Genomic DNA, 115343 nt, shown 5'->3' on the forward strand with positions numbered 1-115343 from the left:
TTCCATTGATCCTGACCATCTATATTTTTCTTCTCAATGTCAATTATTTTGACCCATTCAACAAATGAAACGTCATATTGATCGAACGTCGGAAAAGAATTAATATAAGCGATCGCATAACCCTCGGTTGAATTCTGAAGACCATTTTTAATTAGGTCTTCCAATAATTCAACATTTGGAATTTTACAAAGCACTTCGTCTTTATTGGAATCAATCAATGTCGTGAACAGAACCTGAAGTTTTAGTAAGTCTTTCATTTTTAATTAATGATTTTGGTTTACAGTGCAGCCCTGCGAGGCAGAGCTGCTTATTGATAATTTACTCTTAAGAGTTTTGTTCATCATTGTTCTTATTTAGATTTTTAACTAGCTTTTCTCTTATTTCCATCCATAATTTTCCAAATACATTTTCACCAATCCACTGACCATCTTTCCTGACTGCACCCCAGAATCTTGCAGATTCCCGATCGTGTGTTGTACAGTCTTCAATGATTGTAACATTACCAGTTGCAATCAACTTTTCTTCTAGATCAGGATGCTGATGGAGTTTTAATTCCAAACATTTTTGCATCAACGGAATATCACTTGGGGCCTCATCCCATTTTACACCACGATTTAGTAGCTCTCGATTTTTTCTTGCGATCATCTTTGCACCCATTGGGGATGGACACTCTTGAATTGCTTTTTGAATATCAGGATATCCTTCAAAGCGAAGCGCTTGAAATAATGCTTCGCAAGTTTTGTATTGCGTATCTTGGAATGTAACTGGATAAGCCGACATACAACTAAGCCAGCCGCTTTCTTCTTTTACTTTTGTTATTGTTATTTCCATAATTAAACTTCCTATTTTTAAATTGTTAATATTGTGTGACTGATACCAGACCAATTAAATTATCGCCTCATACCCTAATTGACTAAACATCTAAAATGGGACTCATTGTATATAAAATATTTCCAGTTCAGAGAGGTATCCTAGCCTTCCTTACCTTAGTACGTTATAAATACAACTACCATTACAGTTTGTAGCTAACCATGACAGCTTTGAAAATAAAAGGGGTCCCAGCCGTGACGTTAGTCTCGCGGTGGAAGCAGTCACGTCTGTCCATATTTCCGATTGACCGTCGGGGATTTCTCCCGCTGGGACCTATTAAAATCTGAAGTGAAGTTTTCCCCCTTACTTATTAATGGGAAAGAAGAGCAGATAATGTTAACCAAATATTCAGTCCCAGCCGTGACGTTAGTCTCGCGGTGGAAGCAGTCACGTCTGTCCATATTTCCGATTGACCGTCGGGGATTTCTCCCGCTGGGACCTATTAAAATCTGAAGTGAAGTTTTCCCCCTTACTTATTAATGGGAAGGAAGAGCAGATAATATTAACCCGGCTAAAACCATAAATATTACCTTAACCAATATAATTTTTAATAATATTTTACTGATTATATAAGCCTCGCCTAATTACATTTCAGTTAATAGTTCCTTTAATTCTTCTACTTTGGATAATCTTATTAGGATTTTATTTACTCTTTTTGAAACCGCAGGATTGGAAATTTTAAGTTTTTCTCCAATCTCTTCATAAGGTTCTTTTTTGATTAAGTGTTCATCTAGTAATTCTTGTTCTTCTGTATTACAGTATTTTTCAATTATGTCTCTGAAAAAAAAATCTTTAAGATTGATATTAATTGCCCTTTTTACATCAACACCAGGTTTTTTAATAGACATTGTATAATAGTTAATCTTATCTATTTCAGTTTTTGAAGTGTCCTCTTCCAATACAGAAAAACTCTTAAAATGTCCCGAGAGATTAAGCATTTCACTCTCAGGTTCATCATAGTCTATTTCAATATCTTTTAAATCAATTACTTCATATTTAGAAATTTCAGTTTCTTTTTCGTTTTTCTCCACTTTGAATGCATCAAGATCTTTTTCATCCCAAGATGTATTTTCCATAAATTGATCGACAACAAATCTTTTATTATACTCAAAACTCTGTTTACGCTCTTTCTCTTTTGACCGACTTAAACTTAGCCAGAATACATAAAATTTAAGAAAAGATAGAAATAACTGTACATTTATTAATTTAAGATCGATATCACTAATTTTATGAAGTTTAAAGACTGAAGAGAGCAAAAAGGTATATAGGTTAAGATTTTTAAAGTTAAGATATTTTAATAAAAGTGGATCAAATACTGGGGTTCTGTAACCGAGATATGGTGTACCTATATGCATTAGAATAAATAACCTTTTTTCTGGCTTAGTAAAGTTTTCGTTCTTATTTAATTCATTAAAAGTTTTTTTTGCCCATTCTCTATAACAACGTCGGAATAACATTTCAATTTCTAAATTAATTTGCTCAACCATTCCTTGTGTACTTGCGAACGTATCATTGATATACACGAGAACTAAAAAACTATTCACTGGCTCTGGTTGTGAATGATAGTGCTTGATTCGATCTATCCAATTCTGAATCTTTTCTATTTTCTCTTTACTTTTCTTTCTAACAAGAAATTCATCTAAAGATTGAAGCGCTTCCTTTACTATTTTATTAAGCTCCTCATTGCTTACGACTGTTTGTGTTTTATTGTTCTTATTTTCTTTTAATTCCGGTGACTGTTGCTCATTCTGAGGATATCTGGAAAGCAAGGATTTTACTGTTTTTAATATTAAACCGAAATCTGTCGATCTTAACTCTTCCAAAATCGGATCTTCAGTTAGGAAGTCTTTTAATTCCTCAATTTCTCTTTTCGTATATGTTCTTCTAAACTTTTCTTTTTTATTCTTAATATTTTCAACAATATTCTGAGTATTAATTTTCACAAAATATTGCGCGATTTTCCTAAAATATTCTTTTGAAAAACGTTTTTGAGTAGGCAACGTTTGATCAATTTCGGCAATTTCATCATAGGCGGCTTTGAAAAATAATTTTTGAACAGAATGTCCGGTCACATCTAAAATTGAATATTCAATTTTTAACTTTGCATTATCTGCTTCCTTCTTTGTGGGCCAGGTTTTTTCCTGCTTGGTAAGCAGTTCCCGTATGCGATTATTATAATCCATCGAATTTATCTTGAATGTTCGAGTATTCTTTAGTGTACTGCGGAGATATTGACCCTTTAAATCAAAATGTGTTGCTCGATAATACTCTAAATAGAAGGCTATATTGAATTCAGAAAATTGTTCTGATCCATATCTCTTAAAAAAAGGATGTAAGAATGATTCCGAAGAAAGAAGTTTTCCCCAATCGGGAATAAAAATTCTAAGTTCACCGGAATTTTGAAGACCTATTTCTTTCTTAAAGCCAGTCTTAAAATCAAGATCAACTGTCTCAATTATTAGACCTGTGCCGTCGCTAAATGTTATTTCTTTTTCCAATTATTCCACCCTTTAAATTTTGTCCTATACTTTTATCATTTAATATAAATAATTTAAAATTATTTAATCAAAATATTTAACATCTTTGAAAAATTGAGTTCTCTTTTGAAATTATTTCTTCTATTGTCTTTCATAATTTGATTCAGCTTAGTTTGTTCAAATCATTTTTAATGTTAGTATTTCGCATTTGTAGATTGGATTTTATTTCTATTGAACTATTCAACTGTTGAAAATACGGATTACTCTACGTTCATCGATGGTGGTGTAATTCCTAAAGCAAGTGTGATGAATAATAATGGCAATTTATGGATACCAAAATTCCAAACAGAGGTGAGGCTAAAAATATTGGAGGTTGGAAAATGGTTACATATAAATTAGCCGTAAGATTCGGCCTGATTATAATCTCTTAATTCATAAATAATAGCACAAAAACATTTTATTCAATAATTTGGATACAATACACAAACAGATAATTGAAACTTTCAATATTATGGTTTCTTTATTTTGGATTTCAATATCTGTTTTTATATCCAAGAATTTTAGGTATTAATTACAATTTTGAAAAATTTACATATTGTCTCACTTTTATTGTACTTGAAAAATTAAGTATTCTGTGTGGTACACAAAATGAATAAATAAAATCAAAAAAATAAAAATGAAATTCGACCCTGATATTACAATCAATGTTGTTAGAACCTGGGATGGTTTAATTAACCCTAGTTTAATCAAATGGAGTGGTGCAATTAATATTCACCGGAGGGATGCTAAAAGAATATTACAGCGTGAGATATGGAATTCCAGAAAATTTCATAATGATGGTGATGATTTTGTTTCGATATATATCTCAAGATTCTGGGGAGATGACAAAGGGATAGACTATTTATTACATCTTAAAGACCTGAAAAATGGTGAAACAAGAGTGACGCCAATGTATGAGATTGAATTTGTTAAGCATTCACATAGGGATGGCCATAAAAACTATATAGTGTTCAAGAAAAAATAATGGGTGTAGTAACTGCCATTCGTGGCGAAGACTACGAGGTATCAGCGAAAGCTATGACGGGTTATAATTCTATCACAGGATGTGTATCTGATGTTTCCCTGACCCAAAGAGACATTAAATTGTCCGCCTCTAAATACACAAGTGCTACACCCTCCTTATAAGAAAGCCTACTAATTGAGTAGGCTTTTCTTTTTTACTAATCTATTTCTGAAGTTCTTATCTAAAAAAAATATATTTCACTGAAAGATTATCTGAAATAGATTTATAGTGATCGGGCTATGTAAAACAATCCTTCCTGAGATTCTACTACTGTAAAAAAATTTAATCAAAAACATGCTTTTTCGTTCAAATTTCATGTCTTTAGCAATTTTATAATAAATATTTTATTTGCTACTTGACCGCATGAAGGGAAATTAATACATTATAAATAGTATCTTTCTTTTGAAACCACAAGAATTGAAATTTTGTAACCTGTCTATTGAAAACTAAAAATTTGATCTAAAAAGATCAGAAGCATATATTCAAATACTGGCAACATTTTGACAACCCACCTTAAGAACTAAAACATGGCGACTTTAATTAATATTAAACTGGGGTATATCCCAGGTCGAATCAAGTTTCATTAAATCACTATTCAAAAATGAAATCAGAAATCAAAACAATCGAATTACCAGTTATAGGATATACTTTTACCACTAAGTATTCCCTTGCCAGGAAAATGGAAAAAGATTTAAAAAATGGTAATACTATAAAATTTCATACTTTTAAAGAGATAATTTATGAGGATCGGTGTGTTTTTATAATTTATGATGCTGCTTCTAGTGAAGATCCATATGCTATTTATTTTGGGAGGGTCGAATTTACTTATAACGATCCTAATGTTAATCCACTTATATATAAATTTTATCCGATAAAGAAAGTGAACGTGGAAGAAATTAAATTCTGCAATATTTGCCACGAGCCCAGAGCAGTAATAGTGCAAAACACAGAACTTGAATCTTGACAAGTCTAAATAGCGGGATTATATTATAAGTTATAAGACTAATAATTGAAAACCTGAAACCAACCAATAGACAACCCTAATAACTTAAAAACTGAAAACTAATTTATAGGAATGCTCTTTCAATGAGAGGGCATTCCACCTGATCCCAGAAAACATACAAGAGGATAAAAAAATGTATAAAACAAAAGACTTTTATTTAACTGCGGTACTTGTACTGCAGGGTTATAAAATAAAGCAGCATATAAATGAAAATAATAAGTCTGTCTTTTATTTTGAAGATAGCGAAGGACTACGTGCATTAGTGTCGGATTATTTTTACGATAAAGTAAGAGTATCTCCGCATCAGTTTCAAACAAGTATTAAGACTGTGAAGGCACTTATGTACAATTAAAATTTTAATCAGTGGTAAACAAAAATGTATAATGAGAAAAAGGGGAAGAGCAATCCTAATCTTGATGCTCTCCGTAAAAAAGTAAATGAAATACCTGCCGAACAAATTGCAAATAAATTTGGTTTACTGCACACAGTAAATGGAAAAAGTCCTCAGGGTGATTGTCCAACTGGTCATTTTTCAAGTGGTGGCAAATGCTTCTCAATTAATACTACAAAGAATCAATGGAGATGTTTTCAATGTGAAAGAGGAGGTGATAACATTGAGCTTATCAAGATATTCAAGAAGATAGATTATGTTGAAGCGCTCAAGTGGGCTGCAAAAGAATTTCACATCCAGCATTCAGTTGATTTCAATAATCCTTACAATCACAAATTATCAGATGAAGAACAGGAAAAAATAAGAGCTTTTAATTCCAGAGCAGAACTATTTGAGACTGCATATGAATGGATGCACGAGTTGTTATTTACTGATGAAGCAAAAGAAGCTCGTGACTATCTGGTGAATAATAGAAAATACGATGTTGAAGTTCTTAAAAAATCAGAGTTCTGTTATTTTCCTCCTGGACGGGATATTAAAGATTATTTACGTAAGAAGCATGCGGATAAAGAAGCTGATATAAATGATCTTCCTCTATCTGGAAGAACCGGAGATAAATACAGGCTAGCAATTCCGTACAGAAACAGAAAAGGAAAAATCAACGGTTTTATTAAAAGAGCTACTCCGAATACAGTTATAATTGAAACTGATAAAGATGGAAATCCGAAAGAAGTCAGATATGATTCTACTAAGGGCTTGAATAAAGAGGATATATTTAATTTGTGTAAGTGCAAGGACCAGGAAACATTAGTCATCTTTGAAGGATATCCTGATGCAGGATATTTTTATGCTGCTGGGATGGAGAATGCTACAGCAGTAGGGCAGGGGTTACTGAGCGCTTCACATCTGAAGGGCTTGAGTATGTCGAAGGTTAAGAATGTTATTATCTCCTTTGATAATGATAAAGAAAAAGAGGAAGATAAGAAGACCGGTAAGATCGTTAAACAGGAAGGACCTGGTATTCTGAACACCGAAGAAGCAGTTCGGTTAATTCTGAATGATTCAGACATTACTCCTTTTGTTCTTGATCCTAAATTACTTGATCCTCATAAAGATCCTGATGAATACTACAGAGCTAATGGTCTCGATGCAACTAAAGCACTTTACAAGAAAGCAACTAAAGGGATTTTATGGCTGGCTGATAGAATATTATTAAAATATGATGAGAATGATTCGTTATCGAAGCAGACTACGAAGGATCAACTACTCTACCTAACTACCCTAACCTCTGATGCAGAAGATGTTGCTCAGTTAACTAAACTGATAATGGAAAAACTCAAGCTTGACAAATCCCTGGTAAACAAATTAGTTAAAGAAAAGCAAAAAGAGTCAAAAATAGAAAGGTATAAGAAAATTAAGAATGCTAATCTCGCAGGGCAAAAAAGATATTTCCCGTTTATTGAAAGAAGTACAAGCTCATACTCATATCTCGATACAAAAGAAGGTGAAATATATATGAGTGTACAGGAGGGGATATTGGAAAATATTCTTTTGTCAGGAGAAGAAAGGCTGCCTGATATTATTCCTGTACTCAAGGCAGACTTCAATGTTAATTCCAATGAGAGAATAGACCTTGAGAAAGAAATTATTAATCTGTTTGTTCCAACGGAGTATATGCTTTTAAGTAAAAACTTGAAAATCTTCCACCCAAAAAAAGATTTCCCTCATATATACAGATTAGTTATGAACCTGATTCCAAAATACCGTGAGAGAAAAAGATTTCTGAACTGGCTTGCAGGTATTCTACAGACAAGACAAAAACAACTTACTGCCTGGGTACTCAAGGGCGAACAGGGAGCTGGTAAAGGTATCTTTCTTGACTATGTACTCAAGGAATTATTTGGAAGAAGACAAACAGTAAAGGTAGAGGATTCAGATCTACAGAGTGATTTTAATCCCTGGTTAAAGAATACAATACTTGTTGCATTCAATGAGGTAGCTCACGATAACAGTACGAGGAATAATATCAAATCCAGAATTAAAGCAATTATAACTGATCCTGATGTAATGATAAACGAGAAGAACATTCGTAACTACTTCATTACTAACTATGTTAACTGCTTATTCTTCAGTAATGAAAAAGTTCCTTTGTTCATTGAACAAAAAGACAGGAGATTAAATGTTGTCTCTACAGGACCCAACCTACTCACCTTTGATTGGTTCAAGAAGGATCCTGAAGGATTTATAAATTCATTGAAATCAGAAGTCCCGAGCTTTGCACAATTCCTTATGAATTGGAAATATGATCCTATTGCTGCAAAGACCTGTATTGATAATGATGAAAAAGCGGCGATGGTTTCTGTAGGTCTGAATAAGTTTGAGGAGTTTGCAATACATCTGAAGAAGGCAGATCTGGAATGGTTTGAAGAGAATATCATTCACAGTAATTACGAAAAAGATCAGGATTTTCTGAACAGAAAAAGCTTGTTCAAGATAACAGAGGATGATCTCAAGGGAAGTATTAAAAAGGAACTAGCTCTCGAGGCATTCAATCATATATATGTAAATCAACAAGTAAATAATATTCAGCTTGGCAGAAGTCTGAAGCTGTATGGAATAAGATCAGAGAGATCAAGAAAAACAGATGATAATAACTGGTACTATATGTGGGGGTAGTTAGGTAGAATAATCTATGGCAATTGCCATACTTTCTGCCATACCTTTTTTTAAGCAGTCGTGTCTGTAAGTTCTTTAAAATAAGGGGGTTGCCATAGAATGTCATACTTTGTCATAGATTTTAAACTTAGGTTTGAAAAAAATATATTTTTTAAAAATAAATATCCTACCAACCTTGTTGGATAATCTATGACAATCTATGGCAAGTGTGGCAATGTGTGAATTTAAAACAATTTCAAAGGATTGCCTGCCATACTTGAAAATAAAGTATGGCGCAAAGTGTGGCAATCCGAAATAAAGTATGGCAATAATTTAATGAGGTCTAATGCAGATAAACAACCTAGAAAAATTAAAAGTGATATACAGATAACAACTTAGGAGGCAATTATGACTAGGGATAAGAACAACATAGGAAAAAGACAAAATACAATGACAAAAACATTAATTAATAATATAGGCTTGCAAGAAGTGGAGACGCTATGGGTCCAACACGGCTGTTACAAAGCCGCTGAAGAACTCAGCAAGATGCTTAACACTTATATCAGCTTTTCAACTATACGCTACTTGAGCCAGGTATGCCGTTGGACTCGGCCTGTGAATCCAAAATCAGCAATCTATATAGGAGTAAAAAGGGGAACCGTTCCAGCTTCAGACTATCCACATTTAATATTCCCAGAGGAGGAAACAAAAAATGAATAATAGCAACAAACCTATACTCGAAAGCTTAATAAACAAAAAATCCAAAGACCGAGCTGACATAGTTTTTAATAAATTACTTAGTCTACAGAAAAAACCAAAAAATCCTTTTGATGAAGCTAGAACATTTACTACTCCATCAATGAGAGAAACTAAATCAGGAGAAACATTAATTGATACAGTTTAAAGGTGGAGATGGGTCGGGTAAAAACGAAGCAATTATAATACTTGGCCCCAACAACGAAAGAGAGGGAGTAGATGCTGAGTATGATTATATTGAGCGAAAGTTTGGTGATTTTGAAATAGAATCTCAGACATTCATTGATGATGGTGATAAACAATATGATATGATGAATATAAGCTATGCTCTGAATGAAAAGAAAAAAGAATTATGGTTTGATATCTCAGATTTTTATTGAAAGTAAAAAAGGGGAGCAGCTGCTCCCCTTTTCATTGGAAACCGTTCCCGCAGATCTTACTTCGTGTAATGAACAGGGTAATTACCGCTTGCTGCAGGAGTTTTGTATTCAGCGGGGATTATTTTTAGTCCTGCTCTTGCTGCAGTTTTTATGTCCATAAGTACAATAATTGTTGCAATATACGCAAAGCTGCTTCGTGTTAATTAAGAATAATTTTATATTAAACATAATTTAAATTTATTTATTTCCAGGTAAATTGATGAAAAGAAGAGAGTTCATAATTAAATCTGCATTAGCTGGTGTAGCACTTTCAACAATTAAAATTTTTCCATTTACACAAGCTGCTCACAAAACTTTAGTTGGAAATGCTTTGAGGTTTCCACCGGAGCTGCAGCCTGGTCAATCATTGATATTTAATTCTGCAAATGTGGAAGTTTGGCCAGGAACGACGACACAAATACTTGGATTAAATAATTCTTACCCTGGTCCAACTATCAGAGTTCAGAAGGGTGATAACTTTTCTGTTCTCTTTGAAAATCAATTTACTGAAGAAGCAACAATCCATTGGCATGGTTTACTGGTTCCAGAATTAATGGACGGTCAGCCGAAAGATGCAGTGCTTCCTGGTAACAGTTATACTTATTCTTTTCCTGTTTTTCAAAGAGCAGGAACATATTTTTATCATTCACATGCCCATCACTTAACAGCTAAGCATGTTTATAAAGGTTATGCTGGATTTTTTATCGTTGAAGATGATGATGAACTTCAGTACGGTCTTCCAACGGGAGAATATGATATTCCATTATTAATTCAGGATAGACATTCAGCTTACCAGCCGCAGTTCACTTATTCGCCAACGATGATGGATAGAATGTTTGGATATCTCGGCGATGTACCTTTAGTTAACGGTACTCCTGAAGCTTACTTTGAGGTTCAGAAAACTCTTTACCGTTTCAGATTATTGAACGGATCAAACGCCAGAGTATACAAGATTGCTTTTTCTGATAACTCCCCTTTTTGGATAATAGCAACCGACAGTGGACTGAAAGATGAACCCGTTCAGACGAATAGTTTTTATTTGGCTCCTGGAGAGAGAGTAGCTATACTTTTTGATTTCTCTTCTTACGCCATTGGTAATTCAGTAATACTTCAATCACAAGCTTTTACCGGAGTTGGAAATCAAGGTTTGCAAATGGATTTGTTGAGATTTGATATAGTCGGAAATTTATCTTCAGGTGGAATCGTTCCTCAAAATCTTGCTCCAATTAATTATTACAGTATAAATGATATTCAGCGTACGAGAAACTTCACTCTTTCACAGTCTGGAATGGGTTCAGGTATGCACAGAATAAATGGATTGACTTATGATATGAACAGGATTGATGAAACAATTCCTTTTAATGAATTGGAAGAATGGAAATTCGTAAACACTACAAATAACTTTCACCCGATGCACGTTCACGGTGTTTTGTTCCAGGTTTATTCAAGAAACGGAAACACAAATCTCAGTCCAAATGATAAAGGCTGGAAGGACACTGTTCTCGTAAATCCAAATGAGACTGTAAGTGTTCTTGCAAAGTTCAATGATTATTCCGGAATTTATCTTCTTCACTGTCACAACCTTGAACACGAAGATGACGGTATGATGATTAACATTCAGATTGATGCACCGACTAATGTTGAAAATGAAAAGTTCCAGCCGGATACGTTTGAACTTTATCAGAATTACCCGAATCCGTTTAACCCTACCACAACAATTAAGTACAGAATAAACTCTAATGAAGCAGCAAAAGTTAAACTGGATATTTATGATGCTTCGGGTTCTTTGGTGGAAAAACTTTTTGATGCCACACAATCTACTGGTGAATATTCAATCATATGGAATGCAACTTCTTATTCGAGTGGAAATTATTTTGCACGGCTTAAAGTAAATGAAATATTAAAATTGATAAAGTTAGTTTTATTGAAATAACAAAAATACTATTGTGAAATATGAAAATTCTATTTCTTTAGAGATTGAACCTCTATCGAACTTAAGTAAAAAGCTCCCTTCCCATTAATCCGGATTCCAACACTTCCGGCTTCAGGTTCGCTACCATGCCCGTGGACTACCATTTTATTGTTAATATAACCTCTGAAATGAGTTCCTTCACTTACAACTTTTAATTCAAGCCAGCCATTACTTTGGAATTTATCTTTTTCAAAGGTTTTAATTTGCCCCTTACTTTTCCTCGATAGAGAAATTTCTCCATCTTTTAAACCGAGAAAATCATAATTATTTTTATCAATAAAGTGATGAATTAATTCCAGTTGGCCATTAAAATCATCAATATTAATTTCCGCTGTAACCTGAACACCTTTTAATTTATTTTCATAAACGAAAATTGATTCAGGTACCTTATGAAACATTAGAACAGATTTATTGGGATCAAACATTGGACTGAGTCCATCCAATGAACCTTCTATCCATTTGAATTTTTCGGATAGTACTTTAATTATTCCATCATCCGTAATCAGTTTCCAGGAACCATTTCCATTTATAGTAAAGGTTGAATCAGATATATGTTCTTTTTCTGTGGTATCATTTCTTTGTTTTTCTTGTTTGGTAAGGTTTCCAGTCCCTAAACCATATCCGAAAACTAATTGTGCTCCGTGATCGCCTGTTTGATATAAGAAATAAATTCCTAAAATACCGGAGAGAACAATTGGTATAATGAAAGTCTTTTTCAAAGATTTAAAAAAGATTCCGATTGACAACCTTATAATTGTGTAAATGCTAAAAAACCATAATGTAGTTTCAGCCCAATCGGCGTGTTCATTTATTGCTGAGAATGCATTAGCGGGAATTTCAATACTATCGGAAGCGGCATTGCCTGTAATAAACGCAATTACTGCCGCTATTGTTCCTAAAATATAAAGCAGCAATGCTGACTTTCTAATCCAATCGGATTTTGACAATAGCAATCCGGTAAGATCTAGCAATACTGCAAGGATTAGAAGCACAATCGGAAAATGAATAATCATCGGATGAATATTCGGTGCCCAATCGGGAACAAATTGCATAACAACTCCTATTCTTTTAATTAAAGAGATATACCAAATTGCAAATAATTGTATATCTGAAATTGTCTTTTATAAGCCGAAGTTTAGCCCTGCACTAAAACTAAAGTCCGGGCTGTAATTACTTAAACCTTTAGAACCAATTAAAGATAAAACCACTGTACTGTTTAATTTAAAATTAAATCCGAGTGATAATTGTCTCGGCGGTTCATAATTATCGAGTATAGATGTATAGGAAAGAAAATAAAGCAAAACAGAATTTCCGTTTTCAGAAATAAATTTTCCCAATCCAATTCCATAAGTAAATGGATTTTTATAATCTATTCCATCAGGATCTCCGAATTTTATAAATCCGACTTCAGCTAAAAGCACAAAAGATTCAATTGATCGTCTCACATTTGCCGAAAGACTATAATCAAATTTTCCTGTACCAATTGTTGTGCTTGCGGAAGCAGTTGGAAATTTTATACCCGGAGTAATATAAAGGTCTATAGGATTATTAATTTCATTAAGAAACTGGTATGATCCGTATATATAAAAATCACCTAAAGATATTTGCGAATTCATCATAGAACTTTGATTAACAGAATTATTCCCACCGTGCATATTACCACCTTCATTTATCATTCCTCCGTTGCTTTCACCTTCTCTGCCTGTTGGAATAATCATCATCCCGGATTGTGTAAACCCGGGACGATTTTGTGCTATCACTGGAATATAGCTGTATAAGGAGAAGTTTTCATTTTGATAACTAATTCCTCCATAAAGAAAATAAAGAGTGTTGTATTCATTATAAAAATAATTTCCGCCTGTAACCTGGAATGATGTTGATAAAATCCACCCGGAACTTCTTTCAGAGAGGTATGATTGACCATTCACTTCAACAGGTAGAATTATGACAGAAAATATTACTATAAACAATCTGGCTACGGCTTGGCGCTTCGCCAGGACGAGAGAGGTTACTAAAAAAGAATTAATAAGAGTTCTCATCTTTAATTTATTTTTCTTCCATAAGTTTTTGAGTTTCTTCCATATTACTCATCATATCTTCAAAGTTGCCCATCATCTCATCCATATTATCCATCATTTCATCCATCTTGTTTTGGAATTTTTTATTGTTCATCATTTCTTTGTTTCCCATCATATTTTGCATATGCTGAGTCACTCCTTTCATATTCACAGACATTTGATTCATAGATTCCATCATAGGCATCATATTTTCGTTCATCATACTTTGCATATGCTGTTGCTGCATATTCATCTGCATATTCTGATGCTGCTGATGCATTTCATTCATATTCTTCATCATTACGTTCATTCGTGAGGATATGTCATTCATCCTGTTCATCATATTTTGCATATTCTGCATTTGCATATTCATTCCCTGCTGCTGTCCGCCGTGCATCCCGTGATCGTGCTGAGCGATTACGTTAAGGTTAAGAACCGCCATTAACATTACAGTTGTTAAGATTATTAACTTCATTTTAATTCTCCTTAAAGTTTTAAGATTATGTTTTATTTTATATTAAGAAGAGAATAAACCATTATTTTAGAATTATTCTCATTTAGTTGTTTCGCTTTTACAAGATATAGTCGTGACTCTGATTCATCACCAATAATTTTATATAAATCGCTTAACATATAATATGCATCCGCTTCCTGTGGATAGTTTTTAATTTCAAGAAGTGCATATTTAATAGCCGTTTTTATTTTACCTTCCAGATATTGCTGGCTTGCCTTCAAAATATTTAAATGCTGTAAGTCTGGTGAGATTGCTTCTAATCCATTCAAATATTCTAACGATTTTTTAAGTCTGTTCTGATTCTGATAAATAATAACTAATCCTTTTCTTGCTTCGATTAGATTATTATCTAATCTCAACGCTTCAAAAAAATATTTTTCAGCATCGGTGTATAGATTTTGAGATAAATAAAATAATCCGAGAGTTTGGTAATTTTCACTGTTGTAAGGATTGATAGCGATTAATTTTTTCAGAGTGTTTACAGCTTTTGGAAACTCACCAATTGTTCCGTATAAAACACTCAAATTGTAAAGTGCTTGCTCATTATCAGGTTGTATATTTACCGCTTTCGCAAGAAGACTTTCTGCTTTATCAAAATTCCCGTCATTAAGATTTATAACGCCAAGACTTATTAGTGCGTCTTCATCATTTGAATCCAATTCCAATACTCTTTCATAGTAGTATTGAATCATTTGTATATTTTGTTTTGCTATAGAAATTTCAGCAAGATACTTTAATGTATTTATATCATCCGGCTTATTATTTAGTGCTAATTGAAAGTAATCTTCTGCTTTAGGAATATTTCCTTCAAAAAAATATTTAACTCCTTTATCATAAGATTGGTTGAATTCTTTTTCGGCTGCTGACTCTGAACTGTCTTGTGCTTTTATAAAAATAAAAGATAAAAGCACTTCAACGAGTATTAAAATTCTTTTCATATCATACCTCAGCATTGGTGGAATTTCTTCAATGTAATATTATTCGTTTGATTGTTCATTCTTATTAACCTTAGCGTGTATTGCTGCAAAATATTTTTCGGGATCAGCTTCAAATTTTTCTTTGCAAGGATATGAGCAAAAGTATAATATTTTGCCCTTGTAGAAATCTAAATCAGCAGCGTATTCCGGGTCTATATGAATTCCGCAAACCGGGTCACGAACAAGGAAATCTTTCTTACTTATTTTTAGCATACCAATTTTCCATCAGATAGATTAATATTTCTGGATGAGTATTTTTTAAAATCTGCATTATGAGTAACCATAATTATGCTCTTACCAGATTGATTCAATTCTAAAAAAATGCTCATTATATCTTCGCTGGTTTTGCTGTCAAGATTTCCGGTTGGTTCATCTGTTAAAAGTATAAGCGGGTCATTAATAAGTGCGCGTGCAATTGCAACTCTTTGCTGCTCGCCGCCGCTTAATTCATTTATTAATCTTTTTCTTTTACTCTCGAGATGAACTTTATTTAGAATTGATGAAGCAAGTTCCATTTGCAGTATTTTTGAGTGACCGTTTGTTGCTAAAGGAAGCTGAACATTTTCAATCACTGTTAAGTATGGTATTAGCTGAAAAGATTGAAACACAAATCCTATATATTCTCTTCTGAAATCGGCAAGACTATTTGGAGAGAGATTGTAAATATCAATTTCATCAATAATAATTTTACCGTTAGTAGGTTTACTTAAACCACCAATAATTGTAAGCAATGTGCTTTTACCGGAACCGGATTCACCCATTAAGGAAACGAATTCGCCCTGGTGAATTTCTAATGAAATATTGTTTACTGCTATAACCTTTTCATTACCGCTTTTGTATTCTTTTGTTAGATTATTTAATTGTATTAAGCTCATATCAATTCCTCATAAACTTCTGAATGCAACAGTTGGATCAAGCCTGGCTGCTTTAAGTGCGGGGAGGACACTTGCGAGCAGCCCGGCAAGTACAGCCATCCCGGCTGACAACAATAACAACGAATAGCTGAAATTAATTTTTATGCTATTATCCATACTTAAAATCGGAGTAATAATTTTTGCCCCGGCAATCCCAATGAAGAAGCCAATTACACCGGCGGCAAAGCTTGCAATCAATACTTCAAGTAAAATGATTTTAATAATGTGCCAGCGTCTGAATCCTACCGACATAAAAATTCCTATTTCTTTTGTTCTTTCATTTACAGAGGCATTAACATTTGTGAAAACTATAAGAAGAGAGATAATTAGAATCACTGCCGAGATACCAAGTGAAAAATGTTCAAAGCGATGTATCGCTGTCATTTTGGATTCGATTGATTGCTTAATGGCGGTTACTTTGGCTCTAGGTAATTTGCCGGAAGTTTGTCTTACAATTTCTTCGATTGGGCAATCGTAGCAGCGAGCAGCTATTTCAATTAAGCTTAACTCATTCTTTTTATTAAAAAGATCTTGAGATTTTTTTAGGTCAAGAAATATAAGAGCATCATCCTGCGAGCCCGTTTCCTCTAAAATTCCAGAGATTAAAAATTCTTCTCAATTAAGATTTATTTTCTGATTTAATTTTGTTCCTAAAAGTTTTGAAACTTCATTGCCAACTAAAATTTCATTCTCCTGCGAAGGATACTTGCCTTTTATTCTCCACCATTTCTTCAATCTTATTTCATCTTTAAAATTGATACCTGCAGCAACCATATTTTTTTCATTGGTTCCATTTAAAGTTATAATCTTTACAGAGTTGAAAAGCTTCGGTGCAATTACGCTTAGGTTATCTTTATTTTTTATTGTTTTAATTTTTTCTATGTCTTCCTGATTAAGATTGTTGTTTTCAAATGTTAGTCCTGTTATGGATATACCACCATAGTTAAGATTCAAACCATCACTTTGAGGTGTAATAAGCATATTAGCGCCGAATTCATCAAGATTTTCTGCAACACTTTTATTTACATTTTCTGAAACAACATACAGTGTTACAAATGATGCAACAGCCAGCAGCAACCCAATTACAAGGAAAGCCGTTCTTGATTTCCTTCTTCTTAAACTCTGCAGAGAAATGTTATATAGTTTCATCTATTTAAACTCCATTGAAGGGTACAAGGTAAAAAGTATTTCTCCTGACTTCCCATTTTTCCTCCAAAAGCGGATTTCGCTTCGCTTAACATTTCTCATTTTAATTCCTTCTGGTCCAGCTTGTTACAGCGTATTCATCTATCTGAATTTCATTTCCAACAACTTTACTTGGAACAGGGTCTGGTGGATATTTACCACACGAACCGCTTATTGCATCAAGATTATTTAAATCCCAGGTAGTACCGCAGGAGTTGCAAATTAAATTACTTCCCTGAATGTGAAAATCTTTTGAGTCGCAAGGCTCGCATAAGCTTATTGCAGTTACTACTTTACCGTCCTCTGTAAGATAAGCCAGAAGCGGAATGGAGGAGTTTGTGCCCTGGTAATCAAACTTTACAAACTTCTTTTCTTTTACAACATCAAGAGGCAAGATAATTTTCCCATTCTGTTCAAATGCAATTGAATAGAAATGATCGAACCGGGTAAACGGATAGTTTACAGCATTTGTAATTTTGGGCTGCTGGTTGATTACCGCTTCTTCCTTTGAGGGCTTTGCATTGATATAAAAAATTATTGCACTAACAAATAAAACTATTACTCCTGCCGTTATAAAACCTTTCTTATTACTACCGCTTCTTTGATTAAGAACTTTTTCTCTCTTTGAATTATCTCTATTATAAGCTACAGACGGTTTATTGTAAATTTTATGACCGCAGGAAGGGCAGAATATTACCTTTCCGTTTATTTTTTCACCGCATTGTGGACAGTAATTAATTTCATGCATATTATCACCTATATTCAAATTAGTTTAACAAATCTTTTTTCTTTTCTTCAAACTCTTGTTTATCAATTTCTCCTTTAGCATAACGCTTCTTTAACAGATCCAGCGGTGTTTCGCTGGATATATTTGGCATACTGCCACGCGAATTATTTGAATAAACAAGAATGATTACTACAGCAATTATTATTATCAGCCATAACCACCACATTCCCATAAAGCTCATATCGTGAAACATTTTTTTCTCCTTTCTTCAATCATTCTTTCTATATTTTTTTACCGCCGTATTTTTTATCTACAAAGTCAATTATATCATTCACTGAATATTTATTTTCATTAATCTTTTCATCAATAAATTTCTTTACTTCTTTAGCTCCATTCGGATGAGGGCAGTTGCAATCCTTCAGTTCGTCAATTCTGCATTGACCACATGGACAGTTAAATGCAGAGTAAATCGTATACCTGTCTGAAATCGTAGCTTTGTTATTTGACGTTGCAGGTGCTGGCGAAATAGGAGGAATTATATTATTGGAAATTTGCAATTGGTTGGGATTCCAAACCTTTGAAGCATCTACATTAAAAGCAGATGCAAACTCTGCCTTAAGCCAGCCATATTTATTTGCAACTGCCACAACTATATCCTCTGATTTCTGATTTTGTTCTAAGTAATCACGGATAAATTGTCTTTCTTCCACAGCACGACCACAAGTACATACTTCAAGCGATTCCTCATTACAGGTTCCACAGGAACAAACGAACTTTGAAGCTATCTCAAATACTTTTGCTTCAACAACAGGATTACTGCTTTTTATTTCAACGGGAATATCTTTTGTCTGAGGACGAAATATCAAATCAAATGAGGTTGCAAGTATAACTGAACCTAAAACAACTCCCACAGTTATCCACAATAATTTTAGATTTTTTAGGCCGGAAAATTTTCTTGCCTGTTTTCTTTTAAAACTGCCTTTCGATTCCCGGTGCAACTGCTTTTTGCTTTTCCCTTTTTTACCCGTGCTGGTAACAGCTTTGCTTTGTTCAGCAAAGTTTTTTCTTTGTCCAGCATTTTTATTTAATTGATGACCGCAGGAAATGCAAAACTTATTTTCTTCATCGTTTTCTGCTCCGCAATTGGGGCAGTCATTCCCGGAAGTATTTTCTGCCACTATCAATTCATCACCGCAATTTATACAGAATTTATTTTCTTCTTTATTATTTACGCCGCAGCTATTACAAATCATTTTATCATCTCACTTTAATCTCACCCCCATCTTCTCTCCGTATCAAGGAGAGGAGGGGGGAGTGATGGAAAGGTTTATTCTTTTACTTTGAAATTATGTTTAACAAGATTTTCTTTTGCTTTTTCGATAGTAACCTCTTTTAGTTTCATTCCGCAAAGCGGGCATTCACCAGCTTCATCTGATATGACATTCCAGTCCATCATATCCTGAAAAACTTTGCCATCTTTATTTTTATCAATTGCTTTAAGGTCTATTTCACCTTCTCTTACCCAGGATTCTTTATTTGTTTTGCTGGAATCCATCTTCATATTTTTATGATCTTTCATATCCATATGTTTATGACCTGATTTAGTGCTGTCCATTTCCATATGTGCTATTGTCATCGTTTCTGATTCATGACCTGAACAGCATCCCTTTGCACACTCTTTCTTTTCTTGTTTATCAGTTTGTTCCTGTGCAAGCATGAATGCACTAAAGAAAGAAACAAGTGCGATTGTGATTAAGAGTTGTTTTGACATTGTGTTACTCCTTTTGTTGATTGTGAATTATTTAATTTATTACTTTCTTGTCATCCCGAACTTGTTTCGGAATCTTCTTCTGTCATAAAGATGCTGAAACGAATAACGCCACAGCAAAGATTTTTGTTAGTTGTTTCATTGTACTTTCTTCATTATTAATGTATATGTTATTTTTTGAATTAATTATTTTAATGTACTGGATTTCTCCTTTTTAATCACATTTCCTGTAATAGCAAGTTTTATTATGCTGTTATCAGGATCATTTGTACTAACGGTAATAGTTTTATTCTGCTTGCCTGTTCTTCCTTTTGAATCAAATGATACTTCAATTTCTGTTGACTCACCGGGTTTTAGTTCGTGCTCACCAACGACTACTGCGGTGCATCCGCAAGAAGCTTTAACATCCTTTATTTTAAGGATATCATTACCTTCATTAGTAATTACAAATATTGTTGTTACAACCGAGTCCTGAACAATATTGCCATAATCATAACTCATTGGATGAATCACTGCCTTCGGTTCGAACTGCGCCCATACAAAACTTGAAGAGGCAGATATTATAATAATGAGCAAAAATATTTTTAGTGAACTGAGTTTCATAACCTATTCCTTTTTAGCTGACAAATTTTTTAATTCTAAAAATCAAAGCGCTTCAGCACCGTGCTGTTTGGTTCTAATGCTTATAGCGTCTGTAATATCGGAAACGAAAATTTTTCCGTCTCCTTTTCTACCTGTATGAGCATTCTCTAAAATTACAGTTACAAATTTTTCGAGCTCTTCATCTGAGCAAACGAGTTCTATCTTAACACTGCTGCAATATTTCTCGCAGTAATCAATAGACATTTGTGAGCGTTCGGGATCTACCCAACCTCCGATTGTAGAAACATCTATGATCGTCATTCCCTTAATACCCGCTAATTCAAGACTAGAAATTACCCTGTCTGCCATATCCGGTCTTATGTATGCTTTTATTTCTTTCATTACTTTCCCTTTTTATTATTTGCAGCAATCTTTGCCTTGAGAGGCTTTTTTGAATTTTCTAACACCAAAGAAAATAAACAGACTTATCACACCAGTTAAAACAATATATTCCATCTAAGCATCCTTTCCATTTAATTTATCTTCATAAGCTTTTGGATTTTTTAGGAATGCCTCATCGCATACTTCACAGCAAAAACCGATTATTTTATTATTATAAATAAGTTGAGTTATCGTTGAATTAATTTCCTCACCCTCAACAGGACAAAGCTCATTTTTCGGTTCAGTAATTTTTCTATCCAAAGGATTTACTTCTATTACCTTTTCATCAGAAAAAACTTCAGTGTTATTTTGCTGAGAAAAAGTTAAACCGGCTGCTACTATTAAAATTGATATTAAAGCCAAAATTTGTTTCATTTTTTTACCTCTTTAATTAACTGCAGGATTTAATTGTTCTTGTTCTTTCCACATTTTTCTGACTTCACGTCTTTTTAATGCATAGAATATTGCCGGGTAAACAGTAAGCTCCATTATAAAACTTGTAAGAATTCCACCTACCATTGGTGCAGCAATTCTTTTCATTGTATCAGAACCAACACCAACACCTATTAGGATCGGAAGCAGACCCAGCATAGTAGTTAATACAGTCATCATTTTAGGGCGGACTCTCTTAACAGCGCCTTCGAAAATTGATTCTTTCAGGTCTGCCATAGTTTTTAACAATCCATTCTTCTTAAATTTTTCGTAAGATATATCGAGATATAAAAGCATTACTACACCGGTTTCTGCATCAACGCCTAGCAAAGCTATTATACCAACCCAAACAGCAACACTAAGGTTGAATCCTGCAAGGTAAAGGAACCAAATAGCGCCCACCAGAGAAAAAGGAAGTGCAAGCAGAACAATACCTGTTTTCAACATCGATTTTGTGTTCATATAAAGAAGCACAATTACTATTAAGAGAGTTAGAGGAATAACTAACGAAAGATGAGCAGAAGCTCTTTCCATATATTCATACTGGCCGCTCCATTTAATTGAATAGCCGGGGGGAAGTGTAATATGTTTGTCTATTGCACTTTTTGCATCTTCTATAAATGAACCAATATCAGACACAGTAAGATCCACGAACACCCAGGTGTTAGGTCTTGCATTTTCAGATTTGATCATAGGAGGACCTTTAACTACTTCAATGTTGCCGAGTTCTTCTAATGGAATATTCCCGCCGCCGGGAATCGGGACCAATACTCTTTTTAAAGATTCTATATTTTCTCTATAGTCTCTCTGATACCGGAGGTTTACCGGGTACCTTTCAATCCCTTCAACCGTTTTTGTTATATTCATGCCGCCGACAGCGGACATAAACACATCCTGAACATCCTGAATATTCAATCCGTATCTTGCAATTGCTTCTCTATCAATGTTAAAGTCAACATAATTACCACCTACGGATCTTTCTGCATAAGCAGAGCGCGTGCCGGGAACTGTTTTAATAACTTCTTCAACTTGTTTACCAAGATCTTGCAGAATATTTAAATCCGGTCCTGCTATTTTAATTCCTACAGGAGTTTTAATTCCTGTAGAGAGCATATCAATTCTGGTTTTAATCGGCATTGTCCAGGCATTTGTTAAACCGGAAATTTGAACAGCATTATTTAATTCTTCAATTAATTTTTCGGGCGTCATTCCTTCACGCCATTGGTCCTTCGGTTTTAGTTGAATAGTGGTTTCAATCATTGTAAGTGGAGCCGGATCAGTAGCTGTTTCAGCACGTCCAATTTTTCCGAATACCGTTTCTACTTCGGGAAAAGATGCAATGATCTTATCAGTCTGCTGTAATATTTCTCTGGCTTTTGTAATTGATACTCCGGGTAAAGTTGTAGGCATATAGAGAAGATCGCCTTCATACAACGGCGGCATAAACTCTGATCCGATCTTTGTAAAAGGAATTATTGTGACAAGAATAACAGCAAGTGCAGTCCCCATAACCCAATATCTTCTTTTCATTACAAAGTCAACAACAGGATGATACAGTTTTACCAAAAACCTTGTAATAGGATTGTCTTCTTCTTTTCTCATTTTACCACGTACAAAATATCCGAGTAAAACCGGCACAATTGTAACGGCTAATATTGCAGCGGCACCCATTGCATAAGTTTTTGTAAAGGCTAACGGTTTAAATAGTCTTCCTTCCTGCTGCTCAAGTGTAAACACGGGAAGAAAAGAAACGGTTATAACAAGCAGTGAATAAAATATTGATGGACCTACTTCCTTTGCCGACTCCATAATTATATTCCAATGAGGCCTTTGCTTTTCTTTCGGCTTGTCCTGGTCTTCAGACATATGCGACGCAGCATTTTCAACAAGAATAATTGAGGCATCTACCATTGCCCCGATCGCAATGGCAATTCCGCCAAGTGACATAATATTCGCGTTTATTCCCTGCAGCTTCATGATTAAGAATGAAACTAAAACTGCTGTAGGAAGCGTAAATATTGCAACAAAGGAGCTTCTAAAATGAAGTAAAAAAGCAATGATAATAAGTGCAACAATTATCGTTTCTTCGGTAAGCGTCATTTTTAAATTATCTATTGCGCTATTAATTAATGTTGACCGGTCGTAAGCCGGAAGAATTTTAACATCAGGCGGCAAAGATTTTTTTAATTCTTCAAGTCGCTCTTTTACTTTATCAATAACTGCAAGAGCATTTTCACCGAATCTTATAATTATAATGCCTCCAACCGTTTCTCCCTCTCCATTCCATTCAGCAAGTCCTCTCCTTAACTCTGGACCTATGCCTATACTTGCTACATCTCTTAGATATATTGGAGAGCCGGTATTCGGGGAAACACCTATCGAAATATTTTTTAGATCTTCTTCATTCTTTATATATCCTAATCCTCTCACCATATATTCCATTTCGCCCATTTCCATCAAACGACCGCCAACATCATTGTTGCTTCGCTGAATTGCCATTTTTACTTTTTGCAGCGGAATATTGTAAGAAGCTAATTTTGTAGGATCTACATTAACCTGGTATTGCTTAACATAACCGCCAATACTTGCTACTTCTGCAACTCCCGGTATAGAAGTAAGTTCATATTTCAAAAAGAAATCTTGAATTGAACGCAGCTCCTGTAAATCTTTTTTATCGGATTGAAGCACATATTGATAAACCCATCCCAATCCGGTAGCATCGGGACCAATCTGCGGACTAACGCCATCTGGAAGCGCACCTTTCAAGCCGCTCAGGTACTCAAGTACACGGCTTCGGGCCCAGTATATATCCGTTCCATCCTCAAAAATTATATACACCATCGAATAACCGAACATTGAGTAACCTCTAACATCCTTTGCATAGGGAACAGAAAGCATTTTAGTGGTAAGGGGATAAGTAACCTGATCTTCAACAATCCGTGGTCCCTGTCCAGGGTATTCGGTTAAAATTATTACTTGAACATCGCTTAAATCGGGAAGTGCATCTATAGGCGTATTAGCCACAGCCCATATTCCTGCGAATATTAAAGCTGTAGTTAATATTATAACCATTACTTTATTATTTATTGACCATTCAATAAGTTTGGCAATAATACTTTCTTTATTTCCGGTGCCAGGTACCATCCAAAATCTCCAGTGTTTTTATTTTACTTTAAATTCGTTTTCAATTAAGTTTTTCTTTGCTTCATCAAGAGTAACTTCCTGCAACTCCATATTGCAAATAGGGCATCTACCGGGTTCATCAGAAATTACGTTCCAATCCATAACATCCTGAAAAACTTTTCCATCTTTATTTTTATCAATTGCTTTCAAATCAATTACTCCGGTTCTTATTAATGGGGAAGAATGTTCATGACCGGAATGAGATTCCATATCTTTATTCATTTCCTTATCACTTTGTTCCGGCATATCCATTTCTTCTTTATCAGCATCAGACATTGTATCAAGTTTATGTTCGGGTGTTTCTTCTTTCTCCGGTGTTTTTAATTTATCAGCACCTTTAAACTGACTAACTGCAGCTCTCAGATTACTCTCCGAATCAATTAAGAATTGAGCTGATGTTACTATCTTACTTCCTTCAGATAATCCTCTTATAACTTGATAATATCCATCTGAATAATCACCTAGAGTAATTTCCTGCGGTTTGAATTTTCCTTCACCCAATGCAAGAATTATTATATCTTTTCTTCCGCTTCTTATTACAGCATTTTCAGGTATAACCGGTTTAACTCCTAAATCTTTTCCTTTAATAACTACGTTGGCAAACATTGAAGGTTTCAGTTCGCCTTTAGTATTGGGAATATCTATTCTTATCTTTACTGTTCTGGTTTTCGTTTCAAGTGTGGGATAAATGAATGATACTTTCCCTTCATAGACTTTTCCGGGGAAGTAATTAAATCTAATCTCAGCTTTAGAGCCTTCTTTTATTTTAGAAAGTTCATACTCATAAACGTCCGCTGTTAACCATAGATTAGAAAGATTAGCAATTTTTAGGAGCGGCATACCAGCCATTATTTTCTGTCCATCCAGAATATTTTTTTCTAAAACGGTTCCGCTGCTTTGTGCATAAAGTGTAACATAAGTTTTTACTTCACGTGTCTCTTTAATTTTTTCAATGTCGCTTTCAGGTATTTCCAAAAGCTGAAGTTTTCTGACAGCATTCTTTAAAAGCTCATCGCCGCTTTCGCGAACCTCATCGAAACTTGTCTTGTTCACCGCTTTCTGATAATTAAGTGCTGTAATCAACTCCTGTTGGGCAGCAACGAGTTCAGGGGAGTATATGTCCATCAGCTTTTGACCTTTTGTAACAGGCTGACCTGTATAGTTTATGTAAAGATTTTCAACCCACCCGTTAACTCTTGTTGTAACTATATACTCTGTTTTTTCATTGGTGGTTAAGATTCCATTTGTAACAACTTCTGAGGAAAGACTTTTCTTTTCTACAAGCGCAGTTTTAACATTCATATTTTGAACAACTGTTGGATCTATTGAAACAATGCCTTCAGCGCCTGCTGCATCTTCATAAACGGGAACCAGATCCATCCCCATTTTTGATTTTCCGGGTGCATCATAAATTTCATTTGGGTCCATCGGGGCGCGCCAGTAAAGAATTTTTCTTTCTCCACTAATCGTAGATGACCCTGTTCCTTTTTTCGGAAGCAATTTCATACCGCATATAGGGCAATCCCCTGGTTCTTCGGATATTACGTCAGGATGCATTCCGCAGGTGTAAAGCTGTTTCTCAGATGTGTTTGTTGAACTATCCCCACCGTTAGATTCAATTATAAAGTACAATCCAACTGCTATTATTATAAACGCAAGTCCAATTATTATTATGATTTTCTTTTTCACTTTTATTGCTCCTGTTAAAATTCTATTCCTGTTAAAAATTCAAGTTCGTTAATTTCTTTTAGGTATTCTGATTTTAACCTGTAAAGGTTTGTCTCTACCTGGTATAATTTATTTTGTGCATCAACTACGTTGATAAAATCAATCTGTGCAACCTGATAGCTTGAAAGAGATGCAGAATAAGTCTGCTGTGCCTGGGGAAGCAAAGCTTCTTCAATCAGCTTTATTCTTTCCTGCAGAGTGTTAAGCTTTGCAATTGATGATCCAAAAGTTCCGTTTAGCATTTGTAAAGATGCCTGATATTGTTCCTCATACATATTCTGCATTGCTTCTGCTTCTTCAACTTTTGCGGTTACTTTGCCTCCATAATTAAGCGGTATGGAAAGACCAACCATAACAGAAAAGAAATCATCCAGAGGCATATTTGTTTTTTCAATTTTATCTCTGAATGAGTACTGCAATGACAAATTGAAGTTGGGATAGTAATCATATTCTGCAAGATCTTTCATCAACTCAGCTTTTTGTTTTGCTAATTGAATACCTTCGAGAAAAGGTCTGTAAGATTTAGCGAGAGAATCAAGCTTATTCTGAGTAATTTTTAAATATTCAATTGAAGGAAGGTCATTTGTATAGATAAATGATTGAGCATCTCTTAAAAGCTGTGCATTTATCATTGAAACGAGAGAATTTTCTTTGCTCTTCATCTCTTCAATTCTATCTGTAATATTTGTTATTTCAAGTTCAACTTTTAAAAGGTTCTGCTGGCTTGCCTTCGAAACGGAGTAATTAGCTCTGACAACTTCCGCTATATCTTTCAATAATATTTTGCTCTCATTTGCAACGTCAATTGCTTTTCTGACGAACACCAGTTCCCAATAATTCTGGGAGATAATCTTTTTGATTTCATTCTCTGAATCTGATATTTCTTTGGTAACAATTTCAGCATCTTTTTCAGCTACATCCGCAACAGAGCCCAGCTTGCCCGGAAATGGAAAAGCCTGGCTTAAACCGACTATTTTTCCTGTCATTGGTTCCTGTGTAAAAGAAAATGAATTAGTGGGTAAGTTCATTAACCCGAGAGTAAGCATCGGGTCGGGCAAATTTGAGTTTACTTCAATCCTGCTCTCAGATGCATTATACTTTGCTTTTAACATTTTTAATTTGGGACTAACCAGAAGTGCCTGGTTTATTAAAGAATCGAGAGAGCTATCATTTGTTTGTGAATAGGAAGAAATAATTCCTGCAAACAGAAGAAACAATACAAGAGCTTTAGTCATAAAAATTTCCTGATTTATCTTTTTTTATCCTTAAAAACTTTTAAAAAAGTAACAATTAATCCGGTCGTAAAAACCAGGTAACCCAAATACCATATCAAACCATTTTCAAACATTTATTTATCACTACTTTTCAACATTTGAAATTTCTTATGAAACTCTGATGCCAAAGAAAAAACTATGGAATTGATTTGAAAAGTGAATTTTTAGTTTTGATTTTTAAAGCGGTTTTTTAAGGAGTTTAAATATTTTTAAAGTTCTTAAAAGTTCGAGTGCTAAAATATTTTAGTTGATTTAAAAAATGCCCGGCTATGTGTGCAGCCGGCATTTTAAAAGTAAAAGACGCTTATTTAACAACATAAAGCCGTAAGATTAAACAGCTATTAAAAATGAAATTCTTAATAGCAGGAATAGGTTTTTTAACAACAATAATTGATTGTCATTATTAATTAACCTTTCATAAATAATAAGAAATCATTATATTTTCAGCCAATGAAGAGAAAGAATCTAAATATTTTTAAAAGTATTGTTGAGCGTGTCGCTGTTCGAAAAGTATTTCTGCAGATATTTGTTATTCATCTTTTGCTTGCACATGTTGTATTACAAAGTTATGTAATTTGTTTCGAAAGTGATGGACGTGTAGTGCTGGAAAGTATGGCTAACAAACAATACTGCTGTGCTACTATTATTTCGTCATCAAACAATACTAACTATTTAGAAGCAAATATTAATGAGGAATGTAATCTTTGTGAGGATGTTGCTATAACCGAAAATTGTGATGAAGAATATTCAGTTACCGTAAAGAAATACCAGCCATTAAATTCTACAATATTAATTGATTTTAACAATCTTAATGTTTCAAGTGAAGAAAAAAAATCTACTTTAATAACACAAGAAATAAACTACAAATCGACACAACTCGATTCATATAAAACTGTTCTTCTTCTGATTTAATCCTACTCTTGTTCTTACTCCACAAAATCCATTAATAAATTTTAAGACCATTTGGAGAATGTATGCGCATTATAAGTGTATTAGTTCTCTTGTTATTAAGCTTGATTGTTCAGACAGGTGCACAACAAGGGAATGATTCAATTAAAAATCAAACAGAAGAAATAACAATTACTGAAGCAGTTGAAATTGCCTTAAAAAACAATCCGAATCTGAAGGCATTTGAATATGAGTTAACTTTTCTCGAGAAACAAAAAATTCAAGCCGGGCTAATTCCCAATCCCGAAGCGAATTTTGAAGCAGAAGATTTTCTCGGCGGAAAGGAATTAAGCGGCTTCAAAGGAAGTCAATATACTCTTTCAGGCAGCCAGCTTTTTGAGCTTGGAGGAAAGAGAGGCAGCCGTTTAAATCTTGCTGAAACTGAAATTGTCTCCTCAAAGGGAGAGTATGAACTGCTAAAGCTTGATGTTATTGCCAGCGTCAAATCAACTTTCTTTTTGTTGTTTCAAATTCAAATGCAGATTGAGCAGCAAAGAAAATTTGTTGAACTCAATGAAGATATTCTGAAAACTATTTCAGAACGTGTAAAAGCAGGACGAACTTCTCCGGCTGAAGAATCAAAAGTAAAAGTTGCTTTGATTAACAGCCAGATAGAATTGCAGCGTCTGCAAAGAAGTTATTTATCGGTTCAAACAAGATTAAATTCTTTATTGGGTACAACTGGAAAAAATCTGGTACCATCTACGGATTTGTTTGAAAATCTTCTTACGCCGCCAAACAAAGAAAACGTGCTACAAGATTTAGAAAATATTCCTTCAATAAAAAACCTAAATAATGAAACTAATATCAGAAAAGCACAGCTTGAGTTGGAAGAATCACAGGCAATTCCGGATTTAACGGCAAGCTTGGGCGTAAGATATTTGAATGAACTGAAAACCAATTCATTTGTTGCCGGAGTTTCAATCCCGCTTCCTTTTTTTAGCAGGAACCAGGGAAACATCCAGGCAGCAGAAGTAAGATTAGAGCAAATAGATGCAATTAAAAATGCACGAAGGTTAAATGTAATAGCAAAATTAAATACAGCTAATAATAATCTTTTGAGTTCTTACAATAATTCGCTGCAGTTGAAGAACAACATCATCCCCGAAGCGGAGAATGCATACGAGATAACAAGACAAGGATATATACAAGGAAGATTTGCTTTTATTGATTTATTGGATGCACAGAGAACATTATTTGAAACCCAAACGCAATTCTTGCTTGAGTTGGCAGATTATTACAACGCATTGATAGAAATAGAAAACATAACAGGGAAAAATTTAATAAAATGAAAAAGTATTTTGGAGAAAAACAAATGAAACTAATAGGAATATTGTTCATAACATTATTAGTAGTTTTTGCAGCCGGATGTTCCGATGAAAAAACAGAGATTGAAGGTGTTGAAACAGAAGAACATAGCAAAGCTGAAACGCAAAATGAAAATGAAGAGCATTCGGAAGAAATTGTTCTTACAGAAGAAACAATGAAAGAATTCGGAATTGAAGTTAAAGAAGCTGGACCCGGAATAATAAAAACACACATTGATTTAACCGGTGAAATAATTGCTGAACCTTCGAGAATTTCACATATAATTCCGCGGTTTAATGGTATAGTTAAAGAAGTTTATAAAACTGTGGGCGATAAAGTAAAAAAAGGAGAAACTCTTGCCTTAATAGAAAGCAATGAAAGTTTAACCACCTATGAGGTTCAATCATTGATAAGCGGAACAATAATAGAAATGCATATGACACAGGGTGAACTGATTGGAAATGAAGCACACGCTTTTACAATTGCAGATCTTGATAGAGTCTGGGCTAATTTTAATATTTATCAAAAAGATCTTGGAAAAATCAGAGGCGGGCAGAGAGCGCTTGTTTCGGTTGGTTCAATGGATATTGAAGAGACGGGAACCATTTCCTATGTGAGTCCTATTGTTGATGAAAAAACAAGAACAGCCACCGCAAGAGTAATATTGAATAATCAATCCGGTAAATGGCTGCCAGGGATGTTCGTGACTGCAAAAGTATATGCAAGCGAAAAAAAATTTCCGATAGTAGTTGAAAAAACAGCATTGCAAACTTTAGAAGAACAGATAGTTGTTTTTGTAAAAGATGAAGATGGCGGATTCAAGCCTCAAGTTGTAAAAACAGGTAATGAAAATGATGATAATATTGAAATTATTAGTGGATTAAAAGCTGGCGATCAATATGTATCTAAAAATTCATTCATACTCAAAGCCGAGATATTGAAAGAATCTTTCGGCGGCGGACACGGACATTAAAAGGAGATGAAATGAATAAAATAATAGATTTTGTATTAAAGAACAGACTTCTGATTCTTGTTTTAGGAATAATAATAATGGCTGCTGGTTATTTAAGTTATAAGCAGCTTCCAATAGATGCTTTCCCGGATGTTTCACCTTCACTTGTTCAGGTTTTTACAGTTACAGAAGGATTAGCGCCGGAAGAAGTTGAAAAATATGTTACTTATCCTATTGAAGTAACAATGAACGGTCTGCCAAATCTTGAAACCATAAGATCTGTTTCAAATTTCGGCTTATCGGTTGTGAATATATATTTCAAGGATGGAACCGATATTTATTTTGCAAGGCAATTAGTAAACGAGAGACTTACTGAAGCAAGAGAACAGATACCGGAAGGTTTTGGTGATCCGCAGATGGGACCAATATCAACCGGAATGGGCTTGGTTTTGTTTTATTATCTTGATGATACTACCGGCACATATACACTTGAAGAATTAAGAACAATACAAGACTGGCTGATAAAATACCAGCTTCAAACAGTTCCCGGTGTTACAGAAGTGCTTGGTATTGGCGGATATGAAAAACAGTTTCAGGTTGCTATAGATCCGAATGCACTACTGCGCTATGATGTGACTATAAATGAAATTGTTGAGAAGATAAAAGCAAATAATTTAAATGTTGGTGCACAATTTATTGAAAAGGATGCTGAAGAATTTGTTGTCCGGTCTGTCGGGCTAACACAAAAAATTGAAGACATTGAAAACATTATAATAAAAGCTGAAGATGGAATACCCATTTATCTTTCCCAGTTGGCGGATGTTGAAATAGGTGGTGCAATCAGGCGGGGTGTTCAAACAAGGAATGGAATTGGTGAAGTAGTTTCGGGTATGGTAGTGAAATTGTACGGAACAAACTCTTCTACTGTAATTAGCGCGGTTGAACAAAAGCTTGCTGAAATAAATAAAATACTTCCGGAAGGAATAAAAATAGTTCCTTACTACGAACAAAAATCACTTGTAGAATCTGCAGTTACAACGGTAACAAATGCATTATGGCAGGGAATAATTTTAGTAGTAATTATTCTGATGATTTTTATGGGATCTCTGCGCCCAAGCATAGTGGTTGCACTGTCAATACCCTTTGCTATTCTTTTTGCGTTTATTGGGATGAGCTACTTTAATATTTCAATAAACCTTATGTCCTTCGGCGGGCTGGCTATTGCCATTGGAATGATGGTGGATGCGACAATTGTTTTGGTGGAAAATATTGACCGGCTGAAACGAGAATCTGGTAAAGAAGAAAACTTCATTCATATTATATCTGTAGCAGGTAAAGAAGTAATCCGTCCAATTACTTTCGCAATAATCATTATTATTGTTGTCTTTATTCCGCTGTTTACACTTCAGGGTGTTGAAGGAAAAACATTCAGTCCCCTTGCATATACCATTGCACTTGCGATGCTGGGGTCATTAATATTTGCCGTACTAATTGCTCCGGTTCTTTCTTCTTATTTAATGAGAAGAACAAAAAAAGAAATCAACAGCAATAAAGAACAAAAAGAATTATGGATTGTATTACAACTGCAAAAAGTATATGAACCGGTTGTAAGATTTTTTGTGCGAAGAAGAATAATTGCAGTAATGCTGGCTTCATTAATATTATTATTCGGAATAATAATTTTTCCTCAGCTTGGCTCCGAGTTTACGCCAACCTTGCAGGAAGGAACTATTGTAATGAGGATGTCAATGGCTCCGTCAATATCGTTAACTGAAAGCACAAGATTAACATTGATTGCCGAAAGAAGATTAATGAAAATACAGGAAGTAGCAGGAGCAGTTACAAGAATTGGCAGAGGTGAAGTGGGTGCTCATACGGACCCAATAAATAGTGCGGAAATGTATGTACTTCTTAAGCCCAAAGAACAATGGCGGCGCGATATGAGTCAGGGTGAATTAGAAGAAATTATTCGTGAAGAATTTGGAGAAATACCGGGCGCGCTTGTTAACTTCACTCAGCCGATTCAGATGACTGTTGATGAACTTCTCGAAGGTGTAAGAGCAGAATTGGCTATCAAATTATTTGGCGGTGACCTTGAAGTTTTAAAGAATGAAGCAGAAAAAATTGCTTCGGTTATCAGAACTGTAAAAGGAGCCGAAGATGTTCAGGTTGACCAGGTAACGGGTGCACCGCAGTTAAAAATTGTGATAAACAGACATAGCATAGCCCGTTACGGAATTAATGTTGAAGATGTGCAGCAGGTAATTAGAACAGCGGTAGGCGGAGAAACTGCAGGACAAATATTTGAAGAAATAAGAAGATTCGATATACTAGTCCGATTCACACCCGAAGCAAGATTAACGGCAAGCGACATTGGTAAAATACTTATTAAAGCACCAAATGGGACAAATGTGCCGCTAAGTCAGCTTGCTGAAATAGAAGAAGTAATAGGACCGAGACAAATAACCAGAGAAAATAACCAGCGGTTTATAACTATACAGGCAAATGTTGTTGGTAGAGATATAGGTTCATTTGTTGAAGAAGGACAGCAAGTAATCGAATCAAACGTGAAGCTGCCAGCCGGCTATCTTGTAACGTGGGGCGGACAGTTCAGACTTCAGCAGGAAGCAAATAAAAGATTTGCAGTAGTTATTCCGATCACGTTACTTCTGATATTTTTATTACTCTTTTTCAATTTTGGATCCGTTAAAAACTCACTGCTTATTCTTTTGAATATTCCGCTTGCGTTAATCGGCGGTGTAGTAGGGCTCTGGATAACAGGACAAAATCTTTCTGTTCCTTCCTCGGTTGGCTTTATTGCGTTATTTGGCATCGCATTAGAAAACGGAATGATACTCGTTACTTATTTTAATCAACTGATGAGAGAAGGTTTAAAAATAGATGAAGCGTCGGTTAAAGGAGCTTTGTTAAGAGTAAGACCGGTTTTAATGACCGCGCTTACAACCGCTCTTGGTTTAATTCCATTATTGTTTGCGGCAGGTACAGGGAGTGAAGTTCAAAGACCTCTTGCAACCGTGGTAGTTGGTGGATTGTTTACTTCAACTATACTTACTCTATTAGTTTTGCCCGCTTTATACAAATGGTTTTCAATAAAATTCAGCGAACGTGAAATGTAAAACTTGTAGAGATGACATCTTTCTAAAAGATGTCATCTCGCTTAACTAAAAAATATGGAGAATAATTATGAAAGAAATAAAAGCAATTATAAGAGATTTTAAACTCGATGCGGTAATAACTGAGCTTAAAAAAATAGAAGGATTGCCCGGTATTACAATTTCGGAAATAAAAGGATTTGGTAAATCAAAAGCCAGAAATGCACAGGATAAAATCAGTGAAGGGTTACACGAGTTTGTGCCAAGAGTTAAAATAGAATTGGTTGTTCATAATGATATTGTTGATCAAGTGATAGATGTAATTCAAAGAACGGCTCATACGGGAAATCCGGGAGATGGAAAAATATTTGTAATTGAAGTTAGTAACGTTGTTAAGATAAGAACAAATGAGAGAGGCGCAGTAGCGATTTGATGGAAGATGTTTGATGGGAAATGGATTGTGGGATTGGATTTACAGTTAAAATGGAATATTAGAATGAGATGAAGTTGTGAAAGAATATTTCTCAAAAAATATTGTTTTTGTTTGTTGGTTCTTTACGGTCTTAAACTCTTGCTTAATCGCACAAAGTATGAATGGATCCGCAAAAAAAACAATAGGAAAGGAAAATCTTTTAGATCAGATTTTTGACGAATCTGAAATGGAGAATATCCACAAGTATTATGAAGAAGTTATTGAAATTGACAGCACAAATTATGATGCACTAACTAACCTTGGAGTAATTTATCAACGAGCTGCGGATTTGGAAAAATCGCTCGGGTATTTTAAGAAAGCTGTAAAGTTCAATCCTCAAAAAGCAAGAGCATACCATAACCTTGGCATTCTGAACAGTATAATGGGACGGCTTGATGAAGCAGTTATTAATCTTAACAAAGCAGCGGAGCTTGATTCGACCAGTCCAAACTCAATCCGTCAATTGGGAATTATTTATTTGCAGAACAAAATGTTCAACGAAGCGCTTGAATCTTTTAACCGTGCTTTGAAGAGAGATAATAAAGATACTGAAAGTTATTTGGGAAAATCTCTTGCTTACTGGCTGCTTAAAGATTATGATAAGGTACTTGCTGTGGTAAATGAAATGCAATCATTTGATTTACGTTTCAATCGAATGGAACTGCTGCTTGCTGATGTTTATTTTAAGAAAAATGATTATGAGAAGGCAATGAAATATGCAAAGATTGATGAGGTTGAGAACTCATCTCAGGCAGAAGGTCATTACTTGCTTGGTGTTCTTTATGAAATTAGCGGAGAGAAAGACAAAGCAGAATTTGAATTTGAAGAGGCATCTGCAATTACGCAGCAAAATCCTCAAGCAAGTTTGGAGTTAAGTATCAATATTTTTTTCAATGCTGAAGTAAAATGAACAGATGAGAGTGAAGATGATGAGTAAGGTATTAAAAATGATTTCTCCTATGATGAACAGAATAGCAGGAAGTAAAGGGGAAAAAATATTAAGCGGAACCGTTTTATTAGCAATAGCGATTAGTCTTGTTCACTTCTTAACTTTCTCCCAGGAAGAAATTTATCTTGATTTTCTGCATCAGCTTTTATCGAAGTTATATTTTTTACCGGTTCTTTTAGCTGCATTATTTTTAGGTATAAAAGGAGCAATAAAGCTGGCACTGGTCGTTTCATTATTATATCTGCCGCACTCTTTAAATACAGGACTTTTTTCAAAGTTATATATTGCAGAAAATCTTTCTGAGTTAATATTAATCTGGACAGTAGGAATAATAGCCGGAGTGTTGATAGATAGATTAAAAAAAGTTCAAGCTGAAAAAGCCCGGCTGGCTGCGTTAGAAAAAATATCAACCGTAATAAACGTTGTTAATAACGGTATAATGAATGATTATTCTGCTTGTGAAGGGTTAACGAAATCTTTGAAAAGTATTTATAATAATGGTGATGGAAATTCTTTTACGGTAAAATTGTTATCGGAAAAATTAGAGCGTTTGGGTTCACACATATCGCACCTATCTAACCTTGTTGCGCCTAAACCGATGAAAAAAGTTAGATATAATCTTTTTCATCTGACTAAAAAATGTATGAATGAAATTATACAGAATAATCCCGGTTATAATTTTTCTTTTAAGAGTGAACCAAAACTGCCGCCGGTTTATATGGATGTTAGGCAAATTGAATTTGCCTTGAAGCAAATATTACAAAGCTTCATAGAACAAAGCCCGGCGAAAAAGGAACTTATAATATCAGCAGCAATAAACAATGAAATGGTTGAAATATCTTTAACTCTGAATGGAAAGAAAACGACTCAAAAAAATAATGGGACGGAAGTATTTGATTTAATAGCTAATCCGGAGAAGGGATACACTTTTGCACTTGCATCTTCAATTATACACGCTCATAGCGGAAATGTAAAATTTGAAACCGGTGAAAGCGGCATCAGGTCAATCTATTTAAATATGCCGGTAAATTGAAATATGATTATTTAGAATAAAAAATTTTAGGTGAATCAATGAAAAAATTATCAATATTAATTTTGCCCGCAATTTTTATAGTGGTTATCACAATAATGTATTTTACATATTTTGCCAAAACCGGTGAAATAGGTTCATTCGATAAATTCAGCCCGGGAAGTGAGATAAACCAGGGGATAAATGTATTTGTTGTTAAAGCCAAAGGGTTTGAAAGAGACGCTAACGGAAATATCATTTCTTTTTATGCCGCGGATAAAAACAATGTTGAGATAAAAGTTACTTCTCACGAACCAATTCCGCCGGAAATTGCAGATGCAGAAGTTGTAGAATTGCTTGGGCATATGCACGAAAATACTCTTACCGCTGCAAAGATTGCAATTGTAAAATGAAGGGCTATGATATGACTGGTTTATCACAAATAATATTAGGCGCTTTTTTACTCAGCATAGTTCACGCTTCTATTCCGAATCATTGGATTCCTTTGGTTGCTCTCTCCAAATCGGAAAAGTGGAATGAAAAATCAACGATGGGCATTACTGCAATTGCTGGATTATCACACACGCTTAGCACAATAATTATCGGAATCATAATTGGATTTTTGGGGTACAAACTATCGGATTCTTACTCTTTCATTGTTGGAGTAATCGCTCCAAGCTTGCTGATACTACTTGGAATAATTTATCTTATATTGAGCTTTAGAGAAAATAAACATTACCATCATCACTCTCACGAAATTCATATTGATGATGTTAATCCCGAAGGGACAAGAAAGAAAACTACCGCTGCAATAATTCTTACTTTGGTAATCTCGATGTTTTTTTCTCCTTGTCTGGAAATAGAAGCGTATTATTTTGTTGCAGGCAAGCTCGGCTGGGAAGGAATAATTTCAGTATCGATAATCTATACTGTAATTACTATTGCCGGAATGCTTCTGCTTGTGTGGCTTGGAATGAAAGGCGTAAGAAAAATTAAATCGCATTTTCTCGAACACCACGAAAAAACAATAACTGGAGTTTTGTTAATCGTTCTTGGAATAACTGGATATTTTATTAGATAGAAAACGAGAATTAAAAGGTAACTTATTATGAAAAAATATCAACTTAAAAATATTGACTGCGCATCGTGTGCGGCAAAGATTGAAGAAGGGCTTTCAAAGATGCCCGAAGTTAAATTTGTTTCTGTGAATTTTGCAAACTCGACTTTACAGATTGATGCACCGGATTTAGAAGAAGTAAAACAAAAGATTAAAGAGATCGAACCGGAAGTGGAAGTAGTTGAACCGACTGATGACCTTACACCGCCGGCTAAAAGGTTTGCAATAAAAGATGAACTTGCCGAGAACAAAAACGAATTGATAAAAATCTTTTTTGCACTTCTTCTGCTTTCCGTCGGGCTAATCTTCGAAGAAGAAATTCATAACACTCCTTATCATTTTGCAGAATATCTGGTTTTTATTTCTGCTTATCTGATAAGCGGCTGGGGTGTTTTAAAGGGTGCTGCAAGAAGTATTGCAAAAGGAAAAGTTTTCAACGAGCTTTTTCTTATGTCAATTGCAACGCTTGGCGCAATTGCAATTGATGAAATGGCTGAAGCAGTTGCCGTTATGTTGTTTTTTGTAGTCGGGGAATTGTTCCAGAATATTGCCGTTAACCGCTCACGAAAGTCAGTGAAAGCATTATTGGAGATAAGACCGGATTATGCGAACATAAAAATAAATGGAGATGTTAAAAGAGTTTCGCCAACGGAAGTTCATCCCGGACAAATAATTCTTGTGAAGCCCGGAGAGAAAATTCCTTTGGACGGAAATATTATCGAAGGAAATTCTTTTGTTGATACTTCGGCACTCACTGGGGAATCTGTTCCCCGTTCTGTAAAAGAAAGCGAAACAGTTTTAGCGGGAATGATTAATAAAAGCGGACTGCTTACAATTAAAGTAACAAAAGAATTTGGCGAGTCTTCAATTACAAAAATTTTAGAGCTGGTTGAAAATGCAAGCAGTAAAAAAGCAGAGACAGAAAAATTCATCACTACATTTGCCCGCTATTACACTCCAGTAGTTGTATTTGGAGCCTTGCTTCTTGCTGTTATTCCACCGTTGTTTTTTGCCGGACAAACATTTACTGACTGGATTTACAGAGCGTTGGTAGTGCTTGTAATTTCTTGCCCTTGTGCTTTAGTGATAAGCATTCCGCTCGGATATTTTGGCGGGATTGGTGGCGCTTCACGAAGAGGGATCCTTGTTAAAGGTTCCAATTTTTTGGATGCGCTCACAAAAATTAAGACCGTCGTATTTGATAAAACCGGAACGTTAACGAAAGGTGAATTCAAAGTTGCGGAAATAGTTTCTGCCAACGGATTCAAGGAAGAAGCCATTCTGAAATATGCTGCTTATGCAGAAGCGAACTCGAGTCATCCGATTGCTAAATCAATATTGGAAGCTTATCAGAATGAAATTCAGCAAAATGAAATAAGCGATGTAAAAGAAATATCCGGTCACGGCATTCAGGCAAAAGTAAACGGAGACGAAATTTTGATTGGAAATGATAAGCTGCTTCATCTTGAAAATATCGAACACGACAAATGTGATGTTGAAGGAACTGTTGTTCACGTAACGGTAAATAAAAAATATGCCGGCTATATCGTAATATCAGATTCATTAAAAGATGAAGCTGCAGAAGCAATTACTGCGCTGAACAAATTAAAAGTAGATACCGTTATGCTAACCGGAGATAACAAAAGCGCTGCTGAAGTCTTTGCAATAAAGCTTGGTATCAAAGAATATTATTCAGAGCTGCTGCCGGAAAACAAAGTTGAACATATTGAAAAGCTAATTGACTCAGCAAAAGATGGAAAAGTCGCATTCGTTGGTGATGGAATAAATGATGCGCCGGTAATTGCCCGTGCCGATGTTGGAATTGCAATGGGTGCTCTCGGCTCCGATGCAGCAGTTGAAACCGCAGACGTAGTTTTGATGACCGATTCACCAATGCAGGTTGTAAAGTCAATTGAAGTTGCAAAGCGGACGAGAACTATCGTCTGGCAAAACATTGGTTTTGCAATGGGAGTGAAATTATTCTTCATTCTTCTCGGCGCATTTGGAATTGCAACAATGTGGGAAGCGGTGTTCGGCGATATGGGTGTTGCGATTATTGCAATATTGAATGCTATGAGAGTGATGAAATAAAATTTGATTGAAATTATTCTTTAATAAGCATCTTATATCTGCATTCCAATGGCAATTCCCACTTCCGCTGGTGCAGAGTTACAAAGACCCCTTGCAACTGTGGCTATCGGTGGATTGATGACATCAATCCTGCTTACACCTTTGCTCATTTCATCAATTTATAGCTGGTTCGAAAATAGAAAAGTTGAGGTTAATTATCTATTGGAATAAATTGAATATATTTAAATAGATAAAAAATGGAACACAATCATTCACATAGCCATCAGTCGATAAATTACAACAAAGCTTTCATAATTGGAATTACACTGAATGTAATTTACATCTTAGTCGAAGTTTTCTATGGTTTGATGATCAACTCGATGGCATTACTTGCAGATGCCGGACATATATGTGGTCTTTCGGACCAGAGATTTATTCTGATGCCATTTCAGTCGTAACATCAAGTCCAAAACTATCGTATTATTAGAAAGAAATATTGCCTGAAGTTGGGATTGTTCATACTACTTTCGAAGTGCATAAATGTCAACATTAGAAATTATTGTGGGGACTTATCATCAAACGGTGACAGCTTATAGTTTTCAATTTTGCTGTAAAGAGTCGGTAGCGAAATGCCCAAAATTTTGTATGCTTTGTTTTTATCCCACTGAACGGCATCGAGTACTTTTTTAATATGATTTTTTTCATTTTCAGCAAGTGTGATAAATTGAACTTCATCCTTAATTTCACCCGGTTCGGGCTTTCTTAAAAGTATATTTTCCTTGTTAAGAATATCATCACTTGAGAGAACAACTGCCTGCATTAAGGTGTTTTCCAATTCTCTTACATTCCCTACCCAGTAATGATTTTTTAACATCTCCATTACATCTTCAGGTACTTTAGTAACATTTTTATGAAGTTCATTATTAATCTTTGCAAGAAAATGGCTAACCAAAAAAGGTACATCATCCAGACGTTCACGGAGAGGTGGAAGGTTAATTGATACTACTTTTAATCTAAAATATAAATCCTCTCTAAATTCTCCATCGCTTACAAGTGCGTTTAAATCTTTATTAGTAGCTGCAATTATTCTTGCTTTTATCGGGATTAAAGTTTCTCCTCCAACACGTTCAAATTCTTTTTGCTGTAAAACTCTTAATAACTGAACTTGCAGATTAGGAGATATTTCAGAAATTTCATCAAGGAAAATTGTACCTTCACCGGCAAGTTCAAATTTACCTTTTTTATCGCGTATGGAACCGGTGAAAGCTCCTTTTACGTGACCGAATAATTCACTTTCGAGAAGGGATTCAGTTAAAGCTGTACAGTTAACGGGAACAAAGGGTTTATCCTTAGTAATGCCGCTGTAATGAATTGCCCTTGCAACAAGCTCTTTTCCTGTACCGCTTTCACCTTCGAGAAGAACTGTTACTCGGCTTGTTGTAGTCTGCCCTATCTTTTTATAAACATCTTTCATAACTGAAGATTTACCAATAAGGGTATTCTCTGACTGATATTCTTCAGTTTCAACAGTAATAAATGAAGTGAGCTGCTCGCTCATTTTTTTATTTTCAAGAGCACGGCTAATAGTAATTTTCAGCTTATCTATCTCAAGCGGTTTCTCAATGTAATCATAAGCACCTTGCTGCATTGCTTTAACCGTACTGCTCATATCATCAAAAGCGGTAATCATAATAACGTGAATGTGCGAATCAATTTCTTTTACTTTCTTTAAAACTTCAAATCCATCTGCCTTTGGCATTTTAATATCGGTTATCACTAAATCCGGAATTTCCTTTTGTGCAATTTCAATTCCTTCAGAACCATTAGAAGCTGAATAGACATTAAAGTTTAATTTCTTTAAATAGTTTGTTAAGGTTTTTCTAATTGATTCATCGTCATCAATAACAAGTATTTTATAACTATTATTTTCTGTCTTCATATCATTGCTCATATTGACTTTTCTGTAAATCTTTTTCCCGATTATTTAATTCATTAAGAGGGAGAATTATTTCAAATACAGTTTCACCTTGTTTTGATGAAACCAAACCGATTTTTCCTTTATGCTGCTCAATAATTTTTTGTGCTACTGATAAACCAAGCCCAGTGCCGGAAGATTTAGTGGTGAAAAATGGTTCAAACACTTTTATATCATCACTTATACCGGTGCCGCTGTCTATAACTAGAATCTGAACATTATTTTTATCTTCATCAATAAATGATTTCAATTCTATTTTACCATTGCTGCTAATGGCTTCAATCGAATTATCAATTAAGTTTAAAAATACCTGCGTTAATCTTTGCCTGTCAGCCATCAAATCAATTTTACCTAAGTTATTAAGTAAAGAAATGTTTTTACTTTTTAATTTACTATTAAGCTGGTGCTTAATCTTTTCGACCAAATCAAATAAATTAAATTCAGAAATATCTAATTCCATTTGCCTGGAAAACTGCAAAACATCTTTAACTAAATTGTTAAGCCGGTTAATTTCGGTTTGAATAATCGCAATATTTTCTTTTTCATCTTTGTTTAACTTTAATTCTGCAGCAATGATATCTGTATTCATTTTAATAGAAGTTAAAGGAGTTTTTATTTCGTGGGCAAGTACTGCAGCCATTTTACCAAGTGCTGCAAGCTTTTCTGATTTGACCAACTGTTCTTCCAGCTTCTTTTGTTCTGTTATATCAACCTCGATAAATAAATATCCATTAAACTTGCTGCCCGTTGAAGATGGCGTAACGTATATTAAAAGAATCTTATTGTCATAATTCAACTCTCCTCTGAATTTTGAATAAAGCTGAAGTTCATTTTTTATCATAGTGAAATATTCATTTAATTCACCTTTAAATTGAACGTCAACTAAATATTCATCTATTATTTTCTCCCTGTCGGTTTTAACTATTTGACAAAACTGGTGATTGGCTTCTATTATTCTGAAATCTTCATTAACAATAGCAATTGCGGCAGAAGATTCCTCAAAAGCATTCAGCAATAAAGAAATCCTCTCTTCTTTGCTCCTCAATTCAGAGGAATTATTTTTTAATGTTTCAGACATATTATTAAAAGCTTCTGTTAATTCACCGAACTCATCATTAGAAGAAAACTCAATCTTTATGCCATAGCTGCCTTTTTCTATTTCGTGGGCTTTATTCTTCAACATCTTTAAAGGATTTGAAATGATTTTAACAATAACAAAGGCAATGATTATGCTTACAACAACTCCACCAAATACACTAATAATAAATAACCTGTACAGCTCACGGTTACTCTCCGGCTGGAAAATAAATCTCATTAAAGGGACTTGCACCAACAAAATAATAATAGGTACAAGAACAGAAGCGCTAAGTATAATTTTTTTTGATATGCTGAAGTTATGTATCCTTTGCATTGAAGCCCGGAACATATCATATCTGTTTACGGCTACTGTTGTAAAGAGAATAACTCCGGCTAAAAAAGAAAGCGGACTGATTTCCACTAAGTAATAAAAACCGAGATACCAGGGAAGGAATAAACCAAATATAAAAGATGCAAGATTTGTTATGATTAAACCTAAGAACAGCAAAAGAATTTGTTTCTTCTGAATCGAATTTTCTTCCGTGTTATACCTTTTAATCAACCAGTAAAAGTTTATTGCAACAAGCAAAGCATACCATAATAAAAATACCGGATAAAGTGAAGAATATTTAACAGTGAATGAATGCTCGTGAGCGTGTGATTCTTCAATGAAATATCCGGTCCATAATAAACCCAAAAGAATAACAGAGGGAATTATTATGAGCATACTCTTAATAACACCAATTCTGCGGGGTTCGGGAAAGTTCCACGTAAAAAAAGTAACTGCCACAATAATCATCAGCAGAAACGAATGGCAGGAGTTATCAAGTATTGTAACATTCGATGAATGCATTATCAAAAAATGAAATGCGTGAGATATTAAGTAGCCAATCACTAAAAGCAGAATCAAAATGAACAACCGGCTTTTAACAGACTCACGATTTCTCGAATATATAATTACTATTAATCCTATGGCGGCAAGCAATGTGGATGCAAGAAAAATAGTCTGAGTTAAATCAAGGTCGAAGATTGAGTGGGTTAACAGTAATGCTATGTAAGTAAATATAAAAGTCATTATTAAAATCTTTAAATATTTTTAAACTTCTTAAATCTTTTTTTCTTCAATCGTTGCTTTAACGTTAATTTAACAAAAATGATTTAGGGCACACATCTTGTCTTTTTCTAATTAGAACATTTTAAAAATAAAACATTACGGTGCAAAAGTGAATAACAAAAGCAATTCTTTGAGGGATCCTGTTTGCGGTAGAAAGATAAATCCAAACAAAGCTTATGCTAAGATAAAATACGGGAAAGAAACATATTACCTTTGCTGCCCGCTTTGCCAGTCTGAATTCGAGAAAGATCCCAAAAAGTTTATTAACAATATAATTAAATGACAATGGAGATTAATTAGCTATGAAAAAGTTAGAACCATATCCGATAGCAAGTGCATTGTTTTACATCTTTACGGTTTTTTACGTGGTGTGCATTGGTGTTAAGCTTATACTTGGAAGCTTAGGAATTGATGGCTTCTGGCATATGCACAAAATATGGGAGATAATTCTTCCCTGGTTCGGTGGATTAGATTCATTAAGCATTATAATTGGTTTGCTTGAAGTTTCTCTCGGCTCATATTTAATTGGCTATATTGTTGTTCCCGCCTATAATCTTTTAGCAAGAAAAAAAGTAAGTGAGCATAAGATAGAAGTAAAACCAGTTATTGTAAGATTTAAAACTCTATTCTTAACATTTGTTGTTTATGTTTCTATTCTTTTTACCCTTTGCTTAATATATGATTTAATTGTTCCCGCTGAATATCAAATGCTTGGTTTATGGAAGCTGCTTATTCCCGGCTTTACAGGATTAAATTTTATCAGCTATCTGGTTGGCATTGGAGCTATACTGATTTACAGTGCATACACTGCATTCATCTTTTCTAAAACACTAAACTTTTTTGAAAAATCCGAATTAAAAAAATCTGAGAAAGAACTTGCTTCCCAAGATAATTCTTCAGTTGAAGTGTCGAGAGGAAAGAAGTATGACGAAAAATATTTTGGAGTTGCAACCGGAGTATTTGCAGCGGCTATTTTTATTCTTGCAGCAATAAAGATGATTTTTGGTGGAGAAGATTATTCTACACTAATCAAACCGCTCATTCCATTTTTTAATTCTGTTAGCCTAATCAATACTATTGGAGGAATTGCAGTTTCGTTTTTATGGGGCTGGGTGATGGGTTATTTCTTTATGGTTTTTTACCACTGGTTTGATAAAAGAGTCAGTCCTAAGCAAATAAATGATTAAGGATAACTAAAATGACAAAAGAGGTAAAACCATACTGGACAATATTTCTTCTCTCCCTTTCTACTTTAAGTTTTGAAATAATTCTCGCAAGAATATTTTCATACGTGCTTGCATATCATTTTGTTCTTATAATTATTGCTTTTGCAATACTCGCCCTTGCTTTAGGACAGCTTTATGCTTCACGCCTGGCAGCAAAAAACTCTTTATCTTATAATAAATATTTTATTGTTCTCCAATTATTATTTCCGGTAAGTATTGTTGCAATTTTTATTGTACCTTCTATTGAAAGCGTCGGAAGCGGCTCGGTTGGTTTAATCATTTATATTCTTCTTGCAGGCGTTACTTTCTTTTTAGTAGGAATTATTACTGCTTTAATATTTCAAGCCAACGGAGATAAAAGCAGAACACTTTATGCTCTTGATTTAATTGGCGCTGCCGGAGGTTCTTTACTTGGTTTATTTTTACTAAATACATTTAGCATTGTTCAGTCTCTCGCAATAATTCTGATTATCTTTTCAATTGCTTCCATTCTTTCCATTCCGCTTGTTAAAAGAAAAGGATTTATTCTAACAACGGCTTCCATAGTACTCGCGTCACTTTACCTGATTTTATTAACTCCCGATATTGAAATAATTATTGCCACATCATCTGAAAAAGATTTACTGCGATTAAAGAGCAATCCTTCAGTTAAAACAACTACTGTTGAAAGTAAATGGAATTCATTTGGAAGAACCGACCTTGTAAAATTTATCTATCCCGATTCCACAACTTCAATGTCAATGTTTATTGATGGTGCTGCGGGAACGCAAGTAGTAAACATTTCTGAATTAGAAAAAGATAAAGAAAAATTGTTTCATACCTTGATGCATTCAAATATGTTTTTTGAATTTAATTTTTTAAAAGATTCTGAAAAAGATTCTGCTTTAATTATTGGTCCTGGCGGAGGCATTGATATTGCCGCTGCTTATTTCGGTAAAACAAAGCAGATAGATGCGGTAGAAGTGAATCCCACCTTTGTTGATTTTATGAAGAAATATAACAAAACTACCTTTGCTGGAAAACCTAACATCAATGTAATTGTTGGTGAAGGAAGAAATTTTGTAAGAAATACAAAAAACAAATATGATTTAATATTTCTTACTATCCCTATTACTAAAGGTGGACGCTCAACCGATTTTGTCAACCTTACAGAGAACTATTTATTTACACAGGAAGCCTTAAAAGATTATTTACATATACTAACCGACGAAGGAAGAATAGTTTTTACTACACATAACAGAGAAGAAACTTATAAGATTATCTCAAATTATCTGGATTTGCAAAATAAATCCGGTATAACTAATCCCGAAGCTTCCAATTACTTTTACGTTGCAGATCAGGGTATGATGCCTTTGCTTGTTATTAAGAAAACACCTTTCAATAAAGATAAAATTGAGGAAAGACATTTTATTTCACATCAGGCAGGATTCGACAGAGGAGTATCATTCTTCCCTTTTACAGAACAAATAGAAATAGATACAGTTGTTCGCAGGCAAAATATTGAATGGAGTATGTTCGATAATGTCCTTTACGATGTTTCAGAAAACAAATATAACTTTCACGATTTAACCACGAAAGCTTCGATCAATCTTCATCCGGTTACTGATAACTCTCCTTTCTTTTTTAATTATGAATTAGGACTGCCGGACAATTTGAATGTTCTGGTTTTTGCTGGAATTATTTTGTTGATTTGGTCTATCTATATGTTTAGGAAGAACTGGGGAATGAGCATCAACGCTCATAAAGAAACCGAATTTAGCAGAAAAAATTTAAGAATTTTAACCATTGTATCTTTTCTACTCGGATTTACCTATATACTCAGTGAAGCATATCTCTTTCAGGCAATGAATCTTCAGTTGAATAATCCTTTGAAATCATTTTCATTATTGTTATTCGCATTTTTAGTTGGTAACGGAATTGGCAGCTTTCTCTCAAATCTTGTAAGTCAAAATCGTCTTAGAATAGTGGGGTTAGCTGTTATCGGAATACTTTTAATTGTTGTTGTTGAAGCATTCTTAATATTGCCGGATTTAAGAACAGGTGTTTCTGAATTCTATTTGTTTATTCTTGTCTTTATCCCGGCAATAGTTATCGGCATTCCCTTTCCACTTTTGTTAGCAGAGATGAATGAACATAAGATAAGAAATGGAATTGCAGTTTTATTAAGTATATCGGGAATTGCAGGATTCATCGGTTCAATTTTTACAATTTCAGTTGCAATACTCGTTGGGTACAATTTTGTGCTTTACATAGCTGGTGCTTGGTACTTATTTGTAATTGTAATAATATCAATGAATCCAACAACTTCACATCAGCCATAGCAGATCGAATAACCAATATTAAAGTTAAGGGGCGAGGAAAACAGATTCAGAGTATCTCTCTATTAAAATATTTAACAAAATTTAAATTCTTTAAAAATTTCAGAGAAGAAAGCATTATATAACCTTAAAAAACAAACATTTTCAGTTGGCTTATCTTTTGGATTCAATTAGAAAACAAAAAGGAAAATTTTAATGCACGGTGTTGATATTGGCGGTTATGCATACGGATTCTGGACTATGGTTGCGTTCAGCATTCTGATAGTTTTGTTTTTAGTGTTCAGCTTTGTAAAGCCAAAAAATAAATTCGAGTGGCGTTCTATGGGTGCATTCCTCGGATTCATTGTTGCCTTGTTTACAGAAATGTATGGAGTGCCGCTTACAATATATTTTCTAACCGGTTGGTTCGGCAATAAGTACCCGGTATTTGATCCATTCTCTCACGCAAGCGGACATCTGTGGCTTGTTTTTCTTGGTTTATCACATTCTGTTCTTGCAATGACAATTCTGCACATCATTACAAACGGAATAATCTTCTTCGGATTTTATATGGTTTACAAAGGGTGGAAACTGATACACGATGCAAAGGAAGATCATTTAGTTACAGAAGGAATTTACTCTTACATCCGTCACCCGCAATATGTGGGACTGTTTCTGGTGACTCTTGGTTTCTTTATCCAGTGGCCAACCATTATCACACTGTTTATGTGGCCAATACTGATGTTTACTTATTACCGGCTTTCCAAAAGAGAGGAAAAAAATCTCGAAGAAAAATTTGGCAATAAATTTTATGAATATAAAAAGCTTGTTCCCGCATTTATTCCAACCGGGAAAAAGACTAACCGAACAAATACTGTAATTAATTGAAAGGAGATTTAAGATGCTTTGGCTTATTATAACAACTGTAGTAATTGTGGTAGGTTTCTATGTTTACTTTCTTTCAAAGAAACCAAAACCACAGCCGGTATTAACTGACCATAATCAAGCTCATAACCATAAAAACGGTCACGGCTGCTGCAGATAAAAAATAACACGGTTCAATACACCTAAAACTTGAAAGGAAGATAATATGATTATAGATGAAATTACTTATAAAGACCGAAGCGAATTCTTAAGGGGTTTTGCGACAATTATAAGAAAAAATAATTGTGGACATAATGGTGAAAGAGCCATGTTCTTAACGATTGGTAAATATTTTGGTTTCGAGAAAGAATTTTGTGAGTATGCAGCAGAGAATTTATTAGCCAACAAATATATATCAGAACATCCGGCAATATTTTCAAATAAGCCCCTCGCAGAATTTTTTATTAGTGATGTAGCTAAAATAATGCTGCACACAAATTCAATGACTGACGCTTCCAAACAATGGCTGCTGAAAACTGCAAAAGCTAATAAAATAAAATTTAATCTTTATGAATTTGATTTAAAATAGCAAAATTAATTAACTGATTATCAAACAAAATTAAAAGAGGTGTAAGATGACACACGACCCGGTTTGCGGAATGGAAATAAAAGATATTTCCAAAGCAGAAAAATTGGATTACAATGGTAAGACTTATTATTTCTGCAGCACTCTTTGTATGGTTCAATTCCAGAACAATCCTGAAAAGTATATTAAAAAAGATAATGGAGATGAGCATAAGCATCATCACCATTAAATAAGTAAACTTTAAGATATGTCGAAGCAAAAATCTATATTAGTAATTGGTGCCGGTCCGGCTGGTTTAACAGCAGCAATTTCTCTGGTTAAAAATGGCTACGATGTTAATTTATATGAACAGAATAATGATGTAGGATTAAGATTTAACGGTGATTTTCAGGGGCTGGAAAATTGGTCTGATGACGAAGATACGTTGAAAATATTACGCCGGATCGGTATCGAAATTAATTTCCTGTGTCATCCATATTCCGGTGAAGATGGATTTTTTTACGGACCTGTTTTAAAGAAAATAAAGGTAAAAACATCGCGTCCGCTTTTCTATTTAATTGAAAGAGGTTCTGACTCAAATTCGCTTGACCAGGGATTAAGAAGGCAAGCCGAAGAAGCGGGAGTAAATATTTTGTGGGGTCAGAAATTAGATTCGGTAGATAGTCAAACTGCAATAGTTGGTACAGGACCCAAAGCAGCAGATGCAATTGCAAAAGGGATGGAGTTTAAAACATCCCTCCAAAATATGTTTATCGGATTTGTAAATAATAAGATTGCACCGAAAGCATATGCTTACCTATTAGTGAACAACGGGAAAGCAACATTCGCTACTTGTATGTTTGAAGATTTTAAAAACGAAAAATTATACTATGAAAGATCGCTTAGAGTATTAAAATCTGTTATAGATATTGATGTTATTGAGCCGAAAGAGTTTGGCGGATTTGTTAATTTCTTCAATGAGCCGGTTCCATCAAAGGATAATAAAATTCTTTACGTTGGTGAGAATGCCGGATTCCAGGATGCACTTTGGGGATTCGGAATTAAGTATGCAATGCTTTCAGGTTATCTTGCTGCAAGAAGTATAATTCAGAATAAATCCTATGATGAACTTTGCAAGGCATACCTCTATCCAAAACTTCAAACTTCGCTGGCAAATAGATGGCTGTTCGCACACTTATATAATACAGGATATACCTTTATCCTTAATAAAATGAAATCAATGGATGATGTAATCCCGGCTTTAAGAAAACATTATAATACTTCAATAAGCAAAAAAATAATCTATCCTATAGCGCAAAGATGGTATAAAACAAGATTAATAGATAAACAGTGTATGCACGAACATTGCGATTGTGTCTGGTGCAGGCACGGTAAGCTTGCGCACGCTACAGAAGAAAATTGTTAGATAAAATGTGAGGTGCTAATTATGTCTGAAACCTCAAATAATAATGGTAATAAGTCACGGCGGAATTTTCTTAAATATTTTCTTGGCGGCGGTTTTACTGCATTTGCTTTTTCTGTTATGTACCCGATTGTAAAATATTTAATACCACCGAAATCTACCGAGCCTATACCAACTTCAGTTATAGCTGGGGAAGTTGGTGAATTGAATACAAACAGCGGAAAGATTTTCAGATTTGGCAATGAACCCGGTATCCTTATAAATACACCGGAAGGTGAATTAAAAGCATACACTGCAATTTGCACGCATTTAGCTTGTACTGTACAATACCGGGCAGACCTACAGCATATTTGGTGCGCCTGTCATAACGGGCATTACAACTTAAATGGAATTAATATTGCTGGTCCGCCTCCAAGACCATTAACAGAATTTAAAGTAAATATTAAAGGAGATCAGATTTACGCATCAAAAGAAAGTTAGAAAAGTCTATTGATTAAGATTAGTTGGATAAAAAGGAGATGAGAAAATGTCTGAAACATTAATATACATAATCATATTTGCAGCTATAATGTTTTTTATGCACAGGGGACACGGCGCTCACGGCGGAGGGGGAATGGGCGGCTGTGGCGGGCATTCACACGGGCAGCATAAAGGACACGGGCAGCAAAATGATGAATCACAACAAGATAGAAATGCTAAAAAAGAAAGCGAACATCAGCATCATCATTAAAGGTATATGGGTATATGGTATACGGGTATAAGGTTGAGCAAAGTAAAAAGTTATGAGTGAAATAATTTATAAATCAGTAATTCAATGTCCTTTCTGTGGTTTTGAGAAAGAAGAAATGATGCCCGTTGATGCTTGCCAGTTTTTTTATGAATGTACAAACTGTAAGAAAATTATTAGACCTAAAGTAAGTGATTGTTGTGTATTTTGTTCGTATGGCTCAGTGAAATGCCCATCCATACAGAAAAAACAGCTTGCGAAAAAATGAATTGGAGAATTAAAATGTTAATTATCAGTAACAACACATAATAATATTTAGCTATGAAAGTCCGATTCTTAATTCTTTTAAGTCCGGCTCTTGTGTACGGAATTGTATGGTCTTTTATCTACTTACTTTTTTCCGGATTTCACGGTATGACGAGAATGTTTAATGAGAAATTCATTTTCTTTACAGCAAATCTTCTGAATATTGAACTAAACTCGGTTACATCAGGTTTAATTTTCGCCTTTTTGGATGGAGCTTTATTTGGTTCACTATTCGGAATTATGCTTCTGATTATTTATAGAAAAAATTCTGATGAATAGTTTTAAATAAAAGGTGTTAACAATATGAAAGACCATAATAAATTTCAGCACACAATCTTAATGCTGCTGTTTTGTTTGCTGCCGCTGTTTGTGTTTTTCGTTTTGGCAATAAACGGTGTTGAACTAAACCCGATGCTTTTCTTTCTATTTATTGTAATCTGCTGTCTTGCAATGTTTTATTTTATGAGAGGGATGCACGCTCAAACAGAAAGAGAAATAAGGGATGAAAATCAGGATATCAGGAAAGAGGATATTAAAAGTATTATTCCCATTCCGAAAAGTTTTGGTGAAGTGTTCCGGGCAAATTATGTTGAACGAATTGATGATACTTTGATTTATACCGGCAATTTATTAACAGATGCAGATACGGCTTATCAAAAACTAAAAGAAGGTTCTGATAAGCTTGGTGTGATTTCATTACTTCAGGAAGATGATGCCGGGAACACTATTGTGCTTGTTTCCAAGAAATCATCTGCACAAACCGCAGCTCATACCGGAATGCATACAGGAAATGAATCAATTGGAGAAGCAAAACCAGCCAGACCTGCTGTAAATTTAACCTTATTTATTTTGACATTTGTAACCACAACTTATGCAGGTGCACTTCACCAGGGAATAAATCTATTGAAAGAGCCGGAAAAGTTTAATGTTGGCTTACTTTATGCAATAGCTTTGATGGTAATACTCGGTGCACACGAACTCGGACATTACTTTGCTGCTAAGCATCATAAGATGAATGTTACGCTTCCATATTTTATTCCGGTTCCTTTTGCTCTGGGAACGTTTGGTGCTTTCATTCGTTTGAAATCACCTTCAGAAAATCGTAAGGCATTATTTGATGTTGGTGTTGCCGGTCCTCTTGCCGGATTAGTTTTTGCAATTCCGGCTTTAATAATCGGGTTAAAAAGTTCAACGATAGTTCCTATGACCGATCAACAATCAATGATGGGCGGCTCTGATGTTGGTTCATCTATTTTACTCGCTCTGCTGGCAAAAATATCTGTCGGTAAAGATTTAATTAGCGGGCACACATTTCAATTTAGTCCTTTAGCATTTGCCGGCTGGCTTGGACTTTTTGTTACGGCTCTTAATTTATTGCCAATCGGACAGTTAGACGGCGGGCATATTGCTCACGCTTTATTCGGAAGAAAAAATGCAAACATAATTGGAACCGTTGCATTGTTCTCACTTTTCTTGCTTGGCTTATTTGTCTGGAGCGGATTGTTAACGTGGGCAATTATAGTTTTCTTCTTAGCAGGAATTAAAAGTGCACCACCATTAAACGATTTAACAAAGCTCGACAGTAAAAGAGTTGCTATTGGTTTAGTTGCTTTCATTATTTTATTTATGATTCTTGTGCCGGTACCGCACTCGTTTTATGAAACATTGGGAATAAATTGTCCGTATGCATAGAAGCAGTGTGAAAGCTTTCTGTATGGCGTTTATGCCGGTTTGGTCTTCGTACCAATTTATAATTTCTTTTATAAAAGATGGAGTGTTATAAAATAACATTAAAATAATTATCTAAAACTAAATGGAAACATAATGCAATATCAATTCTTAGGAATAGGATATCTGACCTGGATTACTTTTCTTCCTCTAATAGGTATGGTCGTTGTGATGCTGATTCCAAGAGGTAAGACAAATATAGTTAAATGGACTGCGCTGATAACAACAATGCTTCAACTTGTTGTTGCAGCATTTATCTGGATAAATTTCGATTCATCTCTTACAGGAATAAATGATCCGAATGGATTTCAGTATATAGAGAAAGCCAGGTGGATTGATATAGAAGGTTTTGCGTGGATAGGTAACGTAGCTATTGATTACTTCGTGGGAATTGATGGTCTTGCTTTACCAATGATTATGCTTACAGCTATTATTTCATTCATCGGAGTTATTGCTTCCTGGAACATTAATACATCAATAAAAGGATATTTTGCTCTTTACCTTATGCTCGTCACAGGAATGATGGGTGTTTTTGTAGCGCTCGACTTCTTTCTATTTTATCTTTTCTGGGAATTAACTCTGCTCCCAATGTATTTTTTAATTGGAATTTGGGGCGGTCCCAGACGTGAATATGCAGCTATAAAATTTTTCCTTTATACTTTACTCGGCTCAGTCCTTATATTACTTGTAATTATAGGTTTATATGCAAGTGTTAGAGTGCTCGATCCAGCGTCCGGGCAGAACATACATACTTTTAATATGCTTGATATGATGGATCCCCAAAATTTTGTACCTGGTTCTTTGCTTGCAGGGATTGGAACATATTGGAGATCCGTTGCCTTTATTGCATTGTTTATTGGTTTTGCTATAAAGGTTCCTGTATTTCCTTTCCACACCTGGTTACCAGATGCTCACGTTGAAGCTCCGACAGCAATAAGTGTAATTCTCGCAGGAGTTTTGTTGAAGTTAGGCGGCTATGGCTTGTTAAGGATCAGTTACTCAATCTTTCCCAATATGATGCTTAGTTATGCCTTCCCTATGGCAGTGTTAGGAATGATAAATATAATCTACGGTGCTTTCTGCGCTATGGCTCAGAAAGATTTTAAAAAGATGATTGCATACTCGAGTATAAGTCATATGGGAATAGTTCTTATTGGAATTTCCGCACTAAATTCAATGGGGGTAATCGGAGGAGTAATTCAGATGTTTAACCACGGCATTGTTACTGCTATGCTATTCTTAATAGTAGGAGTAATTTATGACAGGACACATACACGCGGTATGGATGATTTTGGCGGATTAGCTAATCAAATGCCAGTTTATACCGGAGTTACCACTATTGCTTTTTTTGCTGCAATCGGTTTACCTGGTCTTAATGTATTTGTAAGCGAACTTTTCTCATATATTGGTGCATTTCAATCGTTTCTTTGGATTGCAATTTTATCAACTACAGGAATTGTTTTAGGAGCAGCTTATATGTTGGGTGGCTTTCAGCGTATTTTCTTTGGGCAACTTCCCGATAAATGGAATTCACTGACTGATGTCGATAAAAGAGAACTTATTATGTTCGTTCCACTTATAGCAATTGTAATATTACTTGGTGTATATCCGTCAATTATTATTGATCCGATAAATTCCTCATTAAACCATTTTGTTGATTTCGTTCAAAAAGCAGGACTGGGATTACTCAGTAATTAAATGTGTGGCAAATCTTATTAATATTCTATGAAATATACTTTGAATAAAAATTTTAAACTTTTGTGAAAATGAATAATGCTTTGTGTGAAAAAAAATTAATTAAACTTATATTAACTAATTATAAAGGTAAAAAAAATGAAAAACATCTTTGCTCTAATAGTACTTGCATTAATTTTTACTGTTTCCGTTGCCGCGCAGGATTCATCAGATCATAAACATATGGATATGAAAAATACTCATCATGATATGAAATCTATGGATAAGACTCAGCAAGAAATTACCCGCAATATAGATCCTAAAACGGCGGCATCAATTAAAGAAATTGTTGGGTATTATCTGCAGCTAAAGGACGCATTGGTAAATGACAAATCAAAAGATGCTGCAGCGGCCGGCAAAGAAATAATTGACGCATTTGAAAAGCTGGATAAAAATTTCTTAAGCCCGGAGCAAAAAGAATTATATGTTGAAGTTGAAGAAGATGCTAAAGAAATGGCAGAACACATAGGCGATAATGCCGGTAATATAGAGCATCAGCGTGAACATTTTGATATGCTTAGCGCAGATATCTACGATCTGGTAAAAGAATTTGGCGGCGGACAAACATTATATAAGATTTACTGCTCTATGTATAATGATAAGAAAGGAGCAATTTGGCTAAGTGAATCAAAAACCATAAAAAATCCCTATTATGGTAAAAAGATGCTTACCTGCGGTACTGTTGAGGAAGAAATAAAATGATTTCCAAAAATGTTATAAAAAAAATAGCACATTGGATATTGTTGTCTTTGATAATCATATTTATTGCGATACAATTTATTAGACCTGACCGCAGCAATATTAGTGGGCAGACTTTACAAACAGATATTTCAAAAACGTTCAACATTCCTGATAGTGAATTTTCTATTTTAAAGAATGCTTGTTATGATTGTCATAGTAACAACACAAACTATCCATGGTATTCCAATATTCAACCGGTCGGATGGTTATTAGCTCAGGATATTAAGAATGGAAAAGCTCAGATTAATTTCAGCGAATTTGGTTCTCTTTCCAGACGAAGACAAATAAGCAAGCTGCGCGGAATTGAGAACCAAATTAAAGACGGTACAATGCCCTTACCTGCATACCGCTTGCTGCATAAACAGGCGCAGCTTACTACAGAACAGAAAAAATTGTTAATTAACTGGTTTCGAGAAACAAGAGACAGCATTTCTCTTAACAAATAAATATTATTTCAACTTCTATGAAAAAAACAAATATCATTTTGATCTTTATCTCGATGGTTTCTATAAATATCTATTCTCAATCTGCCCCGACTTCTTCGAGGAGAACCGTTAGGTACGATTTATACATTGCCGATACTACAGTTACTTTAGGAAAAAATAAAACAAGTGCTATTGCTGTAAATGGAACTATTCCGATGCCTACATTAACATTCACTGAAGGTGACACAGCAGAGATTTGGGTATATAATAATTTAGACGAGGAAACAGCTCTGCACTGGCATGGTCTCTTTCTACCTAACAGGTACGATGGCGTGGCTAATCTTACACAAACACCAATTAAACCTCATTCAACATATTTGTATAAATTCCCTATTATTCAGCACGGCACGCATTGGTATCACAGTCATTTTAAGCTGCAGGAACAAATTGGTATGTACGGCGCTTTTATAATACTTAAAAGAAATGATGAACCGGATATTCCAACGCTAAATGTGGTATTAAGTGAGTGGACTGACATGAATCCTGAGGAAGTTAATCGAAGTTTAAAATCTGCCACAGATTGGTTTACAATAGAAAAAGGTTCTACCCAAAGTTATGGTGAAGCATTAATCCGTGGACATTTCGTAACGAAGCTAACTAATGAATGGAAACGAATGACAGCTATGGATGTAAGCGATATTTATTATGATAACTTTTTGATAAACGGGAAGAACCAAAGTGAAGAGCCTCAATTTAAGGCAGGAGACAAGGTGCGGCTGCGTATAGCCAACGCCGGCGCATCTGATTATTTCTGGCTAACATACTCGGGCGGTAAAATAACTGTAGTGGCAACTGATGGCAATGATGTTGAACCGGTTGAAGTTGACCGGCTTATCATCGCTGTTTCAGAGACCTACGATGTTATTGTTACAATTCCTGATAACAAGAGTTACGAAATTTTAGCAACTCCGGAAGACCGAACCGGATCAGCTTCGTTATGGTTAGGCAGCGGAGAAAAAGTACCGGCGGCAAAATTACCTAAACTAAAATACTTTGAAGGAATGAAAATGATGAACGATATGATGGATATGAACGGCAACATCATTGAAATGGAAGGAATGAATATGCAGAACCAGGTAATGGATATGAATACCGTTATGTACCCCGAAATATCTGGTCCTGAAAATGCTGAAGATACTATCAAGAATGAAGACATGCAAGGGATGAAAATGGGTGAAGAGAATTCACATATTGTAACTCTTAATTATGAGATGCTTCGCTCCCCTGAAAAAACTACTTTACCTAAAGGAACCTGGAGAGAATTAAAATTTGATTTGACGGGAACTATGAATCGCTATGTGTGGACGATGGATAATAAGACTATTTCGGAAAGCGATAAGATTCTAATTAAGAAAGGAGAAAACCTAAGAATCATTCTTTTCAACAATAGTATGATGCGTCACCCGATGCATTTGCACGGTCATGATTTTAGATTGCTTAATAGTCAAGGTGAATACGCTCCTATGAAAAACATCATAGACATTATGCCAATGGAGCGGGATACAATTGAGTTCGCGGCTTCCGAGTCTGGTGGTGATTGGTTCTTTCACTGTCATATTCTTTACCACATGATGGCAGGAATGGGCAGAATTTTCAGTTACAAAGATTCTCCACAAAATCCTGCTTTACTTGATCCCGAAAATGATTTTCAAAATTTCCTTAACGATCACGGTGGTGAATTTTACCTAATGGGACGCGCAGGAGTAGAAAGCAACGGAAGCGATGGTGAAATAAACTATGCCGGAACCCGTTGGGAGTTGCAAACATTATGGCATTTAGGTTATAAGGATACGCGAGGTTATGAGGGTGAAGCTAACTTCGGACGCTATCTTGGCAAGATGCAGTGGCTATTCCCTTATATAGGATTCGACTATCATTATAAAAAGGCTTCTCAGGAAAAGAACTTGTTCGGCCAGGTAAGCAACAAAAATGATAGAAAAGCATTTGCAGCCGGAGTGCAATATACACTACCAATGCTTGTAATTGCCGATGGAAGAGTTGATTCAGACGGTAAATTTCGTTTCCAACTTAGCAGAGAAGATATTTCCATTACGAGCCGTTTGCGTCTAAATTTTATGGCAAATACCGACAAAGAATATATGGCTGGCTTTAGATATATTGTTACCAAATATTTTTCCTTTTCAACACATTATGACAGCGATATGGGTTATGGTGCTGGCATAACACTGACTTATTAATTCCATTACGAAACTGCGATTATGTCAAGCAACTCGAATACAAAACTAAACAAAGCTTACTTATTAATTATTTTCTTAGCTGCACTGCTAGGAGCAACGGTCGGCGGTTTTGCCGTTTACTGGATTACTTCGTCAGACTCGACAAACCAAGCTTTTCAAAACGATGACAAAGTAAAACTGTTTCCCCAACACATAGAGTCACTTCCAATAGTTGATATTGAAACTGCAGTAACTCGTGCTGTTGAAAAAGTGAGTCCGGTTGTTGTTACAGTAATAAATAATTTGACTGAGGTAAGAAGAGGATTCTTTGACAGTCAGAGAATGCAACAGAAGGGTTCAGGATCTGGTGTTATCGTATCTGAAGATGGATACATAATTACAAACAATCACGTGGTTGAAGGTTTTAATTCCCTTGAAGTAATATTAAGCGATGGCAAAACTCTTCCCGCCGAATTTATCGGCGGAGATAAATTCGCCGATATTGCAGTTATTAAAGTTGACGGTAATTGGAATAATTTTGCTCAATTAGGCAACTCTGACATACTTAAGCCCGGTGAAACTGTAATTGCAATGGGTTCTCCACTCGGTGAGTTTCAAAATACTGTTACTGTAGGCGTAGTAAGTGCACTTGGCAGAGCAATCGAAACATCACAACAATTTTCGATGGAAGATTTAATTCAAACTGATGCTGCAATAAACCGCGGCAACTCCGGCGGACCTCTGGTAAATTTAGCCGGGCAGGTTGTTGGTATAAATACTTTAATTGTTAGAGGCAGCGGTTATTCCGGGGATATCGCTGAAGGGCTTGGTTTTTCTATAGCATCCAATACTGTTGATGCTGTGGCTAAGCAGCTTATAGCGCAAGGTTATGTAGCAAGACCTTACCTCGGAATAAACTGGCTGCCAGTAAATCCGCAACTATCTTACAGATATTCTCTGCCGGTAGAATGGGGCGTTTATATTTCTGAAATCAGCAAGAGTTCACCCGCTTATAAAGGCGGACTAAGAATTGGCGATATAATCACTCAAATTGCTGATGAAGAAATAAACGAAAAGAATCCTTTCATTAATATTTTGTTAAAACACAAACCGGGTGAAAAAGTAAAAGTAAAGTATTACAGGGATGATGATGAAAAAACTTCGGTGGTAACTTTAGGCAAGGCGGAGAAATGAACGGAATATTGGAATGATGGAATGATGAATGCTGAGAAATGGAATAATGGAATTATAATCTGCTGCCTAAAAGAAAAAACAAATGAATAAAAATCTTTTCTATATCTACCTCTCAATTTTTTTGGTTTATGTGGGATACGGATTAACCCTTCCACTGCTTCCTTTCTTTGTTGAAAGAATGTCATCAATAGTAATGAACCAGGAAACTGTTTCATTACACGTTGGAATGATAACCGGCGTATTTGCGCTGATGCAGGTTTTGTTTGCACCTCTTTGGGGAAAGCTTTCGGATACTATAGGAAGAAAGCCGTTGTTTTCTATCGGCTTAATTGGTACTGCATTATCAATCTTTATTTTTGGAATAAGCAGCAATTTATACTGGCTTTATTCTTCAAGAATAATTGGAGGAATATTTTCAGCAGCAGTAATTCCGGTTGCAAGCTCTTATGTATCCGATTTGTCTCCAATAGAAAACAGAGGGAAAGTGTTAGCGTGGATTGGAGGTGCAAGTGCAATTGGTGCAACTGTTGGGCCAGCAGCATCATCTTTTCTTTCCAATATTAATTTACCGGTCTATTCTGTTTCTAATTTTTCTTTTGATGAATTCTCTATTCCGTTTACTTCAATATCAATACTGTTGGGCTTTAATTTATTTTTAATAAAACAATTACCGGAAATTTCAAACGTAGATTCTTCAGGTTTTATCGTTTCAATTCCTCAAAATGAAAAGATTAGCATTGTTAGTATTGTTAAGAGTATACGATTTCTTTTAATCCTTTCGTTTGTAAGCCAGTATTCGTTAATGTTGTTTGAAGCAACTTTTTCACTGCACGCAAAATATTTAATTAACTACGGCACACTGGAGCTTGGAATAATATATTCTTTTTGCGGCGGGATAATGGGAATAGCTCAAAGTTTTTTTATAGGACACTTAATTGATAAAAAAGGAGAGAAAGTTTTGATGCCGTTTGGCTTTTTACTAACTGCCATTGGAATTATTTCTCTTATGGTATTTGAAAATTTATTTCTAATCATATTAAGTGTTACGATACTTTCAATTGGAATTTCTTCAATAACTCCTTCGCTTTCTTCGCTAATCTCAAAAAGATTTCCTCAAAATACAGGTTCTGCTTTAGGCGTTCAGAATTCTGTTGATAATCTTGGCAAGGGAATCGGAGCAATTCTGGGGGGGATACTTTTTGCATTAAATATTCATTTGCCGTTTTTATCTGCCGGGTTGCTGCTGCTGATAATTGCTGCCGGTTTATTTGGAAAGTATCATTACTCCGAACCCGAATCGGATTCCTATTAACAAATTTAAAAATTTTTAAGATTTTTAAATCCTTACGATAAAGAAAAGCTCAATTATTCATTTAATTAAAACATTTCCCCGGCATACCATTTGGCTTCATAATATTGGACTTTAATAAGTCGATGTTAGATAAAAATATTATAAAACTTTTTAAGGAGAAACATATGGTACGGGGAATTTTGTCGTTGGTTATAGTAACGGGAATAGCAATAACATTATTGTTAAGCTCTGCTATAGAAGCGCAGCCGTTATCTAAAAGAATTGGTAATAAATCTTTGAGTGAAAGAACCCATCAAACTTTAATTCCATTCGATTATTCCAATTATAAAAAAGTCGGTCCTTTTTCCAGGAATGTATATACTCGCATCCGTGAAAAGACAGAAAATAGTAAAAATGTGTTTGCAAATGGCAATCAAAACTTTTTTCTGAAACAAAAAAGGCATTCAGCTTCTCTTACAACAGATAATGAATTCACATTATCCAAGAAAAGATCGGTAAAGAACTTTTTTCTTGATGGGAAGAGACATCAATAAGAAAAAAGTAAGTTTTAATCAATTTACAAGGGTTGGTGATATTTAATTCATCAACCTTTTTTAATGCACTTGGAACTGCCCCTTAACATATTTAAATATTTTTAAGATTCTTAAACTTTTCAGAAATCAAAACCTTTGTTATGTATTATAATCACAACTTTTTAATGGCATCTCTCTTGTCTAATCTACTATAAATCAAAATCGGAGCAAAAAATGTTAAATGAGATTTTAATTGTCGGTCTGAGTTTATTCAGTATAGTTTTGACTTCCAAAGGAATTTCAGCAGTCAGAAAGCTTCAGCCGATTAAAGTAAAAAGCAAAAACGAAAGGAGTTGAGAAAATGTTAACCGAAATTTTAATCATTGGTTTAATCTTAACCAGCTTGGTTTTAGTTGTACTTGGGATTTTTTCAATAAAAGAAAAATTTGTAAGAAGGTATTTTTTATTCGTTGCTGTATTAACCGCTGTGTTTTTTGCAGCTACGCTGGCAGCTAACGCCCAGGAAAAACCCACTGAAAAGAAAGAGCACAAGATGATGATGCAAGATGAGGATATGCAGAAATGTATGGATAAAATTGCATCCGATGAGCACATGAGAGGAATGATGATGCAAAAGATGATGGAACATACCAAAAGTGATTCCTCCGGAATGATGCAGATGTGCAAAATGATGATGGATAATCCCGAAATACACAAAATGATGATGAAGATGATGCACGGTGAAGGAATGATGGATGGAATGATGAAACACGATATGAAAGATGAAAAAAGTGATACTATGAAGAAGAAGGAAGAAACAGAGCATAAGTCTCATCATTAATTAAAACTAAAAGCAAGTAGTTAATAGCTTGAGAAAGGAGTTAAATAAGATGGCACACGATCCGGTTTGCGGAATGGAAGTGAAAGTACCCTCGGAATATTATATTGATTTGGATGGTAAACGATATGAGTTCTGTTCTGAAAATTGCCAGAATAAATTTGCCCTCGATCCGAACATTTACATTGAAAAAATGAATAAAGTTGAACCAACGTACAGAACAACTAGTGATGGAATAGAGAAACTTACTTTACCAATAAATGGTTTACACTGTACTTCGTGTGTAAATACAATTGAAAGAGAAGTAAAGAAACTGCCTGGTGTTAGAGTAGCTCGTGTTAATTATGCAACAGAGATGGCACACGTTGAATATATGAACGGTGAAACAAGTACCGAAGCGATAATCGGGGCAATTAAAAAAGCCGGCTATCAGACAGGACAGTCAACTCTGAAGATAGGAATAAGAGGAATGTATTGCGGATCGTGTGTCTCTAAAATTGAAAAAGAATTGAAGCAAAAAAGTGGAGTTATTTCTGCAAGTGTTGATCTTGGAACTGAATCGGCAATTATAAAATACGTACCTGGTTTAATACAACTTGACGATTTAAAAGATGTAATTGAAAAACTCGGCTATGAAACTTATCCCATTCAAGGGTTCAAACAAGAAAAGAAAACTATAGAAAAAGAAACTAAAGGAAAGGTTGAAGAATCGGCTGATGAAAACCAGCTTGCACGCGAAAAAGAATATAAAACTTTGATGAGGAAATTTATTTTTGCTGCAATTCTTTCCTTGCCTGTTATCCTTTTCAGTTATCCTGATTTATGGGGCTTACCAGAACAATTCCAAAAAGGAACGGAACTGTTGACATATATCTGGTTAGGAATGGCTTTCCTGAGCCTGCCGGTAATGTTCTGGTCTGGTTCCCAGTTTTATTCCGGAGCTTGGGCAGCTTTTAAAAACCGTTCAGCAAATATGCACACATTAATTGCAACCGGAATTTCTGCCGCTTGGCTCTATTCTGCAGTTGCTGTTTTATTTCCGGAAATTTTTCCTTCCGAACAATTAGCTGATGTATTTTTTGATGTTGTGTTTGTCGTTGTGGCTTTGGTTGTTCTTGGGATGGCACTAGAAATTCGAGCTAAAGGAAAAAGTTCCGAAGCGATTAAAAAGTTAATTGGGCTTCAGGCAAAGACCGCTAGGGTTCAGCGAAATGGAAAAGAGACTGATATTCCTATTGAAGAAGTTGTTCTTGATGATATTATAATTGTAAGACCCGGCGAAAAGATTCCAGTTGACGGAGAGATTGTAGATGGCTCTTCCACAGTTGATGAGTCAATGATTACTGGAGAATCTATTCCGGTTGAAAAGCACATTGGTGATGAGGTAATTGGTGCATCTATAAACAAAACCGGTTCATTCAAATTTAAGGCAACAAAAGTTGGTAAAGATACAGCACTCGCACAGATTATTCAGATGGTTGAACAGGCACAAAGCTCTAAAGCGCCAATACAAAGAATTGTGGATAATGTTTCGGGTTATTTTGTTCCTGCAGTAATTATTTTGGCAATTCTTTCATTTGTCACCTGGTATGTATTTGGTCCGGTTCCTCAAATAATTTATGCTTTGATTGTTTTTGTTACAGTGCTTGTAATTGCCTGCCCGTGTGCTCTTGGTTTGGCAACACCGATTTCTTTAATGGTTGGAGTTGGCAAAGGTGCTGAAAACGGAATTTTAATCAGAAGTGGTGAAGCTTTGGAAACTGCACAAAAATTAGATTCAATAGTTTTAGATAAAACCGGAACAATTACTCAAGGTAAACCATCGCTCACTAATGTAATAACTTCAAATGGCTTTAAGGAAGATGAAGTGTTAGCACTTAGTGCAAGTGTTGAGAGATCTTCGGAACATCCATTGGCAGAGGCAATTGTAAGAGGTGCTGAGGATAAAAATCTAACCCTTAATGATCCGAAAGAATTTAACGCAGTTCCAGGTCACGGCGTTGAAGCAAATGTTGATGGAAGGAAAGTGCTTCTTGGGAATCTTAAGATGATGAATAAATTTTCTATACAACTTAACGGCTTGGAAGAACAAAGCCGTAGGCTTGCTGATGAAGGAAAGACACCGATGTTTGTTTCGATTGATAATAAAGCTGCCGGTATAATTGCTGTTGCAGATATTATTAAACCGGATTCAAAAGAGGCAATTGCTCAACTTAAAAAACTTGGTTTGGAAGTAGTAATGATCACAGGAGACAACAGCAGAACAGCAAATGCAATTGGAAAACAAGTAGGTATTGATAGAGTTCTTGCAGAAGTTCTTCCGGAAGACAAAGCATTTAATGTGCAGAAGCTTCAGAATGAAGGAAAGAAAGTTGCAATGGTTGGTGATGGAATTAACGATGCACCAGCATTAGCTCAGGCAGATATTGGATTAGCTATAGGAACCGGAACTGATGTGGCAATAGAAGCTTCTGATATAACATTAATTAAAGGAAGTCTTAAAGGTGTTGTATTGGCTATCCAGCTTTCAAAAGCTACAATGAAAAACATTAAAGAAAATTTATTCGGTGCATTCTTTTACAATGGACTCGGAATTCCAATTGCTGCCGGATTACTTTATCCCTTCTTTGGATTATTACTTTCACCACTAATTGCCGGTGCTGCAATGGCATTTAGTTCTGTAACTGTTGTAACCAATGCGAATCGTTTAAGAAGATTTAAACCAAAATTGAAATAAGGAGATATCAAAATGGTACTCGATCAAATATTAGTAATTATTGGAGGGCTTGCATTATCCACTTGGGTAGCGTGGTACTTCTGGTTCTCTGAAAAAGAAGCTGTAAAAATTCAAGCTGCCGCAGGAGGAATACAGGAAGCAGTGATAAAAGTTAAAGGCGGTTACACACCGGATGTTCTGATATTCGAAGCCGGTAAACCTATTAAATTAAATTTTGTAAGAGAAGAAACCGCTGCCTGCACAGAAGAGGTTATTTTTTCAGATTTAAATAAAAGGGCAACGCTAACTCCATTTAAAACTATTCCTGTCGAATTAACAATTGATAAACCGGGCGAATACGGTTTTCAATGCGGGATGGGAATGGTAAAAGGGAAATTGATAGTGCAATAAATTCCTTTACAAAAAAAAGGAGATGTTAAGGTGAATCAGGAAAATTTTATTCGTGATGTAGTTTGTGGAATGTACTTAATAACTACTGAAGGATGTAAAGTTAGTGAAGTCAATGGGGAGAAATATTATTTCTGCTGTGATACTTGTAAGGCAGAGTTCGATAAAAATATGAATAAGTATATTGATAACATTCCACAAAACAAAAAGGGTGAGAAGGATTCTGATAAAGTTGAATGGGAAAGAGACCCTGTTTGTGGTGAGAGAATTAAAATAAATGATGCAAAAGGTATAAGTATCTATAAGAACGAGAAATATTATTTCTGCTGCGTAACCTGCAAAAAAGTTTTCGATAATAATCCTTCTGTTTATGCTGACAAAGAAGAAGGATATTTTGATCCAAATAATCCAAATGATTTCTTAGATGGAAGCTTTAGGATACTTTAAATGATGGCAACTAAAATGGATGCTTTTAATACTAATGTTACAACTAAAAAATTTGACGAAATAATTCAACTTATAAAAAAATCAGATTTTTTCAGTAAGCATAAAACTATCAGTATCAATAATCAGCAGTTAAGACAAATATATCTTAAAACAATTGATTTACCATTAAAGTTAAAGTTCTATGCTGATAAACAGAACATTTTTACACTCGAACATCTCTTAAATACAGAAACCAAATCGATTTTAAGAAACAGAAATATTGGAGAAAAAACTATAGTAAAGTCAAGGAGAATAATACTTGAAAATCTAAAGAAGATAAAAGATTGCTTAGTAGGAACAGAACCAGAAGAGTATTTAACTGCATTTAAAGATACAGACTGTTTTGTGGGGAAATACTTCCCGTTACTTAGAGATAATTTCGCAACAACACAAATATATTTTAATCTGGCTAGCCAGGATATATCTTGCATTAAACTGCCTAAATTTATTAAACAATACATTTTGAAAAAGAAAAAAATAAAATGCATACTTGATTTACTAAATGTTGATTATAACGAACTTATTAAGGAACCAATGATCGGGCATATGACAATTAGAAAACTACAGACAGAGATTATTGACCTTTTGAATTTAAGAAAAGTCATATTCCTCAGTTAAGACGGTAATAAATGAGTAATATATCTGCTTGACATTTTATTATTCAATTTCCATACTGCTGTTTACTAATTCTAATTTTTTGTTTATTGAAGAAGTACAAATTAAATTGTTTTACTGACAGCCCTTTATCTCTCACAAATTTTCCATGTGAAAAATTGTAAACAATTGCTAATTTTGTCCGAAGGATCCTTTGGAAAAACAAAATTTATAGTTAAACATATTTAACCAAATGAAAACAAAAATAATTTCTTTTTGCTTGTTACTGTTATTTACTACCTCATTTAACAAAGCACAGGAGTGGGAGTTTGTTGGTTTGGATTCGATGATTATTTACGGATTAGAAGTAAGAGGCGATACTATCTGGGCAGGCACGCGCGATCTTTCAATGAACGATAATTCAGGATTGTATAAGTCAATTGATCAAAGTCAAACTTGGGAAAAACTGGATAGTTCATTGGGCAATAAGACCGTCACTTTATTTTCAATAGATAAAAATAACAGTTCAAAAATTTTCATTTTAAAACTATATTATCAAACAGGATATTTCTTTAGAACAACGAATAATGGTTTAAGCTGGGATTCAGTTGGGACTCCGGGAGATGCACCTATTACAGATTTTATTATTTCGCCTATAGATCCAAACGAATATTATGTAATAACTCATACCCGTGGTCATGAATGGGAAACCATTGAATTGTTCTATAAAACAACAGATGCTGGAAATTATTGGGAATACAAATGCTGTCCCGGCGAACAGGAATTCGGAATAGTAATGACTTTTGCTATTGATAAAATAAATCCTAATACTCTCTACATAAGTGGAGCTTCTGCAGGAGAATTTTTTAGACGCAGTACGGACAGAGGAAACACATGGCAAAACCTGTCTAGTCCAAATGTGTCCATAGTGTTTTTAGATTTTTTCATAGTAAACCGTATCTACCTTTTTAATTATTCTGATAAAATTTATTCTGATGATGGTGGTGTATCGTGGCAAAATATGGCAGGTGATTATACACCCAACGCACATTTTATTTCAGGTTATCAGGACTCAAAAACATCTATAATTTATGCATGGTTCAACGAAGGTTTATTTTATTCAGAAAATGATAATATATATTGGAGATTAATTCCTGGTTCACAAAATTTACCTGTTATTCAACCCTCAATTTATGCACGCACCATGAAAAATATTTCAACAGATAATAATTTTATATATATAGGTACTGCGAACGGTATTTACAAAACAGATTATGCTACGGGAATTGACGATATATCAAATAATACTTTACCAGCAGAGTACTACCTCAGTCAAAATTATCCCAATCCGTTTATAACCCTGCTACTACCATTTCTTATCAAATTCCTGAAAAGAGTTTTGTTTCCTTAAAAGTATATGATATACTGGGAAATAAAATAATAACCTTAGTGAATGAAGAAATATTACCAGGAGAGTACCAAATAGTATTTGAAGGTTCAGAACTACCAAGTGGAGTTTACTTTTATATCTTCACAGCAAAATCAGAAATTAGTGGATATTATACAGTAGGAAAAAAGATGATATTAATGAAATAGAATGTTTTATATCTCGAATAAGGTGTAGCCCAATCATATGTTTGCTTTACAGGAATAAGAGTCGATTATTTTTTAGGGGTAAGATCATATACAATCGATTCTCAAATCAAATTTTTTTATGAAACAATATTTAAGCTAAAGGAGGGAAATCCTCCTTACTCAAGATCGAGATTTGTATACAACTTTATAATTGTGAACCTTCCAAAGTTATTCTTTAATCGAAACGTTCCATTCTTATCAGGCAATCCAAGCTCAACAGCTATTCTCCTTCCTGATTCAAGTGTGATCTCAGCGTAGTAGGTTTCTACTTCCGCAGTAATTTCAGAAATCTGAATGATTACGTAATCATCCTCTTCCGACCATCTGATATCCTTTGTCGAAGAGCAATTGACAAAAAATAAAAGTATAAAAACAATCAGATATTTCATTTTATCTCCTGTTTGAATAAATTAAAAATGCCGGACTAACTGCCGGCATTACTTGTTAAATAAGTTTCTCAGTTTAACGAGAGCTGACTTTTTTTTAGCTCAGTCTCAAACAGTTCAATCACAGGTTCTTTACCCTTCTTTCTGACATCCAGATTAACCACGATCACTCTTAGGTCTGTTGCCTTAGTGATAATATCAGTAATCTTTCCATCTTCAATAATCAGATATATTTCTTCCTGCATATCTGGCTCCGCTTAATTATATCCATTAGGCGTGATCTTGCTTCTCGCAATAAACAATGTCACTGCGAGCGATTTGGCATCCATAAGTCCACCGAGTTCATTTTGTATACGAACTGCATCTCTGCAGGAGGTTAACATCAGATTAAAATAATTATCATCCAGAATTTTATTGTTGACTTTCTCTGGACTTTCAACATTATTCGGCAGAACCTTCACTTCGAAAGTCGTAACTACTTTACTTCCTCTCTGCTCAGCACGTTTACAGATTTCCACTTTATCTCCTCTGCGGAGATCTTTCAGTTTCTCGTGAACTTCTTTATCAGGAAAGAAGGTTAACTCTTCACCAGTTCCGTTACGGACATTGTAGAGATAATACTCCCCGTAGCGTGATGTTCCAGTAAGACATTGATCCTGCAATAATTCGATCTTAACTGGCTTGTTTAATTCCAGTTCCAGTTTCAGTTTTTTCTCCGGCATTTTCTTCCTCGTTGTTTAGTTTATAGCTGAATTCAATTTCGCCCTCAATTACTTTAACTCCTTTTGGAGTAGGTCTGGTTTTGATATGATTCTTGATAGCCAGGAGATTTGGTTTTATTTGCTCAGGAACAACAGTCAACCATTCTTTACGTGCATTTTTCAAGAACAATTCTAGGTCTTCAATTTCAACTCGATCTGGCTTTTTGTGCATTTTCAATGTTCCATTGCACAGTGATATTGTTTTGTCTCCTCGTTCACGAATGTATGCTTCAAGCTTCATTTCAAGCCATTTTATTCTTTCCTGGATCTGAGAGTTCTTAGAAAGAATGAAGTTTCGAATCATCTTGCATTCCTTTTCAGCTTCCTGAAAGTTATGCTCGATCTCAGACTGAAATTTTTTTATTGCAAGCAGCATAAGATCATAACTTGCCTCAGTCTGTTCCTGTTCTTTTGCTTCTACTTCTTTCAGAAGCTCATCCATAAAGTTTATTTCCAAAATCTTACTCCTTTAATTCTTTTAGTTATGATTACAATTACTATCTCAATAGCAATTCTACCTGCGATTTTAGCTACTTCTTTTAACCAGTGATTTCTTCCTGTTCGCATTTTTTCGTTTTCCTTTCTCATCATTCCCAAGTTCTTCTTTAAGTATTTCAATTATTGATTCTGTTATCTTCATTGCGATTCGTATCATTTTCTTGCTTTCCATTATTTGATTTTATCCTTTCTAAATATTGTTCAACAGCTTCGTTAACTAGTTTTGTCATAGGTGTCTTTCTTTCATCTGAGTGCTTAAGCAGGTAAAGTTCACGAACAAGTTCCGGTTTGATCTTTGGACTATATGACATAAAGATCCTCCTCATTTATTCCCATTCCACATACTTCGCATTTATTGAAGAGCTTTCCATCGTGGTAAGTAGTCTGACAGAAACACCAGGGACATTCAATCATTAACTCATCGAAATTAGATGCAGCAGGGTAATGAAACTGTCTGTCAAACCATCTGCTTTTAGCAGGATAGTATTTCTGGTAGGATTCAACACCATCCTTGTTTATGATGAGTGCATAATTGTTCTGCATCTCGTAGAAATGAAAGTCCTTTTCTCCAAGATTAAATCCTCTTTGAGTAACTGATTCAATGTTCAGTGACTGCTGCATTATTTCTCTTTCACTGCAGAAGTAGAGAATATCACTCCTGGAATCGTAATACAGATCAATAGGATTATCTTTCTTAATCAGAATAAGTTTCTCAGGATCATTCCTGTCAATCATAGCAACAGCAAATGAACCTTCAATTCGATCAAATAATCTTTTTAATCTGTTACCTTTTGTTTTTGCAGAAAGCAGATGAAGAATAGACTCACTATCAACCTCACCGTCTCTCTGCTTCTTTCCGATTATCTCTTTGTCATTATAAATGATTCCGTTATGAACTATTGCAATTCCATTCTTTGAGAACAGTGGGTGATTGTTAGCGTTATTCTTTTCACTGCCTTGAGTCTTCATTCTTGTATGAAGAATCATAACTCTTGGAAGATCAAGACTTTTCCAATCAGCTTCTTTAATAAGTTCAGATGATTTGATTGGCTTCTTATGGACGATGAGATTATTGTCCTCAATAAAAGCAAACCCGCAAGCATCTCTGCCGCGGGATTCTAAAAGAGAGAACATTGTCGTTATTTTATCTTTATCGGGTATAGTTTTCCCAAAGGAATACCAGCCCATTATTCCGCACATATTAAACTCCGTTTAGTTATTAGTAGGTAGTAAGTAGTTGGTGGGCTATCCTGTAACGAGTTCCTGAACCGTAGTGATCAGCTTTATCAGTTCAATGATTTGCTGCTGGTTATTCCTACGAAGTGTTAATGATATTCCAAGTCTGTTACATCCAGGACTGGATACAACAATTACTTTGAGATCATTTAAGAGGACATAACTCTGTACTCTGTCAAATAGATCACTGCTTGCTGATAGTTGATATTCATCTCTTTCGATAAGTCCGAATACATAAATCGGATTATCTACCAAACCGACTTTATCCTTAATTGTTCGAAGCAGAATATCTTTATCATTTATGAATATCGGTCTTCTCGTTTCAACTTTTCCCTGAAGCCAGCTTCGAGATAGTTTTATTACGTGTTCTCTGTCGGAATCAGTAACATCAGGATTATCGGGACAGTCATCATCGTAATCTTCCTGGAAACAGTCTGAGCAATAAGGATCTCCATCATCATTGTAATGAGCGTTCTCTCTATAAATAACAGAATCACACCTGCAGCAATAGTTGAACATATTATCAAAACAATCTTCGCAGTAAGGTTCTTCAAAAGCCCAACGGACCTGATCATCTCTAAGTTCATCATCACAATTATGACAATGCATTATGCAGCCCTCCTTAATCCCCAGTTAGGTAAGATGTCCTGATTCCAGTTAAGTCTTTTGCCAAGAAGAGTATCAAGTTCTTTAAGACCTTCTCTGCAATCATCAGGAATTGTATGAAGTGAATACTTGAGTGATTTAAGAAATGTGCAAGAATGTTGTCTGTTCTTCAGTTCATTGAAATCAACCTTATCCTCAAGAACTCCAACAACTGCAAGTTTAGCAAGAGTGAGATGAACAAGCGTAATTGAAGGCGAAAGCAAGAACGAACCAGGCGTACGATATTCAAAACCGTAACTCTTTCTTCTGTAAGCTCCTTTCTTACCATAACCACTGCGTTCTCTTTTTTGTCTCTGAATTTTATCATCGATGCAATTACTTAGTGAACCAAGAACAATATCCAATCCTTCTATAATTTCAGGAATTGGATCGATAGAAAAATGTGTGTGACCTCCAATAGCGTAGTCACTCACATAATGACCCGAAATGAACTCAAGATCAGGTGCTTTGTCATGACCGTAATCCAGTATCTGATAAATCTTTGAAGTTAGATCAACCGGTGATTCAGAAAAACCTGGACGGATTTCTGCTGTGCTTTCGCAACCATCTAGACCAAAGCTTGAATTAGATTTGAAAAAATTATGAGCAGGGACAAACTGACCGTTACGATGAAGAATTAGTTCAGGATCGCAACCCAAGGTGAAAGAAGACATAGTAACACTCCTAATTAGTTAATATTACTATTCTTATTCCAAAAAGTATTGTGAAAATGTTAGACTTACATTTTTACTTTCCTTATTTTTAACCGCGTTGTTTTATAATCAGCTATACGATGACAATCTCTCCTTTATTCCGCAGGCTTTGAGTTGGTGGGCACATTCAATTAAGAATTAAAAAATTATAACCAAGAATTACTTAATGACTGACACAAAATCCATTCTTATCAAAGAATACTTTCATAAAGTAAAGCAGGCTAACAAAGAGCACACAAAGAAAGAAGCTTTTAAGGATCTGTTAAACAGGCTTTACGCTGATGATAAAGACATTCTAAAATTGGTTGATAAAATTTCTCTTGGGTCTGAAAAAACAATTCTTAACATTCCACGAAAAGATAAGCTGCATAAAGGAAGTGCTGACACTCTTTACAACAAAATCATTATTGAATTTGAGAATGATATTAAACAAACTTTAACTCACGCTAAAGAACAACTAGCAGGTTACCTGTTAGGACAATTCAATTCGGGCGAAGGTTATAACTTTACTTTAATAGCATCTGATTTTATTACCTGGAAAGTATATGCACCTGCCGTTGAATGTATTGATAAACTGAAAGAACTTAAAGAGGATGAACTTAAACTTGATGAAGTTAAAAGTGCCTCATTTGTTTTGAATGAAAAGAATGCTGAAGATTTTTATTATTGGATCGATAGGTTTTTATTCAAAGAAGAAAAACAACGAGCTACATTAAAACGAATTGAGGAAGCATTTGGCTATCAAAGTAATGTATTTATTGAATCTTACCAGGTATTAAACCATTGGTTTAAAGAAGCAAAGAAATTTGGAGAAGTCCAGGTTTCTTATGAACAATGGAACAAATTCTTAAGCGTTGCTTATGGTTCCTTTGATGGCAGAGACAGCATTTTCTTAATCCACACTTACCTTAGTGTGTTTTCAAAGATGCTTGCTTACAGCGTTGTTTCCAATGATGATTACATTGATGACAAAGAATTAAAAGCAATTCTTGATGGAAGTGTATTCCACAAATACAACATCAGAAACTTTGTTGATAATGATTTTTATCATTGGGTTGTTAGTGATAGAAACTTCAAGAACCTCAAAAAAGTATTCCGTTTAATTGCACAGGAAATCTCGGCTTTCGATTTTGACAAAGTTGATGAAGACGTACTTAAAGGTGTGTACCAGGAGTTAATCGATTTAGACACAAGACACTCACTTGGTGAATACTATACGCCCGATTGGTTGTGCGAACGAATTGTTAAAGAATTTGATTTTACACAAAAAGATAAAATCCTCGATCCGGCTTGCGGCAGTGGTTCATTTTTAAGAGCAGCTATTCACAGGATTAAAGAGCTTAATCCTGGTGCGACAGTTGAAGAATTAAACGAGCAGATTTATGGAATTGATATTCACCCGCTTAGTGTTCAGATAGCCAAAACAACTCTGCTGCTTGCCCTCGGAAAAGAGATTATAAATGCAAAGAAACCTGTTTTCCTTAACATAATTCTTGCAAACACACTTCTTGCACCTGAGGGAGTGCAAAATCTCTTCGGCAATGAATTTCTTTTGAACATAGATAAAGAAAAGTATCATCTAACCACACAGATACTTGAAGATGTCAAGCTGTTTGATGAAGCACTCGGAATTTGCGATGAACTTGCTGAGCAGACTATGGGTAAGAAGAAAGAGAACGAGGAAGTATTTGAAAATATTTTCAGAAAGCATTTTGCAAAGAACGGAAATAAATCCGGAGCAAATAAGCAAGTAATCGAAAGCTTTTATAAGATTTATACGGGATTAAAAGCAGTTAAAGAAAAGGGGAGAGACAGCATCTGGAAGTTTATTGTGCAGAACCTTTACAAACCTTATTTCCTTGCAGGCAAGTTTGATTATGTTATCGGCAACCCACCCTGGTTTACTTACAGCTCAATTAGGAATGAAGATTACCAGAATATACTGAATGCACTTGCTGATAAGTATGAAGTAAAGCCGGTTAAAGTTGCAAACTTTCCTCATCTTGAAATTGCTGCTATATTTTTAGCTTACTGCAGCAGCTACTTTTTGAATGACAAAGGACAGATTGTTTTTGTTTTGCCGAGAAGTTTCTTCAGTGCCGATCACCACGATAATACAAGAAGCGGAAAGGCTATTGGTTTTAAGCTAAAGCAGATATGGGATTTGAAAGATGTTTCACCTTTGTTCAGAATTCCAAGTTCTGTTTTCTTTGCAGAGAAGTATGAGAAAAAGAAAGTTCCTTTCTCTGGTTTGCACGGAAATATTTTTAGCGGAAAGTTGACCGAACATAACTGCAATTTATTAACTGCTAGGGAAAACATTACTGAAGATGCTGTTAAATGGTATTACGCAAAACAGGGGAAAGCTTCTGCAATCTCAGCGAGAAAAAGCAAAAAGCAACAAAGTGAAAATCCTTATAAGAAACACTTTCGACAGGGAGCTACAATAGTCCCCAGATGTTTTTATTTTATTGAACTGACACAAGATGTCCCGCGGGATTTCAAAGACAGGATAATAAACATTAAAACTGCCGATTCCCTTAAGAAAGATGCAAAAAAACCGTGGAAAGGATTGGAGTTTACTGGACGAATTGAAAGCAAATTTATCTTCAGAACTGCACTGGCAAAAAGTATATTACCGTTTACAATGTATAAACCTGATTTGGTTGTTCTGCCTGTTTTAATTGAAAAGAATAATGGAGGGGGAAAGGAAATCAAACTACAGTCTGCTAATGATTTAATGCAGGGAGGTTATTTGAATGCTTCCAAGTGGTTTAGTAATATTGAGAATACCTGGCAACTTCTTAGAACTGAAAAGAATAAAAATATTTCAAGTGAAGATTATCTGAACTGGCAGAATAAATTAACAGAACAAAATCTTAATTATCCTTTTATAGTTTTGTATAATACATCGGGGAAGGATGCAAGTTGTGTTGTTTTAGATAGAAGTAAATTGGATTTTGAGTTTACAATTGATCACAAGAATTATTGGTTTGCAACTGAAAACCCAAATGAGGCATTTTACATTTCTTCTATTCTGAATTCTTCCATTCCCAACAAAATGATGAAAGACTTTCAATCCAAAGGTTTATATGGTCCAAGGGATGTTCATAAAAAGATACTCGACATTTACTTTCCTAAGTTTGATGAAGGCAATGATATACACCTGCAGCTTGCAGAGTTAAGTGAGAAGGCTCACCAAAAAGCTGCAAAATATTTACAAGACAATCCACCACAAAAAGAATTAACCGCAACACGACTCGGCAAACTCCGTCTCGACATAAAAAAATACCTTACAGAGGAGATGAAGGAGATAGATAAGTTGGTGAAGAAGGTGGTGGGCTAAGAATCATATGTCAGAAAATTTGAATACAATTTTTTCACGAATCGACCTTGCAATAAAAAATGCTGATTTTATGGGTGCGTTAAAAGATGTATTTCTGCTAAAACCAATAGTTGAGAAATATTTTGAAGAAGTTAAAAATATTGAGTTAATTAAAGAAGGGGACAAGAAAACAGATTATTTTTTGAAAACAATATTTAATTATGGTGGTTTTTTAATTGACTGCGGGAGTATGATCAAGGATGAAAAGTTACTTGATGAAGGAATATTTTATACCAAAAATTTATTCAATCGGGTTACAAATGAAAACAAGCTTTACGCTAATTTTGCCTATAATTTAGCAAATGGTCTTGAGGGAAAGATAAAGATTAAACAACATACTTCTAATCATCATTATTGGGTTGGTGATAAAAATACAGAAGAATCTAAAAATTTATACCGTACTATTTTAGATCAGATTTCAAGTAACAATAATTTAATTTTACCAATTCTTACTAATTATGCGAACTTGTTAAACGGTCGTTTAGGTAGGGTTCTTGAATCTCTAAATTATTATAATAAAGCGTTATCAATTGACTCCAATTTCTCGATGGCTTTAGCAAATAAGGGATATGTGCAAAGTTTATTTGCAACAGTATTAAGTGGGGAAGCCAGTGGAATTTTTCTACACGAAGCTTATTTCAACATTGAGAAAGCACTGAAAATTGGTTTGGAGGAAGGGCCGAGAAGATATTTTAAAAATGTACAAGAACAAATAAAGGAAATATTTCCAGAAGTTGGAGATTTAGGCGAAGATATAAGCTGTGAAAATGTCTTAAATGATAAAGTGGGATCGTTTGAGACATTTTATAAAAATTTTTGTAATACAAATAATCTTTTTCTTAATCCAATCTCTAATAACCATAAATGTGAAGCTGCTTTATACGATCCATTAACGATAAAAAGAATGATAGTGAATAAAGGTGAGGAGGATAATAGGTTTTATAAAATCACAAATTATTTTAACCAAATAAAACAGGAATTCGTTTTAGCGCGTTATTTAGCCGCACAATCTTTCTACCAAGATAAAAGCTTGAAGTTTATTGATGAAGGTGTAGTACTTCTTGACACATTAGACTATTCAGTATTTAATATTTATTTGGAACAAGCAAGAACTTCTTTCAGAATTTCATACAGTATTCTTGATAAAATAGCATATATATTTAATGATTATCTTAACCTCGGCCTAAATGAAAAATCAATTTACTTCTATAAATTATCTCCTCTTTATTCTGATAACGTTTTTAATAAATTATATCCCATACAAAATCCTTATAAATCTGCAATCCTAGACTTAGCTAATGATTTTAGAAACGGCTATTTTCAAAAATTAGCAGATCTAAGAAATTCATTCGAACATAGATTTAAATCATTGCACATTTATGCTATTCCAAGAAGAGTTACAGAATCTGATACAAAAAATGATGCTGCAGAAATGCTAACACCCAGAGAATTTCGTGACCTTTTAGTTGAACTTTTAACAATAGTTAAATCCGCTATATTTTACTTGGTTTTAATGATTGATTGGGAAGAGAGATTAAATGAAAAAAAATATGAGGGTAAATTATTCCCAATGTTCATTCGAGAGATTCCTGATAATCTGAAAATTGAATAAAGAAAACAAATATTTTGACTATCCTAGCCAAAAATGAGGAAATCAATATCTACATTAATTGGAGATGTGAAACACTCGATAATTATATAACACAGGTCATCTCTAGCTTTAAAAACTTACAGAAGAGAAGATAAAACTTTCTCAGAGAAAAATGGACATATAACTAAGATTATTTTATAAAGAAAAGTGAATATCTATTACCTTAAAATCAAGGTTATACCAACGCTTAATAATGAAAAGTTCAGCGATTTGCAAGGTGCATATGCACATTGTTGGATAAAAGAATTATCCGATAGTGCAGCATATAGGAAAGCAGTATTTTATGTAAAAAAATATGATTGGAAAATAGAAGAAGTCGAAGCTTATCCAACATTAGTTACACGTGAAAATTTTAATGACAAGGAAATGGGATTAGAAAATTTTGATAAAGCCCAAAAAGAGGGGATGGCATTTGTCTATGTATCTTGGGCTAGAGATGGAAAATCATCATTTGAACCAGTTATTTTAAATTCCTCTTTGAAATTTGATTTGGAGAAATATTTAAAACAAATTAAGAAAAGCAAAAAAGCTGGAAAATGTTTACATTTTAATGCGGGAATTGAATGTGATCAAAAATTAAGTAATGCACACTCTATTCAAAAAAAGCAAATGCTTGTTAAAATTCAAAAAGATGGTCAAGTTTATACTCTGGATAGCAGTTTTAGTAACTTAACAAAAAATAAAGGAAAACTAAGTTATAGTAGGACAGGTATTGGTGTTTTTTCAATCTTTCGTGGATTTTGTGAAAAACACGATAATGAACTTTTCAAATTCATTGATACGCAAGAATTAATTCCGACTGATCAACAAGCTTTCTTATATGCATATCGCTCCTTGTGTAAAGAATTATACAATAAAGAAATTGCATTGAAGGTTTATGAAAGTCAATTGAAATCAGGAACTAATCTTAGCGTTGTAAACGAATCATTAAAAAGTATGTTATTGGGGACAAGATTTGGATTAAAAAATTTATGTATTCATAAAATAAAATTTGATGAATCATTAAGAACTGGACATTTTGATAATATTAGATATGTTCTTTTTATTTCTGATCAATCACCCAACATTGCTTTTTCAGGAGGGATATTTCCTGATTATGATTTTTTAGGCAGACAATTACAAGATTTAAGCGATCATAGTTCTATTCTGGAAATGATTACATTTTGTTCTGCGCCAATTAATTCTGGTTGGGGCTTTTTATTTGCCTGGCATGAATCAAGTTCGGAAGTTTCTATAGAATATATCAAATCATTAGCTACTAGTGCTTATCAAACGCATTCAGTTGAGGATTTTCTTTTTCGTCTAGCAATTACAAGTGAAAACCATGCAATTGCTCCAAGTTGGTGGGAAAAATTATCTACTGAACATCAAGAGGAAATAATTGAAAAAACGTCTGAGACAGTGAATACATTCTCTGAAACTCCAAGTAATTATTTAATGAACGGAGTTGAAGGAATATCCGGATGGAAGTTTGAAAAAGTAACGCAAAATTATTAATAGTCTTAACTAAATTGCTAAAAATATAATGGGAACTAATGAGCAACCATTATTCTAAACTAGAAAGCAATTACAATATCTAAATTTAATTTTTTAAGAACTCTAGATTTTACATTTATAAATGCAAGCATTACTAATTGGAATATTAAGTAGCTTAATCGCAGCAACTATAATTGCCTGGGTTAGTAAAATTTACTTGAGATCTAAAAACAAGATTACTTCTATTTCCAAGATTGAGCTTGAATCAACCCCATTTTTTAAAAATGGATCCTCATTCACATTAGAAAAAGTAAATTATCTTTATGGCCCAAATTCATCTGGTAAGTCTGCTCTGTCTGAGTGGATTTCAACATTAGAGGGCGATACTAATATTCAGAGATGGTTTGAATTGGAATCTACTTTACCAATAAACTTTTTAATTAATGTCAAAGGCTCCAAAATTTCTCAGGTTCGGATAACGATTGATAAAGATGGTGTGAATTATAATTATGAAAGCACAAAGAGTTTTACGAGCCCAGTACCATTCAAATTTGTCTTTTTGAAAAATGAAAGGATTCAAGATGATGAAATGACTGCTATTTCTATTCTTGCTAAACAATTGAAGATAACAGATTCGTATTTATGCAAACTAGTTGAACAATTTAATTCCAACATAAACTTTTCTATACAAGGCTTAAAAATTCAGACAGGTGAATCCAAAAGTAGATTATTAGTTAAACTAAATAAATCACGATCATATCAAAATTATTATGGCTTGTCAGGAAGCGAACAACAAAAAGTATTAATTGAATTAGGAATAAATCTATGTAACCATTTGTGTACGAAAAGTCCTTGTTTGTTAATTATTGAACAAAGTTCTTTTGATATTGATACAGAATATTTTGATTTTATAATTGGTAAATTAACTTCAAAATTCTTCAAATTTCAAACACTGATTATCAGCGTAGAGAAGCCACATTATCGTGCAACTGATAATTATAAGTCACTTGTTTTAACTGGTAAAGTACCAAATGTTGAAGTAGTGGAAGTATAGCGGTGGAATTTCGTATTATTTGCATCTGTTAAATCGATAAACTCATCCACTACAATGATCGAAATACACTGATCCCTCCTAGTTTCTCTTCCAACCGAAGTGCATATTATTTCTTTCCTGAAACGAGCTCCGCAATAAATTTTGCAAAGTCATTAATATTTTGTTCAACACTGGCTTTTTCTAATGCAGTCATATAGTCGTTTCGTCTGTCTAAAGTAATAATAGTCCAGGGGAAACCTCCTGATGCCAGCATTACATTCATAAGAAATCTACCTATTCTTCCGTTACCATCTATATATGGATGAATATAAACGAAAATAAAATGTCCAAGCACTGCCCGGACAGCAGGTTCTTTTTCCTCCTGCAGCATTTCAAATAATACTGGCATCGCATCCCGGACACCGTCACAATTCATCGGAATATGATTTGAGTTAGAAATGAAAACCTGTGAATTCCTGTAGCCTGCGAGATCAGATGCACGTAATAAGCCTGCTGTTACAGATGGGCTGAACATTTCTCTATACCAATCGCCATGGTCATCGTCTGCTACTTTCCCGGGATTTTCACCCTCAAATATTTTTGCTATGCTTTTTTTAACAGCTTCAAAAGCAAGAAAATATCCACGGGCTGCCATAGCATTTTTCTGTTCTTTATCTTTTTCATTCTCGTTCGGGTTCCAATTACCACCCATTACACGTTCTATTAGTTCTGATGTAACCCTGTAACCTTCAATAGATAATGAATGGTATGCATCTGTTTTATAATTATCATCAACAAGCTTGAAATAGGCTTCTTTATTCGTGGGTATTCCTGGTGGTTTGCTAAAGTGTTTTAGCACAGGTTCACGCATCTGCTGCCACATCAATTTAATTCTGTTTACATATGGTGAAGTGGAGCGGCTTGTAAATGTATATTGAAGCTTGTTCTCAAATGGGTCATTTTCCCGAACATCGTGTCCTGCTGCTTTCATAGCTTTAATAATTTCATCAGCAATGCGGTCTCTTTCTATATTTCTAAATGCACCTGCTAACCTGCCTGCAATAACACTATTACCGCCATCAAGAAGCGGTGACAATATTTCTGAGGCATCTTTTACAGCGGTCAATGCTGTCCGTGCATCTATTGAATTTTGTAAAAAGAAATTTGGCGTACACGCTAACAAGGCAGAAGTTAATGAGAAAATACGTATTCCATTCTTTTCAATTATATCTTTTTCTGCAGGCATTGCTAATACTGCATCTAAAAGAGATGTATCAAATAAAAGGTTGGTAACATTATTGCTTGCTCTGGAGGAACGAATCAGCAGTTGCTTTGGTATCGTCCAGTTTTCACAATGCAATAGTATTGACTGTTCAGGCGAAATACACCAATCCTTATTAAATCGATCATTCAGATAAACAGAACAAAATTTCCAGAAAGATGAATACCAGGAAGTACTTTCACCTTTTCTTTCCTGCGGATTATTTGAAATGTACCATCCTTTCATTACCTCCTTTATAAAGCCATTTTTCAGCAATCGTTCTCTATGGGTTCTTGAGAGTGCATCTGATTTAATTATTGCTATTCCCTCTTTATCCTGGAATTGCTTTAGCACTTCAAGCGATTGAGCTAGTTTTTCGTTTGGTGCTGCCATTAGATTTTAGTTTATTATGTCGTTTAATTTATAGTTTTTTATGCTTCATTATTTATAGTTTATAATGAAGTATGGTTTATAGTTTATTATGCTAAAATATTGTATTTGCTAAATAAAAACAAGTTAAGAAATAAAAGAAAGGAGTAGATAAGTAACTGTAGAATGTATTGCGAGTAATTCTAATTATAGATCAAATTTCAACAAAAAGACCACAGTCTGGAGTAATCTAGCTTTATCTCCGATTAATTTGTTTTTCAACTCCGGTCAACCTTAATCTATAATTTATCATATCCATACTTGCACCGAAATGATCAGATAATTCATTAATGTCCAATCCTTTATAAATCATTTGTACCAAAGCACGCCGGGGGACCTGTAGGCATCCTCCCAACCATTTAGCTTCATCTTCTTGATCAGAATTATAATCTCGCAAAGGGAAAGGGAAATCTTTTCTAATGATGATCTTTTCCATTTTATGTTCACAAATTATATGCGCAAGTTCGTGCATCAAATCACTCTCTCTTCGTCTTGGAGAATGAGTAGGATTGAAAATAATTAAATATGAATCTAAATAGTTTTTTATCGTTATTGCTGACCAGCTATCGTGATAATGATTGAGAAGTAATGTCTTATCTTCCAAGGATAGACCAGGAATATTATTTGGTTCTATTAACTGAATACCTAAATGTTTTGCTAAATCTAATCCTGTTAATTTCTCATAATATTCTATCGAAAGTTCATTTCTCAGTTCAACAGCTTTTTTTTCCGCCCAACTTTTAAACCCTCTTCTCAACGATTCTTCCTATCAACTTTATAAGCTAATTCAATCATTTTAATTAAGGAGGTAGCTGTTTCTGGTTTCAAGTTCTTGTCAGCTCTCAAATGAGCAATGATTTGCTTTTCACTTTTGAGATCAGTTTTAGTCTGAGATTTTGTAAAATTTTCTGCCGAGACTTCAAGCCAATCACAAAGTTTTAAGAAAGTTTCAACATCAGGGAGTTTCCCTTGTTCAATTCTGGATAAAGTTGATGCACTAATTCCTCCAATCTCTGTTGCAGCTTCTCTCAGTCCTTTGTTATTACGCTTAGATTTGACCATTTCAGAAAGTTTTTGAGTGTTAATTGTATTACTCATAATGTGCGCCTTTTTTTGTCTCATTAAATATACAAAAATTTTACTTGCGAAACATAAAAATAATCTGTATCATTGGTGCAACAAATATAGAATATGTGCAACAATACAATTATATAAAAAAAAGGAGTTCAAAATGAGTAGAAAAACACATCACGTAGTCCACAACCCTAACGGTGGTTGGGATGTTAAAAAAGGCGGTTCTGATAGAGCATCATTTCATTCAGATAATAAATCAGATGCTATAAACGCTGGTAGAAAGATCAGCCAGAATCAAAAAACGGAATTTTTAATTCATAACAAGAATGGAAGGATTTCACAGTCAGATAGTCACGGCAATGATCCTAATCCACCCAAAGACAAAAATTAATAATTAATAATTTATAAGGAGAAAATAAAATGGATACTAATATTGAGAGCACAGACATAATTGAAATTGAAATTTATGCTCGAGAAGGTAAAGAGGTTCCTAAAAAGAAGAAATATAAAATTCGCGTAGATAAAGAAAAATTTACTATTTCTAATGAAACCATATCTGGACTTGAAATTCTAAACTTAGTAAATAAATCGCCAGAATCTTTTTACCTTTATCAACATTTTCATAAAAAAGAAACTAAACTTATTAAACCTGAAGATATTGTTGATCTCACGGCCAAAGGTGTAGAGCGCTTCTCCACTATGAAAATCGAAAACAATGAAGGATAGTGTAAATGAGGCGGATGTTCGAACTACCGGAAGATGATCGGGATTACTTAGATTCGATAGATAATGATTGGGAAACCATAAAAGAAGGCGATGTCCGTTGGTTGATAATAAAATCCTTTGCTGTACCAGCTGGTTATAATAATTCAATCACGGATGTTGCATTACGTATACCTGATTCATACCCTGACGTTCAAATTGATATGGCTTATTTCAATCCCTTTTTAGCACGATCAGATGGAAAGACTATCAACCAATTGTCTAGTTTAAATATTGATGGCAAAGTATGGCAACAATGGTCAAGACATAGACTTAATTCAAGTGATTGGCAATCAGGCATTGATAATATAGAAAGGCATTTGTTTTTTGTTATAGCATTTCTTGATGGCGAGTTTAAAAAAAGATGAAATATTCTATAAGGATTTCTGGTAAACATTATAATATAATTCGGGATCATCTTTTCCCTGGTGATGATAATGAAGCTATTGCTTTTGCAATTTGTGGTAGACATAAAACTGATAACATTGAGGTGCTACTTGTGCATAAGGTTATACTTGTTCCATATGCGTTATGCAATCGCAGTCCACTTAACGTAACTTGGCCAACTAATATTCTTAAACCTTATCTTGATGAAGCAAAGAAAAAACATCTTGCAATCGTTAAGTTTCATTCCCATCTAAACGGATATGAAAAATTTTCTGACATCGATGACTTTTCTGACTCTGAAACTTTTAGAGATATATCAAATTGGCTGGATGACGGCAAACCACACGCTAGTGTAATTGTGCTACCGGATGACAGAATGCTTGGGAGAATGATTTATGATTCACAGAATTTTCCTTTAACGACCATCTCTGTAGCAGGTGATAATATTTCCATTTGGGATTCAACATCTGATTTCTCTGAACTTAATCCTGTTTTTGATTCTCAAAAGCAACTGTTCGGCAAAGGTACCATAGATAAATTGTCTAAACTTAGAATTGGTATCATCGGTTGTTCCGGGACTGGAAGTATTGTATTAGAGCAATTAGTACGTTTAGGCGTAAAACAAATTGTACTTGTTGATCACGATAAAATTGAAGATAGAAATTTAAATAGAATAACAAATTCTAAAAAAAACGATATAAATAAGTTAAAAGTGGAAGCTCTATCAGATGCTATCAGATCGATTGGTCTTGGTACTGATGTTTTACCTTTATCAGTTAATATCTTTAATCCTCAAGCAGTTAGTGCAATTGCAGAGTGTGATATAATTTTTGGATGTGTTGACACAGCAGAAGGAAGACAACTCTTAAACAGAATTTCTACTTTTTACATAATTCCATATTTTGATGTAGGTATTCATCTTAAGTCTGATGGAAATGGTGGGATAAGTGAAGCAAGTGGTGTAGTTCATTATATTCAACCTGGTGGTTCAAGTCTTATGAGCAGAAAAGCAATTAATCAAAAACGCATTCTTGCTGAAAATTTGTTTCGAACAGATCCGGAAGCATATGCTGATCAATTTAGAGCTGGTTATATAGAAGATGTTAAAGAACAATCACCTGCTGTTATTAGTTTAAATTCAACTGTCTCGAGCCTTGCAGTGGATGAGTTTCTATCAAGGATTCATCCTTTTCGTTCTTGTTATTCAAGCGATGTTGCTGTCATTAGAATTAATTTTATGGAGACATCTATGATTAGAGAAGAAGAAGGTGAACCATGTAAAAATTTAACTCCATATGTTGGTAGAGGTACTATCACTCCATTATTAAATATGCCATCATTAAGTCAATGAGTATAATATGAACTTATTATTTTGGTTTCGTAAACTCTATTGTCTATTTACAAATCAATCAATTCCAAAAGCATCTATTACTGTTACAGAAGAACCGGAAATACTGCACCCTGATTTTATATATCTAATTGGTAATCAAGGTTATATCTGGTTAGCAGCCATGCAATGCCCTTGCGGTTGTGGAGCTATAATTAAATTAAATCTTCTTTCAGATGTCCGTCCAAGTTGGAATTATAAACAGCATTTAGACTCGACTGTTTCCTTATATCCTTCAGTTGATAGAATTTATGGATGTAAAAGCCATTATTGGGTTCAGAAGGGCCTTGTTAAATGGGTGAATGTTAAGTTTCATTAATTTTTTAACGGATGGATCTTGGAATCTCTATTCAAATTCTGCACACGCGAAGAAGGAAGTGTTATAGATTCTGAAAATAATGGATAAAAGAATTGCTTTATTGCATTCTATCTTCGTTGAAATATTCGTCGGGAGAGGTTCTCAAAAACTAATGGTTTATGGCATGAAGATTTGGCTGAGAACGTTACTTCCCAGCCAACATTTTAACACAATATTGATAGGTAAAAAGCTCTTTATTGTTAGAAAAGAAAGTTCTAAGAGATTTAAGTTTGCGGAGCCAAATCAGCCCTGAAAATTTTAGGGCTTTTTTATTTTCTGATTGGTTAACCAATCCATAACACCTGATGTAGTAGAAATCACGTCTAATAAATGTTGACGATTGTTTAAATACATTTGGATACTAGCCCTCTTTAGTAAGTTTAATAAGTTTTGAAAATCGAAGTTTCTTAAATTTTACTTACCAGGTTTTTGATTCTTGCTTTTAATCAGAAAAAAGTCAATTTTCGTTCGTCAGGGTTATACCGATCTTTTTAATAAAATATTTAACACCAAAAGAATAATAAAAACTTGAAATGCTAAGGTATATTTATACTTCTGTATTGCTGTGTCTTCTGATAATTTTTTCAATACAGGGTTCGGTTTTTGCTCAGCAAGAAAAAATTATCTTCGAGCACTACTCAATTGCCCAGGGTATGTATGAGACTAATATTTCTTCATTGATCCAGGATGACACCGGCTTTCTGTGGTTTGGTACGCATAGCGGTCTTGAAAAATTTGATGGTCACAATTTCACTAATTATAAAAACGATCCTGATGATACTAATAGTATTGATAATGCTATCGTGAATACATTATACGAAGATTCAGAAGGATATATTTGGTTAGGTACACGAAACGGACTCGATAAATTTAATTACAAAACTGGTAACTTCGCTCACTACCAACCAACTCCAGATGAACCGAAATCTAAACTAACAAATAATGTAGTATCAATTTATGAAGATGATGACAACAATATTCTCTGGATTGGGGCACTTGATGGATTACACAAATTCAATAAACTATCAGGCAGATTTATTAAAGTTCCTCTTGATGAAAATAATTCCAATTATACAAACAACCCATTCATAAATGTAATATTAAAGGATATATCAGGTTACTTTTGGTTCGGTACAAGTAATGGCCTTTACAGGTTGAATAAAACATCAGAAAAGTTTGAACATTTCTGGTTTAACTCAATGGATAGCTCCTTTTCATCTGATTATCATGTGAATACTGTTTTTGAAGATAAGGCCGGTTTTTTTTGGTTGGGGACACAAAATGGTCTGGTAAAATTTGATCCTAAAACATTTTCTTCTATCCGGTATCTTAATGGAGAAAGTAATTCAATCACATCAATATGTGAAGACGAATATGGAACACTTTGGATTGGAACTAGTAAAAATGGTCTTTATACAATTGATAAAGTTAAGTTAATAATCTCCAGGTACGCTCATAATGCTGAGGAACGCAGCAGCATAAGCAGTAATTATATTTCATCGGTTTACAGAGAGCGATCCGGTACTATTTGGGTGACTACATCCATAGGCGGAGTTAATAAAATAAATCGTGTAAAGATGCCGTTCAAAAAATATCCTGTCGAAGGTGTTACACAAATCATAAAAGGAAGCAACGATAAAATCTGGATAAGCACAACAGAGGGTTGGAAAATATTTTATCCGGAAGATGAAAAGATTGTATCATATTCCTTTGGCTCGGATTATTTGGTCGAAGAAGAAAAATCGGGAGATTTATGGATAGGTAAATCCTCTGGGGGTATTTACAAGCGCAATGCAAATGGAAGTATAACAAATTTTTATAGTTCATCGCCAAAAGAATTTACTAAACCTATTTCATGTTTTTTAAAAGATTCAGAAGGTAGAATTTGGCTTGGAACTAAAAAAGGTGAAGGCGGGATTTATAAAATTGAACCAAATCAAAATCGTGTTGTAAAGGTTTTACAACTTAATGGTAACATCAAAGATTTTTATATGGATGATTTGGGAGTTTTATGGATCGCAACTTTCGAACGTGGTCTGTTTTGTTTTGATCCAGCAAAAAACATTATTATCAAAAATTATTCTTCGCAATCTCAATATCCATATAGGACCAAAGGTCGCACTTATTTTGAAATAGTACCTGATAAAAGAGATCTATTATGGATTGCCACAGAAAAAGGATTGTGTAAATATGATAGATTAAAAGATAGTCTTATTTATTACACTGAGAAGGATGGGTTACCGCACGAGCTAATTTTTTCAATGCTTATTGATAGCAATGGTGATCTCTGGCTGATTACAATGAAGACGATATCAAAATTTGATACGAAGACAAACAAATTTCAGAATTATGACGTATCGTATGGAGTACCAGAAAACGGTTTAAGCTATATTTATGGATGTAAAACTGAAAATGGTGAAATGTATTTTGGATATCCGGGCGGTATCATCCGTTTTCATCCTGATAGTATCAGAATCAACTCCTTTATACCTCCCGTTGTAATTACTGCTGTAAAAAAACTTGATACAACTCTTCCCATAGCAAAAGAAATTAATTTTTCATACGATGAAAATTTTTTGTCATTTGAATTTGTTGCATTAAGTTATCTGAGCCAGGAACGAAACCAATATGCTTATATGATGGAAGGAATTGATACTGGATGGGTCTATTCAGGTAAAAGAAGGTTTGCAACATACCCAAATCTTGAACCCGGTAGTTATGTTTTCAAAGTAAAGGGATCAAACAATGATGGAGTCTGGAATGAAGCAGGCACTTCAATAGCAATATTTATTTCTCCACCATGGTGGAAAACCTGGTGGGCGTATTCTTTCTATGCTAGTTGTTTCATCTTTGCATTATATACATTAAGACGTTATGAGATGAACAGGATATCATATAAAAATCAGTTAAAAGTTAATCAGGCTGTACTGCAGGAAAAGGAAGAAACAGAAAAAATTAAATCAAGATTCTTTGCAAATATTTCTCACGAATTCAGAACCCCTCTTACATTAATTCTTGGACCTGTGGAGAAAATCCTTTCAAATAATTCAAAAGATATAGTTAAAGATGTTGGAACTATTAAAAGAAACGCACAACGACTGCTTCAGTTAGTAAATCAATTATTAGATCTTTCCAGATTGGAAGCAGGCAAGCTTAAACTGGAAGCATCGAAAGGAAATATAGTCTCTTTTGTTAAGGGAATTGCTTTATCATTTGAATCACTTTCCGAATCAAAAGATATCACATTAAAACTGCAGTCAGATAAAGATCATATCGAACTTTATTTTGATAAAGAAAAGATGATCAAAATTCTCTCAAACATTCTGTCAAACGCATTTAAGTTCACACCGGAGGAAGGAAAGATCACCGTATCAGTTAGGAAATGTCATGGTGAATTTATTTCAGCATCATCTTTTGGTCAAGAGATTCCGAAACGAGTTCGGGATGACAAGATGAAAGAATACATCGAGATAAAAATAAAAGACACCGGAATAGGTATTCCCCAGGAGGATATACCAAAACTATTTGACAGGTTTTACCAGGTAGATAGTTCGCTGACTAAGGAATATGAAGGCACTGGCATTGGCTTAGCTTTAACAAAAGAGTTAGTTGAGCTACATCATGGAAGCATCAGTGTAGAAAGTAAAATTGGAGAATGGACAGAATTTACAATAAACTTTCCTGCGGGCAGAGATCATTTAAAAGATGAAGAGATCATTGAAGAAATAGAAATAAAAACGGATGTCATTCTGAATCCCGATGTAATCGGGATGAAGAATCTCACCCTTCAAAACCCAACCGTGACTAATAAAAAAGAAGATTCTCTGCGAGTTACTCAGAATGACGGTGAAGATAAAACCATCATCTTAATCGTTGAGGACAATTATGATATGAGAGAGTACATTAAAGATTCTCTTGATCCAGGTTACCAAATTGAAGAAGCGATAAATGGCGAACAGGGAGTAAGTAAAGCAGAAAAGATTATTCCCGATCTTATCATTTCAGATATGATGATGCCAAAGATGGATGGTCATGAGCTAACAAGGATTTTAAAGAACAATGAAAAAACCAGTCACATCCCCATAATTCTTCTAACTGCAAAATCGGAACAATCAGATAAAATTGAAGGATTAAAACAAGGTGCGGATGATTACCTCACAAAACCATATGATGCAAAAGAGTTGCAGGTCAGGATTGATAACTTAATTTCGATCAGAAAAAGATTACAGGAAAAATATGGTAGTGTTCATAATGCAGTTAAGCAGGTAGAAAAGAAATTAAATAATTTAGATGAAGAGTTTATGAGAAGAGTGATTGCTGTGATAGAGAAAAAATTGTCCGATGAAAATTTTAGTATTGAAGAATTTAGTAATGAGCTAAACATGAGTCGGATTCAGCTTCATAGAAAACTTAAAGCAATAACCGGAAAATCGGCGAGCCATTTTCTAAGATCTGTAAGGCTGGAAAAGGCAAAACAATTTATTGAAGAACAAAAAGGCAATATATCTGAGATAGCTTACTCAGTTGGATTTTCAAGTCCGGCTTATTTTACAAAGTGCTTTAAAGATGAATTTGGTTACTTACCAAGTAATTTGCAGAATAAATTATAATTCGTTTCTCATATTATTTCTCTCCTCGAAACTTCAAAATTTAAAGATTTTCAAAGCTGGTAACATTCGTTATAGCTCATGTTAATTCTGTCATATCAGTTGGTACAAAATTGATATTAAAAGTTACATAGCTCATACACACCCCCCTCATTTGTTTTGTTTATTTGCAGCCATCAAAAATAGATTAACAATTATGAAGAGGCTTCTATGAAAAAATCTTTAATCATTTGTTCGTTTTTTATTTTGGCATTTTTTATTGGCTGTGAGGAAGTCCAGACTCCGGTTGAACCGAATGTAACCCAAACACTGCAAAAAGGCGGTGTAAAAATAATCCTGGTGTGCAACGTAGAGCAGCTTTATGATGCAGTAAATAATCCTGCAAACATGGGCAAGTATCTTTTTCTAACTCCAGGCACCTATGTGCTCTCAGTAAATGATTCGTCGGGCAATCCCCGCCTGAATAGCGGACGACTTGAACTTCAGAAGGACATGTCGCTATATGGAGTATTATTTAATCGTTCAGCTGTCGTCATAGATGCATCGGGCTTGCCTAATGCTTCGTTCCTTACTTCATTTGGACGCACAGGACCTATTCGAATCGGACGCGGTAAAAATTCTATCGAGTGGCTTACAATCCTGGGGAATGATTTTGCAGCAGGAGGTATTGAAACCGATCTGATTGGAACTCCGACAACAGAAATTAAGGTTGCACATGTTGTTTCAGGAGGAAGCTTGCGGGGAATTGACGTCAGAAACATTGGGGCAACTATGATCGGGCGGCGAATTGACGCAAAGATATTTGATAATGAGTGCTTCGGTAAAGTGGAGGGAATCAGACTCGTAAACACCAATGGTGCGAATCAAGGACAAATATATGCAGAACTCCGAAATAACTACGCACACGATTTCTACTTTGGCATAATTGCAAACAATAACCGGTGCACATCCGGAATAGTCGAAGTAACATCTCGTGGTGACAAGTTTGAAGGAAATGGACTTGGCGGGTTGATCATTGGGGGAAGTGCTCTTGCCGGCACATCTGTTTCAAATTCCACAACCTTTGAAGCTCACGGATCTAAGTTCATTAACAATAATGGTCCGATCAATCCGGATATTACAGATGCCGGTGGATTATTAGTAATTGGTGCTGACGCATTTGGTCCAGATGTAACATTCTCCAATACAGTTACTGTGCGTCTCTGGAATACAAAGGTATATGGTAATCAGAATATTGATTTTCAAGGATTCGGCAGTCGGTCAATTTCAGTACCACCTGTACTTGGTGGAACGGATAATCATGCATTAATAAAACTTTATGGCACCAGCAGATGGATTGATTTGGCAGCAACTAACAGCTTACCCGAAGATCCAAATAACACAAATACGGTGACGATTATTCGCTGAAGATGAAAAGGAAAAGTGTTTTGTATCAATAAAATATCATAAGAGGAATAATCCTAAGAACAAAACTTCGATGATTTTACTATTTGCTGTCGCATGGTGGTATTTAGCAATTCCTATTAATGCCCAATGGATGCGAGTACAGGGTATTATACCATTTAATGTAACGGTTCGGTCATTTGTAAGTTATTCAAACGAATCAGGAGAAAGGATTCTTTTTGCTGGAACTGAGGGTGCGGGAGTTTTTCGTTCTACTGATGATGGTCTCAACTGGATCGCAGTAAACACAGGATTGTCCGATTATCAAGTTTATTCTCTTGTCATTTCTGACACAACTATATTTGCGGGAACCGACACTGGTGTGTTTCGATCCTCAATTAAAACTATAAATTGGAGCGAAGCTAATAAAGGAATGACGGGATTTGAAATCTATTCCTTTGCTATATCAGGTAGTGATATTTATGCGGGTGCTTTTTGGGGTGGCGTATTTCGTTCAACTAACAATGGTAATACATGGATTTCAACTGGATTACATTATGTTTTGTCTCTTCTGTCCTCGGGTGAATATCTTTTTGCTGGAGATGCTGCAGGTCAAGTATGGCGTTCTACAGATAATGGCTCAAGTTGGTTACCGTCAATTTCAGGATTACTCTATACTACATACAATGCTCTGGCGATGACTTCAGAGGGAAATCTTTTTGCAGGTTCTTATTTGGATAGCTCCGGAGTCTTTCTTTCAACAGATAACGGTATAAATTGGATTCAATTTGACAATGGACTTACAAACAAAGAGGTTTATACATTTGCTGTATCAGGTTCAAATCTCTTTGCGGGTACTTTTGGATTCGATGGTGGGGTTTTCTATTTAACTAACATTGGATCAAGTTGGGTGCCCTTTAATGAAGGATTTAATTTCGGTCCCCACGTTTGTTCTCCTCAAATCTCAGGCAATTATATTTTTGCAGGAACGCTAAACGGTTTATGGAGACGACCATTGAGCGATATAATACCAGTTGAACTAACATCATTCACTGCGACTAACAAAAACAACACAATAGACCTGAACTGGGTTACCTCATCAGAAACAAATAACCGGGGTTTTGAAGTTCAAAGAAGTAATGATGAAGATTTTGAATCTATCGGATTTGTAGAAGGAAATGGAACAACAATAGAAAGTAAATCGTATTCATATATAGATAGAGAGGTAGCAACAGGGAAGTATAAATACAGATTAAAACAGATCGATTATGACGGAACATTTGAATACTCGAAAGTAGTCGAAGTTGAAGTATCCTCACCATCGACATTCTCACTTGAGCAAAATTATCCAAATCCTTTTAATCCAACAACAAAAATAATTTTCAATCTGGCAGTTGAATCGATCGTAAGCTTTAAGATCTTTGATATACTTGGTCAGGAAATAATGTCAGTACCGAATAAGAATTACAGTTCCGGCAGCCACACAATGTCTTTAGATGGCAGTTCATTAAATAGCGGCGTCTATTTTTATAGGATTGACGCTGCAGGTGTTAATGGAAAGGAATTCATTTCAGTTAAAAAAATGATTCTTGCCAGATAATTTCTGGCGATATGAAAGAAGAAGAGGAAGGGCGCAGCAATGCGTCCTTTTATTTTTAGAGCCGATCTATATTTATTCACCTATATTTTCAATTTTACAATTTGACTCTTAGCCAATCGAAGAATCTAACCAAACCCGTCATCACTCTATATATTTTCTTAAATTTATTCCACGAATAATTAAAAATTTATATGAAACAAATAACGTTTTTTCTTCTGCTTTTTTCAGCTTCACTTTCTGCTCAGGAATTAATAACCAATATACATAACAGGAATACTATCAGCCTGAATGGTGATTGGTCTGTCATCATCGATCCGTATGAAAATGGTTTTTACAACTACAGGTACGAAGAGAGTTCAAACGGATATTTTAAAAATCAAAAACCTAAATCCGTGTCTGATCTTGTTGAGTATGACTTTGATAAATCACCAACTCTAAAAGTTCCGGGTGACTGGAATACACAACGCAGTGATCTTTTCTTTTACGAAGGAACTATCTGGTATAAAAAATCTTTCACTATTCATCCTGTTGAGAGAAAAAGATATTTCATTCACTTTGGTGCGGTTAATTATAATGCTAAAGTTTATTTGAATGGTGAGAAGTTAGGTGAACACACAGGCGGATTTACTCCGTTCAATTTTGAAATAACTGCTTTGTTGAAGGAAGATGAAAACTTTGTAGTTGTTAAAGTTGATAATAAAAGAGTTCGTGAAGGTGTGCCAACATTAAATACAGATTGGTGGAACTACGGCGGCATAACAAGAGATGTAAACATTGTTGCGACTCCTGAAATTTTTGTGCAGGATTATTTTATTCAACTTGAAAAAAACAGTATGGATAAAATTTCAGGTTGGGTTAAACTTGAAGGCTCATCAGCGAATCAGGACGTAACTATAAAAATTAATGAAGCTGGTATTGAACATCATATTACTGCTGATAAAGATGGGTATTGTAACTTTTCCTTTAAGGCAAATTTAAAACTTTGGTCCCCAGAAAATCCAAAGCTGTACGATGTTGTAATTGAAACTCCATTTGAAACCCTGAATGATCAGATAGGTTTTAGAAGAATTGAAGTTGCCGGAAATGAAATTTTATTAAATGGAAAATCACAGTATCTGCGGGGGATATCTATTCATGAAGAATCACCGCTGCATCCCGGTAGAGCTGTTTCTATTGATGATGCTGAACAATTATTAAAAAGTGCAAAGGAGTTAGGATGCAACTTTGTTCGGCTTGCGCATTATCCGCATAACGAACACATAATCAGACTCGCAGATAAATTGGGAATGTTGGTCTGGTCTGAAATACCTGTTTACTGGACTATACTTTGGGACAACAAAGAGACATATAGTTTAGCTTCGCAGCAACTTTCGGAGATGATTAACAGGGATAAAAACCGTGCGTCAATAATCATCTGGTCAGTAGCAAATGAAACTCCGCGCTCTGAAAAAAGACTGACGTTTTTATCAAGCCTGATTAAAGAAGCCAGGAATATTGACCCGACTAGGCTAATATCAGCAGCAACGGAACTTACATATAACGGAAAAAATATAACTGTCGATGATCCGCTTTCGCAACACCTTGATGTGATTGGTGCAAATGAATACCTTGGCTGGTACTCATATTCAATAAATGATATGAAAGATTTTACATGGAAGAGTGAATTTCAAAAACCACTTGTGATCTCTGAATTCGGCGGCGGCGCACTTTACAACAATCATGGTAATGAAGGTGAACGATGGACAGAAGAATATCAGGATGCCATATATCGTGAACAGATAAGTATGCTGAAAAATGTTGATTTTATAAAAGGTATGAGTCCCTGGATACTATATGATTTTCGTTCGCCGCGCAGACCGCTGCCCGGCATTCAGGACTATTATAACAGGAAGGGCTTGATTTCAAATGACGGCAATAAAAAACTTGCTTTCTTTACTCTTAAAAAATTTTACGAATCAAAAATGAATGAAGAATAAACTCTTCAAATTTCAATAGAAAATTTTTATGTACGAATACCAGAAAAACCAGATTTACTTTGCACAGGTTCCGGGAATGATGGAAGAACTATGCAAGGAGGAATTAACTGAATTAGGTGCATCAGAAATAAATACAACTTACCGCGGTGTTTATTTCAAAGCTGATCTTGTTAATCTTTATAAGATCAATTATACATCAAGGCTTATTTCCAGGGTACTTGCACCACTAATCAAATTCAAATGCCCGAACACAAATGCGCTTATTAAAGCTGCTAAGAAAATTAATTGGGAAGATTTCTGTTCAGTAGATAAAACTTTCGCGATCACCTCGACAGTTACAAAAAGTACAATTACAAATTCACTTTATGCGTCGCAATGTTTGAAAGACGTAATTGCTGATTTCTTTCGGGATAAGTACGGCAAACGTCCCGATGTTGATACTGTAAATCCTGATGTTCGTTTTAATCTTCATATTGAAAAAGATGATGCTGTTTTAAGTCTCGATACCTCAGGCGACTCGCTTCACAAAAGAGGGTATAGGCTTCTTGCAGGCGATGCACCGATGCAGGAGACTCTTGCCGCAGCTATAATCAGGATAAGTAAATGGGATGGCGAAAATAATCTTTGGGATCCGATGTGCGGCTCAGGTACAATTTTGTGTGAAGCATTAATGCATTATTGCCGGATTCCTGCCCAGTATTTAAGAACAAAATTCGGTTTTTCAAATCTTCCTGATTTCAATTCTGGTGATTGGGAAAAAATTAAAAAAGATGCAGATAAAAATATTCGTCCATTGCCTGGTGGATTAATTCAGGGGAGTGACAAATCCCAAAGAGTTATTAAAGTTGCAGAAGAGAATTTATCGCGTTTACCTTTTGGTGATTCAGTGGAACTATCAGGACAGCCTTTTCAGCATATAAACAATTTTGAAGATGGAACTTTGATTGTCAATCCTCCTTACGGAATTCGTCTTGGCGAAAAAGAGGAAGTGCAATCACTGTACAAAGAGTTCGGTGATTTTTTGAAAACAAAATGTAAAGGCACCACTGCATATATTTATACAGGTGATCCTTCATTAAGAAAATCAATCGGTCTCAGAACATCAAGAAGGATCCCGTTAATCAATGGTAAACTTGAAGGTGTACTGCTTCAAATCGATAGTTATGAAGGAAGTAAAAAGCGCAAGTACCGCAACGAACTCCCCGATGATAAATAACAATTATTTAATCAATAGCATCTTTTTAATCGTAGTATCAAAAGCTTCCAGCTTATAAAAATAAACACCTGAAGCAAGATCAGAAGCATCAAACCCAACTTCATAAACTCCCTTTTCCTGGTATTCATTAACAAGTGTTTTTACTTCACGACCAAGAATATCATACACTGTCAGTTTCACCTTATGAAATGCAAGCAGCTCATAAGCAATAGTTGTTGCGGGATTAAAGGGATTCGGGAAATTGTCATACAGAAAATCTTGCCTTTGTTCCGGATAGAAAAATGATTTAGAAAAATCCAGGTCATCGATTCTTTTTACATTTGCCCAGATATCTACTCCGGTGTTACCATTTATACTGCTTTGATACGCCAAAACTATTTTATCATCAGATAAACTGATGCCATAATCATACTCGTATTGGGTGGGGCTCGTTAAAAGATTAATATTTTTTTGTACAATAAACTCAGAAGTTTTTCTTTTACTATCATTCGCATAAAAACCCCAGAGAGTATTATTTGTATTATAAATCAAAAAGATATTTGCATCTTTAAACTCAAGGATATTCGAAGGCAGAGCATTATACCCGGCATATCCGAAGGAAGTACTGGTTGTTTTTCCATCTTTCGACGGATAAATTCTTTTAAGATCAGTAATTCCATTATTTGTGTACATTACCGCAACGTCCCATCCATCTTTTCTGCAATCAATATCAGTTACATAACCGGCAAGACTATCAATTACAAAAGCTGATTTTATATTCCCCCGGCTGTCGAAGTGAACGCAGTGAAGATTTTTGTCATATTCATTTATGGAATTATTATAGTATTGCAGAGTAACTAATAAACTAAGATCATCGTCTATATATGTATCAATAGCTCTATAGCTAATTGGATAATTTATGCTTAGTAAAGTTATTTCATTTCTAATTGTAGCCAGATCTCCGTCGAACATTTTATACTTAACTCGATAACTATCATAAAAACACATAGCAATTTCATCATTGGTATTAATTCCAAGGTTTATTCTTGTGTAATCAGGAATTGGTTCCTGAAGTATTTTGTTGTTACCAAGTTTTTCCCCGTTACGACTGATTTTTTGTCCTACCAAATATGTCGGGTAACCATCATCGCTTCCTAACCAGACTACTATAAATGTTCCGTCTGATAAAGAAACGATGTCTTTATAATAACCTGTTGACCAATATATGGGTGTGTCGCTTAAACAAATATTTGAATTTATGGGATTAAAATCTGCGTCGTACAATTGTGCGTATAATTCATCTCTGCCATTACGCTGATCGTACCATACAATAATTGATTCTCCAATTGAATTAAATTTTACCTGTGGTTTATATTGATTCGAACTGCCCCAATCGTCATTGATTTTAACTGGTTCACTTTGTGGTGAAATATCGTAGTTGAATTCTTGGTAATAAACCTCTGAATTATTAGCAAAATACTTTAAATACCCTACTATAAAAGAATTGTTAAATAAATCAGTCATAAATTTATAGTAACTATATCCTAAATCAGGATTATTTTCGATTGCAATTGGATTGCCAATATCGTTACCCAATTTATTTATTCTCTTTACCCGAAGTGAGTCATCCAGATAAAGTAATAAAAAGAAAGTACTGTCCCTGTCACTCGAAATTTCAAACGTGTAGCTTATTCCTTCAGGTTCAAGTAATTCAAGTACATCTGTTACAAAGTAGTTAAGTGAATTGAAAATCCTTGCTGAAACACCACCACCATCTAATCGCCAGGCAATAAGAAAATTTCCGTCTGAAGTAGATGTAATCTTGGAAAAGTAATTATGTTTTAAACATAAAGAATCTGAAACGATCTGATTTTGTCCTATTCTCTGTCCTGTATTATTAAGTAATTGTAAATAGATTTTTGAGTTTGTAGTTCCACCGGATGAACTCCAGGTAATACAGTAGTTACCCGCATTGTCTTTAGATATATATTTTGTTTCACCAAAACTTGAAACCTTATTGTTATAATCGTTTACCACAATATCACTGCCAACCTGTAGACCGGATGAATCGTATCTTCGTGCGAATAAATCATTTGCTTGCCCGCCAACTTCTCCTGTAAATGTAATTAAAAAAGACCGATCGTTATTTAGAATACCAGAAGGATATCCAAGATCTGAATAATAGCCACCAGAGATAAATATTTGTGAACCGATTTGCGTTCCAGCCGAATTGAATCTATAGATTGATATAGAATAGTATGTTTCAGCAAATGTTATTAAAAAATCACCATTGTCGTTTGCCGTAACAAATGGTGAATTATTCCAGTTGAGATTAGAAACCGATATTGGTTTATTAACACCGACTTTAGTTCCGTCAGCGTTATAAAATTGGGCATAGATTTGATCGCCTCCATTCCGCTTGTCAATCCATGCTGCGCAATAGTTGCCCGAGCCTGCTTTTGCTATACTTAAACTATATTGTTCTGAACCTCCAATACCTGCAATTTCATTAACCATAAAGTCAGGTTTAATTATTGGTAGCTCTTTGGGATTATCATTGACCTTTGATGTTGAGGATTGATTCTGAATTACAAGAAATGAATCTTTGCTTATGGGAATTTCTTTATAAAACAAACCGTCCTGTTCATATACCTGGGAAAAGGTTAATGTACTTAGGCAAAAAAGAATTAAAAATCTCTTTATCATTTTATACCCCGCTGTAGAATGAAATCCAACTTATTGTCAAAAATAAAAATTTAATCCCAACCCGAATCGGGTATTGACGTACGAAGTTTTGTACTCACGGCTGCTCGAATAAGTTGTTTCCTGGCCTATATACGTAGACCTTGAATCATATTTGGCAGTAGTTGCCGAGTACAAAAACCTTATGTTTGAAACCAGTGATAATGATTGGTTAAAAAAGTATTCTGCACCAAACCCAAGATTAAAATGCCACGGTGAATTTAAATCTTCCAGGTATTCTTCAACATTATTTTCAAATACTAAAGTATTCGGATAAGTTGAAAACAATACTTCAGAAGTTTCTTCGGCAAAAGCAAACTGTTTTCCAAAGCCTGCCAGCACGTATGCAGAAACTTTGCCGGGTATACGGTTGTGCAGATAATATTTTAAACCTATACTGAAATCAAATACTGATAAACCGCTTTTAGTAATCTCACCTTCATCAAAATTATTGTACATACCTCTTGAATGATCTTCACTCCGGATTTCACTTTGAGTATCCGAATAGGAAAAATCAAGAGATACACTAAAATCAGGTTGAAAGTTGTAAGCCAATTGCCCCTCTAAATTGATTTCATTTTCAGTAATGTAATAAGTACTAAAGCTGGGTGGATTTGAACTCGAGATTACTACATTATATAATCTATCAGTAAAATACGGTACGTATAGAACTCCAAACGACCATCTGTTTTTTGATTCATCTCCTTTAACAATGTATTCGGTACCCTGTACGCCTCTATACACTACATTACCAATTTCACTTTTATCATTAACCACTTTATTTTCTGTTGAGATTCTTTCTAACTCGGCAGCTATCTCTTTCTGCTTATTAAACTCATCGATTCGCTTTTCAAAAAAATCATTGAGATAATCTGTTTTGTAGCTAAATCCTTTCTCTGCTGAATAAATTTCACCGAGCTTATCAACAGTTATCAGGCTTACTGCTTTCAATATTGTTTTTTCAGGTACATAATTCATATAGATGATTTCAACTTTTTCATCTGAAATGCTTGTCACCATGCATGGAAAAGATTTTCCGTTTACCAGAACGAGATTATCAGTATAATTTTGCTGAGCAAATAACAAAAAAGGGAAAAGTAGGATTGCTAAAGTTTTCATTGTAGCCCCGATTAATTTGTTTTGAATTGATTTTTAAAAATGCCTGCCGTGCTGCTGTCATAATACTATATCATTATGTTTTATTACCCAGATTTCTGCCTAAAAGAATTATTAATAATTCTATGCTTAACTTAGAACCTAATTGACTAAAATGAAATTGTCATATAAAAATAATTTGTGGTAAAAATTTATCTGGAGTTAATTGATAAACAAAAATTGTTGCTTAGTATAAAATGTACAGTTGTTGAATTAATTCCTCAAAAACTATATTGTGTTCGACCTGGAATTTTTTTTGGATTATTAATTATCATAAACGGAGTTTATATGAATTACCAGCCTGACCCATCACGCTATCAAAAAATAAAATATGTCCGATGCGGAAAAAGCGGAATAAGACTGCCTAAAATTTCACTTGGATTGTGGCACAACTTCGGCGGGGTTGATACAATTGAAAACAGCAGAAAGATGCTTCACCGAGCATTCGACCTTGGTATTACACATTTTGATTTAGCTAATAATTATGGTCCGCCTCCCGGATCTGCTGAGGAAACATTCGGACAAATACTTAAAAAAGATTTTGCGTCTTACCGTGATGAACTTATCATCTCAACAAAAGCAGGATGGGATATGTGGCCCGGACCTTATGGAAATCTTGGCTCAAGAAAATATCTCATCGCAAGTCTTGACCAGAGCCTAAAACGAATGGGACTTGATTACGTCGACATCTTTTATCATCACCGTCCTGATTTAAAAACTCCTGTTGAGGAATCAATGGGCGCACTCGATCATATTGTAAGAAGCGGAAAAGCACTCTATGTTGGAATCTCTCAGTACAACGCTGAACAAACATTGAAAGCTGTTGAGATTCTTGAAAAACTTGGAACGCCCTGTCTTATCCATCAACCCAGATACAGCATGATGGATAGATGGATTGAGAACGGGTTAACAAATGTACTTGCAGAAAAAGGTGTCGGCTGTATTGTGTTTTCCCCGCTTGAACAGGGCTTGCTGACGGATAAGTACTTAAACGGAATTCCTTCTGATTCGAGAGCGGGAAAACAAGGAACATTTTTGAAAAAAGAGTCAATCACAAATGAGGTTCTTTCTAAAATAAAAAAGTTGAACGACATTGCTAAAAAACGCGGACAGTCACTTGCTCAAATGGCGATTGCGTGGGTGTTAAAAAATCCTGTCGTAACTTCAGCTTTGATTGGTGCAAGTAAGGTTGAGCAGATTGATGACGCTTATAATTCACTTAACAATACCGAATTTTCAGATGATGAATTAAAATCGATAGATGAAATTCTGAAAAATTAAATTGAACAAAAATGGTTTATACTCTGTTTAGAGGATTTGGTATATTTACTCAGACATTTTTTTGGATTATGTAAATCCGATTATATTATAAGGAGAAAAACCATGCACGAAAAAAGTATCGAACTATTAAACAAAGCTGTTGCAGATGAACTATTAGCTGTTCATCAGTATATGTTATTTCATTTTTTATGTGATGACCAGGGATATGATCTGCTTGCAGGACTTTTTAAAAGAACAGCAATTGAAGAAATGCTACACGTTGAAAAATTAGCCGAAAGAATTTTATTTCTTAAAGGTGAAGTTATTATGAAAGTCGGTGGAGAAGTAAAGAATGTTAAAGACGTAAAGAAAATGCTTGAAACTGCTGCTAGTATGGAAAATGAAAGCGCACGTGATTACAACCTCTGGGCAAACGAATGTTCAAAGAATGCTGACTCCGCAACCAAACAAATTTTTGAAGGTCTGGTTATGGATGAAGAAAGACATTTCGATCAGTACGACACCGAACAGGATAATCTTACAAAGTTCGGCGACAGGTATCTTGCATTACAATCCATCGAAAGAAGTAAAAATATTTCCGCAGGAAGACCTACAGAATAAAAAATTGTTTATAGTTCATAGTTAAGGCTGGTCAAATGATCAGCCTTTTTTATTATCGGTTGAGAGACTTATTTAGTTCAAAAATCTTGAGTGCATTTTTGCTTTTAATGACTAACCTTTTCCAGTTTTTTTGCGATAATAGAACTGGAGTGTCAGGCACTAAACCAAGCCGCCTCCCTAATATTGTTAGCTGTTTGTCATCTTAGCGCTGCACTAATAATATTTACTGAATTGTTAATTCTAATAATCTTAAAGCGAGGGGTCGGAAGCATATTGTCCGGGATCAGGTATGACAGAAGAAATACGGGTACAAAATACCACTGCCAGAATTTTACTTATTGATGATAATATTCAAAACATCAGTTCTATTGAAAACGCACTTGTAAATTCATCCTACAAATTGATCGTTTTAAAATCATTATCAGATGATTTAATAGAAATATTAAAAAATGATCTTCCTGATCTTTTCCTTTTGAATCAATCATTGCTTGATAAAGGGTGCGGCATAAAGCTATTTAAATTTATTCACAATGAAGTCAACGTCCCCCGGATTATTATTTGTGATTCAAAACACTTTTCGGAAAGGAATCATTCTCATTCAGACTATGATTTTATAACTCTGCCAGTCGAGCCGGTAAAACTTTTAGTTTCAATTGAAGTGAAACTTTATAAATCCAGGTTGATGAAACATATTCAGGAAAGTGAAAGCAGATCGTTTGCATTGTTCAACGGCAATCATGCTGTCATGCTGCTTGTAGATCCTGAAACAGGGGGTATTCACGAGGCAAATAAAGCTGCTGAAAAATTTTACGGTTATAGTGCTGCGCAGTTCAAATCAATGAACATTAGTCAGATCAACGTAAAATCGAGACCGGAGATAATGCACATTATACAAAAAATTATTTCCGGAGAAAAAAACAGGTTCTATTTTAAACACAGGCTGGCATCCGGTAGTGTCAAAGATGTGGAAGTGTTCAGCAGTCCGGTTCTATTTAATGGGAGAACCTTGTTATACTCAATAATACATGATATTACAGAGCGCAGAAAAAGTGAGGAAGCGCTCGCTAAAAGAGATGAAAGATATAAAGCTTTAATTCAAACTACCGGGAACGGATTTCTTTCAATGCTGTCTAACGGAAGAATTGTTGAAGCGAATGATAGTGCCTGTCAAATGCTTGGTTTTGAAAAAGAAGAACTCTTTACAAAATATATAAATGACATTGATGCGAATGAATCACCGCAGCAAACCCAACAGCACATTGAAGCCGTAATAGCTGAAGGATGGGACAGGTTTGAAACCCGACTGCGCCGTAAAAATGGCGAGATTTTTTCCGTTCAGATAAATGTTGTTTACATAAACTCGCAGGGCGTGTTCCTCTGTTTTGTTACTGATATATCAAATCAGAAAAACAGTGAAGAACTTATACGGAAAAGTGAGCAAAGATTAAGAACCGTAACTGAAAATGTTGATGCAATTATGTTTTCGATTGACTGCAGCGGAATTGTAACAATGGCTGACGGCAAGCCTCTGCGCGATCTTGGATTTGAGCCAGGGGATATTATAGGGAAAAACGTATTTACAGATTTTAAAAATATCAGGAACATATCCGAAAACCTCACAAAGAGTTTGAGAGGGATTGAAACCAGGGATGTGATAACCATACGGGATCTGTTTTTTAAATGGTCTGCGAAACCACAGCACAATCTTCATGGTGAAATAGTAGGCGTAATCGGAATAATGTCTGATATAACCAACAGGGTAAAACAGGAACATCATATTAAAAAGTTATCACAGGCAGTTGAACAAAGCCAGGTATCAATTGTAATAACTGATGTTCAGGGTAATATCGAATATGTAAATTCAAAATTTACAAGTGTAACCGGTTACTCATTTGATGAAGCTAAAGGTCAAAATCCGCGCATTCTGAAAAGCGGTGATCAACCTGAGGAATTTTATAAAATGCTTTGGGATACGATTACTTCAGGGAAAGAATGGACAGGTACATTTCGAAACAAGAAGAAAAACGGTGACCTGTTCTGGGAGTATGCTAACATTTCGCCGATAGTAAATGAAGCCGGAAAAATAACCAACTTTGTCGCAGTGAAAGAAGATATAACCGCAAGGATCGAAGCTGAAGATGAGTTAAAAAAATATCAATTAAAATTAGAAGAACTTGTTGAAGAGCGGACTGGCCAGATCAAAAAGCAAAACAATTTCTTTAAAACTCTTCTTGATACCATACCCAATCCTATTTTTGTAAAAAACACAGATGGTGAATATACCGAAGTTAATAAAGCCTTTGAGGAATTTTTCGGAATTGAACGTAATTATATCATTGGAAAAACTGTTGATGATGTACCGGGAGGCGAACCCGCCGTTCTTGCAAAAAAATACGATTGTGAACTATATGCTTCTCATAAAAAAGTAGTCTATGAAACCAGTGTTGTGAACAAAGAAGGTCAGCAAAAAACACTGCTTGTTTATAAAGCCTCATTCGGACAGGGTGGAAATACTCCGGAGGGAATTACAGGTTTGCTTATCGACATCACCCGCCAAAAGGAATACGAACTTCACACTAAAGCAGCACTTGAAAAAGAAAAAGAACTGAACGAAATGAAAACTAATTTCATCTCGATGACTTCGCACGAGTTCAGAACACCGCTTACTTCAATTCTGTCATCTGCGGATCTTCTGGAGATGTATATTGAAAAATGGACAAAGGAAAAATCAACCGGGCATTTGAAAAAAATACAAAATTCGGTTTTGTATATGACAGATATGCTCGATAAAGTTCTTACAATGAGCAGAAGTGAACGGGGACTTTTTACATTTATTCCTCAGAAGTTTAATCTTCAATCATTAGTAAGGGATATTGTTGAGGAATCACAGAGTCAATTCGTTACTCATAAAATAAATTTTGAAAATCAGTGTTCGGCTAAAAATGTTTTTGCTGATCCCAAATTAATTTCTCACATACTTAATAATCTTATTTCAAATGCGATAAAGTATTCAACAAAGAATAATGAAATCAACCTCACGGCTGTTTCTGATGGTGATAAAATTGAATTTATAGTTTCCGACAAAGGAATCGGAATCCCTTCCGACGAATTAAAAATGTTATTTGAACCCTTTTTCAGAGGCAGAAATTCCGGCACAATAAAAGGCAGCGGACTTGGATTAAGCATAGTTAAAAAAGCGGTTGAATTACACAACGGCTCAATCAGTGTGGATAGCGCTTTTGGTAAGGGAAGCACTTTCAAAGTAAGGCTTTCGTGTGAAAAAAATACGGATATAATAATTCCTGTAGATAACAACTAAAGGCAGGCAATGGCGAAAATCCTTTTAATAGAAGACGAAGATTATATAAGAGAAAATTTTTTTGATATTTTTTCTGAAGACGGCTATGAAGTTATCACTGCCTCTAATGGCAGTGATGGAATAATGCTTGCCAGGAAGACACTTCCTGATATTATTTTATGTGATATAATGATGGACGGGATTAATGGTTATGAAGTAAAAGAGGAAATATCCTCACACTCAGAAACTTCCCGCATACCATTTATTTTTCTTACAGCAAAATCTGATTTGAACGATATCAGAACCGGACTTTCTCTCGGTGCCGACGATTATATCACAAAGCCGGTTTCAGCCAAAGATCTTTTAAAGTCGGTTCGGAACAGGTTGAAGAGAATAAATGATTTAAAATCTTTTACCGACGCACATTCGGTAAAACCGGATGTAATAAAGACAGAAAGATTTATTGTTAAAACATCTGGCAAGACGGATATAGTTGATATTAAACAGATAGTCCTTATCTCAGCGTCGGGTGATTACACAACTGTGCATACTGCTGATTCAAAAAAAATTATGATGAAAAGATCTTTAAAAAACTGGGAAAAGAATCTTGATCCAGGTTCGTTCATACGTATTCACAGAAATACAATTTTAAACATCAGTTTCATTGAAAAAATTGAACCTATGTTCAAGGGGGCTTTCGCAGCACGGATAAAACATCATCACGGCACTATTCATTTCAGTCAGCGCTGTTCCGCATTAATCAGAAAAAAACTTTCTCTCAAATAATTCGTCTCAATTTTCCCGCGTTCATCGCCATAATTTCCGCGCTTACCGATCATATTAGTCTTCTACAGAAATAAAGTCTAATAAAAAGCGGTCCTTTCGATTATACTACCAGTATAGTAACAGGAAATACTAATGAATGATCTGGTTTTGGTTGTAGAAGATGAGAATGATGTACGAAGTAATCTGGAGGATATTCTGTTGAATCAAAACTACAACGTAATGATATCCTCATCGTGTGAGGCAGCAATTGAAGCGGCAAATCATAACAAACCGGACATTGTAATTTCAGATATAATACTTCCCGGGTTAAGCGGTTACGATCTTCTTAATTATTTCCGCAAAAACCCGATGTTGTCATCAGTTCCATTTGTATTTCTAAGTTCAAAAACTTCCGATGATGATTTGAGATACGCAATGAACCTTGGCGCCGATGACTATCTCAAAAAACCATTCAGGGCTACAGATCTTATCAGAGTAATTACAACCAGGATAAAGCGTAAAAAAGAATTGAATACTTAAATCAATTTTATTTTTGAAAATGTTAAAGCAGTTAGATAACAGGAGAGCATAATGAATATCAATCAAACAATTAAAGGGGAATACGACGAACTTCTTCAATTGGTAAGTTTTAATCTTGATGAAGAAGAATACGGTGTTGACATACTCAGTGTGCGCGAAATAAACAAAATGATGTCAATAACAAAGATCCCTAATTCACCCGTATATGTGGAAGGTGTTATTAACCTTCGGGGCAGAATAATACCTGTTGTGAATCTTCGTTCTAAAATGGAATTGACAAAAAAAGAAAATGATAAACACACCCGGATAATTGTGGTGGATATAAATAATAAAACAATCGGGTTTATTGTAGACCGTGTCAGCGAAGTATTACGCGTGCCTCGCACACTTATGGAAACGCCTCCTGAAATAGTGACGGACACACAATCAAAGTTTATTACCGCTGTGGGTAAACTGGAGGACAGGCTTCTTATACTTCTTGACCTGAACAAGGTATTTAGTGCGGACGAATATTCTGTTAAAGAAACTATCAATTGAGAAAATAAACATTAATTAAAAACTAAGCGGAGAGAAAAATGTTGAACTATATGAAAATCGGAATGCGGCTGGCGCTGGGATTCGCATTTGCTTTAATAGCACTCGCATTTATAATTCTGTTTTCGGTCACAAGGCTTTCAGGTCTTGATGAAGAAGTAAACTTTATGGCTAACGACCGTTTTCCTAAAACAGTATGGGCTAATAATATAATTGACAATATTAATGAAGGCGCGAGAGTAATAAGGAATATTTTGCTTGTTACTGATCCATCGGCAAGAAAAACTGAATTCGACCGGCTTCCAAAAACTGCCGCAGCAATTGATGCCAATGTTGATTCATTAAAGAGAACAATTACAACGACTGAAGGGAAGGCTCTTATTCAGAAGTTTGAGGATGTAAGACAGAACCAATATTATCCTGTCAGGGAGCGGGTAATAAATGAAATAAATAATGGAAATGAAACCGCGGCTGTTGAAATCCTTCTTACAGATTTTAGGGAAGCTCAAAGGAATTACATGAATGCCTGCAAGGAGTTAATTAACTACCAGACCGAACTGATGCACCAGAGCGCTATCCTCGCGGACGAAAGCTATACATCTTCGCGTAATCTCATGTACATCATAGGTTTAATTACAATTATTGCTGTTCTCGGTTTTGGCTTGGTAATTACAAAAAGTATAGTCAGTCCAGTAAGTCTTGTTGCTGAAAGGATTCAGCAATTACAGACAGTCTGTATAACTAATCTGGGTAACGGACTTCTTGCAATGGAAAAAGGCGACCTGACAGCAAAAGTTGAAAAAGCAACCAAACATCTTTCATTAAACAGAAAAGATGAAGTCGGGAAAATGGCTGACACTGTAGATAAGATGATCACAATGGCACAGGGCGGTATTGATGCTTATGAAGGAGTAAGAGAAAAAATAAAAGATCTAAGTCATGAAACCACAAAGCTTATTAACGATGCAAAAGAAGGCAGGCTGGATAAACGGGCTGATGCATCAAAATTTGAGGGGGCTTACAGTGAAATCGTTACAGGATTTAACGGTGTACTTGATGCAGTCATTTTACCTGTTCAGGATGGCGCAAAGGTTCTTGAAGAAATGGCAACGGGTGATCTTACTGTGCGCGTCACAAAAGAGTATAAGGGACAGCATCAGAATATTAAGAACAGCATTAATAGAATGGGTGAATCACTTAGTTCAGTAATAAGTGATGTAGCTGAAGCAGTTGCGGCCGCGGCAAGCGCAAGTACACAGATATCATCAAGCACTGAAGAAATGGCAGCAGGGGCACAGGAACAAAGTTCACAGGCTAATGAAGTTGCGGCAGCGGTTGAACAGATGACAACCACAATACTGCAATCATCCAAACATGCAAGTTCAACTGCGCAGACTGCAAAGAATGCGGGCACGTTTGCGCGTGACGGCGGAAAAGTGGTGAAAGATACGATAAACGGCATGGGGAGAATTGATGAAGTTGTAAGTGCGGCAGCAATAACAGTAAGGGAACTGGGCAAGAGCAGTGATCAGATCGGTGAAATAGTTCAGGTAATAGATGAGATAGCTGATCAGACAAATTTGCTTGCTCTAAATGCAGCAATTGAAGCAGCAAGAGCTGGCGAACAGGGCAGAGGATTTGCGGTTGTTGCTGATGAAGTCCGCAAACTGGCAGAACGAACAACAAAAGCGACAAAAGAAATCGCCGGCATGATTAAGAAAATTCAGGTAGACACCAATGGTGCGGTTGATTCAATTGGGCGGGGGACAGAAGAGGTTGCTAAAGGCAGGGAACTTGCGACCCAAGCAGGGGAGTCCCTCGAACAAATTATCAAAGGTGCCGAAGAAGTTGTTGATCTTGCAACACAGGTTGCATCAGCAAGTGAGGAACAATCAAGTGCTGCTGAACAGATCAGCAAAAATATAGAGGCAATCAGCAGTGTAACTCAGCAAAGTGCGGCAGGTACACAGCAGATTGCCAGGGCGGCTGAAGATCTGAACAGGCTGACAGATAATCTTCAGTCTCTTATCAGTAAATTCAAAGTTGATGATAAGAAATCAGCATCAAAATATGGAGTAAGACAAAATGGTAAGATCGTAGAAGTCTAAGAGTCTCTCCTCACACTTACCTGCCGGGTGGATGAAAGTTCACCCGGTTTTTTTTTGCTGTTCAGAATTCCCAAGACATAACTTTTCAGAAAATTATTTCAGGGTTTGATTCATTCCGTTTGGATAAAAAGTTGCCCGATGCGCGGGCAGGACACATCGGGCATGGGGGTTAGGTAATTCTGCAGACTTTGTTAAGGGCGTCCCCGTCAACAAAAATTACCATGCGAAAGTTAAATTTGTTTTAATATTTTGTCAAGTAAAGATTGATGCAGAAAAAGATTTTTATTTATTAACTCGTCTGAATTTCATGTAAAACGTTGTTCCGGCACCTTCAATGCTCTCAAACCATATCTCACCGTTCATTAATTCAACAAATTTTTTTGTTATCGCGAGTCCAAGCCCGTTTCCTTCGAATTTCCTTGAAAGTCCCTCGCTTGCCTGTCTGAATGGTGAAAATATATTTTGCCTGAATGAATCAGGTATTCCTATCCCGGTATCCGCTACTTTTATTACAAATGAATGATCGATCTGCTCAAGTGAAAGATCAATATGTCCTTTTTCTGTAAACTTGATTGCGTTGTTGATAACATAATTCACAGATTTATTAAATAGTGATTCATCCGCGAACACAAACGCGGAATCAATTCCATTGGAATAGTTAAACGTTAATTTTTTTGCTTCTGCCTGCGCAATAAATGGTGAAATAATTTCCTTTAGTATCGGAGCGATATTTAACTCACATATTCTTACAGGCTGTTGACTAGATTCAATTTTTGATATATCTATTATTGAATTAAGAGTATCATTCAGGCGTTTTGCACTATTCAGTATCAATTCGGAAAATTCTTTTATTTCCGGTTCATTTGATTCCTCATTAATAATTGATGCGCCTCCGAGTATACCCACAAGCGGTGTTCTTAATTCATGACTCATATTTGCAAGGAAAGCGCTCTTTAGCTTGTTCATTTCCTCAGCTTTTTCCTTGGCTTTTAATAGTTCGGACTCCATTATTTTTCGTTCAGTGACATCTTCCTTAACAGCAACGAAATGCAGTATCTCACCGGTATCGTTTTTAACCGGTGAGATGACTGCTGTTTCCCAGTACAGTGCACCATTCTTCTTCCTGTTTAAGAATTCTCCTCTCCATTCTTCACCATTTAAAATGGTTTGCCACATCTGTTCATAAATTTCTTTAGGTGTTTGTCCTGACTGAAGTATTCGTGGATTTTGTCCGGTAACTTCCTCACGTGTGTACCCGGTAAGTTCAAGGCACTTGGGATTTGCATATTCTATATTTCCATTGATGTCCGTGATTACTACAGATGTAGGACTTTGTTCAATGGATCTGAATAATAATTTTATCTGTTCTTCATGTTTTTTTAGATTGCTCATATCCCGGATAATTGCCTGTACCAACCCGTTATTATCCATATTTATTTTTTTAAGGCTGACTTCAACATTCAAGGGCTGTTCAAAAAACCTGTAATGTTCCCATTCAAATCGCACAAACCCGTTTTCGTTACACTTCTTCAGGTAGTATTCAGAAATGATTTCCGAAATGCTTCCATCCGGTTGAATTGCAGGTGATAAATCTGCCGGCATTTTTCCAATTATAGAATTTTCATCCATTCCGAATAATTCTTCTGCCGCCGGGTTGCAGTCAAGAATTCTATAAGTTTCAGGATCAATCAAAAGTATAGCATCATTGGCAAGTTCATACAGTGACCGGAATTTCAATTCTGAATCGGCTATCTGTTTCTGTATTTTTTTTCTTTCAGTTATATCAAGGGCTGTGCAGAATATCATTTCCTGATCATTAAACTTTATACCCGTTGCTGAAATTTCAGCATCGATAGTAGTTCCGTTTTTCATTTTCATTGTCGATTCGAACAGGTTTGGTTTTTCAAACACTTCTTTTTTTGCTATCTGAAAAACTTCGCCGGAGTAAGATTCATTCCAATCGGAAACATTTAGCATAAGGGCTTCATCCGAGGTATAACCAAGCAGTTTACAAAATGCATCGTTCGCCTGAATTACATTTCCGTTTCCATCAAGTATATGAACAGCCGCCGCAGTAGATTTTAACAAAGTATCATACCTTAAATTCTGATACCTGATGGTTTCTTCCATTAGTTTTATTTCAGAGATGTCGGTAACGGATCCTACAAACCCGCTGGTATTTCCTTCGCTATCAAATTCAGAAGTAACACTGCCAAGTACCCAAACAATGGAGTTGTCTGATTTTATTAATCGGTATTCAGCCGAAATGGTCTCGTTATTTTCGAGCAATTGTTTCCACTTGTTCAGAACAAGATCTTTATCAGCCGGGTAGATTGATTTTAACCATCCTTTGCCAAATGCTTCATCAGGAGTCATCCCTGTCAGCTCGCACCATTTTTCATTTACATACAAACAGTTTCCCGCAAAGTCTGCCCGGTACATTCCCACAGGTAAAAATTTTGCTAAGGACTTGTAACGGTGTTCACTTTTTTCAAGTGATTTCTGAATCATTATTCTTTTGGTGATATCCCTTGCAGAACTGTATATGAACTCGATATTCTGGCTTCTGTCAAAATGAATTATCCGTGTCTGTTCCATCCAAACGGTGTGACCATCCTTTGCAATGTATCGTATCACCTGACTTTTTTGTTCACTGGGACTTTTGTAATTGCCGAATATATTTGCCGAGTCATCCGGGTGAATTAATTGCAGTTCAAATAACGGGTTGTTGTAAAATTCCTCGGGCTTATATCCAAGAACATTTTCAAGAGAAGGACTGACAAATTCAAAATGAAGTTTTGGTGTTGTACGGTAAATGTAAATCACATCATCACTTGTTTCGGCAAATGTCCTGAATCTCTGTTCGCTCTTCCTCAAAGAATCCGCTGCTGATTGTCTTTCAGAAATGTCTCTGACAATTGCCTGAATATATTTTTGCCCGTCAACCTGAAAAAATCGTGAGCTTACTTCTACGGGGAATGTTTTTCCGTTTTTAGTTTTATGGCTGGTTTCAAAAATGTAACCATCGTGTTCATTTATATGCTTCAGATGCTCTTCGAAATAAGTTCTTTCACTTTCAATCCGCACATCACCGGAATGCATTGTTAAAAATTCTTCTTTTGAATAACCATAAACATTGCACGCTTTTTCATTTGCGTCAAGAATTTTTCCTTCTTCATTAATGAGGAAAATCATGTCATTAGCGTACTTACTTAGAAAATCATTATAGGTCTGGAGTTTGTTCTTTTCGGTTTCAAGTTTAAGTTGTTCTTTATAAAATTTTGCTGTGTTTACCTTCCATTGCCCGATTATTATTGAAAGTACTGCCGCGAATAAAATTACCGCCGAAATAAAAATATAAATTCGTGCAGGAGAAAGGGACAGATCTATTTCGCTCTTATTTATCTTGGATACGATAACGTAGTTCGTTCCCGGTATCGAATCTACATAAGCCAGCACTTCATCATTTTTGTAATCGAAGCCTTCTACAATTCCACGTTTACCTTTAATTGCCATCGATGCGGGAAGGGAATCGGACATCGGAGTTTCAAGTTTTAGATCAACAGTTTTTTCATTTATCAGTTTGCTGATAAACCTGACATTATCACCGTCCTGTGTGGCAATAAGAGTTTCACCTGTTGATGTGGAAAATGGCCATTTGGGAACTGCCAGAGTAAAAATATTTTTTAGGGAGAATTCAGTTATTAAACTGCCGACAAATTTATGATTCCGATAAACCGGAACCATGATACTATGGTGAATATCATAATCTTCAGGCTGATGGATTTCAGAGATCTCAATTTTCCCGGATAGTTTTGCACGGGCTAAAAGTGGTTCAATGGATTCATAGAATACTTTATGCGTGTCAGCTATGGAATAAATTAATTCATATTTTGAATCAACGAGAGAAATATTCAATAGCTCATCGCTGTACCTGTAGTGCGAAATGGATTTTACAAGTGCTTCAATATCAGATTTACCTGCTGATCCCGTATTTGCGGAAATCAGAAAATCAGCAATGCGTTTATCGTTGGAAATCATTTTAGCGTAATCAAGCCGCTCGTCATTCCATTTAACAAGGATGTCTTTTTTTAATTCGGTGAGTGCTTCGAGTGAGGCAGCATATCCATCAACGACTGCGGTTTGTCTGTAGTCGTAATAAAATATTGATATCGCTGCAATAACCATTGCTAATCCTGAAATCAGGATATAATATTTTCGCGGAAACCTGTTAAAATTCTTCATTTTTTTAGCCAGCTAACTTTAACTCGGATACAACATAGTAAGCTCTTAATTGAGGGTCAGTAGTGTGAAAAATGAATTTGCAGTAGTATTTGAACTACAATATTTTCAGATATTTGCTTAGTCATAACAAATAATTACGTGAAAATTTAACGGGACTAACTTCTGATAGTTTTTTATTGGCATATAGCACTTTAAATTATATCGCTGTATTTTTTGATCACAATTCTATCAGTTAGTCAAATGCAGGGTTTTTGTGAAAGCATATATTAAAATATCCATAGCGTATCTTCTCATTGCAGGGATATGGATTATCACATCTGATTCAATTCTAAGTCTCTTCGCACAAAATCAGGCTGAACTAACAAATTTACAAACGTATAAAGGATGGTTCTTCGTCATTGTTACATCTTTGCTGCTGTTTACAATGCTGCGAAGATGGATGAATAATCTGGAACGTGCATATCTGAGTGAGAAGCAATCCAGGATAAATCTTGAAGCTGCAGAATTGAAACTCCGTAAAGAAGATGAACTGAACCGGGTATTGATTCAGCAGGCAGCCGATGGAATTTTTGTAACCGATGAAAAAGGAATGTTGACTGACGTAAACACTAAAGCGTGTGAGATACTGTCAGTTGAAAAGGAAAAAATAATCGGAAGGAATCTTTCAGAAATTTTCAGCACAACTTCGGAAGACAATAAATCTGCTACTGAACATTCCCAAATGTCCTGGAAGGGTGAAAGATTAATCCAGGGCGATGGCTCCTCAGTAAAATACATCGAGTTAAATACCGCTAAACTTTCAGACAACAGAATGATGGTGATTGCACGTGATATTTCTGTAAGAAGGAAAACTCAACAGGAGCTTAAAGAAATGAATGATACACTGCAGGGTATTGTTCATGCATCGCCGGCAGCTATAATTTTATTGGATAGAGATGGAAGAGTCGGACAGATTTGGAATAAAGCGGCTGAAGAGATCTTTCAATGGAAGAGGGAAGATGTTATCGGGAAATTCCTTCCAATAGTTCCACAGAATAAAAAGGAGGAGTTCTTTACTTTCTTTAGTAAGCTTGTTGCAGGTGAAGCACTCTATGGAGTGGAAGTTGTCCGACAGAGGAAGGACGGAAATCCGGTTCACTTGAATTTATCAGCAGCACCGCTATTTAACTCTTCCGGAAATGTGCATCAGATAGTGGCTGTGGTTACAGACATTACTGATAAAGTTTTGGCGAGGGAAGAAATTCAGGCATCAGAAAAAAAATTAAGATCACTTGCAAGGTACCTGCAGAATGTTCGTGAACAGGAACGTGCCGCTATTGCACGTGAGCTGCACGATGAATTGGGTCAGATACTTACTTCACTCAAAATTTCATTGAACTTTCTCAGCAGGGAAATCATTCAGAATAAGGGTAAGTTCGATGAGGAAAATTTTAAGAATGAAATGAACTCAATGAATGAGATGATTAATCAATCCACGATGCGGTTAAGAAAACTTATTTCAGAACTAAGAACCGATATACTGGATAACCTTGGATTGTTAAGCGCCATTGATTATGAGGTAAAACAATTCTCAGCTAACAGCGATATAAAATGTTCATTCAAATCAGAAAATTTTGATGATGAGGTCAATAAAGAAAAAGCAAATACGATACTCAGGGTAATGCAGGAATCATTTACTAACATTAAGAAACATTCCAGAGCAGCAAACGTTTCTGCAAGTCTGATAAAAAACAACGGAAGTATTTTATTGACTATCAAAGACGACGGCGAAGGTTTTGACACACAAATTTTAAAAAGTAAAGAAACATTCGGGATACTTGGTATGAAAGAAAGAGCGCAATCGATGGATGGTAAACTGACAGTTGAGAGTATGCCCGGAAATGGAACCACAGTAATTTTAGAATTGCATGGTGAAGCTTAAAAATGCAAAAAGTTAAAACCGTAATTGTAGATGATCATATTCTTATCCGTGAAGGATTAAAAAAACTATTAGGCAGTCAGCAGGAATTTGAGATTGTTGGAGAATATAACCTCGCCGCATCTGCAATTGACTATATTCAGGATAATGAAGTTGATCTTTTGATACTGGATATTAATCTGCCTGACAAATCAGGGATTGATGTACTTAATCACTTGAAGGAAATAAAATCCGGGCTGAAGATTCTTGTCTTGAGTGCATACCCTTAGGAACAATATGCTGAACGTGTTTTCAGAAGCGGGGCAATGGGATATGTTACCAAGGATTCAGCATCAGAAGAATTACTGATTGCAATAAAGAAAATTATCAGCGGGGGAAGATACGTAAGCAGTAAACTTGCGGATATGATAGCAACGAGGATTGATTTCGACATGAATAAAAAACTTCATGAAAAATTATCTGAACGGGAATTTCAAATTATGATCATGATTGCA

Annotated in this window: 107 protein-coding genes (2 of these 107 only partly in view); 69 read left to right on the forward strand and 38 right to left on the reverse strand. The window is 35.0% G+C overall.

The window, feature by feature from the left end; all coding sequences use genetic code 11:
• The 3 genes from IPM56_04025 to IPM56_04035 form a co-directional block, all read right to left on the reverse strand.
• Window positions 1-257 carry the 5' portion of a hypothetical protein gene (locus IPM56_04025; GenBank protein ID QQS37129.1) on the reverse strand. Its footprint begins 157 nt before the window's first position, so 257 of the gene's 414 nt are visible here — the first part of the coding sequence; its start codon is at window positions 255-257; its stop codon lies off the left edge, out of view.
• A 67-nt stretch (window positions 258-324) separates the two neighbouring features.
• Entirely contained in the window at window positions 325-831 is a 507-nt protein-coding gene (locus IPM56_04030; GenBank protein QQS37130.1) for an NADAR family protein, read from the reverse strand.
• A gap of 623 nt (window positions 832-1454) precedes the next feature.
• The gene (locus IPM56_04035) at window positions 1455-3368 is read right to left on the reverse strand and encodes a hypothetical protein (protein ID QQS37131.1); all 1914 of its coding nucleotides are present in this window, start codon (window positions 3366-3368) and stop codon (window positions 1455-1457) included.
• A gap of 655 nt (window positions 3369-4023) precedes the next feature.
• Between IPM56_04035 and IPM56_04040 the strand changes: the two genes are divergently transcribed.
• From IPM56_04040 to IPM56_04075, 8 genes are all read left to right on the forward strand, one after another.
• On the forward strand, window positions 4024-4371 hold the full coding sequence (locus IPM56_04040; protein QQS37132.1) for a hypothetical protein: 348 nt from the start codon (window positions 4024-4026) through the stop codon (window positions 4369-4371).
• A 640-nt stretch (window positions 4372-5011) separates the two neighbouring features.
• Complete coding sequence (locus IPM56_04045; GenBank protein QQS37133.1) at window positions 5012-5374, forward strand: hypothetical protein; 363 nt, start codon at window positions 5012-5014, stop codon at window positions 5372-5374.
• A gap of 172 nt (window positions 5375-5546) precedes the next feature.
• On the forward strand, window positions 5547-5765 hold the full coding sequence (locus IPM56_04050) for a hypothetical protein (GenBank protein QQS37134.1): 219 nt from the start codon (window positions 5547-5549) through the stop codon (window positions 5763-5765).
• 24 nt (window positions 5766-5789) lie between these two features.
• The gene (locus tag IPM56_04055) at window positions 5790-8480 is read left to right on the forward strand and encodes a toprim domain-containing protein (protein QQS37135.1); all 2691 of its coding nucleotides are present in this window, start codon (window positions 5790-5792) and stop codon (window positions 8478-8480) included.
• Between the two features lie 387 nt (window positions 8481-8867).
• On the forward strand, window positions 8868-9179 hold the full coding sequence (locus tag IPM56_04060) for a hypothetical protein (GenBank protein ID QQS37136.1): 312 nt from the start codon (window positions 8868-8870) through the stop codon (window positions 9177-9179).
• Entirely contained in the window at window positions 9172-9363 is a 192-nt protein-coding gene (locus IPM56_04065; GenBank protein QQS37137.1) for a hypothetical protein, read from the forward strand. The genes IPM56_04060 and IPM56_04065 overlap by 8 nt, the downstream gene beginning before the upstream one ends.
• A complete protein-coding gene (locus tag IPM56_04070; protein ID QQS37138.1) occupies window positions 9350-9595 on the forward strand; it encodes a hypothetical protein in 246 nt (81 codons plus the stop codon). The genes IPM56_04065 and IPM56_04070 overlap by 14 nt, the downstream gene beginning before the upstream one ends.
• 259 nt (window positions 9596-9854) lie before the next feature.
• The gene (locus tag IPM56_04075) at window positions 9855-11567 is read left to right on the forward strand and encodes a multicopper oxidase domain-containing protein (GenBank protein QQS37139.1); all 1713 of its coding nucleotides are present in this window, start codon (window positions 9855-9857) and stop codon (window positions 11565-11567) included.
• 29 nt (window positions 11568-11596) lie between these two features.
• Here the strand turns inward: IPM56_04075 and IPM56_04080 are convergent, their stop codons facing one another.
• The 18 genes from IPM56_04080 to IPM56_04165 all read right to left on the reverse strand — a co-directional run bounded on the left by IPM56_04080 (window position 11597) and on the right by IPM56_04165 (window position 27349).
• The gene (locus IPM56_04080; protein QQS37140.1) at window positions 11597-12658 is read right to left on the reverse strand and encodes a hypothetical protein; all 1062 of its coding nucleotides are present in this window, start codon (window positions 12656-12658) and stop codon (window positions 11597-11599) included.
• A 69-nt stretch (window positions 12659-12727) separates the two neighbouring features.
• Window positions 12728-13576, reverse strand: a complete 849-nt coding sequence (locus IPM56_04085; GenBank protein QQS37141.1) for a hypothetical protein — start codon at window positions 13574-13576, stop codon at window positions 12728-12730.
• A gap of 76 nt (window positions 13577-13652) precedes the next feature.
• Window positions 13653-14138, reverse strand: a complete 486-nt coding sequence (locus IPM56_04090) for a hypothetical protein (protein QQS37142.1) — start codon at window positions 14136-14138, stop codon at window positions 13653-13655.
• Window positions 14139-14170: 32 nt separating this feature from the next.
• Window positions 14171-15115 carry a tetratricopeptide repeat protein gene (locus tag IPM56_04095; protein QQS37143.1) on the reverse strand — a complete coding sequence of 315 codons (945 nt, stop codon included), beginning with the start codon at window positions 15113-15115 and terminating at the stop codon, window positions 14171-14173.
• A 39-nt stretch (window positions 15116-15154) separates the two neighbouring features.
• Complete coding sequence (locus IPM56_04100; GenBank protein ID QQS37144.1) at window positions 15155-15367, reverse strand: YHS domain-containing protein; 213 nt, start codon at window positions 15365-15367, stop codon at window positions 15155-15157.
• Window positions 15361-16029 (reverse strand): ABC transporter ATP-binding protein, encoded by a 669-nt coding sequence (locus IPM56_04105; protein QQS37145.1) that lies wholly within the window; start codon window positions 16027-16029, stop codon window positions 15361-15363. The genes IPM56_04100 and IPM56_04105 overlap by 7 nt, the downstream gene beginning before the upstream one ends.
• Window positions 16030-16038: 9 nt before the next feature.
• Window positions 16039-16452, reverse strand: a complete 414-nt coding sequence (locus tag IPM56_04110; protein QQS37146.1) for an FtsX-like permease family protein — start codon at window positions 16450-16452, stop codon at window positions 16039-16041.
• A 231-nt stretch (window positions 16453-16683) separates the two neighbouring features.
• On the reverse strand, window positions 16684-17217 hold the full coding sequence (locus tag IPM56_04115; GenBank protein ID QQS37147.1) for an ABC transporter permease: 534 nt from the start codon (window positions 17215-17217) through the stop codon (window positions 16684-16686).
• 100 nt (window positions 17218-17317) lie between these two features.
• Complete coding sequence (locus IPM56_04120; protein QQS38220.1) at window positions 17318-18001, reverse strand: DUF2318 domain-containing protein; 684 nt, start codon at window positions 17999-18001, stop codon at window positions 17318-17320.
• 19 nt (window positions 18002-18020) lie between these two features.
• Window positions 18021-18233, reverse strand: coding sequence for an SHOCT domain-containing protein (locus tag IPM56_04125; GenBank protein QQS37148.1), 213 nt, complete (start codon window positions 18231-18233; stop codon window positions 18021-18023).
• A gap of 28 nt (window positions 18234-18261) precedes the next feature.
• Window positions 18262-19233, reverse strand: a complete 972-nt coding sequence (locus IPM56_04130) for a zinc ribbon domain-containing protein (protein ID QQS37149.1) — start codon at window positions 19231-19233, stop codon at window positions 18262-18264.
• A 74-nt stretch (window positions 19234-19307) separates the two neighbouring features.
• A complete protein-coding gene (locus tag IPM56_04135; GenBank protein QQS37150.1) occupies window positions 19308-19751 on the reverse strand; it encodes a hypothetical protein in 444 nt (147 codons plus the stop codon).
• 183 nt (window positions 19752-19934) lie between these two features.
• Window positions 19935-20351, reverse strand: coding sequence for a DUF1573 domain-containing protein (locus tag IPM56_04140; GenBank protein QQS37151.1), 417 nt, complete (start codon window positions 20349-20351; stop codon window positions 19935-19937).
• A gap of 42 nt (window positions 20352-20393) precedes the next feature.
• Window positions 20394-20732, reverse strand: coding sequence for a P-II family nitrogen regulator (locus IPM56_04145; GenBank protein QQS37152.1), 339 nt, complete (start codon window positions 20730-20732; stop codon window positions 20394-20396).
• A gap of 114 nt (window positions 20733-20846) precedes the next feature.
• Window positions 20847-21146, reverse strand: coding sequence for a hypothetical protein (locus IPM56_04150; GenBank protein ID QQS37153.1), 300 nt, complete (start codon window positions 21144-21146; stop codon window positions 20847-20849).
• 12 nt (window positions 21147-21158) lie between these two features.
• The gene (locus IPM56_04155; GenBank protein ID QQS37154.1) at window positions 21159-24347 is read right to left on the reverse strand and encodes an efflux RND transporter permease subunit; all 3189 of its coding nucleotides are present in this window, start codon (window positions 24345-24347) and stop codon (window positions 21159-21161) included.
• A gap of 18 nt (window positions 24348-24365) precedes the next feature.
• Complete coding sequence (locus tag IPM56_04160) at window positions 24366-26075, reverse strand: efflux RND transporter periplasmic adaptor subunit (GenBank protein ID QQS37155.1); 1710 nt, start codon at window positions 26073-26075, stop codon at window positions 24366-24368.
• Window positions 26076-26089: 14 nt separating this feature from the next.
• Window positions 26090-27349, reverse strand: coding sequence for a TolC family protein (locus IPM56_04165; protein ID QQS37156.1), 1260 nt, complete (start codon window positions 27347-27349; stop codon window positions 26090-26092).
• Window positions 27350-27838: 489 nt separating this feature from the next.
• Between IPM56_04165 and IPM56_04170 the strand changes: the two genes are divergently transcribed.
• From IPM56_04170 to IPM56_04225, 12 genes are all read left to right on the forward strand, one after another.
• Window positions 27839-28300, forward strand: coding sequence for a hypothetical protein (locus IPM56_04170; GenBank protein QQS37157.1), 462 nt, complete (start codon window positions 27839-27841; stop codon window positions 28298-28300).
• Window positions 28301-28362: 62 nt separating this feature from the next.
• On the forward strand, window positions 28363-29628 hold the full coding sequence (locus IPM56_04175) for a TolC family protein (protein QQS37158.1): 1266 nt from the start codon (window positions 28363-28365) through the stop codon (window positions 29626-29628).
• Window positions 29625-30617 (forward strand): efflux RND transporter periplasmic adaptor subunit, encoded by a 993-nt coding sequence (locus IPM56_04180; protein ID QQS37159.1) that lies wholly within the window; start codon window positions 29625-29627, stop codon window positions 30615-30617. The genes IPM56_04175 and IPM56_04180 overlap by 4 nt, the downstream gene beginning before the upstream one ends.
• Window positions 30618-30628: 11 nt before the next feature.
• On the forward strand, window positions 30629-33733 hold the full coding sequence (locus IPM56_04185) for an efflux RND transporter permease subunit (protein QQS37160.1): 3105 nt from the start codon (window positions 30629-30631) through the stop codon (window positions 33731-33733).
• A 67-nt stretch (window positions 33734-33800) separates the two neighbouring features.
• A complete protein-coding gene (locus IPM56_04190) occupies window positions 33801-34142 on the forward strand; it encodes a P-II family nitrogen regulator (GenBank protein ID QQS37161.1) in 342 nt (113 codons plus the stop codon).
• Window positions 34143-34299: 157 nt separating this feature from the next.
• A complete protein-coding gene (locus IPM56_04195; protein QQS37162.1) occupies window positions 34300-35091 on the forward strand; it encodes a tetratricopeptide repeat protein in 792 nt (263 codons plus the stop codon).
• A 16-nt stretch (window positions 35092-35107) separates the two neighbouring features.
• Window positions 35108-36163 carry a PAS domain-containing sensor histidine kinase gene (locus IPM56_04200; GenBank protein ID QQS37163.1) on the forward strand — a complete coding sequence of 352 codons (1056 nt, stop codon included), beginning with the start codon at window positions 35108-35110 and terminating at the stop codon, window positions 36161-36163.
• 38 nt (window positions 36164-36201) lie between these two features.
• Window positions 36202-36552 (forward strand): hypothetical protein, encoded by a 351-nt coding sequence (locus tag IPM56_04205; GenBank protein QQS37164.1) that lies wholly within the window; start codon window positions 36202-36204, stop codon window positions 36550-36552.
• Between the two features lie 11 nt (window positions 36553-36563).
• Window positions 36564-37220 (forward strand): hypothetical protein, encoded by a 657-nt coding sequence (locus IPM56_04210; GenBank protein ID QQS37165.1) that lies wholly within the window; start codon window positions 36564-36566, stop codon window positions 37218-37220.
• 27 nt (window positions 37221-37247) lie between these two features.
• Window positions 37248-39347: a cadmium-translocating P-type ATPase gene (gene cadA, locus IPM56_04215; protein ID QQS37166.1), complete on the forward strand. Its 2100-nt coding sequence runs from the start codon at window positions 37248-37250 to the stop codon at window positions 39345-39347.
• 48 nt (window positions 39348-39395) lie between these two features.
• The gene (locus IPM56_04220; protein QQS37167.1) at window positions 39396-39557 is read left to right on the forward strand and encodes an efflux RND transporter permease subunit; all 162 of its coding nucleotides are present in this window, start codon (window positions 39396-39398) and stop codon (window positions 39555-39557) included.
• A gap of 26 nt (window positions 39558-39583) precedes the next feature.
• Window positions 39584-39784, forward strand: a complete 201-nt coding sequence (locus IPM56_04225) for a hypothetical protein (GenBank protein ID QQS37168.1) — start codon at window positions 39584-39586, stop codon at window positions 39782-39784.
• 98 nt (window positions 39785-39882) lie between these two features.
• Here the strand turns inward: IPM56_04225 and IPM56_04230 are convergent, their stop codons facing one another.
• Together IPM56_04230 and IPM56_04235 are read right to left on the reverse strand one after the other, a co-directional pair.
• On the reverse strand, window positions 39883-41265 hold the full coding sequence (locus IPM56_04230; protein ID QQS37169.1) for a sigma-54-dependent Fis family transcriptional regulator: 1383 nt from the start codon (window positions 41263-41265) through the stop codon (window positions 39883-39885).
• Window position 41266: 1 nt separating this feature from the next.
• The gene (locus IPM56_04235; protein QQS37170.1) at window positions 41267-43453 is read right to left on the reverse strand and encodes a HAMP domain-containing protein; all 2187 of its coding nucleotides are present in this window, start codon (window positions 43451-43453) and stop codon (window positions 41267-41269) included.
• Window positions 43454-43622: 169 nt separating this feature from the next.
• Between IPM56_04235 and IPM56_04240 the strand changes: the two genes are divergently transcribed.
• The 26 genes from IPM56_04240 (at window position 43623) to IPM56_04365 (ending at window position 67421) form a co-directional block, all read left to right on the forward strand.
• Entirely contained in the window at window positions 43623-43775 is a 153-nt protein-coding gene (locus IPM56_04240) for a YHS domain-containing protein (protein ID QQS38221.1), read from the forward strand.
• A 19-nt stretch (window positions 43776-43794) separates the two neighbouring features.
• On the forward strand, window positions 43795-44679 hold the full coding sequence (locus IPM56_04245; GenBank protein ID QQS37171.1) for a hypothetical protein: 885 nt from the start codon (window positions 43795-43797) through the stop codon (window positions 44677-44679).
• A gap of 11 nt (window positions 44680-44690) precedes the next feature.
• A complete protein-coding gene (locus IPM56_04250) occupies window positions 44691-47039 on the forward strand; it encodes a hypothetical protein (protein ID QQS37172.1) in 2349 nt (782 codons plus the stop codon).
• 192 nt (window positions 47040-47231) lie between these two features.
• A complete protein-coding gene (locus tag IPM56_04255) occupies window positions 47232-47903 on the forward strand; it encodes an isoprenylcysteine carboxylmethyltransferase family protein (protein QQS37173.1) in 672 nt (223 codons plus the stop codon).
• Window positions 47904-47916: 13 nt separating this feature from the next.
• Window positions 47917-48060 carry a hypothetical protein gene (locus IPM56_04260; protein ID QQS37174.1) on the forward strand — a complete coding sequence of 48 codons (144 nt, stop codon included), beginning with the start codon at window positions 47917-47919 and terminating at the stop codon, window positions 48058-48060.
• Between the two features lie 45 nt (window positions 48061-48105).
• Complete coding sequence (locus IPM56_04265; protein QQS37175.1) at window positions 48106-48468, forward strand: hypothetical protein; 363 nt, start codon at window positions 48106-48108, stop codon at window positions 48466-48468.
• Window positions 48469-48514: 46 nt separating this feature from the next.
• Window positions 48515-48694 (forward strand): YHS domain-containing protein, encoded by a 180-nt coding sequence (locus tag IPM56_04270; protein ID QQS37176.1) that lies wholly within the window; start codon window positions 48515-48517, stop codon window positions 48692-48694.
• An 18-nt stretch (window positions 48695-48712) separates the two neighbouring features.
• Complete coding sequence (locus IPM56_04275) at window positions 48713-49870, forward strand: NAD(P)/FAD-dependent oxidoreductase (GenBank protein ID QQS37177.1); 1158 nt, start codon at window positions 48713-48715, stop codon at window positions 49868-49870.
• 21 nt (window positions 49871-49891) lie between these two features.
• Window positions 49892-50347 carry a Rieske 2Fe-2S domain-containing protein gene (locus IPM56_04280; GenBank protein ID QQS37178.1) on the forward strand — a complete coding sequence of 152 codons (456 nt, stop codon included), beginning with the start codon at window positions 49892-49894 and terminating at the stop codon, window positions 50345-50347.
• Between the two features lie 46 nt (window positions 50348-50393).
• Window positions 50394-50597, forward strand: coding sequence for a DUF2933 domain-containing protein (locus tag IPM56_04285; GenBank protein ID QQS37179.1), 204 nt, complete (start codon window positions 50394-50396; stop codon window positions 50595-50597).
• A gap of 411 nt (window positions 50598-51008) precedes the next feature.
• Window positions 51009-51179 (forward strand): hypothetical protein, encoded by a 171-nt coding sequence (locus tag IPM56_04290; GenBank protein QQS37180.1) that lies wholly within the window; start codon window positions 51009-51011, stop codon window positions 51177-51179.
• A 24-nt stretch (window positions 51180-51203) separates the two neighbouring features.
• Window positions 51204-52592: a site-2 protease family protein gene (locus tag IPM56_04295; protein QQS37181.1), complete on the forward strand. Its 1389-nt coding sequence runs from the start codon at window positions 51204-51206 to the stop codon at window positions 52590-52592.
• A gap of 132 nt (window positions 52593-52724) precedes the next feature.
• Window positions 52725-54326, forward strand: a complete 1602-nt coding sequence (locus tag IPM56_04300; GenBank protein QQS37182.1) for an NADH-quinone oxidoreductase subunit M — start codon at window positions 52725-52727, stop codon at window positions 54324-54326.
• A 135-nt stretch (window positions 54327-54461) separates the two neighbouring features.
• Window positions 54462-55064 (forward strand): DUF3347 domain-containing protein, encoded by a 603-nt coding sequence (locus IPM56_04305; protein QQS37183.1) that lies wholly within the window; start codon window positions 54462-54464, stop codon window positions 55062-55064.
• Window positions 55061-55549 carry a heme-binding domain-containing protein gene (locus tag IPM56_04310; GenBank protein ID QQS37184.1) on the forward strand — a complete coding sequence of 163 codons (489 nt, stop codon included), beginning with the start codon at window positions 55061-55063 and terminating at the stop codon, window positions 55547-55549. The genes IPM56_04305 and IPM56_04310 overlap by 4 nt, the downstream gene beginning before the upstream one ends.
• A 17-nt stretch (window positions 55550-55566) precedes the next feature.
• Entirely contained in the window at window positions 55567-57786 is a 2220-nt protein-coding gene (locus IPM56_04315) for a multicopper oxidase domain-containing protein (protein QQS37185.1), read from the forward strand.
• Between the two features lie 21 nt (window positions 57787-57807).
• On the forward strand, window positions 57808-58959 hold the full coding sequence (locus IPM56_04320; protein QQS37186.1) for a trypsin-like peptidase domain-containing protein: 1152 nt from the start codon (window positions 57808-57810) through the stop codon (window positions 58957-58959).
• A gap of 82 nt (window positions 58960-59041) precedes the next feature.
• Window positions 59042-60271, forward strand: a complete 1230-nt coding sequence (locus IPM56_04325; GenBank protein ID QQS37187.1) for an MFS transporter — start codon at window positions 59042-59044, stop codon at window positions 60269-60271.
• Window positions 60272-60435: 164 nt separating this feature from the next.
• Complete coding sequence (locus tag IPM56_04330; GenBank protein QQS37188.1) at window positions 60436-60804, forward strand: hypothetical protein; 369 nt, start codon at window positions 60436-60438, stop codon at window positions 60802-60804.
• 340 nt (window positions 60805-61144) lie between these two features.
• Entirely contained in the window at window positions 61145-61624 is a 480-nt protein-coding gene (locus tag IPM56_04335) for a hypothetical protein (GenBank protein ID QQS37189.1), read from the forward strand.
• 49 nt (window positions 61625-61673) lie between these two features.
• Window positions 61674-64358, forward strand: a complete 2685-nt coding sequence (locus tag IPM56_04340; protein ID QQS37190.1) for a heavy metal translocating P-type ATPase — start codon at window positions 61674-61676, stop codon at window positions 64356-64358.
• A 12-nt stretch (window positions 64359-64370) separates the two neighbouring features.
• Entirely contained in the window at window positions 64371-64748 is a 378-nt protein-coding gene (locus IPM56_04345; protein QQS37191.1) for a cupredoxin domain-containing protein, read from the forward strand.
• A gap of 30 nt (window positions 64749-64778) precedes the next feature.
• Window positions 64779-65192: a YHS domain-containing protein gene (locus tag IPM56_04350; GenBank protein ID QQS37192.1), complete on the forward strand. Its 414-nt coding sequence runs from the start codon at window positions 64779-64781 to the stop codon at window positions 65190-65192.
• Window positions 65193-65849 (forward strand): hypothetical protein, encoded by a 657-nt coding sequence (locus tag IPM56_04355; protein ID QQS37193.1) that lies wholly within the window; start codon window positions 65193-65195, stop codon window positions 65847-65849.
• A 229-nt stretch (window positions 65850-66078) separates the two neighbouring features.
• Window positions 66079-67236, forward strand: coding sequence for a hypothetical protein (locus IPM56_04360; GenBank protein QQS37194.1), 1158 nt, complete (start codon window positions 66079-66081; stop codon window positions 67234-67236).
• Complete coding sequence (locus IPM56_04365; GenBank protein ID QQS38222.1) at window positions 67197-67421, forward strand: hypothetical protein; 225 nt, start codon at window positions 67197-67199, stop codon at window positions 67419-67421. The genes IPM56_04360 and IPM56_04365 overlap by 40 nt, the downstream gene beginning before the upstream one ends.
• Before the next feature lie 155 nt (window positions 67422-67576).
• Here IPM56_04365 and IPM56_04370 read toward each other — a convergent pair whose 3' ends face one another.
• The 9 genes from IPM56_04370 to IPM56_04410 all read right to left on the reverse strand — a co-directional run bounded on the left by IPM56_04370 (window position 67577) and on the right by IPM56_04410 (window position 71660).
• Window positions 67577-67849 carry a hypothetical protein gene (locus IPM56_04370; GenBank protein ID QQS37195.1) on the reverse strand — a complete coding sequence of 91 codons (273 nt, stop codon included), beginning with the start codon at window positions 67847-67849 and terminating at the stop codon, window positions 67577-67579.
• A gap of 68 nt (window positions 67850-67917) precedes the next feature.
• On the reverse strand, window positions 67918-68091 hold the full coding sequence (locus IPM56_04375) for a hypothetical protein (GenBank protein QQS37196.1): 174 nt from the start codon (window positions 68089-68091) through the stop codon (window positions 67918-67920).
• A gap of 12 nt (window positions 68092-68103) precedes the next feature.
• Window positions 68104-68568, reverse strand: coding sequence for a hypothetical protein (locus IPM56_04380; protein ID QQS37197.1), 465 nt, complete (start codon window positions 68566-68568; stop codon window positions 68104-68106).
• Complete coding sequence (locus IPM56_04385; GenBank protein ID QQS37198.1) at window positions 68519-69064, reverse strand: host-nuclease inhibitor Gam family protein; 546 nt, start codon at window positions 69062-69064, stop codon at window positions 68519-68521. The genes IPM56_04380 and IPM56_04385 overlap by 50 nt, the downstream gene beginning before the upstream one ends.
• Window positions 69055-69225 carry a hypothetical protein gene (locus tag IPM56_04390; GenBank protein QQS37199.1) on the reverse strand — a complete coding sequence of 57 codons (171 nt, stop codon included), beginning with the start codon at window positions 69223-69225 and terminating at the stop codon, window positions 69055-69057. The genes IPM56_04385 and IPM56_04390 overlap by 10 nt, the downstream gene beginning before the upstream one ends.
• Window positions 69222-69416 (reverse strand): hypothetical protein, encoded by a 195-nt coding sequence (locus IPM56_04395; GenBank protein ID QQS37200.1) that lies wholly within the window; start codon window positions 69414-69416, stop codon window positions 69222-69224. Before IPM56_04395 ends, IPM56_04390 begins: the two co-directional genes overlap by 4 nt.
• The gene (locus IPM56_04400) at window positions 69406-70305 is read right to left on the reverse strand and encodes a hypothetical protein (protein QQS37201.1); all 900 of its coding nucleotides are present in this window, start codon (window positions 70303-70305) and stop codon (window positions 69406-69408) included. The genes IPM56_04395 and IPM56_04400 overlap by 11 nt, the downstream gene beginning before the upstream one ends.
• Before the next feature lie 45 nt (window positions 70306-70350).
• On the reverse strand, window positions 70351-70950 hold the full coding sequence (locus IPM56_04405; protein ID QQS37202.1) for a hypothetical protein: 600 nt from the start codon (window positions 70948-70950) through the stop codon (window positions 70351-70353).
• A complete protein-coding gene (locus IPM56_04410; GenBank protein QQS37203.1) occupies window positions 70950-71660 on the reverse strand; it encodes a hypothetical protein in 711 nt (236 codons plus the stop codon). The genes IPM56_04405 and IPM56_04410 overlap by 1 nt, the downstream gene beginning before the upstream one ends.
• Window positions 71661-71865: 205 nt before the next feature.
• Between IPM56_04410 and IPM56_04415 the strand changes: the two genes are divergently transcribed.
• The 4 genes from IPM56_04415 to IPM56_04430 all read left to right on the forward strand — a co-directional run bounded on the left by IPM56_04415 (window position 71866) and on the right by IPM56_04430 (window position 79265).
• On the forward strand, window positions 71866-75045 hold the full coding sequence (locus IPM56_04415) for an SAM-dependent DNA methyltransferase (GenBank protein ID QQS37204.1): 3180 nt from the start codon (window positions 71866-71868) through the stop codon (window positions 75043-75045).
• Window positions 75046-75052: 7 nt separating this feature from the next.
• Entirely contained in the window at window positions 75053-76696 is a 1644-nt protein-coding gene (locus tag IPM56_04420; protein ID QQS37205.1) for a hypothetical protein, read from the forward strand.
• Window positions 76697-76882: 186 nt separating this feature from the next.
• Window positions 76883-78232: a hypothetical protein gene (locus IPM56_04425; protein ID QQS37206.1), complete on the forward strand. Its 1350-nt coding sequence runs from the start codon at window positions 76883-76885 to the stop codon at window positions 78230-78232.
• A 121-nt stretch (window positions 78233-78353) separates the two neighbouring features.
• A complete protein-coding gene (locus IPM56_04430; GenBank protein QQS37207.1) occupies window positions 78354-79265 on the forward strand; it encodes a hypothetical protein in 912 nt (303 codons plus the stop codon).
• 106 nt (window positions 79266-79371) lie between these two features.
• On the opposite strand, the gene IPM56_04435 is transcribed toward IPM56_04430, so the two are convergent.
• From IPM56_04435 to IPM56_04445, 3 genes are all read right to left on the reverse strand, one after another.
• The gene (locus IPM56_04435; GenBank protein ID QQS37208.1) at window positions 79372-80898 is read right to left on the reverse strand and encodes a Fic family protein; all 1527 of its coding nucleotides are present in this window, start codon (window positions 80896-80898) and stop codon (window positions 79372-79374) included.
• A gap of 232 nt (window positions 80899-81130) precedes the next feature.
• Entirely contained in the window at window positions 81131-81691 is a 561-nt protein-coding gene (locus IPM56_04440; protein ID QQS37209.1) for an ImmA/IrrE family metallo-endopeptidase, read from the reverse strand.
• Window positions 81688-82032 carry a helix-turn-helix transcriptional regulator gene (locus IPM56_04445; protein QQS37210.1) on the reverse strand — a complete coding sequence of 115 codons (345 nt, stop codon included), beginning with the start codon at window positions 82030-82032 and terminating at the stop codon, window positions 81688-81690. Before IPM56_04445 ends, IPM56_04440 begins: the two co-directional genes overlap by 4 nt.
• Before the next feature lie 133 nt (window positions 82033-82165).
• On the opposite strand from IPM56_04445, the gene IPM56_04450 reads away from it, so the two are divergent.
• The 9 genes from IPM56_04450 to IPM56_04490 all read left to right on the forward strand — a co-directional run bounded on the left by IPM56_04450 (window position 82166) and on the right by IPM56_04490 (window position 95684).
• Window positions 82166-82399 (forward strand): DUF2188 domain-containing protein, encoded by a 234-nt coding sequence (locus IPM56_04450; protein ID QQS37211.1) that lies wholly within the window; start codon window positions 82166-82168, stop codon window positions 82397-82399.
• A 29-nt stretch (window positions 82400-82428) separates the two neighbouring features.
• The gene (locus tag IPM56_04455; protein ID QQS37212.1) at window positions 82429-82734 is read left to right on the forward strand and encodes a multiubiquitin domain-containing protein; all 306 of its coding nucleotides are present in this window, start codon (window positions 82429-82431) and stop codon (window positions 82732-82734) included.
• A gap of 14 nt (window positions 82735-82748) precedes the next feature.
• On the forward strand, window positions 82749-83138 hold the full coding sequence (locus tag IPM56_04460; GenBank protein QQS37213.1) for a hypothetical protein: 390 nt from the start codon (window positions 82749-82751) through the stop codon (window positions 83136-83138).
• Entirely contained in the window at window positions 83135-84508 is a 1374-nt protein-coding gene (locus IPM56_04465; protein ID QQS37214.1) for a ThiF family adenylyltransferase, read from the forward strand. The genes IPM56_04460 and IPM56_04465 overlap by 4 nt, the downstream gene beginning before the upstream one ends.
• A 927-nt stretch (window positions 84509-85435) precedes the next feature.
• Entirely contained in the window at window positions 85436-89512 is a 4077-nt protein-coding gene (locus tag IPM56_04470) for a response regulator (protein ID QQS37215.1), read from the forward strand.
• 207 nt (window positions 89513-89719) lie between these two features.
• Window positions 89720-90916 carry a hypothetical protein gene (locus IPM56_04475; GenBank protein ID QQS37216.1) on the forward strand — a complete coding sequence of 399 codons (1197 nt, stop codon included), beginning with the start codon at window positions 89720-89722 and terminating at the stop codon, window positions 90914-90916.
• Between the two features lie 70 nt (window positions 90917-90986).
• Window positions 90987-92492, forward strand: coding sequence for a T9SS type A sorting domain-containing protein (locus IPM56_04480; protein QQS37217.1), 1506 nt, complete (start codon window positions 90987-90989; stop codon window positions 92490-92492).
• 191 nt (window positions 92493-92683) lie between these two features.
• Window positions 92684-94468 carry a beta-glucuronidase gene (locus tag IPM56_04485; protein QQS37218.1) on the forward strand — a complete coding sequence of 595 codons (1785 nt, stop codon included), beginning with the start codon at window positions 92684-92686 and terminating at the stop codon, window positions 94466-94468.
• A gap of 28 nt (window positions 94469-94496) precedes the next feature.
• Window positions 94497-95684: a class I SAM-dependent RNA methyltransferase gene (locus IPM56_04490; protein QQS37219.1), complete on the forward strand. Its 1188-nt coding sequence runs from the start codon at window positions 94497-94499 to the stop codon at window positions 95682-95684.
• A gap of 3 nt (window positions 95685-95687) precedes the next feature.
• On the opposite strand, the gene IPM56_04495 is transcribed toward IPM56_04490, so the two are convergent.
• Both IPM56_04495 and IPM56_04500 read right to left on the reverse strand, forming a co-directional pair.
• On the reverse strand, window positions 95688-97187 hold the full coding sequence (locus IPM56_04495; protein ID QQS38223.1) for a T9SS type A sorting domain-containing protein: 1500 nt from the start codon (window positions 97185-97187) through the stop codon (window positions 95688-95690).
• A 1218-nt stretch (window positions 97188-98405) separates the two neighbouring features.
• Window positions 98406-99524 (reverse strand): outer membrane beta-barrel protein, encoded by a 1119-nt coding sequence (locus IPM56_04500; GenBank protein QQS37220.1) that lies wholly within the window; start codon window positions 99522-99524, stop codon window positions 98406-98408.
• A gap of 324 nt (window positions 99525-99848) precedes the next feature.
• Here IPM56_04500 and mgrA point away from each other — a divergent pair, with 324 nt between their 5' ends.
• The 7 genes from mgrA to IPM56_04535 all read left to right on the forward strand — a co-directional run bounded on the left by mgrA (window position 99849) and on the right by IPM56_04535 (window position 108686).
• A complete protein-coding gene (mgrA, locus tag IPM56_04505) occupies window positions 99849-100841 on the forward strand; it encodes an L-glyceraldehyde 3-phosphate reductase (protein QQS37221.1) in 993 nt (330 codons plus the stop codon).
• Between the two features lie 102 nt (window positions 100842-100943).
• Window positions 100944-101441 (forward strand): bacterioferritin, encoded by a 498-nt coding sequence (locus tag IPM56_04510; protein ID QQS37222.1) that lies wholly within the window; start codon window positions 100944-100946, stop codon window positions 101439-101441.
• Between the two features lie 289 nt (window positions 101442-101730).
• On the forward strand, window positions 101731-104760 hold the full coding sequence (locus tag IPM56_04515; GenBank protein ID QQS37223.1) for a PAS domain S-box protein: 3030 nt from the start codon (window positions 101731-101733) through the stop codon (window positions 104758-104760).
• A 9-nt stretch (window positions 104761-104769) separates the two neighbouring features.
• Window positions 104770-105525 (forward strand): response regulator transcription factor, encoded by a 756-nt coding sequence (locus IPM56_04520; protein QQS37224.1) that lies wholly within the window; start codon window positions 104770-104772, stop codon window positions 105523-105525.
• Between the two features lie 132 nt (window positions 105526-105657).
• A complete protein-coding gene (locus tag IPM56_04525) occupies window positions 105658-106044 on the forward strand; it encodes a response regulator (GenBank protein ID QQS37225.1) in 387 nt (128 codons plus the stop codon).
• 57 nt (window positions 106045-106101) lie between these two features.
• The gene (locus tag IPM56_04530) at window positions 106102-106581 is read left to right on the forward strand and encodes a chemotaxis protein CheW (GenBank protein QQS38224.1); all 480 of its coding nucleotides are present in this window, start codon (window positions 106102-106104) and stop codon (window positions 106579-106581) included.
• Between the two features lie 38 nt (window positions 106582-106619).
• Window positions 106620-108686: a methyl-accepting chemotaxis protein gene (locus IPM56_04535; GenBank protein ID QQS37226.1), complete on the forward strand. Its 2067-nt coding sequence runs from the start codon at window positions 106620-106622 to the stop codon at window positions 108684-108686.
• A gap of 282 nt (window positions 108687-108968) precedes the next feature.
• Here IPM56_04535 and IPM56_04540 read toward each other — a convergent pair whose 3' ends face one another.
• Window positions 108969-112931: a PAS domain S-box protein gene (locus tag IPM56_04540; GenBank protein ID QQS37227.1), complete on the reverse strand. Its 3963-nt coding sequence runs from the start codon at window positions 112929-112931 to the stop codon at window positions 108969-108971.
• 253 nt (window positions 112932-113184) lie between these two features.
• Between IPM56_04540 and IPM56_04545 the strand changes: the two genes are divergently transcribed.
• The 3 genes in view from IPM56_04545 to IPM56_04555 are tightly spaced (at most 36 nt apart) and all read left to right on the forward strand, a layout consistent with a single transcriptional unit that may run on beyond the window.
• Window positions 113185-114852 (forward strand): PAS domain S-box protein, encoded by a 1668-nt coding sequence (locus IPM56_04545; GenBank protein QQS37228.1) that lies wholly within the window; start codon window positions 113185-113187, stop codon window positions 114850-114852.
• Between the two features lie 2 nt (window positions 114853-114854).
• Entirely contained in the window at window positions 114855-115118 is a 264-nt protein-coding gene (locus IPM56_04550) for a response regulator transcription factor (GenBank protein ID QQS37229.1), read from the forward strand.
• A gap of 36 nt (window positions 115119-115154) precedes the next feature.
• Window positions 115155-115343, forward strand: the 5' portion of a protein-coding gene (locus IPM56_04555) for a hypothetical protein (GenBank protein QQS37230.1). It continues 150 nt past the right edge of the window; 189 of the gene's 339 nt are visible here — the first part of the coding sequence; its start codon is at window positions 115155-115157; its stop codon lies off the right edge, out of view.

It is taken from the genome of Ignavibacteriales bacterium (assembly GCA_016700155.1).
In the GTDB taxonomy this organism is placed as follows: Bacteria; Bacteroidota; Ignavibacteria; order Ignavibacteriales; family Ignavibacteriaceae.

Bases quoted from the DNA above. Each gene is read 5' to 3' on its own strand.
- IPM56_04030 (QQS37130.1), bottom strand. From the start codon at position 831: ATGGAAATAACAATAACAAAAGTAAAAGAAGAAAGCGGCTGGCTTAGT.
- IPM56_04040 (QQS37132.1), top strand. From the start codon at position 4,024: ATGAAATTCGACCCTGATATTACAATCAATGTTGTTAGAACCTGGGAT.
- IPM56_04045 (QQS37133.1), top strand. From the start codon at position 5,012: ATGAAATCAGAAATCAAAACAATCGAATTACCAGTTATAGGATATACT.
- IPM56_04050 (QQS37134.1), top strand. From the start codon at position 5,547: ATGTATAAAACAAAAGACTTTTATTTAACTGCGGTACTTGTACTGCAG.
- IPM56_04055 (QQS37135.1), top strand. From the start codon at position 5,790: ATGTATAATGAGAAAAAGGGGAAGAGCAATCCTAATCTTGATGCTCTC.
- IPM56_04060 (QQS37136.1), top strand. From the start codon at position 8,868: ATGACTAGGGATAAGAACAACATAGGAAAAAGACAAAATACAATGACA.
- IPM56_04065 (QQS37137.1), top strand. From the start codon at position 9,172: ATGAATAATAGCAACAAACCTATACTCGAAAGCTTAATAAACAAAAAA.
- IPM56_04075 (QQS37139.1), top strand. From the start codon at position 9,855: ATGAAAAGAAGAGAGTTCATAATTAAATCTGCATTAGCTGGTGTAGCA.
- IPM56_04080 (QQS37140.1), bottom strand. From the start codon at position 12,658: ATGCAATTTGTTCCCGATTGGGCACCGAATATTCATCCGATGATTATT.
- IPM56_04090 (QQS37142.1), bottom strand. From the start codon at position 14,138: ATGAAGTTAATAATCTTAACAACTGTAATGTTAATGGCGGTTCTTAAC.
- IPM56_04095 (QQS37143.1), bottom strand. From the start codon at position 15,115: ATGAAAAGAATTTTAATACTCGTTGAAGTGCTTTTATCTTTTATTTTT.
- IPM56_04100 (QQS37144.1), bottom strand. From the start codon at position 15,367: ATGCTAAAAATAAGTAAGAAAGATTTCCTTGTTCGTGACCCGGTTTGC.
- IPM56_04105 (QQS37145.1), bottom strand. From the start codon at position 16,029: ATGAGCTTAATACAATTAAATAATCTAACAAAAGAATACAAAAGCGGT.
- IPM56_04110 (QQS37146.1), bottom strand. From the start codon at position 16,452: ATGACAGCGATACATCGCTTTGAACATTTTTCACTTGGTATCTCGGCA.
- IPM56_04115 (QQS37147.1), bottom strand. From the start codon at position 17,217: ATGAAACTATATAACATTTCTCTGCAGAGTTTAAGAAGAAGGAAATCA.
- IPM56_04120 (QQS38220.1), bottom strand. From the start codon at position 18,001: ATGCATGAAATTAATTACTGTCCACAATGCGGTGAAAAAATAAACGGA.
- IPM56_04125 (QQS37148.1), bottom strand. From the start codon at position 18,233: ATGTTTCACGATATGAGCTTTATGGGAATGTGGTGGTTATGGCTGATA.
- IPM56_04130 (QQS37149.1), bottom strand. From the start codon at position 19,233: ATGATTTGTAATAGCTGCGGCGTAAATAATAAAGAAGAAAATAAATTC.
- IPM56_04135 (QQS37150.1), bottom strand. From the start codon at position 19,751: ATGTCAAAACAACTCTTAATCACAATCGCACTTGTTTCTTTCTTTAGT.
- IPM56_04140 (QQS37151.1), bottom strand. From the start codon at position 20,351: ATGAAACTCAGTTCACTAAAAATATTTTTGCTCATTATTATAATATCT.
- IPM56_04145 (QQS37152.1), bottom strand. From the start codon at position 20,732: ATGAAAGAAATAAAAGCATACATAAGACCGGATATGGCAGACAGGGTA.
- IPM56_04150 (QQS37153.1), bottom strand. From the start codon at position 21,146: ATGAAACAAATTTTGGCTTTAATATCAATTTTAATAGTAGCAGCCGGT.
- IPM56_04155 (QQS37154.1), bottom strand. From the start codon at position 24,347: ATGGTACCTGGCACCGGAAATAAAGAAAGTATTATTGCCAAACTTATT.
- IPM56_04165 (QQS37156.1), bottom strand. From the start codon at position 27,349: ATGACTAAAGCTCTTGTATTGTTTCTTCTGTTTGCAGGAATTATTTCT.
- IPM56_04170 (QQS37157.1), top strand. From the start codon at position 27,839: ATGAAGAGAAAGAATCTAAATATTTTTAAAAGTATTGTTGAGCGTGTC.
- IPM56_04175 (QQS37158.1), top strand. From the start codon at position 28,363: ATGCGCATTATAAGTGTATTAGTTCTCTTGTTATTAAGCTTGATTGTT.
- IPM56_04180 (QQS37159.1), top strand. From the start codon at position 29,625: ATGAAAAAGTATTTTGGAGAAAAACAAATGAAACTAATAGGAATATTG.
- IPM56_04185 (QQS37160.1), top strand. From the start codon at position 30,629: ATGAATAAAATAATAGATTTTGTATTAAAGAACAGACTTCTGATTCTT.
- IPM56_04190 (QQS37161.1), top strand. From the start codon at position 33,801: ATGAAAGAAATAAAAGCAATTATAAGAGATTTTAAACTCGATGCGGTA.
- IPM56_04195 (QQS37162.1), top strand. From the start codon at position 34,300: ATGAATGGATCCGCAAAAAAAACAATAGGAAAGGAAAATCTTTTAGAT.
- IPM56_04200 (QQS37163.1), top strand. From the start codon at position 35,108: ATGATGAGTAAGGTATTAAAAATGATTTCTCCTATGATGAACAGAATA.
- IPM56_04205 (QQS37164.1), top strand. From the start codon at position 36,202: ATGAAAAAATTATCAATATTAATTTTGCCCGCAATTTTTATAGTGGTT.
- IPM56_04210 (QQS37165.1), top strand. From the start codon at position 36,564: ATGACTGGTTTATCACAAATAATATTAGGCGCTTTTTTACTCAGCATA.
- cadA (QQS37166.1), top strand. From the start codon at position 37,248: ATGAAAAAATATCAACTTAAAAATATTGACTGCGCATCGTGTGCGGCA.
- IPM56_04220 (QQS37167.1), top strand. From the start codon at position 39,396: ATGGCAATTCCCACTTCCGCTGGTGCAGAGTTACAAAGACCCCTTGCA.
- IPM56_04225 (QQS37168.1), top strand. From the start codon at position 39,584: ATGGAACACAATCATTCACATAGCCATCAGTCGATAAATTACAACAAA.
- IPM56_04230 (QQS37169.1), bottom strand. From the start codon at position 41,265: ATGAAGACAGAAAATAATAGTTATAAAATACTTGTTATTGATGACGAT.
- IPM56_04235 (QQS37170.1), bottom strand. From the start codon at position 43,453: ATGACTTTTATATTTACTTACATAGCATTACTGTTAACCCACTCAATC.
- IPM56_04245 (QQS37171.1), top strand. From the start codon at position 43,795: ATGAAAAAGTTAGAACCATATCCGATAGCAAGTGCATTGTTTTACATC.
- IPM56_04250 (QQS37172.1), top strand. From the start codon at position 44,691: ATGACAAAAGAGGTAAAACCATACTGGACAATATTTCTTCTCTCCCTT.
- IPM56_04255 (QQS37173.1), top strand. From the start codon at position 47,232: ATGCACGGTGTTGATATTGGCGGTTATGCATACGGATTCTGGACTATG.
- IPM56_04260 (QQS37174.1), top strand. From the start codon at position 47,917: ATGCTTTGGCTTATTATAACAACTGTAGTAATTGTGGTAGGTTTCTAT.
- IPM56_04265 (QQS37175.1), top strand. From the start codon at position 48,106: ATGATTATAGATGAAATTACTTATAAAGACCGAAGCGAATTCTTAAGG.
- IPM56_04270 (QQS37176.1), top strand. From the start codon at position 48,515: ATGACACACGACCCGGTTTGCGGAATGGAAATAAAAGATATTTCCAAA.
- IPM56_04275 (QQS37177.1), top strand. From the start codon at position 48,713: ATGTCGAAGCAAAAATCTATATTAGTAATTGGTGCCGGTCCGGCTGGT.
- IPM56_04280 (QQS37178.1), top strand. From the start codon at position 49,892: ATGTCTGAAACCTCAAATAATAATGGTAATAAGTCACGGCGGAATTTT.
- IPM56_04285 (QQS37179.1), top strand. From the start codon at position 50,394: ATGTCTGAAACATTAATATACATAATCATATTTGCAGCTATAATGTTT.
- IPM56_04290 (QQS37180.1), top strand. From the start codon at position 51,009: ATGACGAGAATGTTTAATGAGAAATTCATTTTCTTTACAGCAAATCTT.
- IPM56_04295 (QQS37181.1), top strand. From the start codon at position 51,204: ATGAAAGACCATAATAAATTTCAGCACACAATCTTAATGCTGCTGTTT.
- IPM56_04300 (QQS37182.1), top strand. From the start codon at position 52,725: ATGCAATATCAATTCTTAGGAATAGGATATCTGACCTGGATTACTTTT.
- IPM56_04305 (QQS37183.1), top strand. From the start codon at position 54,462: ATGAAAAACATCTTTGCTCTAATAGTACTTGCATTAATTTTTACTGTT.
- IPM56_04310 (QQS37184.1), top strand. From the start codon at position 55,061: ATGATTTCCAAAAATGTTATAAAAAAAATAGCACATTGGATATTGTTG.
- IPM56_04315 (QQS37185.1), top strand. From the start codon at position 55,567: ATGAAAAAAACAAATATCATTTTGATCTTTATCTCGATGGTTTCTATA.
- IPM56_04320 (QQS37186.1), top strand. From the start codon at position 57,808: ATGTCAAGCAACTCGAATACAAAACTAAACAAAGCTTACTTATTAATT.
- IPM56_04325 (QQS37187.1), top strand. From the start codon at position 59,042: ATGAATAAAAATCTTTTCTATATCTACCTCTCAATTTTTTTGGTTTAT.
- IPM56_04330 (QQS37188.1), top strand. From the start codon at position 60,436: ATGGTACGGGGAATTTTGTCGTTGGTTATAGTAACGGGAATAGCAATA.
- IPM56_04335 (QQS37189.1), top strand. From the start codon at position 61,145: ATGTTAACCGAAATTTTAATCATTGGTTTAATCTTAACCAGCTTGGTT.
- IPM56_04340 (QQS37190.1), top strand. From the start codon at position 61,674: ATGGCACACGATCCGGTTTGCGGAATGGAAGTGAAAGTACCCTCGGAA.
- IPM56_04345 (QQS37191.1), top strand. From the start codon at position 64,371: ATGGTACTCGATCAAATATTAGTAATTATTGGAGGGCTTGCATTATCC.
- IPM56_04355 (QQS37193.1), top strand. From the start codon at position 65,193: ATGATGGCAACTAAAATGGATGCTTTTAATACTAATGTTACAACTAAA.
- IPM56_04360 (QQS37194.1), top strand. From the start codon at position 66,079: ATGAAAACAAAAATAATTTCTTTTTGCTTGTTACTGTTATTTACTACC.
- IPM56_04370 (QQS37195.1), bottom strand. From the start codon at position 67,849: ATGAAATATCTGATTGTTTTTATACTTTTATTTTTTGTCAATTGCTCT.
- IPM56_04375 (QQS37196.1), bottom strand. From the start codon at position 68,091: ATGCAGGAAGAAATATATCTGATTATTGAAGATGGAAAGATTACTGAT.
- IPM56_04380 (QQS37197.1), bottom strand. From the start codon at position 68,568: ATGCCGGAGAAAAAACTGAAACTGGAACTGGAATTAAACAAGCCAGTT.
- IPM56_04395 (QQS37200.1), bottom strand. From the start codon at position 69,416: ATGTCATATAGTCCAAAGATCAAACCGGAACTTGTTCGTGAACTTTAC.
- IPM56_04400 (QQS37201.1), bottom strand. From the start codon at position 70,305: ATGTGCGGAATAATGGGCTGGTATTCCTTTGGGAAAACTATACCCGAT.
- IPM56_04405 (QQS37202.1), bottom strand. From the start codon at position 70,950: ATGCATTGTCATAATTGTGATGATGAACTTAGAGATGATCAGGTCCGT.
- IPM56_04410 (QQS37203.1), bottom strand. From the start codon at position 71,660: ATGTCTTCTTTCACCTTGGGTTGCGATCCTGAACTAATTCTTCATCGT.
- IPM56_04415 (QQS37204.1), top strand. From the start codon at position 71,866: ATGACTGACACAAAATCCATTCTTATCAAAGAATACTTTCATAAAGTA.
- IPM56_04420 (QQS37205.1), top strand. From the start codon at position 75,053: ATGTCAGAAAATTTGAATACAATTTTTTCACGAATCGACCTTGCAATA.
- IPM56_04430 (QQS37207.1), top strand. From the start codon at position 78,354: ATGCAAGCATTACTAATTGGAATATTAAGTAGCTTAATCGCAGCAACT.
- IPM56_04435 (QQS37208.1), bottom strand. From the start codon at position 80,898: ATGGCAGCACCAAACGAAAAACTAGCTCAATCGCTTGAAGTGCTAAAG.
- IPM56_04445 (QQS37210.1), bottom strand. From the start codon at position 82,032: ATGAGTAATACAATTAACACTCAAAAACTTTCTGAAATGGTCAAATCT.
- IPM56_04450 (QQS37211.1), top strand. From the start codon at position 82,166: ATGAGTAGAAAAACACATCACGTAGTCCACAACCCTAACGGTGGTTGG.
- IPM56_04455 (QQS37212.1), top strand. From the start codon at position 82,429: ATGGATACTAATATTGAGAGCACAGACATAATTGAAATTGAAATTTAT.
- IPM56_04460 (QQS37213.1), top strand. From the start codon at position 82,749: ATGTTCGAACTACCGGAAGATGATCGGGATTACTTAGATTCGATAGAT.
- IPM56_04465 (QQS37214.1), top strand. From the start codon at position 83,135: ATGAAATATTCTATAAGGATTTCTGGTAAACATTATAATATAATTCGG.
- IPM56_04470 (QQS37215.1), top strand. From the start codon at position 85,436: ATGCTAAGGTATATTTATACTTCTGTATTGCTGTGTCTTCTGATAATT.
- IPM56_04475 (QQS37216.1), top strand. From the start codon at position 89,720: ATGAAAAAATCTTTAATCATTTGTTCGTTTTTTATTTTGGCATTTTTT.
- IPM56_04480 (QQS37217.1), top strand. From the start codon at position 90,987: ATGATTTTACTATTTGCTGTCGCATGGTGGTATTTAGCAATTCCTATT.
- IPM56_04485 (QQS37218.1), top strand. From the start codon at position 92,684: ATGAAACAAATAACGTTTTTTCTTCTGCTTTTTTCAGCTTCACTTTCT.
- IPM56_04490 (QQS37219.1), top strand. From the start codon at position 94,497: ATGTACGAATACCAGAAAAACCAGATTTACTTTGCACAGGTTCCGGGA.
- IPM56_04495 (QQS38223.1), bottom strand. From the start codon at position 97,187: ATGACTGATTTATTTAACAATTCTTTTATAGTAGGGTATTTAAAGTAT.
- IPM56_04500 (QQS37220.1), bottom strand. From the start codon at position 99,524: ATGAAAACTTTAGCAATCCTACTTTTCCCTTTTTTGTTATTTGCTCAG.
- mgrA (QQS37221.1), top strand. From the start codon at position 99,849: ATGAATTACCAGCCTGACCCATCACGCTATCAAAAAATAAAATATGTC.
- IPM56_04510 (QQS37222.1), top strand. From the start codon at position 100,944: ATGCACGAAAAAAGTATCGAACTATTAAACAAAGCTGTTGCAGATGAA.
- IPM56_04515 (QQS37223.1), top strand. From the start codon at position 101,731: ATGACAGAAGAAATACGGGTACAAAATACCACTGCCAGAATTTTACTT.
- IPM56_04520 (QQS37224.1), top strand. From the start codon at position 104,770: ATGGCGAAAATCCTTTTAATAGAAGACGAAGATTATATAAGAGAAAAT.
- IPM56_04525 (QQS37225.1), top strand. From the start codon at position 105,658: ATGAATGATCTGGTTTTGGTTGTAGAAGATGAGAATGATGTACGAAGT.
- IPM56_04535 (QQS37226.1), top strand. From the start codon at position 106,620: ATGTTGAACTATATGAAAATCGGAATGCGGCTGGCGCTGGGATTCGCA.
- IPM56_04540 (QQS37227.1), bottom strand. From the start codon at position 112,931: ATGAAGAATTTTAACAGGTTTCCGCGAAAATATTATATCCTGATTTCA.
- IPM56_04550 (QQS37229.1), top strand. From the start codon at position 114,855: ATGCAAAAAGTTAAAACCGTAATTGTAGATGATCATATTCTTATCCGT.